This window comes from Paenibacillus sp. YYML68, assembly GCF_027923405.1.
In the GTDB taxonomy this organism is placed as follows: Bacteria; Bacillota; Bacilli; order Paenibacillales; family NBRC-103111; genus Paenibacillus_G.
Window position 1 is genome coordinate 1,400,172 of record NZ_BQYI01000001.1, and the last position, 115,343, is coordinate 1,515,514.

Annotated in this window: 93 protein-coding genes, 1 pseudogene and 3 riboswitches (2 of these 97 cut by a window edge); of the genes and pseudogenes, 75 read left to right on the forward strand and 19 right to left on the reverse strand. The window is 56.6% G+C overall.

Annotated elements, in window-relative coordinates:
- Positions 1–31, forward strand: the final stretch of a protein-coding gene (locus tag PAE68_RS06230; protein WP_281885145.1) for a DUF4962 domain-containing protein. 2,267 nt of this gene lie to the left of the window's left edge; only the last 31 of its 2,298 coding nucleotides appear in the window; its start codon lies off the left edge, out of view; it ends in the stop codon at positions 29–31.
- 65 nt (positions 32–96) lie between these two features.
- On the opposite strand, the gene PAE68_RS06235 is transcribed toward PAE68_RS06230, so the two are convergent.
- On the reverse strand, positions 97–903 hold the full coding sequence (locus PAE68_RS06235) for a helix-turn-helix domain-containing protein (protein ID WP_281885147.1): 807 nt from the start codon (positions 901–903) through the stop codon (positions 97–99).
- Between the two features lie 111 nt (positions 904–1,014).
- Between PAE68_RS06235 and PAE68_RS06240 the strand changes: the two genes are divergently transcribed.
- The 3 genes from PAE68_RS06240 (at position 1,015) to PAE68_RS06250 (ending at position 10,493) form a co-directional block, all read left to right on the forward strand.
- Positions 1,015–3,258, forward strand: coding sequence for an FAD-dependent oxidoreductase (locus tag PAE68_RS06240; protein WP_281885149.1), 2,244 nt, complete (start codon positions 1,015–1,017; stop codon positions 3,256–3,258).
- A gap of 28 nt (positions 3,259–3,286) precedes the next feature.
- Positions 3,287–4,348, forward strand: coding sequence for a glycoside hydrolase family 117 protein (locus PAE68_RS06245; protein ID WP_281885151.1), 1,062 nt, complete (start codon positions 3,287–3,289; stop codon positions 4,346–4,348).
- A gap of 640 nt (positions 4,349–4,988) precedes the next feature.
- A complete protein-coding gene (locus PAE68_RS06250; protein ID WP_281885153.1) occupies positions 4,989–10,493 on the forward strand; it encodes an S-layer homology domain-containing protein in 5,505 nt (1,834 codons plus the stop codon).
- Between the two features lie 55 nt (positions 10,494–10,548).
- On the opposite strand, the gene PAE68_RS06255 is transcribed toward PAE68_RS06250, so the two are convergent.
- The gene (locus PAE68_RS06255; RefSeq protein WP_281885155.1) at positions 10,549–11,649 is read right to left on the reverse strand and encodes a hypothetical protein; all 1,101 of its coding nucleotides are present in this window, start codon (positions 11,647–11,649) and stop codon (positions 10,549–10,551) included.
- A gap of 754 nt (positions 11,650–12,403) precedes the next feature.
- Between PAE68_RS06255 and PAE68_RS06260 the strand changes: the two genes are divergently transcribed.
- From PAE68_RS06260 to PAE68_RS06350, 19 genes are all read left to right on the forward strand, one after another.
- A complete protein-coding gene (locus tag PAE68_RS06260; protein ID WP_281885157.1) occupies positions 12,404–14,719 on the forward strand; it encodes an AraC family transcriptional regulator in 2,316 nt (771 codons plus the stop codon).
- 486 nt (positions 14,720–15,205) lie between these two features.
- The gene (locus PAE68_RS06265; protein WP_281885159.1) at positions 15,206–16,219 is read left to right on the forward strand and encodes a tripartite tricarboxylate transporter substrate binding protein; all 1,014 of its coding nucleotides are present in this window, start codon (positions 15,206–15,208) and stop codon (positions 16,217–16,219) included.
- 29 nt (positions 16,220–16,248) lie between these two features.
- Complete coding sequence (locus PAE68_RS06270; protein ID WP_281885161.1) at positions 16,249–16,713, forward strand: tripartite tricarboxylate transporter TctB family protein; 465 nt, start codon at positions 16,249–16,251, stop codon at positions 16,711–16,713.
- Between the two features lie 7 nt (positions 16,714–16,720).
- Positions 16,721–18,226: a tripartite tricarboxylate transporter permease gene (locus PAE68_RS06275; RefSeq protein ID WP_281885163.1), complete on the forward strand. Its 1,506-nt coding sequence runs from the start codon at positions 16,721–16,723 to the stop codon at positions 18,224–18,226.
- A 58-nt stretch (positions 18,227–18,284) separates the two neighbouring features.
- Positions 18,285–19,049, forward strand: coding sequence for an SDR family NAD(P)-dependent oxidoreductase (locus PAE68_RS06280; protein ID WP_281885165.1), 765 nt, complete (start codon positions 18,285–18,287; stop codon positions 19,047–19,049).
- Between the two features lie 381 nt (positions 19,050–19,430).
- Complete coding sequence (locus tag PAE68_RS06285; RefSeq protein WP_281885167.1) at positions 19,431–20,075, forward strand: chromate transporter; 645 nt, start codon at positions 19,431–19,433, stop codon at positions 20,073–20,075.
- Between the two features lie 58 nt (positions 20,076–20,133).
- Positions 20,134–20,676 (forward strand): chromate transporter, encoded by a 543-nt coding sequence (locus PAE68_RS06290; protein WP_281885169.1) that lies wholly within the window; start codon positions 20,134–20,136, stop codon positions 20,674–20,676.
- A 208-nt stretch (positions 20,677–20,884) separates the two neighbouring features.
- A riboswitch (cobalamin riboswitch) is annotated at positions 20,885–21,093 on the forward strand.
- Positions 21,094–21,377: 284 nt separating this feature from the next.
- Positions 21,378–23,381 carry a precorrin-3B C(17)-methyltransferase gene (cobJ, locus tag PAE68_RS06295; RefSeq protein WP_281885171.1) on the forward strand — a complete coding sequence of 668 codons (2,004 nt, stop codon included), beginning with the start codon at positions 21,378–21,380 and terminating at the stop codon, positions 23,379–23,381.
- A gap of 45 nt (positions 23,382–23,426) precedes the next feature.
- Positions 23,427–24,428, forward strand: a complete 1,002-nt coding sequence (locus PAE68_RS06300; RefSeq protein ID WP_281885173.1) for a sirohydrochlorin chelatase — start codon at positions 23,427–23,429, stop codon at positions 24,426–24,428.
- Positions 24,425–25,198, forward strand: a complete 774-nt coding sequence (gene cobK, locus PAE68_RS06305) for a precorrin-6A reductase (RefSeq protein ID WP_281885175.1) — start codon at positions 24,425–24,427, stop codon at positions 25,196–25,198. The genes PAE68_RS06300 and cobK overlap by 4 nt, the downstream gene beginning before the upstream one ends.
- Positions 25,199–25,267: 69 nt before the next feature.
- On the forward strand, positions 25,268–25,915 hold the full coding sequence (locus tag PAE68_RS06310) for a precorrin-8X methylmutase (protein WP_281885177.1): 648 nt from the start codon (positions 25,268–25,270) through the stop codon (positions 25,913–25,915).
- Positions 25,916–25,920: 5 nt separating this feature from the next.
- On the forward strand, positions 25,921–27,057 hold the full coding sequence (locus tag PAE68_RS06315) for a cobalt-precorrin-5B (C(1))-methyltransferase (RefSeq protein ID WP_281885180.1): 1,137 nt from the start codon (positions 25,921–25,923) through the stop codon (positions 27,055–27,057).
- A 216-nt stretch (positions 27,058–27,273) separates the two neighbouring features.
- On the forward strand, positions 27,274–28,785 hold the full coding sequence (gene cbiE, locus PAE68_RS06320; RefSeq protein ID WP_281885181.1) for a precorrin-6y C5,15-methyltransferase (decarboxylating) subunit CbiE: 1,512 nt from the start codon (positions 27,274–27,276) through the stop codon (positions 28,783–28,785).
- Positions 28,782–29,492 (forward strand): precorrin-2 C(20)-methyltransferase, encoded by a 711-nt coding sequence (gene cobI / locus PAE68_RS06325; protein WP_281885183.1) that lies wholly within the window; start codon positions 28,782–28,784, stop codon positions 29,490–29,492. Before cbiE ends, cobI begins: the two co-directional genes overlap by 4 nt.
- Positions 29,489–30,265, forward strand: a complete 777-nt coding sequence (gene cobM / locus PAE68_RS06330; RefSeq protein WP_281885185.1) for a precorrin-4 C(11)-methyltransferase — start codon at positions 29,489–29,491, stop codon at positions 30,263–30,265. The genes cobI and cobM overlap by 4 nt, the downstream gene beginning before the upstream one ends.
- Entirely contained in the window at positions 30,265–31,494 is a 1,230-nt protein-coding gene (locus tag PAE68_RS06335; protein WP_281885187.1) for a cobalt-precorrin 5A hydrolase, read from the forward strand. The genes cobM and PAE68_RS06335 overlap by 1 nt, the downstream gene beginning before the upstream one ends.
- Before the next feature lie 131 nt (positions 31,495–31,625).
- Positions 31,626–33,059 (forward strand): cobyrinic acid a,c-diamide synthase CobB, encoded by a 1,434-nt coding sequence (locus PAE68_RS06340; RefSeq protein WP_281885189.1) that lies wholly within the window; start codon positions 31,626–31,628, stop codon positions 33,057–33,059.
- 154 nt (positions 33,060–33,213) lie between these two features.
- Positions 33,214–33,306 (forward strand): YjcZ family sporulation protein, encoded by a 93-nt coding sequence (locus tag PAE68_RS06345; protein WP_281885191.1) that lies wholly within the window; start codon positions 33,214–33,216, stop codon positions 33,304–33,306.
- 992 nt (positions 33,307–34,298) lie between these two features.
- Positions 34,299–34,385, forward strand: a complete 87-nt coding sequence (locus PAE68_RS06350) for a YjcZ family sporulation protein (RefSeq protein ID WP_281890929.1) — start codon at positions 34,299–34,301, stop codon at positions 34,383–34,385.
- 84 nt (positions 34,386–34,469) lie between these two features.
- On the opposite strand, the gene PAE68_RS06355 is transcribed toward PAE68_RS06350, so the two are convergent.
- The gene (locus tag PAE68_RS06355; RefSeq protein WP_281885193.1) at positions 34,470–35,204 is read right to left on the reverse strand and encodes a tetratricopeptide repeat protein; all 735 of its coding nucleotides are present in this window, start codon (positions 35,202–35,204) and stop codon (positions 34,470–34,472) included.
- A 457-nt stretch (positions 35,205–35,661) separates the two neighbouring features.
- Between PAE68_RS06355 and PAE68_RS06360 the strand changes: the two genes are divergently transcribed.
- The 4 genes from PAE68_RS06360 (at position 35,662) to PAE68_RS06375 (ending at position 39,863) form a co-directional block, all read left to right on the forward strand.
- Complete coding sequence (locus PAE68_RS06360; RefSeq protein WP_281890931.1) at positions 35,662–37,512, forward strand: S-layer homology domain-containing protein; 1,851 nt, start codon at positions 35,662–35,664, stop codon at positions 37,510–37,512.
- 148 nt (positions 37,513–37,660) lie between these two features.
- Positions 37,661–37,969: a hypothetical protein gene (locus PAE68_RS06365; RefSeq protein WP_281885195.1), complete on the forward strand. Its 309-nt coding sequence runs from the start codon at positions 37,661–37,663 to the stop codon at positions 37,967–37,969.
- 712 nt (positions 37,970–38,681) lie between these two features.
- Entirely contained in the window at positions 38,682–39,383 is a 702-nt protein-coding gene (locus PAE68_RS06370) for a YjjG family noncanonical pyrimidine nucleotidase (RefSeq protein ID WP_281885197.1), read from the forward strand.
- 15 nt (positions 39,384–39,398) lie between these two features.
- On the forward strand, positions 39,399–39,863 hold the full coding sequence (locus tag PAE68_RS06375) for an SRPBCC family protein (protein WP_281885199.1): 465 nt from the start codon (positions 39,399–39,401) through the stop codon (positions 39,861–39,863).
- 85 nt (positions 39,864–39,948) lie between these two features.
- Here PAE68_RS06375 and PAE68_RS06380 read toward each other — a convergent pair whose 3' ends face one another.
- The 3 genes and pseudogenes from PAE68_RS06380 to PAE68_RS06390 form a co-directional block, all read right to left on the reverse strand.
- Positions 39,949–40,977, reverse strand: a complete 1,029-nt coding sequence (locus PAE68_RS06380; RefSeq protein ID WP_281885201.1) for a hypothetical protein — start codon at positions 40,975–40,977, stop codon at positions 39,949–39,951.
- Positions 40,978–41,081: 104 nt separating this feature from the next.
- A pseudogene (locus PAE68_RS06385) lies at positions 41,082–41,276 on the reverse strand (YwbE family protein); the annotation flags it as partial.
- 63 nt (positions 41,277–41,339) lie between these two features.
- Positions 41,340–41,816 (reverse strand): hypothetical protein, encoded by a 477-nt coding sequence (locus tag PAE68_RS06390; RefSeq protein WP_281885204.1) that lies wholly within the window; start codon positions 41,814–41,816, stop codon positions 41,340–41,342.
- 569 nt (positions 41,817–42,385) lie between these two features.
- Between PAE68_RS06390 and pheS the strand changes: the two genes are divergently transcribed.
- The 5 genes from pheS (at position 42,386) to PAE68_RS06415 (ending at position 51,860) form a co-directional block, all read left to right on the forward strand.
- Complete coding sequence (pheS, locus tag PAE68_RS06395) at positions 42,386–43,420, forward strand: phenylalanine--tRNA ligase subunit alpha (RefSeq protein ID WP_281885206.1); 1,035 nt, start codon at positions 42,386–42,388, stop codon at positions 43,418–43,420.
- A 19-nt stretch (positions 43,421–43,439) separates the two neighbouring features.
- Complete coding sequence (gene pheT, locus PAE68_RS06400; RefSeq protein ID WP_281885208.1) at positions 43,440–45,890, forward strand: phenylalanine--tRNA ligase subunit beta; 2,451 nt, start codon at positions 43,440–43,442, stop codon at positions 45,888–45,890.
- 114 nt (positions 45,891–46,004) lie between these two features.
- Positions 46,005–49,250 (forward strand): cell division protein ZapA, encoded by a 3,246-nt coding sequence (zapA, locus tag PAE68_RS06405; protein WP_281885210.1) that lies wholly within the window; start codon positions 46,005–46,007, stop codon positions 49,248–49,250.
- 5 nt (positions 49,251–49,255) lie between these two features.
- Positions 49,256–49,813 (forward strand): CvpA family protein, encoded by a 558-nt coding sequence (locus PAE68_RS06410; RefSeq protein WP_281885212.1) that lies wholly within the window; start codon positions 49,256–49,258, stop codon positions 49,811–49,813.
- A gap of 1,588 nt (positions 49,814–51,401) precedes the next feature.
- Complete coding sequence (locus PAE68_RS06415; protein ID WP_281885215.1) at positions 51,402–51,860, forward strand: hypothetical protein; 459 nt, start codon at positions 51,402–51,404, stop codon at positions 51,858–51,860.
- Positions 51,861–52,119: 259 nt separating this feature from the next.
- On the opposite strand, the gene PAE68_RS06420 is transcribed toward PAE68_RS06415, so the two are convergent.
- Positions 52,120–52,818 (reverse strand): SDR family NAD(P)-dependent oxidoreductase, encoded by a 699-nt coding sequence (locus PAE68_RS06420; protein WP_281885216.1) that lies wholly within the window; start codon positions 52,816–52,818, stop codon positions 52,120–52,122.
- A 181-nt stretch (positions 52,819–52,999) separates the two neighbouring features.
- Positions 53,000–53,368, reverse strand: coding sequence for a phage holin family protein (locus PAE68_RS06425; RefSeq protein ID WP_281885217.1), 369 nt, complete (start codon positions 53,366–53,368; stop codon positions 53,000–53,002).
- A 388-nt stretch (positions 53,369–53,756) separates the two neighbouring features.
- On the opposite strand from PAE68_RS06425, the gene PAE68_RS06430 reads away from it, so the two are divergent.
- From PAE68_RS06430 to PAE68_RS06530, 21 genes are all read left to right on the forward strand, one after another.
- Positions 53,757–56,150 (forward strand): endonuclease MutS2, encoded by a 2,394-nt coding sequence (locus PAE68_RS06430; RefSeq protein WP_281885219.1) that lies wholly within the window; start codon positions 53,757–53,759, stop codon positions 56,148–56,150.
- A gap of 137 nt (positions 56,151–56,287) precedes the next feature.
- Positions 56,288–56,965, forward strand: coding sequence for a PspA/IM30 family protein (locus tag PAE68_RS06435; RefSeq protein WP_281885221.1), 678 nt, complete (start codon positions 56,288–56,290; stop codon positions 56,963–56,965).
- A 97-nt stretch (positions 56,966–57,062) separates the two neighbouring features.
- Positions 57,063–57,491, forward strand: coding sequence for a DUF350 domain-containing protein (locus tag PAE68_RS06440; RefSeq protein ID WP_397378309.1), 429 nt, complete (start codon positions 57,063–57,065; stop codon positions 57,489–57,491).
- 167 nt (positions 57,492–57,658) lie between these two features.
- Positions 57,659–58,165, forward strand: a complete 507-nt coding sequence (locus PAE68_RS06445; RefSeq protein ID WP_281885224.1) for a hypothetical protein — start codon at positions 57,659–57,661, stop codon at positions 58,163–58,165.
- Positions 58,166–58,298: 133 nt separating this feature from the next.
- Positions 58,299–59,618: an MFS transporter gene (locus PAE68_RS06450; protein ID WP_281885227.1), complete on the forward strand. Its 1,320-nt coding sequence runs from the start codon at positions 58,299–58,301 to the stop codon at positions 59,616–59,618.
- A 163-nt stretch (positions 59,619–59,781) separates the two neighbouring features.
- A complete protein-coding gene (locus PAE68_RS06455; RefSeq protein ID WP_281885229.1) occupies positions 59,782–60,054 on the forward strand; it encodes a hypothetical protein in 273 nt (90 codons plus the stop codon).
- Between the two features lie 224 nt (positions 60,055–60,278).
- Complete coding sequence (locus PAE68_RS06460; protein ID WP_281885232.1) at positions 60,279–60,776, forward strand: Lrp/AsnC family transcriptional regulator; 498 nt, start codon at positions 60,279–60,281, stop codon at positions 60,774–60,776.
- A gap of 15 nt (positions 60,777–60,791) precedes the next feature.
- Positions 60,792–61,997 carry an aminotransferase class I/II-fold pyridoxal phosphate-dependent enzyme gene (locus PAE68_RS06465; RefSeq protein WP_281885233.1) on the forward strand — a complete coding sequence of 402 codons (1,206 nt, stop codon included), beginning with the start codon at positions 60,792–60,794 and terminating at the stop codon, positions 61,995–61,997.
- A 129-nt stretch (positions 61,998–62,126) separates the two neighbouring features.
- Positions 62,127–62,393: an aspartyl-phosphate phosphatase Spo0E family protein gene (locus PAE68_RS06470; RefSeq protein ID WP_281885234.1), complete on the forward strand. Its 267-nt coding sequence runs from the start codon at positions 62,127–62,129 to the stop codon at positions 62,391–62,393.
- Positions 62,394–62,794: 401 nt separating this feature from the next.
- Positions 62,795–63,349 carry a DUF2867 domain-containing protein gene (locus PAE68_RS06475; RefSeq protein ID WP_281885235.1) on the forward strand — a complete coding sequence of 185 codons (555 nt, stop codon included), beginning with the start codon at positions 62,795–62,797 and terminating at the stop codon, positions 63,347–63,349.
- Between the two features lie 121 nt (positions 63,350–63,470).
- A complete protein-coding gene (locus PAE68_RS06480) occupies positions 63,471–64,004 on the forward strand; it encodes a type 2 periplasmic-binding domain-containing protein (protein ID WP_281885236.1) in 534 nt (177 codons plus the stop codon).
- Positions 64,005–64,007: 3 nt separating this feature from the next.
- Positions 64,008–64,236: riboswitch (cobalamin riboswitch) on the forward strand.
- A gap of 213 nt (positions 64,237–64,449) precedes the next feature.
- A complete protein-coding gene (locus PAE68_RS06485) occupies positions 64,450–65,481 on the forward strand; it encodes an ABC transporter substrate-binding protein (protein ID WP_281890933.1) in 1,032 nt (343 codons plus the stop codon).
- Positions 65,482–65,483: 2 nt separating this feature from the next.
- Entirely contained in the window at positions 65,484–66,536 is a 1,053-nt protein-coding gene (locus PAE68_RS06490) for a FecCD family ABC transporter permease (protein ID WP_281885237.1), read from the forward strand.
- Position 66,537: 1 nt separating this feature from the next.
- Positions 66,538–67,371, forward strand: a complete 834-nt coding sequence (locus PAE68_RS06495; protein ID WP_309299354.1) for an ABC transporter ATP-binding protein — start codon at positions 66,538–66,540, stop codon at positions 67,369–67,371.
- Positions 67,368–68,432: a nicotinate-nucleotide--dimethylbenzimidazole phosphoribosyltransferase gene (gene cobT, locus PAE68_RS06500; RefSeq protein WP_281885239.1), complete on the forward strand. Its 1,065-nt coding sequence runs from the start codon at positions 67,368–67,370 to the stop codon at positions 68,430–68,432. Before PAE68_RS06495 ends, cobT begins: the two co-directional genes overlap by 4 nt.
- The gene (gene cobU / locus PAE68_RS06505) at positions 68,432–68,980 is read left to right on the forward strand and encodes a bifunctional adenosylcobinamide kinase/adenosylcobinamide-phosphate guanylyltransferase (RefSeq protein ID WP_281885240.1); all 549 of its coding nucleotides are present in this window, start codon (positions 68,432–68,434) and stop codon (positions 68,978–68,980) included. Before cobT ends, cobU begins: the two co-directional genes overlap by 1 nt.
- A gap of 33 nt (positions 68,981–69,013) precedes the next feature.
- A complete protein-coding gene (cbiB, locus tag PAE68_RS06510) occupies positions 69,014–70,018 on the forward strand; it encodes an adenosylcobinamide-phosphate synthase CbiB (RefSeq protein ID WP_281885241.1) in 1,005 nt (334 codons plus the stop codon).
- On the forward strand, positions 70,003–70,905 hold the full coding sequence (gene cobS, locus PAE68_RS06515; RefSeq protein ID WP_281885242.1) for an adenosylcobinamide-GDP ribazoletransferase: 903 nt from the start codon (positions 70,003–70,005) through the stop codon (positions 70,903–70,905). Before cbiB ends, cobS begins: the two co-directional genes overlap by 16 nt.
- Before the next feature lie 67 nt (positions 70,906–70,972).
- Positions 70,973–74,149: a cobyric acid synthase gene (locus PAE68_RS06520; protein WP_281885245.1), complete on the forward strand. Its 3,177-nt coding sequence runs from the start codon at positions 70,973–70,975 to the stop codon at positions 74,147–74,149.
- Positions 74,150–74,154: 5 nt separating this feature from the next.
- Complete coding sequence (locus PAE68_RS06525; protein ID WP_281885247.1) at positions 74,155–74,763, forward strand: cob(I)yrinic acid a,c-diamide adenosyltransferase; 609 nt, start codon at positions 74,155–74,157, stop codon at positions 74,761–74,763.
- 52 nt (positions 74,764–74,815) lie between these two features.
- Positions 74,816–75,730: an RluA family pseudouridine synthase gene (locus PAE68_RS06530; RefSeq protein WP_281885250.1), complete on the forward strand. Its 915-nt coding sequence runs from the start codon at positions 74,816–74,818 to the stop codon at positions 75,728–75,730.
- 104 nt (positions 75,731–75,834) lie between these two features.
- Here the strand turns inward: PAE68_RS06530 and PAE68_RS06535 are convergent, their stop codons facing one another.
- Entirely contained in the window at positions 75,835–76,587 is a 753-nt protein-coding gene (locus PAE68_RS06535; protein WP_281885252.1) for a YdcF family protein, read from the reverse strand.
- Positions 76,588–76,730: 143 nt separating this feature from the next.
- Here PAE68_RS06535 and PAE68_RS06540 point away from each other — a divergent pair, with 143 nt between their 5' ends.
- The 4 genes from PAE68_RS06540 to PAE68_RS06555 all read left to right on the forward strand — a co-directional run bounded on the left by PAE68_RS06540 (position 76,731) and on the right by PAE68_RS06555 (position 79,690).
- Entirely contained in the window at positions 76,731–76,916 is a 186-nt protein-coding gene (locus PAE68_RS06540; protein ID WP_281885254.1) for a hypothetical protein, read from the forward strand.
- 90 nt (positions 76,917–77,006) lie between these two features.
- On the forward strand, positions 77,007–77,384 hold the full coding sequence (locus PAE68_RS06545; protein WP_281885256.1) for an arsenate reductase family protein: 378 nt from the start codon (positions 77,007–77,009) through the stop codon (positions 77,382–77,384).
- Positions 77,385–77,464: 80 nt separating this feature from the next.
- Complete coding sequence (locus PAE68_RS06550; protein ID WP_397379409.1) at positions 77,465–78,481, forward strand: site-2 protease family protein; 1,017 nt, start codon at positions 77,465–77,467, stop codon at positions 78,479–78,481.
- 30 nt (positions 78,482–78,511) lie between these two features.
- Positions 78,512–79,690, forward strand: a complete 1,179-nt coding sequence (locus PAE68_RS06555; protein ID WP_281890935.1) for an aminotransferase class I/II-fold pyridoxal phosphate-dependent enzyme — start codon at positions 78,512–78,514, stop codon at positions 79,688–79,690.
- Positions 79,691–79,828: 138 nt separating this feature from the next.
- Here PAE68_RS06555 and PAE68_RS06560 read toward each other — a convergent pair whose 3' ends face one another.
- Together PAE68_RS06560 and PAE68_RS06565 are read right to left on the reverse strand one after the other, a co-directional pair.
- Positions 79,829–80,854: a LacI family DNA-binding transcriptional regulator gene (locus PAE68_RS06560; protein WP_281885260.1), complete on the reverse strand. Its 1,026-nt coding sequence runs from the start codon at positions 80,852–80,854 to the stop codon at positions 79,829–79,831.
- Positions 80,855–81,593: 739 nt separating this feature from the next.
- Positions 81,594–83,342, reverse strand: coding sequence for an alpha-glycosidase (locus tag PAE68_RS06565; RefSeq protein ID WP_281890937.1), 1,749 nt, complete (start codon positions 83,340–83,342; stop codon positions 81,594–81,596).
- Positions 83,343–83,574: 232 nt separating this feature from the next.
- Between PAE68_RS06565 and PAE68_RS06570 the strand changes: the two genes are divergently transcribed.
- Positions 83,575–84,465 (forward strand): 5'-3' exonuclease, encoded by an 891-nt coding sequence (locus PAE68_RS06570; RefSeq protein WP_281885262.1) that lies wholly within the window; start codon positions 83,575–83,577, stop codon positions 84,463–84,465.
- Positions 84,466–84,622: 157 nt separating this feature from the next.
- On the opposite strand, the gene PAE68_RS06575 is transcribed toward PAE68_RS06570, so the two are convergent.
- Positions 84,623–88,204: an Npt1/Npt2 family nucleotide transporter gene (locus PAE68_RS06575; protein WP_281885265.1), complete on the reverse strand. Its 3,582-nt coding sequence runs from the start codon at positions 88,202–88,204 to the stop codon at positions 84,623–84,625.
- Positions 88,205–88,327: 123 nt separating this feature from the next.
- Positions 88,328–89,134 (reverse strand): helix-turn-helix transcriptional regulator, encoded by an 807-nt coding sequence (locus PAE68_RS06580; RefSeq protein ID WP_281885267.1) that lies wholly within the window; start codon positions 89,132–89,134, stop codon positions 88,328–88,330.
- A 163-nt stretch (positions 89,135–89,297) separates the two neighbouring features.
- On the opposite strand from PAE68_RS06580, the gene PAE68_RS06585 reads away from it, so the two are divergent.
- The 5 genes from PAE68_RS06585 (at position 89,298) to PAE68_RS06605 (ending at position 96,310) form a co-directional block, all read left to right on the forward strand.
- On the forward strand, positions 89,298–91,550 hold the full coding sequence (locus PAE68_RS06585; protein WP_281885269.1) for an FAD-dependent oxidoreductase: 2,253 nt from the start codon (positions 89,298–89,300) through the stop codon (positions 91,548–91,550).
- A 23-nt stretch (positions 91,551–91,573) separates the two neighbouring features.
- On the forward strand, positions 91,574–93,127 hold the full coding sequence (locus PAE68_RS06590; RefSeq protein WP_281885270.1) for a sulfatase-like hydrolase/transferase: 1,554 nt from the start codon (positions 91,574–91,576) through the stop codon (positions 93,125–93,127).
- 158 nt (positions 93,128–93,285) lie between these two features.
- Positions 93,286–93,492 (forward strand): hypothetical protein, encoded by a 207-nt coding sequence (locus PAE68_RS06595; RefSeq protein WP_281885272.1) that lies wholly within the window; start codon positions 93,286–93,288, stop codon positions 93,490–93,492.
- 40 nt (positions 93,493–93,532) lie between these two features.
- Complete coding sequence (locus PAE68_RS06600; RefSeq protein ID WP_281885274.1) at positions 93,533–93,826, forward strand: DUF6509 family protein; 294 nt, start codon at positions 93,533–93,535, stop codon at positions 93,824–93,826.
- 162 nt (positions 93,827–93,988) lie between these two features.
- Positions 93,989–96,310 (forward strand): DUF4084 domain-containing protein, encoded by a 2,322-nt coding sequence (locus tag PAE68_RS06605; RefSeq protein ID WP_281885276.1) that lies wholly within the window; start codon positions 93,989–93,991, stop codon positions 96,308–96,310.
- Positions 96,311–96,388: 78 nt separating this feature from the next.
- Here the strand turns inward: PAE68_RS06605 and PAE68_RS06610 are convergent, their stop codons facing one another.
- The gene (locus PAE68_RS06610; protein ID WP_281885278.1) at positions 96,389–96,718 is read right to left on the reverse strand and encodes a hypothetical protein; all 330 of its coding nucleotides are present in this window, start codon (positions 96,716–96,718) and stop codon (positions 96,389–96,391) included.
- Between the two features lie 206 nt (positions 96,719–96,924).
- On the opposite strand from PAE68_RS06610, the gene PAE68_RS06615 reads away from it, so the two are divergent.
- Both PAE68_RS06615 and PAE68_RS06620 read left to right on the forward strand, forming a co-directional pair.
- Complete coding sequence (locus PAE68_RS06615) at positions 96,925–97,440, forward strand: acyl-CoA thioesterase (protein ID WP_281885281.1); 516 nt, start codon at positions 96,925–96,927, stop codon at positions 97,438–97,440.
- 122 nt (positions 97,441–97,562) lie between these two features.
- Positions 97,563–97,880: a cupin domain-containing protein gene (locus PAE68_RS06620; protein WP_281885283.1), complete on the forward strand. Its 318-nt coding sequence runs from the start codon at positions 97,563–97,565 to the stop codon at positions 97,878–97,880.
- Between the two features lie 62 nt (positions 97,881–97,942).
- Here PAE68_RS06620 and PAE68_RS06625 read toward each other — a convergent pair whose 3' ends face one another.
- Positions 97,943–98,233 carry a DUF3055 domain-containing protein gene (locus PAE68_RS06625; RefSeq protein WP_281885285.1) on the reverse strand — a complete coding sequence of 97 codons (291 nt, stop codon included), beginning with the start codon at positions 98,231–98,233 and terminating at the stop codon, positions 97,943–97,945.
- Between the two features lie 216 nt (positions 98,234–98,449).
- Between PAE68_RS06625 and ilvD the strand changes: the two genes are divergently transcribed.
- Entirely contained in the window at positions 98,450–100,138 is a 1,689-nt protein-coding gene (gene ilvD / locus PAE68_RS06630; RefSeq protein ID WP_281885287.1) for a dihydroxy-acid dehydratase, read from the forward strand.
- Between the two features lie 119 nt (positions 100,139–100,257).
- Here the strand turns inward: ilvD and PAE68_RS06635 are convergent, their stop codons facing one another.
- Positions 100,258–100,554 carry a hypothetical protein gene (locus tag PAE68_RS06635; RefSeq protein WP_281890939.1) on the reverse strand — a complete coding sequence of 99 codons (297 nt, stop codon included), beginning with the start codon at positions 100,552–100,554 and terminating at the stop codon, positions 100,258–100,260.
- Between the two features lie 356 nt (positions 100,555–100,910).
- On the opposite strand from PAE68_RS06635, the gene PAE68_RS06640 reads away from it, so the two are divergent.
- Positions 100,911–101,927, forward strand: coding sequence for an HRDC domain-containing protein (locus tag PAE68_RS06640; protein WP_281885289.1), 1,017 nt, complete (start codon positions 100,911–100,913; stop codon positions 101,925–101,927).
- Positions 101,928–101,980: 53 nt separating this feature from the next.
- Here PAE68_RS06640 and corA read toward each other — a convergent pair whose 3' ends face one another.
- A complete protein-coding gene (corA, locus tag PAE68_RS06645) occupies positions 101,981–102,916 on the reverse strand; it encodes a magnesium/cobalt transporter CorA (RefSeq protein ID WP_281885291.1) in 936 nt (311 codons plus the stop codon).
- A gap of 437 nt (positions 102,917–103,353) precedes the next feature.
- Positions 103,354–103,510, forward strand: a riboswitch (SAM riboswitch).
- 124 nt (positions 103,511–103,634) lie between these two features.
- Here corA and metA point away from each other — a divergent pair.
- The 4 genes from metA to mqnC all read left to right on the forward strand — a co-directional run bounded on the left by metA (position 103,635) and on the right by mqnC (position 108,601).
- A complete protein-coding gene (gene metA / locus PAE68_RS06650; protein WP_281885293.1) occupies positions 103,635–104,561 on the forward strand; it encodes a homoserine O-acetyltransferase MetA in 927 nt (308 codons plus the stop codon).
- A complete protein-coding gene (locus PAE68_RS06655; protein ID WP_281885295.1) occupies positions 104,558–105,763 on the forward strand; it encodes an aminotransferase class I/II-fold pyridoxal phosphate-dependent enzyme in 1,206 nt (401 codons plus the stop codon). Before metA ends, PAE68_RS06655 begins: the two co-directional genes overlap by 4 nt.
- Before the next feature lie 211 nt (positions 105,764–105,974).
- Positions 105,975–107,348, forward strand: a complete 1,374-nt coding sequence (locus PAE68_RS06660) for an EAL domain-containing protein (RefSeq protein WP_281885297.1) — start codon at positions 105,975–105,977, stop codon at positions 107,346–107,348.
- Positions 107,349–107,461: 113 nt separating this feature from the next.
- Positions 107,462–108,601: a cyclic dehypoxanthinyl futalosine synthase gene (mqnC, locus tag PAE68_RS06665; RefSeq protein ID WP_281885299.1), complete on the forward strand. Its 1,140-nt coding sequence runs from the start codon at positions 107,462–107,464 to the stop codon at positions 108,599–108,601.
- Positions 108,602–108,828: 227 nt separating this feature from the next.
- On the opposite strand, the gene PAE68_RS06670 is transcribed toward mqnC, so the two are convergent.
- The gene (locus tag PAE68_RS06670) at positions 108,829–110,427 is read right to left on the reverse strand and encodes a L,D-transpeptidase family protein (protein WP_281885302.1); all 1,599 of its coding nucleotides are present in this window, start codon (positions 110,425–110,427) and stop codon (positions 108,829–108,831) included.
- Between the two features lie 243 nt (positions 110,428–110,670).
- Here PAE68_RS06670 and PAE68_RS06675 point away from each other — a divergent pair, with 243 nt between their 5' ends.
- The 4 genes from PAE68_RS06675 to PAE68_RS06690 all read left to right on the forward strand — a co-directional run bounded on the left by PAE68_RS06675 (position 110,671) and on the right by PAE68_RS06690 (position 115,001).
- Positions 110,671–111,600 carry a putative sporulation protein YtxC gene (locus tag PAE68_RS06675; RefSeq protein ID WP_281885304.1) on the forward strand — a complete coding sequence of 310 codons (930 nt, stop codon included), beginning with the start codon at positions 110,671–110,673 and terminating at the stop codon, positions 111,598–111,600.
- Between the two features lie 297 nt (positions 111,601–111,897).
- On the forward strand, positions 111,898–113,835 hold the full coding sequence (thrS, locus tag PAE68_RS06680) for a threonine--tRNA ligase (protein ID WP_281885306.1): 1,938 nt from the start codon (positions 111,898–111,900) through the stop codon (positions 113,833–113,835).
- 279 nt (positions 113,836–114,114) lie between these two features.
- Positions 114,115–114,795, forward strand: coding sequence for a 3D domain-containing protein (locus tag PAE68_RS06685; protein ID WP_281885308.1), 681 nt, complete (start codon positions 114,115–114,117; stop codon positions 114,793–114,795).
- 59 nt (positions 114,796–114,854) lie between these two features.
- Entirely contained in the window at positions 114,855–115,001 is a 147-nt protein-coding gene (locus PAE68_RS06690) for a hypothetical protein (RefSeq protein WP_281885310.1), read from the forward strand.
- Positions 115,002–115,206: 205 nt separating this feature from the next.
- Here the strand turns inward: PAE68_RS06690 and PAE68_RS06695 are convergent, their stop codons facing one another.
- On the reverse strand, positions 115,207–115,343 hold the final stretch of the coding sequence (locus PAE68_RS06695; RefSeq protein WP_281885312.1) for a CPBP family glutamic-type intramembrane protease. It continues 637 nt past the right edge of the window; the window shows 137 of its 774 coding nt (coding positions 638–774); its start codon lies beyond the right edge, outside the window; the stop codon is at positions 115,207–115,209.

A 115,343-nucleotide genomic window follows, 5' to 3' on the forward strand; every position in this document is an offset into this window, starting at 1 on the left:
GAAGAAGGTAGAGATCAGTAAGGCGTATTAATTTTCGTACCATATAGGACCGTAAGCAGGCGCAGGTTGCGCATGGCTTGCGGTCTTTTATTATGACTACACCCGATGGGCCCTTCGGTATTCCGAAGGGCTCATTTGTATATGGCGGGAGAAGACGCGGCTGAAGTAGAAGCCATTGTCGTACCCTGAGCGATGTGCAACCTGCTCAATAGTCAGAGAGGTCTCTGTCAGCAGTCGCTTGCTCTCGGCCAGACGAAGCTCGCGCACATAATCGGAGGCGGTGCAGCCGAAGGCGGTCTTGAAGCGGCGTGTGAACTGAACGGGACTTAGGCTGCACTCCGCTGCAAGCTCGTTCATCGACAAGGCATGGAAGGCCCGCTCCTGCAGCTTGCGCCTTGCAGCGAGCATCAGCGAATCGTCGCAGACGGGGTCACTCGGCGCTGGCTCTGGCAGCATGTGCTGCAGCACATACCCGTCCCACAGCTCTTGCACGAATCGATTGCGCCATAGCAGCGCCTGCTCCTCGGGGAGTGCAGATAGCTGCTGCATGTATCGGTAAGCGGAGCTGAGTCGCTCGCGGTCCCTGAACGTTATCTTGCCCATCGGCAGCATGGATGGTGCTGTCGCCCACTCGAACCGCAGGAAGTGGAAGGTGAGCGGCTTCGGCTGGATGACCTCCCTGCGAAACGGTGTATTGGGCGGACATACGACCCAATCGCCGAACGTCGCTTCACCGTCCTCGTCATCGCCGATTCCGAAGCGGAAGCCGCCTTGCTCCACAGCGAAGATGCCCCAGTGGGGATATGTATCCTCGTCAAGCTGGAACGATGGCTTCTCATGCCAATAATAATGATGAAGCAGCTGTATGCGACCGGTCTGAGGCTGAAGGTGAAGCTCATTCATTCGAAGCGCCTCCTAGTGAAATAAAGTATATGTGCAGTGATCGTTTCCTGTATGTTAAAAGATATATCCGCAGTGTACCATGAATGAAAAGTATATTGCGAGGTGTATTCGATGCGACAGGAGACGGTGAAGACAGATCTTACAGTCATCGGCGGCGGTCTTGCCGGCGTGTGCGCTGCGGTAGCTGCCGCGAGGCTCGGTCATACGGTTGCTCTGGTCAACAACCGACCGGTGCTAGGCGGCAACTCCAGCAGTGAGGTTCGGGTATGGGTGTGCGGCGCAACCGGACACGGCACCCACCGCTATGCGAGAGAAACCGGCATTATGGGCGAGATGTTCGTCGAGAACCAGTATACGAATCCGGAAGGTAATCCGTATTATTGGGATCTTGTCGTACACGAGACAGTGAAGAGGGAGACGAACATTCAGCTATTCCTGAACACGGACGTTCATGAGGTGGAGGCGGATGGGGATGAGGACGAGCGGCGCATTCGTTCGGTCACCGGATGGATGATGGGCTCGGAGCGACGTATTCGTTTGGAGAGCGAGGTGTATCTGGACTGCACGGGGGATGGACTGGTTGGCTTCCTGGCAGGAGCGAAATATCGGCTAGGTCGGGAGGCGCGGAGCGAATTCAACGAGGATTGGGCTCCGGAGGCAGCGGACGACATTACGCTCGGCAGCACGCTGCTATTCTATACGAAGGATGCGGGTAAGCCGGTCAAGTACGTGAAGCCCAGCTTCGCCATCGATGTGACGCAGACGACGATACCTCTTCGTCGGGTCATTCGCAGCGGGGACAACGGCTGTGCGTATTGGTGGATCGAGTGGGGCGGCGAGCTCGACACCGTCCACGACAACGAGCGAATTCGCGATGAGCTGTGGGCCGTCATTTATGGCATATGGGATTATATCAAGAATTCGGGCCAATTCGATTCGGAGCAGATGACGCTCGAGTGGGTCGGCACCGTTCCTGGTAAAAGAGAGTACCGCCGCTTCGTCGGCGATTATATGCTGAATCAGAACGATATTATCGCTCAGCAGCTGTTCGAGGATCGGGTCGCATACGGAGGCTGGTCGATCGACCTCCATCCGCCGCAGGGCGTATACTCGGAGGAGAGCGGCTCGAAGCATCTGCATGCGGATGGCAATTATCACATTCCATTCCGCTCGTTGTACTCGGTGAATGTGAGTAACATGCTGATGGCAGGGCGCAATATGAGTGCGACGCATGTCGCCTTCGGGACGACGCGAGTGATGGCGACATGTGCGGTCATCGGTGAGGCAGCGGGAACAGGTGCAGCGCTGTGCGTCAAGTATGGCATATCGCCGCGTGACGTATACCACGACCATCTGGAGGAGCTGCAGCAGACGCTGCTTCGTCAAGATGCCTCGGTGCTCGGGCTGCGCAATGCGGACCCGCTGGATCAAGCGAGGCTGGCCAGCGTGAAGTCATCCAGTACGATGCAGCGCATCGCCATCGAGCATCCCGTTCAGCCCGAATCCCTCGACGCCGATATGGGGATCTTGTTCCCGGTCCATCCTTCCCTGGACGTAGTCGAGCTGCTGCTCGATGCCAAGGCGAACACATCTATTACGGTAGAGCTCTATGCAACCGGCAAGCCGCAAAATTACGTTCCGCACGAGCGGATCACCAGCTGTACCGTTGAAGTGGCGGCTGGACAGCTGCAATGGGTACGCTTCAACATCCAATGGAAGCCAGCCTCCGCGCAAAATGCGTTCCTCGTCGTGAAGGCAGCGGAGGGAGTAGCTCTATACCGCTCCAATGAACCATTCACGGGCGTGCTCTGCTTCCGCAAAGGGTGTCAGCCGATCGTCGATCGAAGGCTGGAGGACCAGCCGCAGCAGCCGGTGCTGCAGTGGAGCACGCAGAAGCTGGATCGTCAGCCGCTCTGCTTCCGTGTGACCTCGCCTACGCTTGCTTACTCCGAAGCGAACGTATTGAACGGGTACACGCGGCCGTACGGCGGACCGAATATGTGGAGAAGCGAGCGACTGAACGGCAAGGAGGCATTCATTGAGCTGAGCTGGCCGGAGCCAATGGCCATGTCAGAGATTCATCTGACGTGGAATGATGAAGTGAATGAAGATCTTATCAACCTGCATCATCATCGCACTCCGTTCGACATCATTCCTGAGCTGGCGAAGAATTACCGCCTGGAGGCGTGGGTCGATGACAGCTGGACGGTCGTACTGCAGGAGCGGGACAACCGCAAGCGCAAGCGTGTACATCGCTTGGAGCAGCGACTGCATACGGCACAGCTGCGAGTCATCATCGAAGAGACGAATGGCGCGCCTTGTGCGGAGCTGATCGAGGTACGAGTGTATGCGTGACACACGTTTTATATAAGGAGGAACAGCTATGCGACAAGAAAGTGCAGCGATGCGCAGAGCGCGGGAACGTAACTATCAGAAGGACAGCACCTGGTATTGTCAATTCAAGTATTCTGAGGTTCACGGTCTCGGCTATGAGGAAGGTGTTCACCGCCGCGATCCTAGCAGTATTATTAAGGTTGGAGAAACGTACTATGTGTGGTATACGAAATCGATCGGTCCGAGCGTCGGCTACGATACAGGCGATCTGGACGCGAAGGTATGGCCATGGGATTGGTCGGACATCTGGTATGCGACGTCAGCCGATGGTATCCATTGGCAAGAGCAAGGTGTTGCCGTGTGCCGCGGGGAGAGCGGCTCTTACGATGATCGCAGCGTCTTCACACCCGAGATTCTTGCGCATGACGGTCACTATTATCTCGTCTATCAGGTCGTTCAGCATCCTTATCTCAGACGCTCCAAGGAACATATCGGCATGGCGCAATCCGATAGTCCGAATGGACCGTGGATGAAGCTTAACGAGCCGATTCTGTCGCCTGCGAGCAACGGCGAATGGTTTGGAGATGTGGATAACCGTCATCTGGTGAAGGCGAGGGGCGACTTCGACAGCCATAAGACGAACGATCCGTGCTTATTTTATTACAACCATCAGTTCTACCTCTATTATAAAGGGTATCCGATGGGCGAGCAGCTGACGTGTGCCGGACGGGAAACGAAGTGGGGAGTCGCCATCGCCGACCGCCCGGAAGGTCCCTATATCAAGTCCGAATACAACCCGATCACGAACAGTGGTCACGAAACGCTCCTCTGGCCGTATCGAGACGGCATGGCAGCGCTCTTGACGACGGATGGACCGGAGCGCAATACGATTCAATATGCCCGTGATGGCCTGCAATTCGAGATCGAAGCGTATATCGAGCATCCGCCTGAGGCGGGCGGACCTTACCGCTCCGAGCAGCCAGACCTGCACCCCTTGGAGGGACTGCGCTGGGGCTTATCTCATGAGATCAACAGCAAGTGGCATTACATGATCCGGTTCGAGGTAGACGAGTCAACGAAGCACTTGTGCAACAATCGATTCAATCATTAATGAGGAATGCCGTGCGCATCCAGCCCCGCGACCGCCAGCGGCGGCTCATGAGGAAGGCGCGGGTGCATTCGTCCAGCGCGACCGCGAGCGGTTGAGAGTGGCTGGAGCTCATACTAGGGAAAGCCATTAATATTCCTCGGGCCAACTAGATCGAAGGAGACTAGTAGGAGCGTTGAAGTCGTATCGCCGTATGACAAGCGCATTCGTAGTACGTGCTTCTAGCACATCATCATAGGACAAGGACGTGCCCTGCGGCACGTCCTTTCGCTTTTTAACGGGTGGCTGTTCGCTGCATCGTGCTGAATTGCTTTTTTCACACACACAAGTATCCAAGGCTACTATTTGTCGATTACTGTTGTATTATGTCGAAAAAACATGTATAAAAGAAGTATGGGTCGAATATTGTAAAAACACAAGAGGCACGAAGGAAGTACAAGTACGGGTCTCAATTATTTAATATAGTTGAGCTACGTCTGTAAGCGCTATCTACATGTGGACAATCATGCCGTTAGCGCAGCACCTTCAGGCGATGAAATATCGAGGATGGTTCTCAATTTGGCTGTGCCAAATTCGAGGCTCGCCATAACATCTTCGGATATTTAGGGAAGCTGTTATTTCAGGATAGAGAGGGAGTCATCGTATGAAACCAGGCTTATTAAAAAGAAGCGTCAGTATGTTGTTAAGCTTCGCCCTCACCTTTTCGTTCATTCCGCCGCTCGACCGAGCAGTGGCATCGACAGCAACTGAGGCATATTACGGCGACAATGAACGCTTCGACGACTTCCAGAACCTAGGCTCGTCCATTTCGGGCGGGAATCATTCCGTCGAGCCACCTGTGCTAGGTTCATATGTGACGTCGAGCAATACGAATGCAAGAACGATGAACAACTGGAGATCCAATGCGAGCGCCGGTATATGGAGCATTGGTTCGGACGACGGATCGAATGTCGGGATGTACTTCAACGGTACAGGCACATCATCGGCATGGCTCATTGAATATTCCTCCAGTGATGTTCTGTTATCGGCCAAGGTCAAGCTTCACCCGAATACACCGACCAGTGTGCCGAGCAGCGCATCCTACTTTGGATTGGCGACTCGGGTAACCGATAATAACAGCTCGTATGTGCTTGCTATTCGCAAGATGGCTGCGACACAATACAATCTGGTATTGCTCAAGAGGACTGGGGGCAACCACGTAGAAATATCGCAACCAGTCGCGATCCCGAACTTTGTGGCTGGACAATATTACCGGATGTCCTTCCTAGTTACCGGAACACCGGGTAACACGGTGTTGACGGGCTCCATCGAAGGCGGACCGACGGTCACAGCGCTTGTCACAGATACGACAGGCGTTCCGACGGGCTCTAGCGTAGGCTTCTTCGGAAATTCCAACATGCGCATGTATGTGGACGATATTTATTCCATGAAGGTGTTCCCTGGTAATCCGACTGGACTGACGGTTGTGTCGGAAGTAGATGATCAGGTGAGCCTGAAGTGGTCTGGAGCGGCAGGAGCCGAGCGCTACTATGTGAAGAGGGGCACATCTCCTAATGGACCATTCACTACGCTGGCAACCGTGACCTCAGGCAGCTATCAGGATAAGACGGTTACTAATGGCAGCACGTACTATTACGCTGTAAGCTCAGCTGCTCAAACGGAGAATGGCGCCTATATTGACGGAGGCTTGTCGGCCGCCGCGGCTGCATCTCCGAGAGCTTCCACAGCATCGCCTGCTGCGCCTGGCGAGCTGACTGCAGCTATTCGTGATACGGAGATCGGGGTTACTTGGAACGAAGTTCCAGATGCTGTCGGTTACCATGTGAAGCGCAGCAGCACATCAGGTGGTCCATATACGGTAATCAACTCGGTGTATGGTGTTACAACTAGCTATTTGGATCAAGGATTAATCGTGCATAATGATTACTACTATACGGTAACGGCCTTCAACACATCAGGTGAAAGCGCGCCTTCTTCTGAGCTTCACGCCAGAACCGCGTATCCGCCGAATGCACCGCAAGAGTTGACAGCTATTCCTAGCAATTCGACGATTAAGCTGCAATGGCAGTCGGTTACAGATGCTGTGTATTACACAGTGAAGCGTGCTAGCTCCGCTGGTGGCTCTTATTCCGTAATCGGTTCGAAAATAACAGCTCCGACGTATGTGGACAGCGGTCTACAGAATGGTCAAACATATTTCTACATCGTACAGGCGCTTAATTCGAACAACAGCAGCAGCGTGAACTCGAACGAGGCTTCCGCTATGCCACAGAAGCGGTACACGTTCGCACAGACGCAAGTAACGGCAAGCGGCTTCGATACGATGTATAACGGTGACGGCAACTGGGGTAACAAGCCGACTTATACAATCGATGATAATCCGAATACAAGATGGGGCGCTAATGGCTCTGGAGCATGGATTCAATACGACCTCGGAACAGTGTCGACGGTCGGTTCCGTAGGCATTGCCTTCTACAAAGGGAACGAGAGATCGTATTCCTTCGATATTCAGAGCTCTACCGACGGTATGTTCTGGAATACGATCTACAGCGGCGCAAGCAGCGGCACAACGCTCCAGATGGAAAACTTCGACGTCGTCGATACTGACGCTAGATACATCCGTCTGGTAGGTGCAGGGAACAATGCGACCACCTATAACGGGTACACAGTCGTCCATATGTACGCACCGAGCGTAGGCGGCATGCTCAATGATCCGATCTTGCCGGTAGATACGCAGACGACGCCGAATACGGGAGCACGCCCGACGAAGGCGGGGCTGTACAATCCGGATGGAACGCCGCATGTGATGCCGACGCCGAATGCAACGACGGGCCAGCGCATTAATGTCAAGGATGCGAAGTATGGCGCTGTCGGCGATGGTATCGCGGATGATCGCTTGGCGATCCAGAATGCGATCAATGACGCTCAGCCGGGCGACGAAGTATTTTTACCGAATGGCACTTATAAGCTGTTGACCGCTTATTCGTCTGATACTCAGATTGTGCTGAAGAGCGGAGTGAATCTTACAGGCGAAAGTCGGGAAGGCGCGATCCTGCTGTCTGACTTCGACAATCGTCTCGGTACGGACAATATCAGCACCGGTCTGACGAATGCGAGCAGCCGCGTCTTGTCAGCAATGAACTCGTCCGATATTACGATCTCGAGCCTGACGATTACATCCACGTGGGACAATGTGTACCCTACGGACCCAGCCATTAACCATCCGCTTCGAGGCGGATACAAGCATGGTATCTATATTGATAAGTCCACAAGCGGCAGCTCGGCCAAGGCGCCTAACAATATTGTCGTGGACAACGTCATTATCGAGAAATTCGAAAAAACCGGAGTTCGGATGGCTAAAGGTCAGCATCTGGTCGTACGCAACTCGATATTCCGTAATGCTACCGATATTGGTGGGGGCGGCGCAGGCTACGGCATCTCTCTCCAGGGGGATTTTAAGAACGACCGCTATGGCTATGAGGAAGACTCCCAGTTCAATATCGTAGAGAACAATATGTTCGACGGCACGAATGCGATGCGTCACGGTATTATCGTGCAGGCGTATACGCATAACAATTTGGTTCACAAAAATACGTTGATCTACAACACTTATGATGCAATCGACCTGCACGGCGAAGATGAATATTTGAACGAAGTGAGCGAAAACCTCATTATCGGAACGCGGAGAGGCGCAGGTATTGCGCTTGGTAATACGGGCGGCGGCTTCCCGAGCAATCACAGTGAAGCTGGACCGTACAACTATATTCACAGCAACACGCTTCGCAACAATACAGAAGGTATCACCGTGGTGCTCGGATCTCCGGATACGATCATCGAGAACAATCTGATCGAGATCGATTCTTCGACCTTTGTCAGAAACCAGTATCAGACTACGGCACTCGGACTTCGTCTGTTGAATGCACCGAGAACGATCGCATTAAATAACACGATCCAGAACTTTGAGGCGTCGGATATCCCGATCTTGCTCGACTATGATACGGGTGACAGCAATGCGAGCTTCATCGGTAACGGCAATCCACGCGATGTTCAGTTGCTGGATAACAAAATCTTGAACAGCGTGAACGGCATCGAAATTCGTCAAGGACATGGTCATGTCGTATCGCCGGCTGGTGTACCTGTAACGAACACATCTGGCAATCCGGTATACGAAGCTGTGTATTATGCTGCAGCGGATACTCGCGCAGCTGCTGGACAGCGTTTCGCAGCGATGTTCAAATTCGACCTGATGGGTGTCGCTCCAACGAGTGAGGCGTCGCTTCAGCTTAGCGGCAAGCTGACGGATGTGAATCCGGGCAGCGAAACGATGACGCTTCAGGTGTATGGAATGAACAATACCGATATCGCGAATCCATCGGCTGCATCTGTATCCGATGGTGTCTATCTCGGAGCGTTCACAATGAAGGCGTTCAAGGATAATTCGTACAATCTGCCTTACAATGTGGACTCGTACAATATTTCTACCGATGCGTTAAAGCAATATGTGAACAGCAGGCTGAACGGCGAGGCCGTGTTCTTGGTTGTCGATCCAACAGGTCAAGGCGTACCGATCGAGCTGTATTCGGTGAACCATTCGTTCGTGAATGTTCGTCCGTTGCTGAAGACGACTACTGCGGTGCAGCAGCCGGAGCCGAATCCGGGTCCGGATCCAAGCCCGGAGCCGAACCCGAACCCGAACCCGAACCCGGATCCAAGCCCGAATCCGGATCCAAGCCCGGAGCCGGAGCCGACGCCGAACCCGACACCGGAGCCGACGCCGAACCCGACACCGAACCCGACGCCGAACCCGACACCGGAGCCGGAGCCGACGCCGAACCCGACACCGGAGCCGACGCCGAACCCGACACCGAACCCGACGCCGAACCCGACACCGGAGCCGGAGCCGAATCCATCTGGTTCTCCAGGTAACACCACGACCCCACCTGCGCCGAGCAACACGTCAGGTGCAAACAATGTAACACTCGTTGCGACGGTCGTCACGACGAACGGGAAAAAAGTCGCGGAGTCCAAGGCGGATGTGAAAGCTGTCGAGGATGCGGTGAAGCGCGCGGTCAATGGTCGCCTCACCTTGACTGTCGACAAGCTGGACAATGCATCAGGCTCGAAGGTATCCGTAGATGGAGCAGCTCTACGTAAGGCTGCAGCAGATGGAGCTGTCAAGACGATGGTCGTTGAGAGCGCGCTTGGAAGCTATCAGCTGCCGCTCACACCGTCCCTGCTTAAGCAGATTGGCGGATCGAGCGAGATTGCAGTCATCGTGTCCAATGATGCTGCGGCGGCTGAGCGAGCGAAGGCTGATGGCATGAACGTTAAGGCTTCGATTGATTTTACAGTTACGGCAGTGAATGCAGAAGGAGCATCCGTTGAAATCTCGTCCTTCGAGCAATATGTTCCACGCTCGATCAAGACGGAGGATGCGGTGGATGGCAGCAAGACTGCTGTCGTACGTGTAGAGAAGGATGCGGACGGAACGGTTCGTTATGCACCGGTTCCTTACACGATCTCCGGTAACACGATTACGATCTACAGCAGAACGAACAGCACGTATATGATTCTGGAGAACTCTGCGTCTTTCGCAGATGTTACGGGTCATTGGGCGAAGGCAGAAATCGAGGGCATGGCGGTTAGACGCATTGCGCTTGGTATGACCGATCAGGAGTTCCGTCCAGACCAATCGGTAACAAGAGCTGAGTTCGCTGCTCTAGTGACAAGAACTCTCGGATTGTCTGCTTCTGCGACAGAGAAGAAGACGGCATTCCACGATGTTGCTGAGAAGGATTGGTACTATGCTGCAGTGAAGGCAGCTGCCGATGCGGGCATCGTGACCGGCTACGAGGATGGTACGTTCCAACCGAACCGCACGATTACGCGTCAAGAGATGGCTGTGATGATCTACCGTGCGATGGTATTTGCTGGCTATACAGCTGGCGGCAATCAGAGTGGCAGCATGAGCTTCTCCGATGCGGAGCAATTCCAGAGCTGGGCGAAGGAAGCTATTGCTTCGATCGTGTCCATGCAGATCGTCAATGGAGTCGGAGAAGGGAAGTTCGCTCCGAACGAGACGGCATCGAGAGCACAGAGCTCCACGATCCTGTACCGCATGCTGAATCAACTCTCTTTCACGAATTAATCGGTAATTGAAAAAACCGTCCACTCCGCTTCGGCTGGAGTGGACGGTTATTTTTTTACAAAGCCAGATCGATGTGCTGGATCGTTCCAGCGCGACCTTGCTCGCTGACATAGATGCCAGACTTCTGCAGCATCCCGAGCGTCGCCTGCTGATCGTTCTTGTACTGGAAGCGCGTATCGACATGACCGAGATAGAGCGCCCCGATGCCCGCCTGTCCCGCGGCTAGCAGCTTATCGTTGCCGTGCTCGTCCTTCATCCACACCTTCAGCTGATGGAAGATCGGGTCGGACTCATCAATCCAATTGTTGCCGTCCGCATCATACGCCCGCAAGTCGGCAAACCCATTGCCGCTCGACGTTCCGAACAGCTCAGACCCGTCGTTAATGACGCCGTCTTCATTACGATCCAGTGCCAGAAACCCGCTGCCCGGTCCAACGAATGATATCGAATCCAGCTGACCATCCGCGTCGAGATCGAACTCGTACTTGCGATCTGTGAGCGAGGCGGTCCCACCCTCGAGGTTAATGACGAGCGGGTCCTTAAGCTGTGGTTCCGTACCGAACCGAAGCACCGTGCTCGATTGTTCATAATAGCTACGGTTCATGGCGAAGGACAGGTCCAGCTGGATCGTTCTTCCATCTGCTGTCTGTATGGCCGCACTCGCCTGGAAGGCGACGGACTGCTGCTCGCTATACGACTCAGACGTACGAATCTCTAATCCCCATCCACGCCCCGTCACAGGACGCAGCTGTCCTTCACCGTTCCCTACGAGAAATTCGGACACCCCGCCATTGTCGAGCTTCATTCTCTCCGGCACCTGGAACTTGAAGCTCTTGCCGGTCATCTTCTCGAACATGACCTCGAGCAGCCGTATCTTCAGCTTATCTTTGTCCGTAAGCTCGAGGTGAACCTCCTCGCTCTTTGTAGCCTCGACTTGAGCTTGCGCGATCGCGGAAGGGTCGGCAGCCACTTGCGCATTCTGTGCGAGTAGGGCACGCGCTTCATCCGATATGTGCACGCCTGCACCAGCATCCACAGACGCATTCGCATTGGCTGCACCTCGGTTGTCCCAAGCGGTTAGCGACTCCTGATTCTCATACGTTTCCTTGTAGCTTGACATGCTCTTTAAGGATACCTCTGCACTCACAATTTTCATGCTACTCACCGTCCTGTATTGGTATATATTACTTATATCGGTTGGTTGGGTGGTGGTTTATAGAGGGAGTTTATATACACTCAATTGCTGCGCATTCTATGCCATAACAGACCAGCACCGTAGCTCATTGCAATGAGCACTTGCAGTACCAAGATGGTATAAGATGCTGACAGAAGGTCTGTCCGAGGGTACCATATTGCCGTAAGACTGTACAGCGGTCCGCAATAAAGCAGCACTCCAGGAATGTTGAGCAGACTCGCCTCGGTCCAATATCCGAGAAGTACGATACTTAGTCCTAAGCACCAATACGCGGTCGCTGCTTTGATGAAGGAAGGCTTCATTATATAGCCTGCAATTAAGCTGGATCCAAGCCATAGGACCACGAATAATGTAGAGCATAGCACCTGTGTAAGACTGGGCGCCGAGCCCTTGAGATAGGCGTTGAATTGGAACAAGCTGAATGGGACAGATATTGTGAGTGCAGTGATGAAGAGTCTAGGCATCATTTCTAAGATCCTCCTCATTGTTACATGAACTAACCGTACCATATGCGTACACAATCAACAACCAATTTATACCATCTGCCGATGTGGCGGATTGAAACGCTCTAATACACCTATCTTTCCTCAATACGTACCGTATATAATTGAAGAAACACATTCGTCCCGCAGCTAACATCGATCATATGCAGCATCATGAGTGATTTGCGAACGTCTTGACGACAACCTGTGGATAAAAGGAGACCCTCAACTCTATGCAGTGGCGCTTCGGTCTTAAGATCATCAGCTCGAATAAACAAATACGGCTCATTGCCGTCATCACCGTGCTCCTCTCCACCTTGATCTCCTCGGTCAGCATGCTGCTGTACTACGATTACCGGGGCAAGCTGGACAAGGAGCTGCACCAGCCGAATGCGGAGCTGCTGCAAATTAATCTGCATGTTACCAATCGCGCGTTCCGCAGCTATGACAGTGAAGCGGTGCAGCTCAGCTTCCATCCGACGGCCGTGGAGTACGTATCCGCTGCAGCGGAGCGTAAGCAAGAGACGGCAGCCGGTCTTCTCGCTCATCTGAAGGAGCTGTCGCTCGAGGAAGAGATTCACTCGGTCTATGTGGTCGACACGAAGCAGCAGCGGATCGTCTCGTCGAAGGGGGAGCAGGAGCTGCCCTTCGCCCAGCTCGAGGACTTAACCTGGATTCACTGGATCCAGGAGATGGAGAAGAAGCCGCTGCTGATCCAGCGGCGCAGCTTCGGCAGCGGCTTCGAATCAGGTCAGCTGCGAAGCGAGCTCATCTCGTTATATCGTCCAATACGGGTGAACGACGAGCAGATCGGTCTTGTCATTATGAATATCGACTACGACAGGCTGTTCACGACGATACATAAGCAGTTGAAGGCGCCTCAATATATTTTTAACCTGGACGGTGAGCTGATCTATCCGAAGACGAACTTGCCGATCGAGGAGTCGGATATGCGTAAGGTGCTGGAGGCGATCGATATTCATCCGTTCCATGAGGTGAAGCTCGACAAACAGACGTACCTCGCGAATCAAGCGTTCTCCGATGTGACGGGCTGGCGGTGGGTGTCGCTCATCTCCCTCGATGACCTGCTGCGACATGTACGGCTTGTGCGGGATATTATTGTGCTGCTGAGCTTGCTCTCGATTGTCGTCGGGTGCATCGCGATCTACTTCTACAGCTACGCCTCCTTTCGTCCGGTCAAGCGTATACGACAGCTTATCGGTCATGATGAGCAGGCGCGGGCGAACGGGGACGGAGATCTGTACGATATTGAGCAGTACATTCAGCGGCTTCTGAAGGAATTCGACTCGAAGGCAGCGATCAGCAAGCAGAGCTTGCCTGAGATCCGGTCCAAGCTCGTACAGGATGTGCTGTATCGCCGAATTGGGGCCAAGGAGCTCCAGTATAAGTGGCAACGATACTTCCAAGAGTGGTCCTCCAGTGAGCCAGTGACGGCGGTGATCGTCTCCATCAATCGGTACAAGGTGTGGTCCGCCGAGTTCAACGAGGAGGATCAGCTGCTGCTGAAGTACGCGCTGACCAATCTGATCGAGGAGCTGGCAGCGCCGCAGTGGCACCTCATTGACGTGAAGCTCGATGTGGAAAATATGCTGCTCATTGTGCAGCCGAAGTCGTCTGCAGATGAATGTGCTGAGACCTTCGACGCCGAGGCTTCTATTCAGGAGCTGTTCAACAAAGCAATTACCGCATCCCGGGCTTATCTGCATACCTACCTGTCGGTCGGTATTGGGATGCCTGTCCGCTCTATACATGAGCTGGAGCAGTCGTACGCGGCCGCCCGCGCCGCCCTAGCTTACCGACTATATGAGGGCTACGGACGAGTGCTGAGCGTCCCGCTCGACACACCCGCATCTGCAGCCGACTCGCCCAAATCAGGGATCGATACCGAGAAGCTGCAGCGCGAATGGCTCGGCCTCGTGGAATCGGGTAGCTGGGAGCAGCTGGAAGGTCGTATTCGCAGCTGGTCTGAAATGGTCGCAGTGCGCAGGGCTGAGCCGGCTGCTGTCTACGGATATGCCGATCAATGGATCGGGACGCTGTCCCAGCTCTGTCACACTTATGAATTGCACCAGCCGCACGCGCTGGAGGATTATACGGCCCACCAGCTTCATATGATGGATTTGGCAGACGTTGCGAGCCTGTTGCTTCAGCTCTCGGAGGCTGTAACGGAAGGCTTCCGCAGCCGAATGACCCGGAAGGAGCATACGCTCGTGCAGCGGATGATTCAATTCATGCAGGAGCAGCTGAAGGAGAACATTGGTCTGCAGCAAATTGCCGATAGCGTGCAGATGAGCACGTCGTCGGTCAGCAGCATTTTCAAGCAGGAGACGGGGCATTCGGTGTATGAGTATTTAACGAGCCTGCGGATCAAGGAGGCGTGCCGCCTGCTGACCGATACGGACCGCAAGGTGGCGGATATCGCCGCGCTCGTCGGCTACCAGAACGAGACGAGCTTCATCCGCAGCTTCCGTAAGGTGAAGGGAATGACACCGGGCAAGTACCGGGAGATTAGCCGGGCGCATGAGTGAGAACGGAGCAGGGGTGGGCTGCTGGAATGGAGTGAACGTTGTGCCCGTGCTCAAGCGATAGCCTCTAACGGACCACAGTGACGCTATTCGGATAATCAGATCGATCACATCATTCTAAGGGACACCTTGGACCTTATTACCCCACATTGTGCGTTGAAGGTACAGTGAAGCGGTGAATAGCGTCATGGGTGTCCCTTAGATTGCAATAGGACACGATTTCGGCGGCATAAGAGCATCTGTGTCCGTAAGCCCTGGCATATGCACATCGAGCAGCAAGCTTGCAGATCGGCCAAAAACAGGCCAAATTGGCGGAAATGTCAACGAATCGCGCGTTCGGCAGATTGCTGCAAGGCGGCGATCTGTTCTACGATGTGTGTACAGCAGGAGCTCACAGCGATGCTTGCTGGAGGGCAACTGCAATAACGCACCAACACAACCGCAACACAACCGCAACATAACCAATAACATGTAGAGGGGTAATGGCAAATGATGAGACAGAAGTGGAAGGCAGCGCTAGCTGTAACAGCAATCATGGGAATGACCGTATTAACCGCATGCGGAGGAACAGCTCCGACGTCGTCAGGCCAGTCAGCGGCGAGCAAGGTAGAGTTCCCGACGAAGCCGATCAGTCTAATCGTACCGTTCGCAGCAGGCGGCGGCACCGATACAACAGCTAGAGCGCTGGCGAAGTCGGCGGAGAAATATTTGAAGCAGCCGGTGACAGTAATCAATAAAACAGGCGGCGGCGGCTCAGTCGGGATGACGGAAGGCTCTAATGCGAAGAGCGACGGCTACACGGTTACGGTTGTAACGGTAGAGTTGACAACGCTTTCACATCTTGGACTATCCCCGATTACGCACCAGAGCTTCAAGCCGGTCGGCATGATGAACTATGAGCCGGCAGCGATCACCGTGCGTGCGGACAGTCCTTGGAAGACGATGAAGGAATTCCTCGATTACGCCAAGGCGAATCCGGGGCAGGTGAAGCTCGGTAACTCCGGAACGGGTGCGATCTGGCATCTGGCTGCAGCGGGGCTGGAGAAGGGGACAGGTACGAAGTTCAACCACATTCCGTTCGAGGGCGCGGCTCCTGCTATTACAGCGCTGCTCGGCGGTCACGTCGACGCGGTACCAGTGAGCCCGCCTGAGGTGAAGGCGCAGGTCGAGTCAGGTAAGCTGCGTACATTGGCCATTCTCGATGATAAGCCGGCAGCGGTGCTTCCGGGTGTGAAGACGCTGAAGGAAGAGACGGGCATCGAGTTCAGCTACATCGGCACGTGGAGAGGTCTTGGCGTTCCGAAGGATACACCGGATGAGATCGTACAGCAGCTGTCCGATGGCTTCATGAAGGCGGTCGAGGACGAGGAGTTCAAGGATTTCATGAAGAAGAACGGGCTAACCATTATGGCGAAGGACGCCAAGAGCTTCGGTCAGCATTTGAAGGACAATCATGACAAATTCGGCAAGCTTATTCCAGAGCTCGGACTCGCTAAGAAATAAGCATTGCGCACGCTTGGAGGCTGCTTCTCATGAAATGGAAACATAATGTAGGCTTCTATATGTCGCTGATGTTCATAGCTCTATCGGGCTCGATGTTCTGGAAGTCGTGGGAGCTCGACTATTACAGCAGCCTCGGACCAGGCCCCGGCTTATTCCCGAGGTGGCTAGCCGGCGCGATGCTGCTCCTCTCGCTCCTGTATGCGTTCAGCTCGCTGCGCCAGCCGATTGTATGGTCGGAGGTGATGCCGAAGGGGAGGGACATGCGCAACGTGCTGACGGTGCTCGCTTCGGTCGTCGTGTTCGTGCTCGTCATGACCCCGATCGGCTTCGTCCTGGCCGGGTTTCTGATGATGACGTTCCTGCTGTCGCGAGCCTATCCGTGGCATCGCTCGGCTGGCATTGCGATAACAGTGAACGTCGCGATCTATTTGATGTTTGACAGCTGGCTGAATGTCCCGCTGCCAAGCGGACAAATCTGGGATTGGGTGGGGTGAGCAGCGGATGCCGGATATGGACCTTATCGCACAAGGCTTTGCGACCGCTCTCAGCGGCTGGAATTTACTATATTGTCTGATCGGCGTGTCAATCGGGATGCTCGTAGGTGTTCTGCCTGGTCTGGGTCCGACGACGGGAGTAGCAGTGCTGCTCCCGATCACCTTCGGGATGGACCCGGTCTCGGCTATCATCATGCTGTGCGGCATCTACTACGGCGCGATGTATGGCGGGACGATTACGTCCGTGCTCATCAATACGCCCGGCGAGGCGGCGTCGGTCATCACGTGTCTCGATGGCAGCCCGCTGGCGAAGCAAGGGCGTGCAGGAGCGGCGCTCGGCATCGCGGGAATCGGCTCCTTCATCGGAGGGACGGTGTCCATCTTCGGACTCGTCTTCATCGGTCCACAGCTGGCGCAGTGGGCGCTGAACTTCGGCCCGCCTGAGTTCTTCGCGCTGATGGTGCTCGGATTGTCGACGGTCATCGGCTTGATGGGCAAGTCGATCATTCGTGGCCTCATCTCCGCGTTCCTTGGGCTTAATCTGGCGATGGTCGGCATCGACCCGATGTCCGGGACGCTGCGCTTCACGTTCGACAGCCCGTACTTGATGAGCGGCATAGACTTCGTCATCGTGGCGATGGGATTGTTCGGCTTGTCCGAGATTCTGCTCGGTATCGAGAAGATGACGGCCGCCGAGAAGCCGCCTAAGCTGCAGGGCATGCTGCCGCGCAGGGAGGAGTGGGGACCGAACATGAAGGCGATCGGCCGGGGTACGGTGCTCGGCTTCATCATCGGGCTCATTCCAGGCACGAACTCCGTCATCCCAGCGCTGCTGTCCTATTCCTTGGAGAAAAAGATGGCCAAAGACCCGTCCCGCTTCGGCAAGGGTGCGCTGGAAGGCGTAGCCGGTCCCGAGACAGCGAACAACTCGTACTGCGGCGGAGCGCTCATTCCGCTGTTCACGCTCGGCATTCCGAGCTCGCCGACGATCGCGATCATCCTCGGCGCGTTCATGATGCACGGGCTGACGCCTGGCCCGACCTTATTCGAGAGCAACCCGGTGTTCGTCTGGGGCGTCATTGCAAGTATGTTTATCGGCAACTTCGTGCTGCTGATCATGAACCTACCGATGGCTGGCTGGTGGGCCCGCATCGCGATGATTCCGCCGAAGCTGCTCTATCCGCTTATTCTCGTCATCTCCGTCGTCGGCGCGTACACGGCCAATAACAGCCTGTTCGATGTCGGGCTGATGATCGTCTTTGGTATACTTGGATATTTTATGAAGAAGGCTGACATCCCGATGGCCCCTATCGTACTGACGTTCGTCTTAGGCAAAATGATGGAAAGCTCGCTGCTTCAATCGCTGAAGCTGCTGGACGGCTCGTTCCTCGGGCTGTTCGCCCGGCCGATCTCTGGAACGATTCTGACGGTGTCGCTGCTCATTCTCGTCCTCGGCATTATATCCGGATTGCGTAAGAAGAGTCCGGGCCTCGCGGCTGATGTGGAGATGTAGCTAGATGAGCGTGGGTGTAGGTGTCTCATATGAATAAAGAATTAGGAGTGGAACACGGATGAATATTGATCTAACGAACAAGGTAGCGTTAATTACAGGAGCGAGCTCGGGTATCGGCGCGAGTGTCGCGAGAACGCTAGCAGCTGCAGGAGCGAAGGTAGCGATCAACTATAACAGCAGTCGGGAGAAGGCTGAGGAGGTCGCGAGGTCGATCACGGAGAGCGGCGGCACGGCGATCATCGTTCAGGGTGATGTAACGTCCATCGAGCAGATCGAAGCGCTCGTGAGTCAGGTGGAGGCGGAGCTCGGAACGATCGACATTCTCGTCAATAATGCAGGTCACATGCTGGAGCGGCAGCTGAACGCCGAGATGACTGACTCCCTCTACACACGGGTCATGGATCTGAATCTGAAGAGCACGGTGTTCATGTCCAAGGCAGTCATGCCGGGCATGCTTTCGAAGGGACAAGGACATATCGTCAATATGTCCTCGGTAGCGGCGCATCATGGCGGCGGACCGGGCGCGAGCGTCTATGCTGCAAGCAAGGCAGCGGTCATCGCCTATTCGAAGGGGCTCGCGAAGGAAGCGGCGCCTTATGACATTCGCGTCAATTGCGTATCGCCGGGCTTCATCGGCAACACCGAGTTCCATGCTATGGTAACGTCTGAGGAGGCGAAGAAGGCGACGATAGCCGGAACGCCGCTCAATCGGCAGGGAGAGCCTGCGGATGTCGCGAACACGGTGTTGTTCCTCGTATCCGGGATGTCCAGCTTTATAACGGGTGAGACGATCGAAATTAACGGCGGAGCCTTCATGCGCTAGTGAGCGAGCTGTAGTCGATTCGGCCTACTAGGTTGGACAGCTGCTCGATGGTGATGCACCGTTCTTCAAGGTATATAGTATGAATGTATATAGAGGCTAGCTCGTACGAAGCGTATGAGGTGCCGAGAGGAAGCCTACTGCCTAGTGTTCAACGGGGAGTGGGCTTTTTATCGTTTTGTGCAGGTGGATGAGGTTGGGATTATATCATTTTGAATAAAATATGAATAACACGCTAATATAGTTCATCCTATGTCTTCCGAATTCGCTACGTGAAGAATGAACTGTTCGATTTATTAGGAAAATCAGCTATAGTTTATTCCAATGTGGAATAAACTTAGGTATACTAGACATATAACGATGAATGAGTGGGAGGTGTTCGAGATGAAGCGTGACCGATGGTTAAGGCTGTGGCTACTGTTCTGGACGTTCGTCAAGATTGGTCCTTCGACCTTCGGGGGCGGCTATGCGATGATCCCTGTCATTCAGCGAGAGGTGACGGAGAAGCGAGGCTGGATGGATGAGGCTGGAATGAACGATGTGCTCGCGATTGCCGGCTCGGCGCCCGGGGGGATTGGTGTGAATGCGTCAGCCTTTATCGGCTATCGACTGTCGGGGATCGCGGGAGCGGTCGTTGCAGTCATCGGCATGACGCTGCCGACCTTCCTCATCGCGTTCTTGCTTAGCTTCGGCTATGCTCACCTGCAGCATAATCCGAAGGTAGCCGGTGCGCTGGAAGGGCTACATGCGGCAATTGTCGGCTTAATCGTGGTGGCCGGGTATCGGATGGGGCGCAGCGGGGTGTTCGATAAGACGACGCTCGCAACAGTTGTAGGTACGGTGATAGTGCTCCTCTGTGTGCCGATTCATCCTATAGCTGTCATGGGCGTTGGTCTTGTTATCGGTATGCTGCTGGTGAAGATCAAGGAGCTTGCGGGGCTTCCGATTCAGTTGGAGAAGCAGGTGCAGGAGACCGATGGCAGCGGTCGGTTCAAGTATGACGACTATTACATGGCTGACGGCATCTAGACGCACAACAGCTGGAGGACTGGAGCTGATCCAGACCTAGAGGGAAGGGGGAGTGGAGATGGAGCTTCTGGATTTATTTATTACGTTTGTCAAAATCGGCTTACTATCGTTCGGCGGCGGCTATGCGATGATCCCTGTTATGAACCATGAGGTTCGGGCGCATCATTGGATGTCGGATGAGGCGTTCACCGATACGGTCGCAGTTGCAGGGATGGCACCGGGCCCCATTGCAACCAATAGCGCCACCTTGATCGGCTATAAGACGGCGGGAATCGCTGGGGCTATCGTTTCTACAGTCGGTATTGTGCTGCCTTCCGTAATGCTCATCGTGGTGATTGCTGCTTTTTTCCTCCGTGTACATCATAGCAGGTGGCTTCGGTCTCTGTTGTACGGGATGCGGCCTGTCGTGACCGGCTTCATTATATATGCTGCGTTCTCGTATGGCATGCGGGGCGGGGACTGGTCGTTCTCGTGGCAAAGTGCCGTAAGCATCGGCATTATCGCATTCGTCGTGATCGGTATTCTGAAGTATCGGCTTCATCCGCTTGCTGCGCTCTCGGTGTCGGGACTGGTCGGCGCTGCGATGCTATATACCGGATAGACTTGTGCATGCGAACGTAGTTGAGCTTGGGTCTAGACCTGCAGCTTGTCTCATATATTCCGAAGAGGTGGAAGTTCGTAGCAGCTCTAGAACAGCCTGACTAGCGGATAGTATGGGAGCGGAAGCAGGACGGCCCGAATATCGGTAGACATTGCGGAAATAAACGTGCTATCATTACTCTGTCCCGGCTGAGACCGGGCGTAATTCCATAATTTGATTCGAAACAGGTGCCTCTGGTCGGAGCTCTAGCTCCGTGTCATAGGCTTAATAGGGAAGCCGGTGTAATTCCGGCACGGTCCCGCCACTGTAAGCGAGGAGTAACCTCTGCACAATGTCACTGTCCGATCGTAGGATGGGAAGGCGCAGAGGAAGCGACGATCCGCAAGTCAGGAGACCTGCCTGTTGGACGAGTGCTGTGCATCTATTAATGGTGCTGGCAGCCCGTAAGTCACCATGAAACCTACGCGGATAGGGAGGTGTACGAGAAAGGCTCACGCACGCGCGGAGTAGGTCTGCCCAGCTTGGCTGCTGTTTACAGCGCTATAGTCCGGTATGGATCAGCTCGAGCGTCGCGTCATAACCTGATCGTTACGCATCCTTCTTCGGAGGGATGCTTTTTTGCTATGTGGCAGAAAGCTTCCGAACGAATTGTTGACATGGACATACATGAGTATTCAGCTGCGGCGAGAGGAGGAGAGGCTGTGAAAGGGAAGCTGTCGGTGATCGGCTTCGGGCCGGGCGCGTTCGAGCATATGACGGAGAGAGCGCGGACGGCTCTTCAAGAGAGTGAGGTTATTATCGGGTACAACACGTACGTGGATCTGATTCGCGATCTGTTGGACGGTCAGCATATTGTGCGCACAGGCATGACCGAGGAGGTAAGCCGGGCGCAGGAGGCGGTTCGTCAGGCGGAAGCGGGGCGGAAGGTGGCGGTCATCTCGAGTGGAGACTCCGGGGTGTACGGCATGGCAGGACTTGTATACGAGGTATTGATGGAAAAAGGCTGGCGACGCGACACCGGCGTCGAGGTCGAGGTGATCCCCGGCATATCGGCGATTAACTCGACAGGCTCGCTGCTCGGCGCACCGATCATGCACGATGCGTGTACGATCAGCTTGAGCGATCATCTGACGCCGTGGGAGCTCATTATTCGGCGGGTGGAGGCTGCAGGGGCGGCTGACTTCGTCATCGCGCTGTACAACCCACGCAGCGGCCGCCGGACACGCCAGATCGTCGAGACGCAGCAGGTGCTGCTGAAGTATCGCTCGAAGGACACGCCAGTCGGTATCGTCAAGAGTGCGTACCGTGACAGACAAGATATCGTCATTACGACGCTGGAGCACATGCTTGAGCATGACATAGGCATGCTGACCACGGTCATTATTGGCAACTCCGCAACCGTCGTGTACGACGGATTGATGATTACTCCGCGTGGCTACCAGCGTAAGTACACGCTGGGCGACGAGATTCAGCCTCTGAAGCCGCATGAGCGGCTGCGTGTGGAGGCTGAGCCTTGGTCGCTGGAAGCGCAGATGGAGGGTGCCGAGCCTATGTCGCTGGAGGCAGAGGCGGCGGATTCGGAGTCGAGTTCGGCGGATGCTGCGCGGTGGTCGGTGGAGGCACAGGCGGTGGATGCGGAGCCGTGGTCGCTGGAGGCAGAGGCGGCGGATGCGGAAGGTGCGAGGTTGCAGAGTGGGCTTCAGGGCGCGGGTATCGATCCTGCAAGCCCGCTCGCCCTTGCGCTTGAGGCGCTGTGGCTTGTCGATGCGCGGGAAGAGGCGTCCCGGTCGGCGCAGTCGGCCGAGGAGCTGATTGCCGCAGCTGCGGCGGCAGCGCCTGAAGTGCAGTCTGGCGGGGCAGCTGCGTCCGGACTGGTGGGGACCGAGCAGACCGTGGGAGCCGGGTCTGGGTTAGCGATGGAGCATGCTGCAGGCGCTCCTGCGACTGCGGCGCAGTCGGCAGCGCCTGTGCAGGCGGCTCCAGCTCGGGGCGCACGCGGTGTGGAGCAGTCAGCTGCGGCTGCGCCTTGGCTGCAAGGCGCTGGCGCGTTCAAGCGCCAGGAAATACTCGAGTTCGCGGTCAGTCCGGGACTCGCGGAGAAGAAGCTGTCAGCTGCGCAGCTGACGCTGCTAGCTGAGGTCGTAGGCGATGACGGCGCGATTGAATATACGCCGCATCACCAGCTGCTCGTCCGGCTCGTGACGAGCGAGCCGCAGCACGCGGTCGCCCGCCTCAAGGCGGCAGGGCTGCTGCTTGCTCCGGTCGGCGACGTGGCGCAGCTGAAGGCGTGCGATTTTTGCAACATGGATAAGGCGGATTCGGTGCCACATCTGGAGGAGCTGAATCGCCGCATCGGCGGGATGAAGCTGCCGAAGGAGCTGAAGATCGGCTTCAACGGCTGCGGGATGGCGTGCTACGGAGCGGTCAAGGAGGATATCGGTATTGTGTATCGCCGGGAGCGGTTCGATCTGTTCCTGGGAGGCAAGACGGTCGGGCGTAATGCCCATGCGGGTATTCCGGTAGCCGAGGGGATCGAGCCGGAGCAGCTTGTCGAGTCGGTGGAGCGTATCGTGAAGCGTTATGCGAGCGAGGCGAATCCGAACGAGCGGTTTCATAAATTTTTCAGCCGGGTGAAGGAGCTGGAGGGGTACAGACATCAGGAGCTGCCGGTGTTCCAGATCGAGAATGCGCTGTGCGGGGATTAAGCGATAGATCAGGTTGATTCGATGTGAGAGAAGGGGGCGATCCGAATGGATGCCATATTATTTGTAGGACATGGAAGCCGGGACCCGGAGGGTAATGTTGAGGTGCGGCAATTCGTCCGCTCGGTGCAGGAGGGGCTTGACGTGCCGATCGTGGAGACGTGCTTCCTCGAGTTCGAGCGCCCGACGATGCGGGAAGGGTTCTCCGCTTGTGTGAAGCGGGGGGCGACACGTGTCGGCGTCGTGCCGATTACGTTATTCGCTGCGGGACATGCGAAGCTGCACATTCCGGCGGCGATTGACGAGGCGAAGCGGGCCTATCCCGAGGTTGAATTTACATACGGACGACCGATCGGCGTGCATGAGCTGGCGCTGGATATTTTGCGGACGCGGCTCGCTGAGGCGGGCATTGATGGGCTGACGGAGTCGCCGGATACGGCGCTGCTGCTCATTGGACGCGGAAGCAGCGATGCGGATGCGAATAGCGATCTGTTCAAGATTTCCCGTCTGCTCTGGGAGCGTCTGAAGGTGAAATGGGTCGAAACGGCGTACATCGGCGTGACGGCTCCGCTGGCCGATGAGGGTGTCGAGCGGTGTGTGAGACTAGGTGCGAAGCGGATCGTGCTGCTGCCGTATTTCTTATTCACAGGCGTGCTGATCAAGCGTCTGGAGCAGCTGACAGAGACGTTCGCCGAGCAATATCCCGAGCACCAGTTCGTGCTGGCGAATTACTTCGGCTTCCATCCGATGCTGCAAGAAATATTGAAGGAGCGCGCGCTAGAGGCGCTGCAGGGGCAGGTGCGAATGAATTGCGACATGTGCTCGTTCCGTCTCGAGGCGATGCAGCATCATCACCATCATCATGATCATGATCACGGGCATGGGCATGAGCACGGGCACGAGCATGAGCACGGGCACGAGCATGGGAACGGGCATGGGCATGAACATGCGCATGAGCACGTGGCTGGCGCGGGTGCATCGTGCGACAACGGCGCCGCCAAGCGCACCGCCAGCAGCGAAGCGGCTGCGGCGAAGGAGGTGCGCTCATGATTCTCGTCATGGCGGGCACGAGCGATGCGCGGGAGCTGGCTGTGCGCATCCAGAGCGCAGGCTATCCGCTGCTCGCAACGGTCGTGACCGACAGCGCAGCGAAGAGTCTGTCCGAGGTCGGTGTCCCGGTCATCACCGGACGCCTGCCGGAGCAGGCGCTCGCAGGGCTCATCGCCGAGCGGGGCGTCACGGTGCTCGTCGATGCGACGCATCCGTTCGCCGAGGAGGCGTCGCGCAACGCGATGGCGGCAGCGCGTGCGACGGGCGTGCCGTACGTTCGGTACGAGCGTGAGCAGGGCCGCTATGAGGGGCATCCGCGTCTGACGTTCGTCGACGACTACGAGCAGGCGGCGGAGCTTGCGGCTGCGAAGCGGGGTGTCGTGTTCCTCGCGACGGGGAGCAAGACGCTGTCGATTTTTACCGAGAGGCTGATCGGTCTGCCCGGTACGACGCTCGTTGCACGCATGCTTCCGCGCAAGGACAACATGGAGAAGTGCGAGCAGCTCGGCGTGGAGCAGAAGAACATTGTCGCCATGCAGGGGCCGTTCTCCAAGGAGATGAACCAGGCGTTCTACCGTCACTATGGCGTGAACGTGCTCATTACGAAGGAGAGCGGGCAGGTCGGCGCTGTCGAGGAGAAGCTGTCGGCGGCGCTGGAGCTGGAGATCGACACGATCGTCATCGGTCGGCCGCAGCTCGACTACGGGGTCGTCTACTCCGATTTCGACGGCGTGCTTGAGGAGCTTCGCAAGCTTCAAGAACTTCATTAGCATCATCCGCTTCACCAGACAGGAGAGCAGGACCCATTCCAACCAACCGTTCAGGAGGTGCAGTGATCGATGGATTTTCATACAGAATTCAAGCCATTAACCGTACAGCCTCAGGAAATTGAGGAGAAGAGCTTCGAGATCATCACCGAGGAGCTCGGCGCGCACGACTATACACCAGAGCAGTACAAGGTCGTTCAGCGCGTCATTCACGCCTCGGCTGACTTCGAGCTCGGACGCAGTCTCGTGTTTCATCCGGACGCGGTGCGCGCCGGCATCGAGGCGATTCGCAGCGGCAAGCCGGTCATCGCCGACGTGCAGATGGTGCAGGTCGGCATCAGCAAGCCGCGCCTCGACAAGTTCGGCTCCGAGGTGCGGGTACACATCTCCGATCCCGACGTCATGCAGGAGGCGAAGCGGCTCAATACGACGCGTGCGATTATCGCGACAAGGAAGGCGTCGCAGGAGGACGGGGCGATTTTTGCCATCGGAAATGCCCCTACGGCGCTGCTGGAGCTCATTCGTCTCGTGAAGGAAGGGCAGGCGCGTCCCGGCCTCATCGTCGGTGTCCCGGTCGGCTTCGTGTCGGCGGCGGAGTCGAAGGACGAGCTGCTGAAGCTGGACATTCCGTTCATCACGAACATCGGGCGCAAGGGCGGCAGTCCGGTGGCGGTCGCGACCGTCAACGCGATCTCCCTCATGGCGGAGCAGCAGGAGTAGCGGCGATGGCGCAGGAGCGGACAAGTAGCAGGAAGTCGGAAGCGAGCGAGGAGCAGGCGAAGCCGCTGCGTCACGGCTACACGACGGGCTCCTGCGCCACGGCGGCTGCTCAGGCGGCGCTGGAGGCGTTAATACGGCAGGAGTGTGTGCGCGAGTCGCGCATTCGGCTGCCGATCGGCGAGGAAGTGACGTTCGAGATCGTCAGGTGCGAGTACGAGGCGCACCGTGCGAGCGCCGAGGTGATCAAGGACGGCGGCGACGACCCAGATGCGACGCACGGCGCACGTATTATTAGCGAGGTGCAGTGGACAGACGGAGAGGGCGTGGAGATCGATGGCGGCATCGGCGTCGGGCGGGTGACGAAGCCGGGGCTGCCCGTGGACGTCGGTCAAGCGGCAATCAATCCCGTTCCTCGTAAAATGCTCCGCGAAGCGATCGAGAACGTCCTCAATCGCTACGAGCTGGTGCGCGGTGTGAAGGTGATCGTCTCGGTGCCGGACGGCGAGGAGATTGCGAAGAAGACGCTGAACGCGAGGCTCGGCATCCTCGGCGGCATCTCGATTCTCGGGACGCGGGGTATCGTCGTCCCGTTCTCCACCGCCGCCTACAAGGCAAGCGTGGCGCAGGCGATACGCGTCGCCGTCAAGGGCGGCGTCGAGCACATCGTGCTCTCGACAGGCGGCCGCACGGAGAAGTACGGCATGGAGCTGTACCCGGAGCTGCCGGAGGAGGCGTTCGTCGAGATGGGCGACTTCGTCGGCTTCGCCGTTCAGCAGTGTGCGCGACAGGGCATTAGGCGCATTACGCTCGTCGGCATGATGGGCAAGTTCAGCAAGGTCGCCCAGGGCGTCATGATGGTGCACTCGAAGAGTGCGCCGGTCGACTTTGGCTTCCTCGCGCAGCTGGCGGAGGCGGCGGGATCGCCGCCTGAGGTGATCGAGCAGGTGCTCGGCGCGAATACGGCGGCTCAGGTTGGAGATATGATGCAGGGGCTGGGGAACGGGTTATTTTTCGAGACGATGGGCGCTTCGTGCTGCCGAGAGCTGCTGAAGGAGGCCGGGCAGACGCCGGGATTGACGATTGAGACGGTTATTATATCGATGAAGGCGGAGCTGCTCGGGCGGTCGCAGGTGGAGGCGTAGGAGTAGGCGTAGGAGTTCGAGTAGGGGCTGGAGACGAGGAGCTTGGGTTGGGGCTTCAACGTGTGAGGCGAATCGTTGCCTCGAAGCTTACAGCTGTAAGCTCACCAACCTCAGCACGTAGCCCTCAGCACGCAGCTCACACCCCTCAGCACCCAGCTTGCAGCTCGGCGCTTATGCCGCTCGCCCTTATATAGTAGGAAGGTGTGAACAATACGAATGAGTAACAGCATTATAGTGATGGGAATCGGCGACGACGGCCGGCAAGGGCTGCCGTCTGCTTACATCGAACGCATCGAGGCGAGCGAGCTGCTCGTGGGCGGGGAGCGTCAGCTGCAGTTTTTTGACTCGTATGCAGGGGAGAAGCTGACGATCGGCGCAGGACTGGCGTTGTCTGCACTCGCAGAGCGACTTGCTGCGGAGGAGCGCACCGTTGTCGTGCTTGCCTCGGGCGATCCGCTCTTCTACGGCATCGGCGGCTATCTCGCAGGGAAGCTGCCGGGGCGCGTCGAGGTGTACCCGGCGCTCAGCTCGCTGCAGCTGGCGTTCGCGCGGATCGGCGACAGCTGGCATGACGCCGCGATCGTCAGCCTGCACGGACGCCCGATCCAGGGGCTGGCGCAGCGGATCGACGGCAGGCGTAAGGTAGCGCTGCTGACGGATGAGCGCAATCATCCGGGCGAGATTGCCCGGTACTTGCTCGAATTCGGTATGACCGAATACGAGCTGTTCGTCGGCGAGCATCTGGGCGGCGATCAGGAGCGCACAGGCTGGTACAGCTTGAACGACGCTGCGGCGCTGGCGGACGATTATTTTGCTCCGCTTAACGTCGTCGTGCTGCGTGTCCGTGCCGGCCGTGGTGCGGCAGGAGCGGCTGGTGGTGCGGTGCAGACGGACTCGACGACCGCAGGGGCAGCCATCGCGAGCGGCATCGCTACCGATTCGGTGGGGACTGCCACAAGCGCATCCACAGCTGCTGCTAAGGCAGGGCGCACAACGGCATGGCCGCTCGGCATCGACGACGCCGAGTTCGCTCAGCGCAAGCCGGATAAGGGGCTCATTACGAAGCGCGAGGTGCGCGTGCTCAGTCTGGCGGCGCTCGGCCTGAAGCCGGACAGCATCGTCTGGGACATCGGCACGTGCACAGGCTCGGTGGCGATTGAGGCGGCGCGCTTATGCCGTGATGGAGCTGTCTATGCGATCGAGAAGAATGAAGCGGACCTTGCGAATGCAATCGCCAATTCGCGCAAGTTTCGTACCGATATTACATTCGTTCACGGCAAGGCACCAGAGGGGCTCGAGGCGTTCCCGGACCCGGACGCTGTGTTCATCGGCGGCAGCGGTGGCGAGCTGCGGGAGCTGCTTGCACTCTGCTGCAGCCGTCTGCGTCCCGGCGGAACGATTGTGCTCAATGCGGCGACAATTGAGAATTTGGCGGCGTCGACGAAGGCTTTTGCCGAAGAAGGCTTCGTGACCGATATTACGCTAGCCCAGCTGAGCCGCAGCAAGCCGATTCTCGATATGACTCGGTTCGAGGGACTGAACCCGGTGTACATCATTGCAGCCAGACGGCGCGAGAGCGATGCGGGAGAGCGTGAGAAGGAGCTGGACGCAGGAAGCGGACGTAAGAGCGGCGGGATAGGCAACGATAGTAGCGCGAGCAGCGGTGCCAGCAGCACAGGCAGTGCCAGCAACGACGACAGCCGCAGTAGAAAGGAAGCGAACGAATGAGCAACCTCGGCACGTTATATGGACTCGGCGTCGGTCCCGGTGATCCGGAGCTGATCACGGTCAAGGCATTTCGCCTATTGAAGCAATGTCCGGTCATTGCCTACCCGCGTAAAAAATCTGGGGCCAAGAGCTACGCGCTTGCCATCACTGAGCTGTACGTCGATACGCGGGAGAAGACGATGCTCGCGCTTACTTTTCCAATGACGAAGGATCGTGAAGCGCTGGAGCTGCAGTGGAACAAGACGGTCGATACGGTGTGGGAGCAGCTGAGCGAGGGTCGCGACGTCGCCTTCGTGACGGAGGGCGATCCGATGCTGTACAGCACATATATTCATCTCATGCGGCTCATGAACGAGCGTCATCCCGAGGTGCGGACCGTATCTGTGCCGGGCATCTCGTCGATCAACGCGTCGGCGTCTCAGCTGAACTTGCCGCTGGCGGACGGGGATGAGCAGATCGGCATCGTGCCCGCGACTGACGACTATGAGGCGATGCGTGCGGTGCTGGAGAGACATGACTGTGTCGTCTTCATCAAGGTGGCGAAGGTGATCGACCTCATGCTGCGCGTGCTCGGCGACCTCGGCTTGACGGAGAAGGCGTCCGTGCTGACGAAGGTGACGTCGGGCGAGGAGCAGATCTGGCGCAACGTGACGGAGCTGGCTGGACGGGAGCTTGAATATTTAACATTAATGGTGGTGAGAAAATGAAAATCTATATTATCGGAGCAGGACCCGGCGATCCCGATCTCATTACAGTCAAGGGCTTGAAGCTGCTGCAGCAGGCTGACGTCGTGCTGTACACCGACTCGCTCGTCAACGAGGAGCTGATCGCGAAGGCGAAGCTGGGAGCTGAGGTGCTGCTGAGCGCAGGTATGGCGCTGGAGGAGATGGTCGACATCATGATCGAGCGCGTGAAGGCGGGGAAAATGGTCGTCCGCGTCCACACCGGCGATCCAGCCGTGTACGGCGCGATTATGGAGCAGGCGGCGCTGTTGAAGCGGGCGGGCGTCGAGTACGAGGTCGTGCCGGGCGTCAGCTCGGTGTTCGCGTCGGCCGCCGCCATCGGCGCAGAGCTGACGATCCCCGAGCTGACGCAGACGGTCATTCTGACGCGCGTCGAAGGACGCACGCCGATGCCGGACCGCGAGCAGCTGCGCGACCTGGCGGCGCACCATTGTACGCTGGCGCTGTTCCTCAGCGCGACGCTGACGAAGAAGGTCGTGAAGGAGCTGACCGAGGCGGGCTGGCGTCTGGATACGCCAGTCGCAGTCGTCCAGCGGGCGACGTGGCCGGATCAAGTCGTCGTACGCACGACGCTGGAGGGGCTGGACGAGGCGATGCGCGTGAACGGCATCCGTTCGCATGCGATGATTCTCGCGGGCTGGGCGCTCGACCCGGATATCCATGACAAGGACGAGTACCGCTCCAAGCTGTACGACAAGACGTTCACCCACGGCTACCGCAAAGGAGTGAAGCCGTGATGGAGCGGCCACACACAGGGCAGCAGGGCCAGTCGGTGCACACGCAGGCAACGAATGCTACGTTCGTGCAACAACCGCAGCCTGCTCCTATTGTGCTGCAGGAGGGCGTCATCCCGTCCATCGTGAGGCGAAGTGACTACGCGGTCGTCGCCATTACGAAGCACGGCGTCGAGCTGGCGCGGAGGCTGAACGAGTCGTTCGGCGGCAGCACGGACGTGTACTACATGTCTAAGTTTACGCGTGGTGATGAAGCGGAGCGGGGCATTCAGCTGTTCGAGGGCAGCGTGCGGCTGCTTTTTCCAGCGTTATTCCCAGCGTACTCGGGCATCATCTGCATCATCTCGCTCGGGGCGGTCGTACGCATGATCGCTCCGCTGCTTCAGGATAAGAAGACGGACCCCGGCATCGTCGTCATCGACGACAAGGGCGAGCACGTCATCAGCGTGCTGTCCGGTCATCTCGGCGGCGCGAACGAGCTGACGCGCGAGGTGGCAGCGGCGCTCGGTGCCAGGCCGGTGCTGACGACCGCCTCTGATGTGCAGAAGACGATCGCCGTCGACCTGTTCGGACGCCGCTTCGGCTGGACGTGGGAGAGCGCCGACAAGCTGACGCCTGTCAGCGCCTCGGTGGTGAACGAGGAGCGCGTCGCCGTCGTGCAGGAGTCGGGCGAGCCGAACTGGTGGGTGTACGACACGCCGCTTCCGCCGAGTATTCGTACGTATGGGGACGTCCGGTCGGCGCTCGAGGATGAGCCGCAAGGAGCGCTCGTCGTCACGCATCGGTTGCTGGAGCCCCAGGAGGAGCCGATTCTCGCGAACGGTGTCCTGTACCGACCGAAGGTGATCGTGCTCGGCATCGGCTGCAATCGCGGTACGTCTGCTGAGGAGATCAGCACGGTCATTCGGGAGACGCTGGAGGAGCTGCGATTTGCCTGGAGGAGCGTGAAGGCGGTCTGTACGATTGACTTGAAAAAAGACGAACCAGGTCTCCTCGACGTATGCCGCACGAACGGCTGGCCGTTCATCTGCTACACACCCGAAGAGCTGAACGAGCTGCCGATCGATGACCCGTCCGATACGGTATTCAAGTTCACCGGCGCTTATGGCGTCAGCGAGCCGGCGGCGAAGCGGTACGCGGGCTGCGCGCAGCTCGCGCTGACGAAGAAGAAGAGCGGCAACGTGACGATTTCCGTCGGGGTTATCGAGCACGCCGAGGAAGCGAAGGGGTAGAACGCAGCAGCTAGAGCACGGAGGACTGGTAGTGCTGGTGTATGCGGTGTCGAGGTTAAGCTCGGCCCATATGCCCCTTGGACCACTCAAGCATCTGCTATGCTTCCTTATCTATTCAGGAGGAAATCAACTTGAACTATACATCTCATAACGAGTTACATGCTGCACCGTGCCGCTCGCTCGTCATTGCGGGCACGGGCAGCGGTGCAGGCAAGACGACGGTCACGATCGGACTCATGGCCGCACTGCGACGTAGAGGCTTGACCGTTCAAGGGTTCAAATGCGGTCCCGATTACATCGATCCGACGTACCATAAGGCGGTGACCGGACGGCCCTCGCGCAATCTCGACAGCTGGATGCTCGGCGAAGAGGCGGTGCGCGAACTATACAGTCGGGCGACGCAGGACGCCGATATAGCGGTCATTGAAGGTGTAATGGGCTTCTACGATGGCAAGGACCCGAAGTCCAACATAGGCAGTACGGCGGAGATCAGTCAGCTGCTCGGAGCGCCTGTGCTACTCGTCGTCAATTGCCAAAGTATGGCGCGCAGTGCGGCTGCAATTGTGAAGGGCTTCCAGCTGCTCGACCCGAGCGTGCGCATCGCCGCTGTCTTCGCTAATAAGGTGGGCAGCGTCAACCATTACCGCATTGTGAAGGAAGCGATCGAGCAGGAGTGCGGCATTCCGGTCATCGGCTACATGGTGCGCGACGAAGCGTTAGCGATGCCGGAGCGGCAGCTCGGGCTTGTCCCTTCGATTGAGCGAGGTGATCTCGGTACATTCTTCGAGGAGCTTGCGAGTCGTCTGGAGCAGACGACGCATATCGAGGCGCTGCTTGAGCTATCCGCAGCCTGTGACGCGGTTGTGCCTAGCGGTGGTGGACTGTTCCGCGAGCCGGAGCGTCGTTATCCGGTTACGATTGCGGTGGCGCGTGATGCTTCTTTTTCCTTCTATTATGAGGAAAATCTAGAGCTGCTCCAGCTGCACGGCGCGAACCTCGTCTCCTTCTCGCCGCTTGCCGGGGAGTCAGTGCCGTCTGAAGCTGATGGCATATACATCGGCGGCGGCTTCCCCGAGGAGTTCGCCGAGCGGCTTAGTGAACAGCTCCAGACGGCGGAGTCGATCCGTATCGCTGTGCGAAGCGGTATGCCGACCCTTGCCGAGTGCGGGGGTTTCATGTACTTGACCGAGTCGATCCGCGACACGGCAGGACGCAGCTACCCGATGGTCGGGCTGATCGCCGGACACGTGACGATGCAACGCAAGCTGGCCGCACTTGGGCTGCGCGAGGTGAGCGGCCTGCCGGGCAACTATTTGCTGCCGGAGGGGGAACAGCTACGCGGACACGAGTTCCACTACTCGACGTATGAGCTGGGAGAGGGTGTTGAGCCGCTGCCACACGCCTATGAAACGAAGGGGATGCGAGGAGTGAAGCAGGAGGGTGTGCTGCTTGGCAAGCTGATCGCAGGCTACACGCATCTGCATTTTGCCTCGAATAGGAGAGCGGTTGTCCGCTGGCTGGAGCAGTGTGAGGCGTATCGAAGTGCACGCCGAGCTGACGCTTGAGCTTGAAATGGAGTTGGAGCGGTGTGATGCGTTGACCGCCATAGACGAATGCCCGATTACAGGCGGAGTAGACGACGGCCCACTCCGTCATACGCCGCTGGGCATAGGATATAGCGTAAGACGATAACACACAACACCGAAGGAGGACGTCAACATGACATACGCAGGCGGTGCTTTTACAACTACAGGTGCAATTTTGGTGCTCTTCATCTTGCTCGTGATCATCAGCCGGACGATGCTGGTTTAATTATAGCGTAGTGTAAAAAGGCAGCCTAGCGGCTGCCTTTTTACATTGCTGGCCGGAGTGATCGGCCCGCCGTAACGCAGAATAAGGTACGTTTCGTACCTTATTGGCTTGCGTGTCGGATCGCCCGGCCTGCGGCGACGCAGAATAAGGCATGTTTCGTGCCTTATAGGCGCCCGCGCCTGAGCGCACGGCCTGCGGCGACGCAGCATAAGGCACGTTTCGTGCCTTATTGGCGCCCGCGCCTGAGCGCTCGGCCTGCGGCGACGCAGAATAAGGTACGTTTCGTGCCTTATAGGCGCCCGCGCCTGAGTGCCCGGCCTGCGGCGACGCAGAATAAGGCACGCTTCGTGCCTTATAGGCGCCCGCGCCTGAGCGCACGGCCTGCGGCGACGCAGAATAAGGTACGTTTCGTGCCTTATAGGCGCCCGCGCCTGAGTGCCCGGCCTGCGTCGACGCAGAATAAGGCACGTTTCGTGCCTTATTGGCGCCCGCGCCTGAGAGCACGGCCTGCGGCGACGCAGAATAAGGCATGTTTCGTGCCTTATAGGCGCCCGCGTCGGATCGCCCGGCCCGCCGTAACGCAGCATAAGGCACGTTTCGTGCCTTATAGGCGCCCGCGCCTGAGCGCACGGCCTGCGTCGACGCAGCATAAGGCACGTTTCGTGCCTTATTGGCGCCCGCGCCTGAGTGCCCGGCCTGCGTCGACGCAGCATAAGGCACGTTTCGTGCCTTATTGGCGCCCGCGCCTGAGCGCACGGCCTGCGTCGACGCAGAATAAGGCACGTTTCGTGCCTTATAGGCGCCCGCGCCTGAGCGCTCGGCCTGCGTCAACGCAGAATAAGGCACGTTTCGTGCCTTATAGGCGCCCGCGCCTGAGTGCCCGGCCCACAGTGCCTGCCCTCGAAACAAGAAATTTGCCCCAATAGGCAAATGCACTTACACATTTATCCTACGGACATATAATGCTAAGGAAAAGGAAAGGAGGGAGAGCAATGGGTGCTTGCGCAGGTCTGTATACTTCCACAACGGTTATTTTGGTGCTCTACATCTTGCTTGTAATCGTTTTGAGAACATTCTAATTAACCCCCGACCATGTATGTAGAGCAAGCCGCTATGACAGATGCCGTAAGGCAAGTCGTAGCGGCTTCTTTGCGCCTGTGCGATCATCCTCCTGAGCGCCGAAGCTCCTCTTGAATGTCCACGCGAAAAGGATATCGCAAGCTCAGCTCTCTGAGCCGCTCAAGCGCTGCTGCTCGATTGCCGCTGGCATATTCAATCTGGCATGCGAGGAGCAGTAGGCGAGGATGGTGCGGCCTCCAGATGAGAGCGGTGGACGCTTCCTCAGCGGCCCGCTTCAGCTGCGTGCGGTCTGAAGCCGGACCGCTGCTCACTGCTTGCTGCAGCAGCAACCCAGCGATCCGCTCATGCTGCATGGCTGGAGCGGGTGAGAGCGCAGCGCTACGTTCCAGCAGCTGAATCGCCTCGGTGCGTCCTGCAGCCGAATCAGGCATCTGTTCAGCTTGCATGTAGAATGCTTCGGACAGACCTATGCGAATCGACATGACGCCAATGACGATCAAGAGTAGCATTCCGCTAATCCGAAGCGATTTTGCCCATGACGGTATTGTAGCGAATGCACGGACGTTCGACTCGGTCTGAGGCTCTGTCCTGCACATGGACACGCCCAGCAAGCCCCACAGGCCGAGCAGTAACGGGTAGCTGAACGTAATGTCGACCAGACTGTGCAGCAGCAAGCTGACGAAGGCGGTCAAGCAGCCAACGCGCCAAGCCCGATTCGCCCGAGCCCCATCAGCACGGAGGCAAGCCTTCAGTCCATTGCGCAGCATCAGCACGACAGCGGCCATGTACAAGGCAACACCGAGCACGCCGACCTCCATCCATACCTCTAGCACATGGTTATGTACATATCGTACCGTATAGGCAGCCGTTGATGCCTTCGGGAATGAATCAGAGCGAAGTGATGAATTAGTGCTGAGTCCAATAGGTCAAGCCGATGGATTTCAATACCAAGGGATAATCTATCTAAACGGTCTTCCTGCCGAAGGAACGAAGATTGAAGTGAAGGATCTTTCAGGTCAGGTCATTCACAGCTTTACATATCATGGACCGATGTTATCGGGGCAAACCACAGTTGGACGCTACTCGTTGAAAGAGTGGAATTCTGGCTATGAACGCGGTTACATTGAATACTTCATCGATTTACCTTCCGCAGACTATACCATTTCGGTGACGAATACTGCTGGTGAAACGTTTGTGCCAGAGAAGTTTGTCTCTGATTTTGCAGCTCGTGTGGATTATGGAAAATATAGGAGCGTATACGTATCTGTGCTTCTAATGCTAGGTGATTTCAAGGAGCCTCCGACGTTCCTGATGCATAATAAGGAGCCCGGACGATGGCTCGAGCCAAACGAAGGAATCGTACGCTTTACACCGTCTCGCGGTAATTCGAAGTACCTGAATGTAACATTGCCCTATGATCCTTGGGGCGAATACAAGGGGCCGCATAACACGACTTCGATACATAGAGATAAGCTGAGCGCATCGGACTTCCAGCTCGTCCGAACTTCTGATCAAGCGATCATTGGGGTTGAGTCGATCAAGGAGAATAATATTTTATATTATTCCGATGTCATAACCCTACAAATCTCTGAGTCGCTAGAAGCAAACAAGCAGTACGAGTTACGCATGTCTCCGACTAGTAGTAAGAATGAGCTTCGACTGCCAGAATGGGCAGGAGACTATTATTCCGTTGAGATCTCTACGTTATCGTTGCATAACAATTGGTATATGTCTATGGAAGACATGGCAGATCGATACCATGCCCATCGTTCCATCGCATTGAAAAATCCGACCCCACCCCCTCCGGCTCCAGACGTGCCTAGAATTGGAGGTGGAGGCGGAGGCTTCCTATCTAATCCGGTATCCGATACGGCAGATGGTGTCAAGCTCGACAAGTCAACCTTGTCCAGCAAGCTTGAGAATGGTGCTGACGGCAAGAGCTATTCCCGCGTGAGCATCACTGCCGATCAGATGAGCAAGGCGGTTGAAGCGCTGCAGAAGAAGGATGCGAAGGGCCGTACGCTCACCTTGGAAGCAGCAGGCGCAGAGGCGGGAGCGAAGATCGATATTCCAGCCTCGGCGATCAAGGATGCAATAGCTACAAGCGCAGAGACTGTACTTGCCATTCAATCGGATGCGGGTACATATCGCTTACCGGTTCGAGTGCTGAAGAATGTGACGGAGAAGCTAGGTACGGAGCTGAAGGATGCGAAGGTGACGATCTCGGTGACGAAGGCTGCCGAGAGCACGAACGATGCACTCAAGAGCGCGAACCCTGGCGTGAAGCCGCTACTGGCGAATCCGATCGAATTCAGCATTGTTGCGGAGACTTCATCGGGTAAGAAGACCGAGATTCACGATTTCGATGGCACCTACGTGGAGCGAACGATTACTGTACCGTCCAGCTTGGATGCCGCTGCCGTCTCCGTTGTTACATTCGATCCGGCAACAGGTCAGATGAGCTTCATCCCTGCTATCATCCGCAATGCTGAAGGTATGGCAGAGGTGACGATCAAGTCAGCTCGCAACAGTCTGTATACCGTAGTCGAAGCGGCGAAGGCGTTCGACGATCTGAAGACACATTGGGCGAAGTCTGATGTGGAGCAGCTTGCCTCGAAGCATATCGTCAACGGAATGAGCGAGTCGACGTTCGCACCGGACCAACAGGTGACCCGGGCGCAGTTCGCTGCGATGCTCGTGACCGCGCTTGGCTTGAAGGCTGATGCGGCCGCCGCGTCGTTCGCCGATGTGCAAGCGACGGATTGGTATGCTGGGTCAGTCGGAACGGCTGCCAAGCTTGGCTTGGTGCAAGGCTTGAGCGCGGAGCAATTTGCCCCGAACGCATCGATTACAAGAGAACAGATGGCTGTCATGATCGCACGCGCGATGAAGCTGGCCGGCAAGCAGCCGCAGCTGACCGCAGCGGCAGAGGTGCAGCAGCTATCGAGCTTTGCAGATCAAGAAACTATCAATAGCTGGGCGAAGACGGCGGTAGCTCAGGCGGTTGAAGCTAAGATCGTGAACGGTCTATCGGAGCAAGGCTTCGCACCGAATGAGTCCGCGACCAGAGCTCAAGCCGTTGTGATGCTGAAGCGTTTCCTGCAATATGTGCAGTTTATGAACTAGTTTGATCATACAGTATCAGTCACATAACCAAGCCGCGGCGGAGTTGAATCCGTTCGCGGCTTTCTTCGCGTCGTGTGGAACTATATCTTCGTATCGGGCGTCTAAGGTAAAAGATGGATATGGTTGAATATAAAAGGAGGACCCCGTTATGACAGGTTGGCTTAATCTAATGAGTCTCATATTCGGCCTTATAGCATGGCTCGTTCCGATAGTGTATCTCTTACGCACAGAAAAACAAGCTGATCGGAACAGGATGACCTCTTGGGCGATCAGCATGAGCTCATGCGCGATTTCGCTTCTTCTGCAACTTTTTCATTTTTATTTTATGGTGAAAAATGAAGATTTTGGTGCTATGATCGATACGAACGGTGTTGTACAGTTCGCTGCAACGGTGCTAGTAGTTGGCACCATCCTGCTCAATGCTGTGAACAGAACTCAGCATAGATCGGAGAGCTAGTTGTAAGGTGAGATGCGCTCAGAAATACGTATCAAGTGGAGGTATAAGTGAAAAGGATATTACTGGGGCTACTGGTGTCAGTCGTACTATATCTCTCGATAACCTACTATGTCTCCATCCGAGATTCGAAGGCTAGTATAGTTGAGGCTGTTGAGAGTATACGTTCGAATCATTCGGTACAGGTTGTCGTGCATGAGCAATACTTTAATAATGGAGCATTCATCTATTACTTGAAGAATATGAATGAAGGCTCTCCTGTGATCTCTGTCGAATACGTCAAAAGTACATTAAATGGAAAGTGGAAGTGGGTCTATGGGGGATCACATTCGAGTTCAAAATTGTCTCTGATGCCTGATCCCAACGACCATAATAGGTTCATCTCGGCTCAATATTTGCCAGTTGTAGAACAAAAGGAGCACAGAATACCTCATCCTGTTCTATATGGCGGAATATCAGATCCCAGGGTGACTCGATTAGTCGTCAGAGACTACATAACCGAGCTGGAAAGACAAGTGAGTATCATTACGGTTACTGAGTGATTTAGAGTTTATTATGTAAACCTATCAGCGTCACAAGGAACGAAATTCGAACTCATAGGCTACAATGATCGGAATGAAAAAATATACGGCGAAACCATAGATGGGTCTACAGAGTGGCCTGGCCATTCAAGTGATTCGATGACCGAGACGCACGGGAGGTGACATCACATCGTATGCCCTACGAGCTCATTTTGTTGGATGTAGACGATACGTTGTTAGATTTTCAGCTGGCTGAGGAGCAAGCCCTAGTGCGTGTATTTCTAGAGCAGAATATCCACATTGATCAGCTCATGATGGATAGATTTAGGGCGATCAATCAACGGCTGTGGACACAATTTGAGCTTGGTTATATTGAGCTGAATACGTTAAGAACTGAAAGATTTATGCGATTGTTAACAGAGTTTCATATCGATGGTGATGCTAACAGATGTAGTGAGGCGTTTTTGCAACACTTGAGTGAAGAGGCATTCATGATGGAGGGGGCCCTGGAACTCTGTAATTATCTCTCCGATCAGAAGTACAGGCTGGGTATCATCACGAACGGAATTAGGGAAGTGCAGATTCGGAGATTACAGAAGGCTGGAATATTCGACAGGTTTGAAGAGGTTATCGTTTCAGAGGACGCGGGCTTCCAGAAGCCGCATCAAGGGATTTTTGACTACACGTTAAATAAACTGAAAGTCTCGAGTAAAGAGCATGTGTTGATCATAGGGGATTCCATCACTTCAGACATTCAAGGCGGAATTCAATATGGGATTCATACGTGCTGGTTCAATCCGCTAGGGAAGAAGAATGCAAGCTCCTTCAGCCCGAATTATGAGATCAGAAGGTTAATGGATGTCGTACGAATACTTGAAGAATATAGAATATCGTAGAGGAGTGGAGATCTAATGTCAACATTAAGCCAGATACCACAGGTTCGAACTGAAATGCTCATTAGAAAGCCAGTTCATGAAGTTTTTCAAGCGTTTGTCGATCCGGAAATCACTACTAAGTTCTGGTTCACCAAAAGCAGCGGTCATCTGGAAATCGGAACACGTATTCGTTGGGATTGGGAAATGTATGGGGTGTGGGATGAGATATTCGTTAAAGAATTGGAGGAGAATCAACGGATTGTCATTGAATCCTCAGACGGCACTGAGATTGAGTGGTGCTTTACCGTTCGAGCAGATCATGAAACGCTTGTTGCCATCACGAATTCTGGTTTCTCGGGAGAACCCGATGAGATCGTGAACCAATGCTTGGACGCTATGGGTGGATATACGATGGTTCTGTGCGGCTTAAAGGCTCTCTTAGAGCATAACATCAGATTAAATCTAGTATCAGATCGGGCACCTGATGCGCATGTGATCTAAGTAAGCGTTGAGAAGGAATGTGCAGAGCCACAAAATCCAATCAAACAAGCCGCGCCGGAGCTCACTCCGTACGCGGCTTGTTTCCTTACCTGTGACCTCGACCTGCCAGCCGCATCATCACCCAAGAGAGCGAGTAGCACGGCAAGGATAGGCCGATCCATGTGAACATGCTGGGCGACACTGCGAGTAGGAAGCATAGCGGGGCGGCCGATAGTGCTGCGACCAGCAGCAGCCAGGACGATTGGCGCCATGCGGCTACGAGCGCAAGCAACGCGGGCAGTACGCCGAGGCCAAGGACGACCAGCCATTCGCCTCCTTCAGGCGGGCCGTAACGATCGAGGCTGAGAGCAATCGCCCACATGACGAGCGCGTACGAAGCGCCGAGCACGCCGATGCGGACGCTCAGCTTGCGCAGCGGCAGACGATGACGCAGCAGCCAGATGACAGCAATCGCGGCTAGTAGCCCAGTGGTCAGCAGACCGAGCATTGCGAGTGGCAACGCCTTGGACACTCTATGCCACACATACCCAGCATAGTATTGCACCGTATCCATCCAGGTCGTCTGCAGCTGATCCGCTAGCTCGATCTGACGGGTCGGCGTTCGTCCCTCGCCGAGCTCTTGAAGGTCTTCCTCAGCCCCGGCTAGCTCCTTCGTCCGTGAACACAGGTGAGTCGTCCATTCTCCGGGCTGCCGCTCGTATGCGTATACTAGATACGACGAACCTTCCGTAAAGCCGATGCCACAGCTCGTGAAGCTGTCATACACGATCGCCTGTGACGGTACATCGCCCTTCCAGTAGGCTTGCACCTCGAAGCGAACAGCGTAACGCCGGCCGATCACTCCGCTGTCCTCATGCGGGTCGAATACCTCGGCCTGATCGAGCACCTTGCCGACGAATACGGCACTGGACTGCTCGAACGCCTGCTGTACCGTCACATTGGCACAGGAGCAAGCGTGACACACCTCGGGCCGCCCCAGCAAGGAGGCACAAGCGGTGAGCAGCACAAGCGCGAGCGCAACGAGGCGGAGGCAAGAGCGCTGCAATGACGGCAATGACACTCTGATTCGTTGCAGAGCATCGCGTCTCCATTGCAGCCGCGTACCACGCATCACTCTGCAGCTCCCTTCCGGGATTCCGCGCCTTGTCCCGCGCCCCCTTGCTCGGTAGCCGCCGCCGCTCGTACAGATGTAGCTGCAGCTCCACTCGCCGTATCATGAATAATAGTCTTGACTCGTCCGACCTGACCGCTCTGTAATCGAACCTTGATGCCGTGCGGATGCGTCGGCGAGTTCGTCAGCAGCTCCTTCACGACGCCGCGCGTCGTCTTGCCTGTGCGCTGATCCTGCTTCAGCACGATGTCGACGGTTAGACCCGGCTTGATGCTGCTGCGTTGCTGTCCGGATAAGCTCATCGATATGCCTCCTTTCCATTCCTCACACTCTAGCAGCTCGTGTAACCTATCCGCAGCGCGTAACTACGGCAGGCGGAAGCCTTCTTCCTTCAAGTATTCCTCTGCTTCTTCATACGTCTCGAACGCCGATTCGAGGTTCAGCCCGGCATAGACGTACCACAGCTCATCCTCATGCACGAGCAGCAGCGTCTGGTTATCAGGCCCGTACCAGCGCTGTTCCTCGCTCGCTGTATCGCTCGTTACGACCTGCTCAGCTGTCGTCTTCGGCGCTAGGGATAGAATCGACGCCTGGATGATCGCCCGCAGCTCCGCTTCACCGTACTCCCGGATGTTGACAAGTCCGCGATCGTCCGTCTCGTATTCCTTCGAATGCCCCGCATAGACGAACCCGTTGCCGTTCGGATGCAGATGGTAGACGACGATTTTTTTATCATAGCCGCTAGCTTCGTAATGGTAGTTCACTCGTCCCATCGACACGTCCTTGCGTGTCAGCTCCGGGAACGATTCGATAATCGCTTTCTTCTCGTCGAACGTTAGCATACTAATTCCCACACTTCTTCCTATGTAAAATCGCGTAAGCGAACGCCTGCGCCAGTTCATTCGAGTATACCACAGCACAGGTTTATCTCAAAAGGGAGCGTACCGCATCGCGCACCCTTCACCTTGCATCCCTTCGGCCGATTGCATATAATACTTGGTAAATGCATACTGTCGAAATGCGACGACGGAGGCAAGTACACAGCGCTTCCTCATTCATCCCAGGGAGGGTCCGCCGAAGACTGAGAGCGGAGCCGGTGAGTTTTAGGCTGTGGAACATTCGCTCCCGAGCAGTCCTTTGAACCCTCAAGCCGCTGTTAGACAGACGGCCGCTAGAGGCAGTAGAGGGGAGCCGGTTCGTCAGAACCGTTATCTCTTAATGAAGTGAGACGATGCGCTCGCTAGGTGCGTAGCTGGAATCGAATTCCATCCTACGCAGCAGCAGGCAAGCACCGTCTAACAAGGGTGGTACCGCGGCTTTTTCGTCCCTTATTTGGGATGGAGAAGTCTTTTTTTGCGTGCAGCTGGATATGAAAAAAAACAATCTACTATGCAGGAGGGTAACCGTAACGATGAAGGAACGATTGTTGCAACTGAAGGACGAGGCGCTCGCCGAGCTCGCTGGCGTAGAGAGCCAGCAGCAGCTCAATGATCTGCGCGTGAAGTACATGGGCAAGAAGGGCCCGCTGACCGAGGTATTGCGGGGGATGGGTGCGCTGAGCGCCGAGGAGCGTCCGGTCATCGGTCAAGTGGCTAATGAAGTGCGTGCGGCGATCGAGGAAGTAATCGAGGCGAAGCAGGCGGCGTACAACCGTGCGGAGACCGAGGCGAGACTTGCGGCAGAGACGATCGACATCTCGCTGCCAGGCCGTCCGGTGGCGCATGGCGCCGTGCATCCGATCAGCAAGGTGATTCAGGAGATCGAGGATATTTTTATCGGGATGGGCTATACGGTGGCGGAAGGTCCTGAGGTGGAGCAAGATTATTACAACTTCGAGGCGCTGAACTTGCCGAAGAACCACCCGGCCCGCGATATGCAGGATTCGTTCTACGTGACCGAGGACATTCTGATGCGTACGCATACGTCTCCGGTACAGGTGCGCACGCTCGAGAAGATGAAGGGGCAGGTGCCGATCAAAATCATATGCCCAGGCCGCGTCTACCGCCGCGACGATGACGATGCGACGCATTCGCACATGTTCACACAGATCGAGGGACTTGTGATCGACCGCAACATTCGGATGAGCGACCTGAAGGGCACGCTGCTCCAGTTCATGCAGGAGCTGTTCGGCAAGAACACGCAGATCCGCATGCGTCCGAGCTTCTTCCCGTTCACGGAGCCGAGTGCAGAGGTCGATGTAACGTGCGCGATGTGCGGCGGCAGCGGCTGCCGCGTGTGCAAGCATACCGGCTGGCTCGAGATCCTCGGCTCCGGTATGGTGCATCCGCGCGTGCTCGAGATGGCGGGCTACGATCCGGAGGAGTACAGCGGCTTCGCGTTCGGTCTTGGTGTGGAGCGGATCGCGATGCTGAAGCATGACATTGAAGACATTCGACATTTCTATACGAACGATCTGCGGTTCTTGAAGCAGTTCGTGCATGTGTAAGAGGGGGGCGTAACGAGCAATGAAGGTATCGTATCAGTGGCTGTCGCAATATGTGGATGTGAGCGGATATACGGCTGGGGAGCTGGCTGAGAAGCTGACGCGCAGCGGGGTAGAGGTCGATGTCGTCGAGAACCGGAACCAGGGCGTGTCCGGGGTCGTCGTGGGCTACGTGAAGTCGCGGGAGAAGCATCCCGATGCGGACAAGCTGAGCGTCTGTAAGGTCGATGTTGGGCAAGCGGAGGAGCTCCAGATTGTGTGCGGGGCCAAAAATGTAGACGCCGGTCAAAAGGTGCCCGTCGCCGTCATCGGCGCGAAGCTGCCGGGCGACTTCGCGATCAAGCGCGCGAAGCTGCGCGGCGTCGAGTCGCAAGGGATGATCTGCTCGGCGAAGGAGCTTGGCTTGAACGACAAGCTGCTGCCGAAGGAAATTCAGGAGGGCATTCTCGTGCTGCCTCCAGATACAGAGATCGGCGCTAGCATTCTTGACGTGCTCGGCATTAACGATGAGGTCATGGAGCTCGATCTGACGCCGAACCGCTCGGACTGCCTGAGCATGCTCGGCGCGGCTTACGAGATCGGCGCGATTCTAGGGCGCGAGGTGAAGCTGCCGGAGGAAGCGCAGCAGGTGCGCGATCAGGAGTCCGGCGTGACGGCTGCGGACCGCATCTCCGTCGACGTATCCGCGACTGAAGCGTGCTCGCACTATGCGGCCCGTCTCATCGAAGGCGTGAAGCTCGGACCGTCCCCGCTCTGGCTGCAAAATCGTCTGATGGCCGCAGGCATCCGCCCGATCAGCAATATCGTCGATATTACGAACTATGTGATGCTCGAGTTCGGTCAGCCGCTGCACGCGTTCGATGCCGATCAGCTGGCGAACGGGCATATTGATGTCCGCTTCGCGCAAGCTGGCGAGAAGCTGGAGACGCTGGACGGCGTCGAGCGTACGCTCGAGCCGCACATGCTGCTGATCACCGACGGCACGAAGCCGGTTGCGATCGCAGGTGTGATGGGCGGCGCGAACTCCGAGGTGACGGAGTCGACGACTCGCATTCTGCTGGAGTCGGCGCGCTTCGACGGCGGTACGGTACGCAAGACGTCGCGTCAGCTCGGTCTGCGCTCGGAGGCATCGCTGCGCTTCGAGAAGGAAGTGAACCCGGAGGCGGTCATTCCGGCGCTCAACCGCGCAGCTGCGCTCATCGCCGAGCTGGCAGGCGGTCAAGTCGTCTCTGGCATCGTCGAGAAGGTCGTGCAGGAGAAGCGTTCGGTGCAGCTGGAGCTGACGGTTGACCGCGTCAATGGGTACCTCGGCACGTCGCTGACGGTGGAGGAGGTCGCAGGCGTGCTGAAGCGTCTCAGCTTCACGGTCGAGCCGCTCGGGGAGAGAAGCGTGCTCGTGCACGTGCCGAGCCGCCGCGGTGACATTACGCGGGTCGTCGATCTGATCGAGGAGGTCGCCCGTCTGTACGGCTACGACAACATTCCGACGACGCTGATGCATACGGAGACGACGCCGGGCAAGCTGACGAAGGAGCAGCTCGTGCGCCGTACGGTGCGCAGTCTGATGACGGCTAGCGGTCTGCACGAGGCGATTACGTACTCGTTCACGCATCCGGACCATATGGCGGCCTATCCGGGCGCATACAGCGGCGCGAAGCCGGTAGCGCTGGCGATGCCGATGAGCGAGGAGCGCAGCGTGCTTCGCACGTCGCTCGTGCCGCATCTGCTCGATGTAGCGACGTACAACCGCAACCGCAATATGGACGACGTTGCTGTGTTCGAGATCGGTCGCGTGTTCGTGACGGACGAGGCGCCGATTACGAAGCTGCCGCAGGAGAAGCTGCTGCTGTCTGCATTGCTGACAGGCAAGCGGAGCGAGCTGCACTGGACGGGCAAGCCGGGTGCTGTTGATTTCTACGACTTGAAGGGTGTATTCGAGAATGTCGTTTCGTACCTCGGCATCGAGGGCGTCACATATACGGCTGCACAGCCGGAGGGCTACCATCCGGGACGTACGGCTCGTATTGAGGTAGAGGTCGGCGGTGAGCGCAAGGTGATCGGTACGATCGGTCAGCTGCATCCAGCGCTGCAGCAGGCGAAGGATCTCGCCGATACGTACGTGCTCGAGGTCGAGCTCGATCTGCTCGATGAGCTTACGGGCGAGCGGTTCGCTTACCGTCAGCTGCCTCGCTTCCCGGCGATGACGCGCGATATGGCGCTTGTTGTCGATCGTTCGGCTGCGGTAGGTGAGCTGCTGGAGAAGGCGCGTGAGACGGCTGGTGAGCTGCTGGAGTCGATTCAGGTGTTCGACATCTACACGGGTGATCGTGTAGGGGCCGACAAGAAGAGCGTGGCGATCTCGCTCGTCTATCGTACACTGGAGCGGACGCTTACGGATGAAGAGGTGAGCGAGCTTCACGGGCGTGTCGTGGCGGTGCTCGAGGAGACGTTCGGCGCAGAGCTGCGGAAGTAATTAATCGATGGTCGAATTCGACAAAACGTTCGTATATTAGCAGGAAAAGCGATTCTCCGTATCGAAGTAATTGAGATACGGAGAATTTTTTTATGTGGAAAGGGGACAACCCTCGTGAACGGTGAAGAGAAAGTTCGGATGACCGTCGACATCTATGGCACCCAATACAAGCTGGTATCCAGGTCGAGTCCTTCCTATATCAAGCGGGTTGTCGCCATCGTCAACGATCAGATGCATCGCATAGCCTCGACGAGTCCGCGTCTGGATCTGCCGAAGATTGCCGTGCTGGCTGCGGTGAATATGGCCGATGAATGGACGCGCATGCAGGAAGAGGTCGAGGCTTCACATAGACAGCAGCAACAGTTAGAACGGACGCGTCAGGAGCTGGAGGAAGTATCTGGTCGGCTGGAGGAGGCCGAGAAGGCGCTGAAGGAGGAGCGGGAGCAGCTGTTCTCCGTCGGCGCAGGTCATGAGCAGCTGCAGGAGGCGCTGCACCAGCTGAAGGTGCGCGAGGCGCAGCTGCAGCAGCAGCTGACCGATGTAATCGCACACAAGGAAGCGATTGAGGTTGAGTTCGCGGATACGTCGGAGCGTCTAGCGGAGAAGCTGGAGCAGCTCGCAGAGCTGGAGCGGCGTCTTGCTGAGGCGCTGGAGCGCGCGCGCGAGTTCGAGGGTCTGAGCGCGGTTCAGGCGCGTGAGCTGGAGCGTCTTGCGGCGGAGCTGAGAGCGGGCGACGAGGCGAGAGCGGAGCTTGCCGAGCGGCACGCGGCGGAGCAGGCCGAGCTCGCGGAGCGGCTGCGGAGCGAGCATGGGGAGCTTGCGGAGCTGCTGCGTGCGGAGCATGCGGAGCGTGAGCAGCAGCTGGCGAGCGAGCGTGCGGAGCTGGAGGAGCGGCTGCGGCGCGAGCATGGCGAGCTTGCTGAGCAGCTGCGTGCGGAGCACGCGGAGCGCGAGCGGCAGCTGGCGAGCGAGCGGGCGGGGCTGGAGGAGCGGCTGCGGCGCGAGCATGGCGAGCTTGCGGAGCAGCTGCGTGCGGAGCACGCGGAGCGCGAGCGGCAGCTGGCGAGCGAGCGAGCGGAGCTAGAGGAGCGGCTGCGGCGCGAGCAGGGCGAGCTAGCGGAGCAGCTGCGTGCGGAGCACGCGGAGCGTGAGCAACAGCTGGCGAGCGAGCGTGCGGAGCTGGAGGAGCGTCTGCGGCGCGAGCATGGCGAGCTGGCGGAGCTGCTGCGTGCGGAGCATGCGGAGCGTGAGCGGCAGCTGGTGAGCGAGCGTGCGGAGCTGGAGGAGCGTCTGCGGCGCGAGCATGGCGAGCTAGCGGAGCAGCTGCGTGCGGAGCATGCGGAGCGCGAGCAGCAGCTGGCGAGCGAGCGTGCGGAGCTGGAGGAGCGTCTGCGGCGCGAGCATGGCGAGCAAGAGGAGCTGCTGCGTGCGGAGCACGCGGAGCGCGAGAGTCAGCTGGTGAGCGAGCGGATGGAGCTCGCGGAGCAGCTTAGAGCTGTGCAGCAGGAGCGGACCAAGCTCGGCGAAGAGAAGGTCGAGTTGGAGAGCTTATATACGGCAAGCGAAGAAGCGTGCGTCGAGCAGGCGCGTGAGTTGGAACGGCTCACGGATAAGCTCAAGCAGCTGGAGCATCAGCTGGAGGAGCTGGAAGCGCTGCAGGAGCTGGAGCAGGAGGAGCAAGCACGCCTCGCCGTCCTTCTGGCCGAGCGTGAGAGCGCATGCACAGCAAGTGAAGCGACGCGCGAGCAGCAGCAAGGCGAGCTGGAGCGTCTCGCGAGCGAGCTTACTGCTCGCGAGGCGAAGCTGTCTGAGCTCGCCGCGTTGCAGGAGCAGGCTCGAGAGGAGCAGTCCCGTCTTGCTGCTCAGCTTGCTGAGCGAGAGCGTGCATTAGCAGCAAGTGAGGAGCTATGCGGAGAGCAGCAGCTAGAGCTCGAGCGCTTGGAAGGCGAGCTTCAACGAAGCGAAGCAGCAAGAGCCGAGCTCGCCGCACAGCTAGAGCTGCTGCAGGAGCAGCTCGGAAGTGTACAGCAAGAGGCGGCGTTCCAGGTCGAGCTGTATAACGAGCTGCAGCAAGCTAGCAGCGAGAAGGAAGCGGAGCTGGAGCAGCGGTACGAGCGAGCGCAAGTCCAGGCCAGCGAAGCGTTAGAAGCTGCGAACCGTCACAGCGCGGAGCTCGAGTCTGAATTGACTCGGCTTCGCGAAGAGGCCGCTGAAGCCTTGGAGGGCTGGCAGAAGCGGGAGGCTGTGCTGCTGCGCACTCTCGAGGAGTCGGAGGCACGCCGCGAGCGGGAGCATGCCGAACAGCTGGAGCAGCACCGCCGCCTGCAGATACAGCTAGGCGAGCAGTTGGAGATTAACCGCGAGCAGAAGCAGCTGGTCGATGCCCGTCAAGTCGAGCTGGAGCAGCTTCAGCGTCAGCTGTCTGACCAGAGCGAGGAATACGAGCTGCATCAGGAGCTGTACAGCGAGCTGGAGGCGGAGCTTGCCGCTCATCGCGAGCAGAGCGCCCGCACCGAGGCAGAGCTGAAACAAGAGCTGCAGCTTGAAGCAGATCGACTGCGGCAGCAGGCACAATCGGAGGCGCAGCTGAAGTCGGAGCTGGAGCGCGAGCTGGCCGAGCGCGAGGAGCGCTTGCAGCAGCTGGAGCGTCAGCTGGCGCAGCAGCAGGCGTATAACCTGCAGCTGCAGGAGAGCAGCAGTCAGTGGCAGCATCGCAGTGAAAGTCAGGCGCAGCAGGCAGATGAGCTGCGGCTGTCGCTTCAGACGAAGCAGGAGGAGCTTGCGAAGCAGCAGGAGCAGCTTGAGGAGCAGCAGAAGCACCTCACCCAGCTCACAAGCCGTCTCGAGGAGCTGGAGCTAAGCGCGCTTGTCGAGCAAGAGGAGCACAGTGCGAGATATGCCGAGCTAGAGCAGAAGCTGCTTGAGCGTGAGCAGACGATGAAGCAGCTTCAGCAAGACAATCAGGCGGCTCAAGAGTTCAGCCGTGCGCTGCAGGAGCAGTGCGCCACGTGGGAGGCGAAGCAGAAGCAATCGCTCTCCGAGCACAATGTGCTTACAACACGCTTGGCTGCGAATGCAGCGCGTCTAGCCGAGCTGGAGGCTGCGGCTGCCGAGGCAGGTCAGCTGCGGAAGACGCTCGATGCGAACAAGCAGGAAATTACGCAGCAGTTGAGCTTGTATCAAGAGCTGGAGCGGCAGCTGCATGAGCAGCTGGAACACAATCAACAGCTTCAGCAGCAGCTAGAGCTTCAGCAGGGAAAGGCAGAGGGTGTGAACCGGGAGCTGGAGCTGCTCAAGGTGGAGTACGAGAAGCTTCAAGTGGAATACAACGAGTGGATTGAGCTCGTTGAGAAGGATTAATGCAGATGAACGGCTTGGATTATGCTGCTCTTGCTATACTTGGAGCGGGGCTGGCGCTGGGCTACGCCAGAGGATTGGTCAACCAGCTTGTCTCGATTGTGGGGCTGATTGCTGCATATGCGGCCGCATTTTATTACTATGATGATGTCGCTCCGCTCCTGCGTCAGCTCGTTCAGACTGAGACGCCGGACAGCTACCGCAAGTATGCTTTTTTGGCCGAAGAGCTGCATGTTGATGTGTATATTTATAACGCGATGGCGTTTGCCCTTATTTTGTTCGGGCTGAAGCTCGTATTTGGCATCGTCGGTCGTATGTTCAACTGGTTGGCCGCCGTACCGGGTCTGAAGTCTGTCAACAAGTGGACCGGCGCCGCTCTCGGAGCATTGGAAGCAGCGGTGCTGGTGTGGATTGCGATTCATGTGATGACGGTCGTGCCGAGCGACACAGCACAGCGTTGGCTTAGCACCTCGACCGCGGCGCCTTATGTGCTTGAGCACACGCCAGTATGGACCGAGAAGCTGCAGCAGCTGTGGTTGAATCAGACAGAACGGACGAAGGCATGATCAGGTGTATGATAAAAAGGTATCCCGACTTCATCTTAGTCGAGATACCTTTTTTTTGCCGTAAGTATATCCTGTATCAGCATGGGCGTCGTCTCTAGGGTGAAAATCCCGAACGGGGGCTGGCGAACGCATGCCGTTAGCCAAGAGCAAGGGGATCCGCCGTGAGGCGGAATCTGAAGGAAGCACAGTTGCTGATCGGGGGCTACGCGGGATTGGAGCTGATCGTCGGCTTGACAAGTTCAGAAAATCGCTATGTCATGCAAGTGAGAATAATCGTAAGTACGATTACATATAGAGAAATTGATGTTAGTAAATAGTAAATCCAGTTGCCACTAGTAACTCCATTTATAATACGCTTCATAGTTGAGAAGAAAAAGAAAGTAAAGGTAACACAAGTAATTGGCAAACAAAAGAACAAAAATGCTGCCATTGTTCTATCTCCTTTATACTTAAGAATAAACCCCAGACTTGGATTATCTGGGGTTTATCTCATTTTATACTATTCGATTCTAAATTGACATCCTACATCAGTAGCATCGTCAAAAGCAAAACTCGGAGAAACTGACATCACATTTTTAGATATTTCGACACTAATGCTATATGTAACTATCTTATGTGCATAATGTCCGTATGCATTTGCGTACCCTACAAAGTTATCAGGGGTTCCCCTCCCCATCATAACTACATAACCCCCTGACGTTTCGTCCGTGTTTATTTTCGTCACTTAGGAAAGGTCCTGTGGGGCGATGGTGTTTATCTACATAATGATGCAGCACCGGCCAGAGCCGTGTATCGTGCTCAACGACAAATCGACTAACAGGGTCCATCGGTATATCCTTGGCAAGTGCGATGATGAGCGCATCAAAATGCTGAGTGAAGTAATGCTTCGGTTATCGAGCGCCCAGGGAACGTTCACTCGCATCATGCGGTTGTACGTTCCGCAATGGGTATGAGGCAACTCAGCGTGTACATAACAAGGATACACGATGAAATTCAGATGCCGCCAAGTACGATTTTTTGCGACTACATCCTTCACGGGCTAGTCAGGTGCTCCAAAATCCAAGCCAGAGAATAGCGCACGCTTACGAAACTTGACGTAGACATCAACTGCTTCGCTTCCACATTGAACTCAACCTGATAGATGTACCAGGGCTCAGGCATATGAAATAGTTCCTCGAATCTATCAATTTTTACTGCAAACATATGAAAGCATCGTCCCTAACTGGGTTCTGTTAATTCCTCGTTTTGACGGTCTGTCTGCTATTAAACATCAGTAAGAGCGAAGAAGCAAAAAAGGTATCCCGACTTCGTCGTAGTCGAGATACCTTTTTTTGCCGTAAGTATATCCAGTATCAGCATGGGCGTCATCTCTAGGGTGAAGGTCCCGAACGGGCGCTGGCGAACGACTAACGTTAGCTAAGAGCAATGGTTTTCGTAGTGAGACCTTTTAAATAACTTTCAACAAAAAAACCATTAACAATTAGTAAATGGTTATTTATTACTATATTGTTTTTTTTTAATTGTGTTACGGTAGAAGTGTAGAAATAATCTACTAATTTTATTTTCAAAAAAGGAGACATAATTCCGGATGATGAAGATCAAAAAAGTCGCAGCAAGCCTTGCAGTATCTGCTATTGTCGCCTCCGTTGCAGTATTTGGCGTAAGTGCCACCAACGCTCCTGCTAAGAACGACAGCCTTGGAGCCGAAGCTACCACTCCTATGGAGGTCGATAGTATAATTGTCAATGATTCGATTTCTGGAAGAAAGTACGAACATAGCTTTAGCATCCCAGAGCACTACGGATGGGTAAAGGTGTGGGTACATAATACATCATCTGAGGAGATAACGGTTAATGTTACTCAGGGGACATTAACTGGAAATTCTAAGCTGCTCTTCAAAGTGGCTGCAGGTCAAACAGGGACTGGGTATGCATCGTCCCCTTGGTCCACGGGGACTCACTGGGTAAGCATCACTGGGAAGAACAGTGGGGACCTCAGCGGATCCTTGTCTGTTAAGCTGGCAACAACTCAGGCTGAGCTCAACTAGTTAACTAACTAAGCGCTCTCCCGAGAAAGCTCGCCTTTGTATCGCTGCACATGATGAAATAAGCACTTGTCGAATGCTCGACAAGTGCTTATTTACGTGTAAGCCCACCAGTGTTGGAGCAATGATACCTTTTTGGAGGCGCTGTTTGCGGCTGCAAGAATGGTTAAGTGTGAGGACCACGGTTAGTCGCTCCCTCCTACTCGATTATGGTGAGGAATCGCCGAGTGTCCATCAGCAAAGGGCACCAGAGAAAGCCGCTCTACTCCAGCACCGTTCCCGCTTCGACGAGTCGTCCGGTGAAGCCGGGATTCGACAGTGCGGCGAGGGCCACGATGTCAGGCGCGACCAGCGCAGGGTCTTTGCCGGTGGCATGCATGTCGGACTTCACGGTGCCCGGATTGAACAGGTTCGCCATAATGTGGTAGCTGCTCTCATCATCCGCAGTCGTGCGCGTTAGCGATTCAAGCCCAGCCTTGCTGGCGCTGTATGCGGCGAAGCCGCCTGCGCCATTCGTCGCCATCGAGGACGTGATGTTGATGATGTGTCCCCGCTTTTGTGAACGCATGTGCGGAATGACTTCTCGCGTCATCAGGAAAGCACCGGTCAAGTTGACCGCGATTTGCTCATTCCATGCGCTCAGTGTCGTTTCCGCCACTTGACCAGCCTCGAAGACAGCCGCGTTGTTAATGAGAATATCGATCGTGCCGAATGCCTCGACGGCCTTTTTTACAATTGCCTCAGCATCGTTCTCAAGGCTTACATCTGCTGCTACAACGAGCGTGGAGCCGCCCGCTGTCTGGATCTCCGCAGCTGTCTCCTCAAGCTTATTAGCTCTTCTACCGACAAGCACCACATGAGCGCCAGCCGCCGCCAAGGCGATTGCTGCTGCGCGTCCGAGACCTGTTCCGCTTCCTGTGACGATCGCTGTTTTACCGGCTAAGCTGTTCGATTGTGTCATGTCCAATTCCCCTTTTACCGATTTTCACTCATTATATCAACCAATCTCCACCAGTGGAAATTACGATTGCTGATGAAAGCTATAAGGAAAGCTTTAACTTGATACGAAAATCAGCCGCCTCCGACAAGCGGATCAGCGGCTGATTCATGGCTCCGTGAGCCTGATTAATGGACGGGACGCTTTACCTAGCATCCTCGCGTCCGGTTAATCCATGCTCGAACGGAGTTTTGACCGGTATGAACAGGTCGATAATCCCGATGACAAGCGCGGCTAGAATGGCGCCGATGAAGCTCGTCGAGACACCGCCGACAATGAACTGGGAAGCCCATATGACGAGTGCGCTGACGATGAAGCCGACGATGCCGCGGCCGAACGGCGTAATACGTTTACCGAAGGCCCCTTCGATCACCCATGCGCCTATTGCAATGACCAGGGCTAAGAAGAACGCGCTCCAGAAGCCTCCAACCGAGAAGCCAGGAACAATCCAGCTTACGACGAGCAGCATAATAGCGGAAACGATAAATCGGACGAGATGACCTAACAGATGCATCAGTCGATTCCTCCCTTGTGCTAGCTAGTAGTGAAGCTTAGTTCATCCGGTGCATCACTTATCATGACCGAATCGAGCGCAGCTTATGATGGAAGGTTCAGGTACTCAGAGAGACTGTTATTTCAGAAGAAAAGGCCCTCAATTTGTCTTCGCCAAATTCGAGGCTTGCCATAACAGCTCTGACTATCGTAGAGAGACTGTTATTCTAGAAGAAAAGGCCCTCAATTTGGCTTCACCAAATTCGAGGCTTGCCATAACAGCTCTGACTATCGTAGAGAGACTGTTATTTCAGGAGGGGGTATTCGCTTATCCTTGTCAAGTTGGATATAATAGCAGTTGAATGTTCTACGCATGTAAGGAAGCGAAAGGCAGGGAATCATACAATTCAATGAGTGCGAACACACCATCATACAATGAGAAAATATTAAATACGCTGGAGTTCCACAAGGTGCTGGACCGCTGTGCGAATCATGCGTCTACGCAGCTCGGTGAGGAGCTGCTGCGCGAGCTGATGCCGAGCGGCGACTTCGAAGAGGTGAAGAAGCGGCTGCAAGCAACGGACGAGGCTGTCAATGTGGATAGGCTCAAGGGCGGCGCGCCGTTCGGCGGCATCCGCAACATCCGCAGCGCGCTGCACCGTGCTAGAATCGGCGGAGTGCTGAATGCGGCGGAGCTGCTCGATATTCAGCTGACGAGCCAGGGCGGACGGAGGCTGGCGAAGTATCTTGCCGACGTGCATGACGATTACCCGCTGCCGCTCTTAATGAGCATCACGGAGCAGCTGACCGATCATAAGGCGATGGAGGATCGCATTCGCCTCTGTATCGATGAGAACGCAGCGGTGGTCGATTCAGCAAGTCCAGAGCTTGCCCGCATCCGGCAGGAGCTCCGCAACAGTGAGTCGAAGGCACGCGAGCGTCTGGAGCAGATGGTACGTACGCCGTCGATCCAGAAGATGCTGCAGGATAACCTCGTCACGCTCCGTAACGACCGCTATGTCATCCCAGTCAAGCAGGAGTACCGCGGCCACTTCGGTGGCATGATTCATGACCAGTCCGCGTCCGGCGCTACGCTGTTCATCGAGCCGGAGGCTGTCGTACAGATGAATAATAAGGTGCGCGAGCTCCGATTTAAGGAAGAGGCCGAGGTTGAGAAAATATTGCGCATGCTCACCTCCCTCGTCGCGGACCATGTCGATACGCTGCTCGTGAATCTGGAGGTGCTGGCTGAGCTCGACTTTATTTTCGCCAAGGCGGGGCTCGCCAGAGAGATGAAGGCTACACTGCCTGTACTCAATGACCGCGGCTTCATGAAGCTGAAGAAAGCACGCCACCCGCTCATCGTGCTGGATCAGGTTGTCCCTATCGATATCGAGCTGGGCAATAAGTATTCGTCCATTATCGTGACCGGACCGAATACGGGCGGTAAGACGGTATCGATCAAGACGATCGGCCTCTTATCGCTGATGGCGATGTGCGGCTTGTTCGTGCCTGCGGAGGAAGGCAGTCAGCTGTGCGTCTTCGATGCAATCTACGCCGACATTGGCGACGAGCAGAGCATTGAGCAGAGCTTGAGTACGTTCTCGAGCCATATGACTAATATTATTCGCATTCTAAAAGAAATGACGCCCAAGAGCCTCGTGCTAATCGACGAGCTCGGTGCAGGCACAGACCCTGCAGAGGGCTCAGCGCTTGCCATCTCCATCCTCGACTACATCCATCGGATGGGCTGCCGCATCGTCGCTACGACGCACTATAGCGAGCTGAAGGCGTATGCGTTCGACCGGCCAGGCGTCATCAACGCGAGCATGGAGTTCGACGTCCAGACGCTTCGTCCGACGTACCGGCTGCTCGTAGGCGTACCCGGGCGAAGCAACGCATTCGCCATCGCCGAGCGGCTCGGGCTGCCGAAGCCGATCATCGACAACGCCCGCGGCCAAGTGGGCGAGGAGGATCAGCGCGTCGAATCGATGATTGCGACGCTCGAGGAGAACACGCTGCTCGCCGAGGCGGAACGTACGACCGCTACTCAGCTGCGCAGCGAGGTCGAGAGCTTACGCGAGGAGCTTCGCCGCGAGCGGGCGAGTCTCGAGGAGCAGCGGCACAAGCTGCTCGAGCGGGCTGAGCGCGACGCGCGTGAGGCGGTCGCGAAGGCAAGGCGCGAGGCCGAGGAGGTGCTGCAGGAGCTGAAGCGTCTGCAGCGCGAGGAGGCCGGCGGCGTCAAGGATCATAAGCTGAGCGAGCTGAAGCGGAAGCTGAATGACGCAGTGCCTGATCTCAAGAGTAAGCATGCGGCAAACTTGCCGAAGAAGAAGCCGGACCGCCTCGAGCCGGGCGATGAGGTCGTCGTCACGACCGTCGGGCAACGCGGCTTCGTCGTGGATGTGATCAACGAGCATGAAATATCGGTGCAGCTCGGCATTATGAAGATGAAGGTTCGCAAGCAGGATGTAGAGCTATTCAAGTCTGTGGCGAACCAAGGCGCCCCCAAGCCTCAGCCGAAGGCGACGTCCAGCCTGAAGCGGACGCGCGACGAGAACGCCAAGATGGAGCTCGATCTGCGCGGGGCGAACGTGGAGGAAGCGATTATCGAGATCGACCGATTCCTCGACGAGTCGTACCTCGCTAACTTCGGCTCGGTCTATATCATCCATGGTAAAGGAACGGGTGTGCTGCGAACGGGTGTGCAAGATTATTTGCGCAAGCATAAGCACGTGAAAAGCTTCCGAATCGGCAATTATAATGAAGGCGGCGCTGGCGTCACGGTTGCGGAGCTGAAATAAACGGTCAAACCAGCGGCATGAAGCTACAATATGAGCTGGGCTTGAAACGAAGCAGACATTCGCAACGTATGTACCTTGAATGGATCTCGAGCAATCGAAGAACCGCCAACCCTACAAACCGAGGAGGTTTTTGGAAGATGGGAATTTTCAAGCGTCTGCGTGATTTGACGATGGCTTCGATGAACGATTTGCTGGATAAGGCAGAGGACCCTGTCAAGATGCTTAACCAGTTTTTGCGGGATATGGAAAGCGATATATTGGAGGCAGAATCGGCGGTCGCGAAGCAGATCGCGATCGAGAAGAAGTTCAAGCAGCAATACGAGGAGACGCACGAGGTCGTCCAGAAGCGTGAGGAGCAGGCGCTGAAGGCGCTGGAGGCAGGCAATGATGACCTCGCTCGTCGGGCGCTGCAGGATAAGAAGGAGCAGCAGAAGCGCTACGAGGAGCTGAAGTCGCAGTACGATACGGCGAAGGCGAATGCTGATCGTCTGCGCGCCCAGCTGTCGGAGATGAAAGAGGAGTACGGCAAGCTGAAGAATAAGAAGGAGCTGCTCGTCGCCCGTGCGGAGGCCGCGAAGGCGCAGAAGCAGATCAATCAGGCGATGTCGGGCTTCGGTACGGATAACGCAGCGCGCGGCTTCGACCGGATGAGCGAGAAGGTGCTGCAGCTTGAAGCGGAGGCCGAGGCGACGAGCGAGCTCCGCTCGAAGGGCAAGAGCCTTGACGACGAGCTGAACGCGCTTGGCAAGGACGACGGGATCGAGGATGAGCTGGCGGCGCTAAGAGCAAGACTGGCAGGCAAGCAGCAGCCGTAACGAACGGTTAGTCTGGATCGAAGAAGACTGAAGGGAGCTGCTCCCCTCAGTCTTTTCCGCTGTCGCGGGGCGAAGTTGCAAGGGGAAGGGGCGATAGATGATGATTGAGGACGAGGTGATTCGTGTAATGATGGACAATCCTTATGTAGAGACGCTGGCGTTTTTCTCGGTGGCGGTGCTTGCGCTTGTCGTCTTTCTGGCCATCTTCGAGCTGGTGACCAAGTACAAGGACTGGGAAGAGATTAAGAAGGGCAACCTCGCTGTCGCGATGGCGACCGGGGGCAAAATTTTTGGTATATGCAACCTGTTCCGCTTTGCTATATTGAATAACGACACGGTGCTTCATTCTCTCATCTGGGCCGGGTACGGCTATGTGCTGCTGCTGGCTGCTTACTTCATATTTGAATTTCTTACGCCATACTTCAAAATCGACGACGAAATCCAGAAGGACAATCGGGCGGTCGGCTTTATTGCGATGATTATTTCCATATCTTTGTCTTACGTAATTGGCGCGAGCGTGACGTAATCGGCAGGAAAGGTGCGTAGACACGTTGAATTATTTATGGGGAACGCTGCTTGCGCTGGCTATCGTATTTTTTGGCGCGGGCATATATTACTTCATGAATCACGCATGAGGTGCAGCAGGTTGTAGTATGCATACATATCGGCAAGGAAGTCAAGGAGGAATGCGTTGTGTCTCAACCGCAGGATCACATTTGCCCCTGGTGTCAAACGGAGATCGTATGGGATCCCGAGATCGGGCCGGAGGAGAGCTGCCCGCATTGCTTGAATGATCTCGGTCCGTATCGCAGCGTGCAGCTGACGGTGAAGCAGAACGGTCATGCGATTCAATTCGATGATGACGAGGAATATGACGAGCTGGATGAGCTTGATCTTGAGGACGTCATGGAGCTGGAGGCGATGGATGAATACGAGGAGGGCGTGCAGCGCATACTCGACCATCAGGACACGGCGCCGGAATGCTCCTCCTGTCAAAGCTTCATGCTGTTCGCAGGCGTGCAGAGCATGCCGGCCGGGTTTCTGCCTTACGTGCAGCCAGCCTTGAAGAAGACGCTGGTGCAGCCGTCCTTCGCGACTCAGGTGTACATCTGTCCATCGTGCTTCAAGGTAGAGCAGGTGCTCGAGGAGAAGGATCGGATCGCCATGACGGAGCAGATTAAGAAGCTCGGGAAGGCGTAACGATTAACGGTTTATGATGATCGAAAATGGGGAGCTCGGCGATGCGCCGCGGCTTCCTTTTTTTGCATACAGACATGCATCACGCTCTATTGGGGTACGTTAACTAGTACATTCTACTTAATAAGGTGATCGCATGTATACCGGATCGAGGCACTTTCCGCAGCAAGGCACACGCAGTCGGCATCAGGACAAGCATGTGTGGCAAGAGGTACGCAAGGGACCGGCTGAAGGTCAGTCTCAAGGCTCGCAGCCTGAGCCGAAGAAGGAGCCGCTGGACGCTCAATCGAAGCTGCTGTTGGCGGTTAACGGTCTGTTCGGTGTTGGCAACGCACTATCGGGCACCTTCGTGAATGTGTACCTGTGGAAGTCGCGGGGAGACTTCACGTTGATCGGCTGGTTCACACTGGTTCATTACTTCACGATGGCGCTGACATTCTGGCTGGCGGGCAAGTGGGTGAAGGAGCATAACAAGATGAACTGCCTGCGCGCAGGCGTGACGATCTCTGCTGTGTTCTACTTGCTCGTGCTCTTGTTCGGTGAGCGGGCCGCCGATAACTTCGTGCTGCTGGGAGCCGTTCAAGGGATGTCGGCCGGCTTCTTCTGGCTCGCCTTCAACGTCGTCTACTTCGAGGTGACCGAGCCTGGCAACCGGGACCGATTCAACGGCTGGGCTGGACTGCTCGGTTCAGGCGCGGGCATGCTCGCACCGTGGATATCCGGCTTCCTCATTACGCGCATGGAGTCGGCGACGGGCTATCGGCTCATCTTCACGATCTCGCTCGTCGTCTTCCTTATTGGCGCGGCGGTCAGCTTCTTCCTGAAGAAGCGGGAGACGACCGGCACGTACGAGTGGGGACTTAGCTGGCGCTGTCTGCGCAATAAGGAGACGGCTTGGCGCAAGGTCGTGCTGGCGCTTATGGCACAGGGCGTGCGGGAAGGCGTATTCGGCTTCATGATCGCACTGCTCGTCTATGTGCATACGGGCAATGAGATGAAGCTAGGTAATTATTCGCTCATCTCGTCTGCAGTCGCGCTCGTCTTCTTCATGCTCGCTGGCCGGTACTTGAAGCCTCATCGCCGCGGGCGGGCGATGCTGATCGGCGCGAGCGCCATGGTGCTGCTCATCCTGCCGTTCTTCTGGCAGGTGAGCTTCACGACATTGCTCCTGTTCGGCATCGGGGTGGCCATGTTCTTCCCGTTGTACAGTATTCCGATGACGACACTCGTATTTGATCTGATCGGCAAGGATGAGGAGAGCGCGAAGCGGCGCGAGGAGTATATTGTGCTGCGCGAGCTGTCGCTTAATGCGGGACGACTGCTCGGCACAGGCGCCTTCATCCTCGTCGTCTCGACGACCTCATCTCCGCTTGCGATGAATTGGCTGCTGCTGGCGATTGGCAGCTCGCCGCTGTTCGCTTATTATTTCATGCGCAAGGCGGTCGTGACCGCGTAACGAGCGCGCATCAAGCTAGAAGGACCCGGTACACTATGCACGTCACATTGTAGATTGGCGCATAGGGGATGCCGGGTCTTTCTGTGCACAACATTGAATATTTATTCATATATGTGTATAATAATAAGTATATCTTGCTGAAGCGGGAGCGTGGAATCGTATCATGAAAATCGCATTGCACAATGAGCTTCCGGGGGAAGCGCAATACAAGCAATGGCTCGAAGCGATGAAGGTTGAAGCAGCCGCAGAGCTGGCCTTCGACTATGAGACGCTGAGCCGCTGCGAGCGCGTCGTCGCGGCTTATGATGACGAGCGTCTCGTCGGGATCGGACGCAGCTCGGAGCATACAGGCGCTGAGCGGAGCGCAGCGTGCAAGGTGCTGCCTGCGTACGAGCGCCGCGAGATCGAGCGGTACATGCAGAAGCTGTTGAAGTAAGTAGAGACTGGTGATATAGAACGGTATCGATGCAGCGTTCCAGAGGACTGGAGGGCTGCTTTATTTTTTTCCAGAACATTAACGTACGGTTCCCAGAAAATGTTACAGAAGCACACTCTGTCATCGTTCAATTGTCCTTTGCCATCTGACGTGTATCGGTGTAATATGAAGGAATAGGCTTATGACCGCCCTATGCCGCTTATTGAAGAAGGAGGCTATTGTCCATGGAATTGGAACCGTTCAAGTTGAAAATTATTGAGCTGCTGAAGGAGGACGCCCGTCGTTCGCCCGAGCTGCTCGCCACGCTGCTCGGAACGAGCGAAGCCGAGGTATCTACCGCCATTCGGGAGCTTGAGGAAGCGAACGTGATCGTGAAGTACGCGACGGTTGTGAATTGGGCCAAAGTGGACAGCGAGAAAGTAACCGCCTTGATCGAGGTGCAAATTACGCCGGAGCGCGGCAGAGGCTTTGACGCGATCGCCGAGCGTATTTATTTATATCCCGAAGTGAAATCCGTCTATCTGATGTCCGGTGCGTATGACCTGCTGGTCGAGATCGAGGGGAAGACGCTCAAGGAGGTCGCCTCGTTCGTGTCGAATAAGCTGTCGCCGATCGACCGGGTGCTGTCGACGAAGACGCATTTCATATTGAAGAAGTACAAACAGGACGGCATCACATTCGAGGATCGCGAGGATGACCGCCGTCTCCTAATCTCTCCGTAAAGGACGCTGGGAACGATGAACAATCCGACAGAGCAACACGTTGAACAGGCTTCATCGGCATCGATGAGCCGCTATATCGCTCCGCTCGTGCGGGATATTCCGCCGTCCGGAATTCGTAAGTTTTTTGACCTTGCGGTGGGCAGCAAGGACATTATATCGCTGGGCGTTGGCGAGCCGGACTTCAGCACACCGTGGCACGTCCGCGAGGCCTGTGTGTACGCGCTCGAGCGCGGCAACACGAAGTATACGCCGAACTCCGGCTTGCCAGAGCTGCGCGAGGCGATTGCTGAATATTTGCACCGCTCGTTCCATACGAAGTATGAGCCGTCGAATGAAGTGCTCGTCACCGTCGGCGGCAGCGAGGCGATTGATCTCGCGCTGCGCGCGCTCGTCACACCTGGCGATGAGATCTTGATCCCTGAGCCGTGCTACATCTCGTATAATCCGATCACACGCATCGGCGGAGGTGTTCCGGTCGGCATCGAGACGTTCGCCAAGGACCAGTTCAAGCTGAAGCCGGAATCGCTGAAGGCGGCCATTACGCCGCGCTCCAAGGTGCTCATCCTGTGCTATCCGAGCAATCCGACTGGCGGCATCATGACGTATGAGGACTGGCTGCCGATCGCCCGTATCGTCGAGGAGCACGATCTGCTCGTCATCTCCGACGAGATCTACGCGGAGCTCACATACGGCTCGAAGCACGTCAGCTTCGCTTCGATTCCCGGCATGAAGGACCGGACGATTCTCGTCAGCGGCTTCTCCAAGGCGTTCGCGATGACCGGCTGGCGGATGGGCTATGCGTGCGGTCATCGTGACTTGATCGGCGCGATGCTGAAGATTCACCAGTACACCGTCATGTGCGCGCCATCGATGGGTCAGGTCGCTGCGAACGAGGCGCTGCGGAACGGGCTCGAGGAGAAGGACCGGATGGTGGAGTCGTACAACCAGCGCCGCCGTCTTGTGGTGAAGGGCTTCAGTGAGATCGGACTGCCATGCCATGAGCCGCAAGGAGCGTTCTATGCGTTCCCTTCGATTCAGTCAACAGGCTATACGTCCCAGGAGTTTGCCGAGCGTCTGCTCTTCGAGGGTAAGGTCGCTGCGGTGCCTGGATCGGCCTTCGGACTCGGTGGAGAAGGCTTTCTGCGCTGTTCGTATGCCTATTCCGTGAGCCAATTGATCGAAGCGATCGATCGGATAGGAAAATTTATGAAAAAACTGTAAAATCGACAAAACTAGTCATGTTCAACGGCTTCCAAAACTGGTATGTTAGATATGTGATAGTTTCATATATTAATATTTGATGAAGCTTGTTATATACTCAACAAAACAGTTTATAGGAGGGATGGGAACATGGCATTTCCGGAATATCGGCTTTCGCAGTACATTCAGGTCGGGTGGATCAACGAAAACGATAATGGCTCCAAGTGGGTTTTTGGAAAGCGCAAATGCATCCCGTCCGTCTCCTTGCTTGAGGATGAAATCTACCGGCTGCGCAAGGAGATGGAACGGCTGGTCATGAAGGGCAACAGCTTGACCTCCGCCCGAGTGGTGGAGATCAGTATGGAGCTAGACATCAAGATTAACGAATATATGCACGCCGAACGAAGCCGCCGCTAGCACCATGTCATTCAGATAAGGCTTCGGGCCATCATTACGAAAAAGAGCAGGTTATCGCGAGATAGCTAGCTCTTTTTTTTCGTGCGGAAAAGTGAAAAGGACTTGAGCGAGCAGTTGGAAATGCGTGGAGAAGCCCCTTGCCAAACGAGGAGGTTATGCCAATGAATGAGTATGCGAATTCGATAAATTCGCACACCGCTCTTAGGCGATATCAAAGCTGTGATCACGCACGTATAGAATCAGCGGATTGTACGATTTGAATCTACGATTAAGCAATTACCGTGACACCTAGAGAATTATTGCTCGATAAACGGTATATGTCGGCTTTTTACAATACTCCAACTGAAGGATAGGTTAGAATGGCTTTATCATAGAGGTTGCTGAGGAGAGGTTAGGAAGCGATGCTGATTGATCAGTATTTAAGGCCAAGACACTTTGAGGAGATCCATACCATAACGATTGACAGCACGCCTGCCGAAGTGTATCAGGCAATTAAAAAATTAGATTTCAGCCACTCTAAAATCATTCGATTCCTATTCTGGCTAAGAGGAATGCCTAAGGAAGCATTGAAGCTGGAAGGCTTTTTAGATATTGGCTTCATCAAGCTTTCGGAGAAAGTCGGAGAAGAAATTGTATTGGGTGAGGTAGGTAGGCCTTGGAAGGCGAACGGTGACTTGCGAGAGCTCGATGCGAATCAGTTTTGCTCATTTAATGAAAGTGGTTTTGTCAAAATCGTCTGGAATTTTCATGTTGCTCAGTTAAATGAAGGTACGCGTGTAACGACCATTACACGGGTCTATTGTACGGATCGGGTATCGAAAAGGATTTTTTCGTTTTATTGGTTCTTTATCGCCCCTTTTAGTAAATGGATTCGACGTATTTTACTACGACTAATCAAAAAGGATGTAGAAACTACTACCGGTTCTACTCAGGGGAAAGGTGTGGAGAAGCCTTAGGCGATTAGCTTCATGACATTGGCCGCTAGCGGCTTCTTTTTTGCGTCTCGCGCTTGCGATATGCTATCATATGAAGATTGATAATCTATAGGTTTGCATTCAGTTCGGGAGGGATTCGGACTTGAGGACAGGTAAGTTACTGATTGCAGTTATGCTGCTGGTGCTTCTGGCGGCCTGCGGCGGAGGCCAGCAGGCTGAGGTGCCGATCTTCATGATGACGAAGTCGGGTACGGCCAGTGAGACGGTGAAGAAGCTGGAGACGGCGCTCGTTGAGAAGCTGGGTGAATCACCGACCGTTTCGCTCGGTTCTACACCGGTGTTCTCGCTCGAGAAGCTCATGGTGGAGGTAGCCGCAGGGGGGAACGGTATTCTGATCGTACCGGGCGAGCAGTTCCATTCGTTCGCGAAGCAGGGCGGCTTCGTGTCGCTCGATGATATAGCGAATCCGGAGGACTTCCCGGACGGCTATATCGAGCAGCCGGTGGATGGCCAGCCGGGTAAGATGGAGAAGCATCTGTACGGCATCCATCTGGAGAAGACGAAGTGGTTCCTGGATCTGGGCTACAATGGCAAAGATCTGTACGCCTTCATCCCGCAAAACTCGAATGATATCGAGAAAGCGAAGCAAGTGATGAAGGTCATTGCACAGAAGTAGATTCACTACATATGCGGTTCGGGTCCTGCCCATGAAGGAAGCAGCGTTACAGCGCTGCTCCTCGCGGGCGGGTTAAAAGGGAAGCCGGTGCGATACCGGCGCGGTCCCGCCACTGTAACCGGGCGACAAGCTCCCCATGCAGGCCACTGGCCGGACAAGCTCCGGCTGGGAAGGCGGGGAGCGCCGTAAGGAGCCCGGAAGCCAGGAGACCTGCCCGAACGGCGACAGCACGTATCTTCCGAGGAGAAGAGACGGCACGCGTCGATCATCGACGTTATCGCGTAAGGCTCTACAGCGTTGCAGGCTTGGCTTAACGATACGTTTAAGCGGAGCAGGCTCGCTTTGGGCTGACCGTACGTGCCCTCTGTTCGGAATGAACCTCCGTGCAGAGGGCTTTTTGTACTTATTTTTACATAATCGATTGGGGGAGCAAGGAATGAAGAACATGAATCACTATTGGAACAAAGGGCTCCGCACAGCTCTGGTGCTTACATTGGCCGGTACGCTGGCGGCTTGCGGTAACGCGTCGAATCCGCCGCAGGCAGGCAAGATGGTCGATCCGCCGACTGCTCAAGGCGGTAGCGCTGAAGGGAACAGTCAGGCTGGTCAAGGGAAGCAGACAGCAGGCGAGCGACGCACGGTGTATCCGTATAAGGTGACCGACGCGACGGGCAAGCAGTTCGTCTTCGAGAAGGCGCCGGAGCGCATCGCTTCGACATCGCCGAGCGAGACAGAGCTGCTGTTCGCGCTAGGTCTTGGCAACAAGGTCGTCGGTGTCTCCGACTTCTGCGACTACCCGGCTGAAGCGAAGTCGAAGCCGAAGCTCGGCAGCATTACGAAGCCGAACGAGGAGGCGCTGCTCGGCTCCGGGGCAGAGCTCGTGCTGACGGGAGTGTCGATGAAGGCGCCGACGGTCGAGAAGCTGCGCGAGCTGAAGGTGAACCTGTTCCAGGTGCAGCCGAAGAAGATTGACGATGTGCTGCGTAACATTATTGTGATGGGCGAAATCTTCGACAAGCAGAACGAGGCGCATCAGCTTGTGGAGTCGATGAAGGCGGAGCGGGATAAGGTGGTTCAGGCCGTAGCGAATGTGAAGCCGGAGGAGCGCAAGCGTGTGTTCCTCGAGTTCAGCCCGGGCTGGACGGTCGGCTCCGGTGAGTTCCTGAGCGAGCTCATCGCGACAGCGGGCGGCGAGAACATCTATGCGTCGGAGAATGGCTACGTGAAGCTGAGCGAGGAGAAGGTGATCGCGGCGAACCCACAGGTCATTCTGTATCCGCGCAACCTGATCGATGACAAGTCCGGCAAGTCGATGGACCAGATCATTCGCGAGCGCAGTGGCTGGGAGCAGGTGGATGCGGTGAAGAACGGCAAGCTGGCAGGCATTGATAAAGATACGACGAGCCGTCCGGGGCCGCGTATTACGCAGGGTTTAACGGAAATGGCGAAGGGCATGTACCCTGAGCTGGTGAAATAAGGATGAAGCGTAAGCTTGCGCTATGGGGCGGGGGAGCGCTGCTCACGCTGCTGCTCACCGTCACGGCCGCGCTGTCGATCGGCTCCGTGCCGGTGCCGTTCGTGCAAGTGTGGAGCATTCTGCTCTCCCACCTGCACATACCGGGAATCGGTGTAGCAGGCGGCTTGCTGCCTGCAGGCTGGGAGCCTGCCTATGAGGCGATTGTGTGGAAGGTGCGGCTGCCGAGGGTCGTGCTCGCCGTCCTCGTCGGCGCTGCGCTGGGGCTTGCCGGGGCAGCGTTCCAGGGCGTGCTGCGCAACCCGTTGGCCGATCCGTACACGCTTGGCGTCGCCTCTGGCGCCTCCGTCGGAGCGGCCTTTCTTATCTTATTCGGGCTGCAGTATGTAGTGGGGCAATGGAGTGTGCCGCTTGCGGCGTTCGGGACAGGGGCGATCACGCTGATCACCGTGCTGCTCTTAGCGAGGTCCGAGGGGAAGCTGCGCATCGAGACGGTTATATTAGCCGGAACGGTCGTACAGGCGTTCTTGTCGGCGTTCGTGTCGCTCATGGTGTCGATGTCCGGTCAAGTCATTAATGAGATTATATTCTGGATGATGGGCAGTCTGGCGCTGCGTGGGTGGTCGTATTCGGTTGTGCTGCTGCCTTATCTGGCGGTGGGGGCAGTAGTGCTGCTTGGATACGGTCGGGCGATGAATGTGCTGATGCTAGGCGAAAAGCAAGCGGCTCATGTCGGCGTTCATGTGGAGCGGACGAAGCTGGTCGTGCTCGTCGCTTCCACGCTCATTACGGCGGCAGCTGTATCGGTAGCAGGCGTCATCTCGTTCGTCGGACTGCTCGTGCCGCACCTGCTGCGGCTGCTCGTCGGACCGGATTACCGCCTGCTGCTACCGCTGTCGGTCATCGGCGGGGCGATCTATGTGGTGCTCGCCGATACGCTGGCGCGAACGCTGCTCAGCCCGACGGAAATTCCGCTCGGCATCGTGACGGCGTTCCTCGGCGCTCCGTTCTTCGGATATTTGCTCTATCGTCGCAAGGGAGGTGCAACGGTTGGATAATGTGCAGGTGCAGGACGCTGTGCAACGGGACCTACCCTCCGATGTGCTCGTGCAGGTGCAAGATGTGGTGAAGCGGTATCGATCGCGCGATGTGCTGAGAGATGTTACGGTGCAGACAAGCGCGGGGGAGTGGCTTGGCATACTGGGGCCGAACGGGAGCGGCAAGTCGACGCTGCTGCATGCGATCGCCGGTACGGAGCCGATTCAGGGCGGCTCGGTGCTCGTTGCAGGCAAGCCTGTGCGTACGTATTCGCGCAAGCAGCTTGCCCGGCTCATCGCGGTGCTCGAGCAGGAGGCGCTGCCTGTCGTCGGCTTCACGGTCCGTGAGGTCGTCGAGATGGGACGGTATGCGTACCAGAATTGGCTCGGGGATGAGGAGTCCGGGGCTGCATCAGAGCGTGTCATCGAGCAGGCGCTCGCCTGGGCGAGGCTGGAGCCGCTGGCGGATCGTCAGATGGCCGAACTGAGCGGTGGTGAGCGTCAGCGGGCAGCGCTCGCTAAGGCGCTCGCGCAGCAGCCACGGCTGCTGCTGCTCGACGAGCCAACGACGTATCTGGATATTGGCTACCAGCTGGAGATGCTTAACGCGGTCAGTGACTGGCAGCGAGAAAGTGGCGCAGCGGTCATCTCTGTGCTGCATGATCTGAACCTCGCGGCGCAATATTGCGACCGACTGCTGCTGCTTCACGAGGGCCGCGTTGTGGCGCTCGGAGCACCTGATGAGGTGCTGGAGGCGAGTCTGCTCGAACGTGTGTACGGAACGAGGCCGTCTGTGCTACTGCATCCGGAGCGGTCGGTGCCGCAAATTTTACTCACAAGGAGTCGGAGTGAATGAGTAAGGAGTCATGGATCCATACGGTGTCGGCGATAGAGCCGTTGTGTACGGACGCGGTGAAGCAGGCTTCGGAGCGACTCGACCGGCTGACGAAGCCTCCTGGCAGTCTTGGACGGCTGGAGGAGCTGGCGATGCAGGTGGCTGGTGTAACAGGCGAGCTCGCGCCTGACCTGTCGCGCAAGGCGGTTATCGTGATGGCGGCGGATCACGGTGTATGCGAGGAGGGCGTCAGTGCGTACCCTGCCGAAGTAACGCCGCAGATGGTGATGAACTTCGTTCATGGCGGGGCGGCTGTCAATGTGCTGGCTAGATTAGTCGGAGCCGAAGTCGTGTGCGTCGATGTCGGGGTCAATGCGGAGCTGTCGCATCCGGCTCTCGTGCACGCCAAGGTGCGCATGGGGACGGCGAATATGGCGCTTGGCCCAGCGATGTCACGCGTGGAGGCAGAGACGGCTATCCAGGCGGGCATCGGGCTGGTCAGTCAGCTGGCGGCGCAAGGGTGCCGATTGCTCGCCACAGGCGAGATGGGCATCGGCAATACGACGGCGAGCGCTGCGATCTTATCCGTGCTGGGAGGCGTCGACGTTACTCTCGCAACGGGGCGCGGCACAGGCATCGACGATGCTCGCTTGCTGCATAAGCAAGCGGTCATACAGCGGGCGATTGCATGCAATGCGCCTGACGCTTCGGACCCGATCGACGTGCTGGCGAAGGTGGGCGGTCTGGAGATCGCCGGACTTGTCGGCGTCATCCTCGGTGCGGCACGGCACCGCTGTCCGGTCGTTATCGACGGCTTCATCTCCTCGGCGGCGGCGCTCGTTGCCTCAAGGCTTGCGCCACTTAGCAAGGACTACATGATCGCGTCGCATCTGTCGCAGGAGTATGGGCACGCCCGGCTGCTGGAGCTGATCGGTCTGAAGCCGATGCTGCAGCTCGATATGCGGCTTGGCGAAGGAACAGGCGCCGTGCTGGCGTTCCCGCTCGTCGAGGCGGCTATGCGGCTGCTGAACGAGATGGCGACGTTCGAATCGGCGGGCGTGTCGCAGGGGGATGGAGCATAATGGTGAAAGCATTGGTAACCGGAGGCGCCCGCAGCGGCAAAAGCGGCTTCGCCGAGCGCTACGCAGCTACACTGGGCGCGGAAGGGTTATATATCGCGACGGCGCACGCCTATGACGCAGAGATGGAGGAGCGCATCGTGCAGCATCGGCTCGACCGGGAGCGTCAGCCGTTCCGCTGGACGACGGCGGAGGCGCCTTATGAGCTCGCCAAGACGCTGCGCCAAGCGGATGCGCCTGTCGTGCTGGTCGACTGCCTGACGCTGTGGCTGTCCAATTGGCTGCTTCGGCTCGAGCACGAGCCTAACATGCGCGAGCTTCTCGACCAACAGGTCGAGGAGCTGGCGGATGCGTTCCGCTCGGCCCGGCAGCCGATCGTGCTCGTGACGAACGAGGTCGGCAACGGACTTGTGCCGGAGTATAAGCTGGGCCGCTTGTTCCGCGACGTGTCTGGACGGATGAATCAGCGGCTCGCTGCGGAGGCGGATCAGCTTTTTCTCGTGACGTGCGGGGTGGCGGTGGAACTGAAGAGTCAGGCTTATCGGTTGTAGCTACTATAGAGCTCGGAATGTGGGGGAACGATCTTGCTCGTATTCGATCTGGAACAAACGCTATGGATGATGCTAGCCGCCATCGTGCTCGACTGGCTCATCGGCGACCCGAGCTGGCGCTGGCTGACGCATCCGGTCGTCTGGATCGGGCGGTGGATCGGCTGGCTCGAGAACGTGCTTCGGGGCGGTGAGCCTTCTGGCGGAGGTCACTCGCCTCGCTCCTTGCGATGGCGCGGGGTCGTGCTGATGACAGCGACGATCTCTCTGGCGTTCGGGGTAACGGGAGCGCTCGTCTGGGCGGCCTATACGGTGCATCCGTGGCTCGGGTATGCCGTGAACATCTGGTTCATCTCGACGACGATTGCCGTCAAGGGACTGAAGGATGCGGCGCTCGCCGTATACGTTCCGCTGAAGGAAGGACGTCTTGACGAGGCGCGGACGTATACCGGCTACATCGTCGGCCGAGATACGACGAAGCTTGAGGAGCCGGAGCTGACGAGAGCGACTGTGGAGACTGTAGCGGAGAATATCGTCGACGCCTTCGTCTCGCCGATCTGCTACGCGCTCGTCGGCGGCGCTCCGCTGGCGATGCTGTACCGTGCGACCAATACGCTCGATTCGATGGTCGGCTACCGCAATGAGAAGTATATAGATTTCGGCTGGGCGTCGGCCCGCTGGGACGATTGCCTGAATTTTATCCCAGCTAGGCTAACTGGGCTGCTGCTTATTGGGTGGTCAGCCGTAACGCCGGGTCTGTCGGCCGCACGCGCAGCCTCGGCGGTGCGGCGCTTCGCGCGGCTGCATCCGAGTCCGAACAGCGGCATTCCGGAGTCTGCGGTCGCTGGAGCGCTCGGCATCGAGCTCGGGGGTGTTAACGTGTATCACGGTCGCGTGAGCGAGCGGGCGCGGATGGGCTGGCCGCTGCGCGAGCGGATGCGCGACGATATGCTGCGGGCGGTGCAGCTGCTGTATGGGGTTAGCTACATGATCGCAGGAAGCTTGCTGATCGGAGGATTGCTGCTATGGCGCTTCGGATGATACGGATGGTACGCAGGCAGGCGGCCGCTTGTGCGGCGGCCTTTCAATTTCTCACTCGGTTGCCGGTGCCGGTTCAGCTTCAGTATGACGATGCGATGTTCCGTCGAAGCGTCATCTGGTACCCGCTCGTCGGAGCGGTGCTTGGGGTGATCGTGGCAGCGCTCGGCGCGTTGCTTACGGGCTGGGCCGGACTGTCTGCCGAAGTATCGGCAGCGCTTGTGCTCGGCTGCTGGGTGGCGCTGACCGGTGCGCTCCATCTCGACGGGCTGATGGATACGGCTGACGGCCTGCTCAGCCACCGCTCGCGCGAGCGTATGCTTGAGATTATGAAGGACAGTCGGGTCGGTGCGATGGGTGTCGTCGCGTGCGTGCTGCTGCTGCTGGTGAAATGGACGCTGCTCTCGGAGCTGCTGCATTCGGTGCAGTCTATGAATGATGTGGAGTCGGCTCGACGTCATCCTTGGACAGCTGGTTCGGGCTCGACATGGCTCGCACTGCTCCCGCTCGCTGCGATATGGAGCCGCTGGTGGATGGTGGCGGCCGTTGCAGGCTTCCCCTATGCACGGTCAACGGACGAAGCTGGCGCGGGGCTCGGCGGCTTGTTCCGCACCGTCCGACTGCGGCACGCTGTGGCTTCTTTCCTCGTCGGGGTGTCAGTGTCGGGCATGATGCTGTATGCGGGTATGAGGCTGGGTTGGGTACAGCTTCCAGCTATGCAGGCTGTACTCGTCTTATTGGTGTGTATCGCTGTAACGTGCGGAATCGGCTTCTGGCTCAGTCGCGTGATGACCCGCAAGCTGGGCGGTCTGACGGGTGATACGTATGGAGCGATGAACGAGCTGCTGGAGGCGTCGCTGCTGCTTGTGCTCGTGCTGATGGCGGGTTAATGATGAATGCCGTGCTCATGAGGAGCTCGGCACGTAGTAGGTGTGATAGACAAAGGGGGCTTGGACGATGAAGCTGGAGCGTTATGGACATGGCGGCGATCTGCGGACCGCTGCGGAGCTGTACGGCGCGCCTGAGGGCGGCTTTCTCGACTTTAGCTCGAATATGAATCCGTTCGGGCCTCCGGCTGCGGTGCGGTTGGTTATGGCCGAGAGCTGGTCAGAGCTCGTGCATTACCCGGACCCGGCGGTGCGGGAGCTGACGCAGCGGCTAGCACAGAAGCACGGCGTCGATGCCGCATGCATTCTTGTCGGCAACGGCGCTGCTGAGCTAATCGAGCTGGCGGTACGCGTCCTTCGCCCACAGAATGCGGCTGTAGCGAGGCCGTCGTTCGTCGAGTACGAGGACGCGCTGCGCAAAGCCGGAAGCTGCATTCACGATATTGCGCTGGAGGCGAGCGACGGCTTCCAGCTTAAGCTAGAGCGATTGGAGCGGACGGCGGCTGTGTGCGACCTCGTATTTCTCGGGCATCCGAACAATCCGACTGGACAGCTGCTGCCACGGGCGGTGCTGGACTGGTGCAGGGCGCTTCCGGAGGAGAGGACGGCGAAGGCGGTCATCGACGAGGCGTTCCTAGATTTCGTACCGGAGGAGGAGCAGCTGTCGCTGGCGAGAGCAGCCTCGAGTAAGCGCAATCTGATCGTCATCCGCTCGATGACGAAGTTCTACGCGATCCCGGGTATTCGGCTCGGCTACGCGGTCGCTCACCCTGACGTTATTCGCGGGTTGAAGCAGCTTCAGGTGCCGTGGAGCGTGAACGCAGTCGCTCAGCGAATCGGCTGTGCCGTCCTCGACGATGCCGACTATGCCTCACAGGCACTCGCTTGGCTGCCGGAAGCGCGCAGGTCGCTTGTGGAGGGGCTGCGCCAGCTCGGGCTGTGCGTATACGACAGCGACGTGAACTTTGTGCTGTTCTCGACTCGGCCGCTCGGGCTGCCCGTTCGGGCGCTGCAGGAGGAGATGGGACGACGCGGTGTGCTGATCCGCGACGCCTCTACGTTCGCCGGTCTCGATGAGACGTACGGACGTCTCGCCGTCAAGCGCGAGCAGGAGCATGCGGTGCTGCTGCGGACGATGGCGGAGGCGATTGCTGCGCTGCAGAGAGCAGCGTCGAGTGTATCGCCGACAGTAGACGAAGGAGCAGCGTCGGATATATCGCCGAGAGCTTACGATGGAGCGGCACAGGCGTCTGTAGTGCGCTTGAGAGCCGGAGGCACAATGACAGAGGCGCATAGGGCTGGCGAAGCGAACGATGCTGTATGGGCAGCATCGGCTCCTCCAACAGCTCCACCGACCGCTTCGCAACTGCACGACGCCACAGAGGGGCCGCACCTTGAGAGTAGCGCCACGAGCAAGCCTCCTTCGGTTCTGACGAAGCGGGCGGCAGTCCTCATGCTGCAGGGCACAGCCTCAGACGTTGGCAAAAGCTTGCTGACCGCCGCGCTGTGTCGCATTTTACTCCAGGATGGGAAGCGTGTTGCGCCCTTCAAGTCGCAGAACATGTCACTCAACTCCTATGTGACGCCAGACGGCAAAGAAATTGGGCGCGCGCAAGGGATGCAGGCCGACGCGTGCCGCATCGCCGCCACGACGGACATGAATCCGATTCTGCTCAAGCCGAAGAAGGATATGGTGTCACAGGTGGTTGTACACGGCAAGCCGTACAAGGATCTCGATGCCCGAACGTATCGGGAGCAATATTTGCCCGAAGCGGAGGCGGTCGTCAAGGAGGCGCTCGAGCGTCTGCGACTGTCCTGTGACGTCGTCGTGCTCGAGGGGGCGGGCAGCCCCGCTGAGGTGAACCTGAAGAGCCGCGACATCGTCAACATGCGGCTGGCGGGCTGGGCAGATGCTCCGGTGCTGCTCATTGCCGACATCGATCGCGGAGGCGTATTCGCCTCGCTCGTCGGTACGCTTGAGATTTTGACCCTAGAGGAGCGGGACAGGGTGAAGGGCTTCATCATCAACAAGTTCCGGGGTGATGTGACGCTGCTGAAGCCGGGTCTCGATTGGCTTGAGGCGAAGACTGGCAAGCCCGTGCTCGGCGTCATTCCGTATTTGCCAGAGCTCGGCCTTGAGGATGAGGACTCCGCCTCGCTCGAGCGCAAGCTGTCGGCCGGTACAGTCCAGACAGAGGAGCTGGCGGGTTCGAAGGAAGCATCTGGAGAGGCGACGCCCGCTTCATCCCCGAAGCTCGACATCGTCGTCATTCGCCATCCGCGTCTGTCCAACTTCACCGACATCGATCCGCTGCTGCAGGAGCCGGATGTGCGCGTGCGCTTCGTCAGCTCGGCTGCCGAATTCGGCCAGCCGGATGCTGTCATCGTGCCGGGTAGCAAAAACACAGTCGACGACCTGCTCTACTTGCGAAGCGTAGGACTCGACCGTGCGATTGCGAAGATGGCTGCAGCAGACGGCTGGGTCGTCGGCATATGCGCAGGCTACCAGATGCTCGGGAGACGGCTACTCGATCCGCTGCTCGTCGAGTCTGATCAGCCGGAGCTGGCAGGGCTAGGCTTGTTCCCGACCGAGACGGTATTCGCCGCCGAGAAGCGCACGATCCGCGTGGAAGGCCGCGCCGAGGTGAGCTGGGAGTCGGGTAGAGGCAGTGGTGAGGAAGCGAGCATACATGCCGTTCATGGAGTGCGGCGTACAGCATGGAGGAAGACAAGTGAAGAGTTAGTCGAAGGAATTCGTAAACGGGCCGGTGAAGGGGATACCGAAACGGATAACAAAGGAGTCAGTGAAGGAACCAGTGAAGCCGTCAACGATCAAGCAGCTCGACTGACGCTCTACCCGATTACTGGCTACGAGATTCATATGGGCCGCACGTCGTTCCTCGAGCCTGTCCGCCATCCATTCCGCTTGAAGCCTGCTGATACATTGGTAGAGGGAGCGCATCACGCGCATAACGAGGTCGAGCTTCCAGACGGCTGCATATCGCCAAGCGGCCGCCAATGGGGCACATATGTACACGGAGTGCTGCATAACGACGACTTCCGTCGCGCCTTCCTGAACGAGCTTCGCAAGGAGAAGGGATGGAGCCCGCTTCCAGCCTCCCTTCGCTTTCAGGAGCGCCGAGAGGCTGCGTTTGATCGACTGGCCGAGCATGTGCGGGCGCACTTGGATATGTCGCGAATCTATGAGATGATAGAGGAACCTGTTACACCTGAAGGGGGGAATTAAATAGTATGCGTATTTATACACGTACGGGAGATGCGGGTCAGACGGGCGTCATCGGAGGACGAGTCGATAAGGACGATGTTCGCGTGGAGGCGTATGGCACAGTCGATGAGCTGAACTGCTTCGTCGGGCAGGCGATGGGGTTCCTCGAAGCGGAGCGGGATGTTGATCTGCTGGCTGATCTGCTCGACATTCAGCACGAGTTGTTCGACTGCGGGTCGGACCTTGCGCTGCTCAAGCAAGAGCTGCGTCCTTACAAGGTGACGTCGGAGATGGTCGATCGTCTGGAGACGATGATCGACAAGTACGACGCCGAGACGCCGGACATTCAGCGGTTCATCTTGCCGGGCGGCAGTCCAGCTTCGTCTGCGCTGCACGTATGCCGGACGGTGTGCAGACGCGCCGAGCGCAGAGTCGTGACGCTCGCACGCACGCAGCCGATCAATGACGAGGTGCGCCGATACTTGAACCGGTTGTCGGACTTGTTCTTCACCGTTGCGAGAACGGCTAACCATCGGTGCGGCCAGCCGGACGTCGAGTATGCTCGCAGCGCGGAGGTGTTCCGCAGAAGGTCGAAGGAGTCGAAGGAGACGTCCGATTCCTCGCAGGACAGCTAACACTTTGACAAGCTTGACCCTTGATCAACAATGAGGAGTACATACACCAGCTATGACGAACTATTACAAGCCGCTTGAATATATCGTTCCGCCTGAGGATGAAGGCTTGCTGCTGCGCACCGTGCTGACGAACCGGATGGGATTGTCTCGCAAGCTGATCTCCCGGCTGAAGCTAACCGAGCAGGGCATTACAGTGAACGGCGAGCGCCGATATATCGATGTGAAGCTAGCAAGCGGAGACCGGGTTGCCATCCGGATGCTGGAGGAGCAATCCGACGACATTCTCCCTGAGCCGATGGAGCTGAACGTGCTGTACGAGGATGACGAGCTGCTCGTGCTGAACAAGCAGGCCGGTCTCATCGTGCATCCAACGCATGGTCACTATACGGGTACAATTGCGAACGGCGTCGTCCACTATTGGCAGGAGCGCGGCGTGCGCTTCCGCTTCCGCCCTATACATCGGCTCGACCAAGAGACGTCGGGGACGCTCGCCATTGCGAAGAACCCGTACGTGCATCAGCAAATTTCCGAGGAGCTTCAGGCGCACGGGGTGATGAAGGAATATGTCGCTCTCGTGCACGGGGAGCTGCAGCAGGAGGTGGGGACAGTGGACGCTCCGATCGACCGCAGTCCCGAGCAGCCGCACGTGCGGATCGTGACGCCATCGGGCTACTCCGCGGTCACGCATTACCGGGTCGAGCAGAGGCTGCGGGGGGCTACTCTTGTGCGGCTTCGGCTCGAGACCGGCCGCACGCACCAGATTCGCGTCCATATGAAGCATCTCGGTCATCCGCTCGTCGGTGACAAGCTGTATGGGGCAGGTGGTCACAGCGACGACGATCTGATCGGCCGTCAGGCGCTGCACGCTTGCCTGCTCGCCTTCACACATCCGACGCGCAAGGCGTGGATCACCTTCGAGGCGCCGCTGCCCGACGATATGAGAAGCTGCATCGAACGACTGACCTGATCCTTGGAGTAAGTACAAATCCGCGGTGCTTCCTCTCGCTCGAAGAGGTGCCGCGGATTTTCCTGTTTGTTCGTTTCATGTGTCGGAGGCTAGGAGGTTCGCTCTTATTGCAGCAGCCCCAAGTACTCCTTAAGCACGAGAGACAGATCGTCCATCGCCGCTGATCGGGGCGTCCACGTCTGCTGGAACGTCCGCGGCAGTGAGGCGGGACTGGCCTTGTAGTCGACCGGATAAGGGAGCACGGCGATCCCATTCGCTTCAAAATGCTTCATCGCTCGCGCCATATGAAACGCTGAAGTAATAAGGATCGGGCGCGTATATCCGTGCTGATCCAGCAGCACCTTCGTGAACTCGGCGTTCTCCTCCGTCGTGCGGCTTCGGTCCTCGAGCTTGATGCTCGCTTCCGGGACGCCGAGGCTGAGCAGCGTGCGCTTCGCCAGCTGCCCTTCGTTGCCGGAGTTGGCGTACACCTGCCCGCCGGAGACGATGATCGGCAGCGGCTTCTCTGCATAGAGTCGTGCGGCTGCAACGACTCGCTGCAGCGTATGTCCGGTTAGCTGCCCGACTCCGTCCGGATGCGGCACGCCGTCGATTGCACCGCCGCCGAGCACGACGTACACATCGCCGGTCAGCTTGCCTGGTGCAGGCGGGCTGTAGCGATTCTCAAGACTGCGGACAAGCGGATCGGTGACGAGCGAGATGGAGGAGCCGTACAGTAGTACAGCTGCGACGAGTACGGCGATGCCGGCCTTGCGGTTCAGTCTCGCCCAGCACCACATACCTAGTGCCAGCAGCAGCAGGACGAACAAGCCGGGGGGAAGCAGGAAGCTGTATAACATTTTCAACATATAGATCATGGCAAGTAAGCTCCTTCAGGGACGTGAGTGAGTCGAGTGATTCGGTCGCGCGGTCCAACTTCTTCTAGGATAGGATACGATATGTTGCAGTCAGGAAGCAATTCGCTTCATAAATAATTAACATGATGAAGGGAGCTGGGAGCATGCGTTATAAGGTGGCGCTTCGTGTCGATGGACAGACGGTGAAGGAGGAGGAGCTCGAGATCGAGGAGACGAAGCTGGGCGAGCTGACGGATGAGGAGATCGAGCAGGCGATTGAGGTGAACATTCGCAGCTGGGTCGATCGGATGATCAGCATCGAGTGGGAGGTCGTCGAGGAGCAGGACTAGCCTGTACATTTGCAGGCGGCTTACGCCTCTCGGTATAATGGTAGGGTGGCTTACCGCGTAACGCGATTATTGGATGTAAGGATGGGGAATATGTCGAACGACAACAAGACGCTGACGATCTATGAATACCCGACCTGCGGCACGTGCCGCAATGCGGTCAAGTGGCTGCAGAATGAGGGCTGGGCGCTGACTAAGATTCACATCAAGGAGCAGCCGCCGTCACCGGAGGTGCTGAAGGAGCTCATCGCGATCAGCGGTCTCGATATGAAGAAGTTTTTCAACACCTCGGGCGAGGTATATAAGGAGCTGAAGCTGAAGGATAAGCTGCCGGGCATGTCCGACGAGGAGAAGGTTGCGTTGCTATCCTCGAACGGGATGCTGCTGAAGCGTCCGATCGTTACGAATGGCGTGAAGGCGACGGTCGGGTTCAAGCCGGAGCAATATGCAGAGGAATGGAGTCAATCATAAGCAGGCGAAAGGAAGTGAACGGCTTGCAGCAAAAGAAGGAAAACAAGAGAAAACCGCTATGGTTCATCGGGGCGGCGGCGATGTTCCTGTTCTCACAGCTGAAGGTGATACTGCCTGTATTGAAGGCGGGGAAGGCGGGCGGTGCGTTCCTGACGATGCTGCTGTCAGTCGGGGCGTACGCGCTCTTGTTCCCATGGCAGTTCGCGATCGGGTTCGTGCTGCTCATCTTCGTGCATGAGCTGGGGCATGTGTGGGCTTCAAAACGAAAAGGGATGCCGGTAACAGCAGTAGTGTTCATCCCATTTTTTGGTGCGATGACAAACATGAAGCGATATCCGAAGGATGCGGTTACAGAAGCCTATATTGCAATGGGAGGACCGGTGATTGGATCAATCGGAGCTCTCGCTGTACTTGGGGCTGCTTATTATTTTGACAGTGGTTTGTTGTACAGCTTGGCCTATACGGGCTTTTTCATTAATCTACTTAATTTACTTCCGATAAACCCTCTTGATGGAGGTCGCATCTCGACAGCGGTGACTCGCTGGCTGTGGCCTGTCGGCTTGGTGCTTGGACTTATCGTCATCATCCAGCTGAGCAGCTGGATCTTGCTGATCTTCTGGGCGATGTTCGCTTACGACCTGTATATCAAGTATGTGAAAAACCGCAATCGCGGCGAGCAGTCTGCCGCTGTCTATTCGTTCGAGCTGGACGCCGAGCCGCTGCTGGCGCAAGGGTACATCATTCCAGGCTCGGAGCATCGCCGCGAGCTGGCGTTCCACACCTATACGGATCGCGAGCAGGAGCAGCAGCTCGTTGAGGTGTATTACGAGGGTCTCGCCTTCCGTGGCACGGTGCCGATGCAGAGGCAGTCGATCATTCATCGCGTGCAGCTGGAAGGTGTGAAGCGGAAGCAGACGGAGCAGGGGCTAAGGCTGGAGCTTCCCGTTCGCATCGACTATTCGCCTCACACGAACGATAAGTATTACGAGGTGCCGCCAGCAACTCGTTGGAAATTCGGGCTCGGCTATGCCGCGCTCGCCGGGTCGTTGCTGTACTTGATGCACGTGGTGCACGTGCTGTCGGGCATTGATTTCTAGACGTAGGGTAGAGGAGATAAGCCTGTTATGGTGATCAAGCTGCAATCCAATCGATTAGCCGAACTTGGTTCGGCTATTTTTTCTGAAGTGGCAAGCTGGAAGCAGGAGGTCCTGTCACGCGGTGTCGATGTGATCGACCTCGGCATCGGCAGTCCGGACCATGGTCCGAGCGAACGGGTGCGGGAGGCGCTGCGCGAAGCGGTGTCGGACCCGACGATGTATGGTTATCCGGGTACCGATGGAACGCCGGAGTTCCGACGTACGGTTGCCGACTGGTATCGGCATCGGTTCGGCGTGACGCTTGATCCGGAGCGTGAGATCGTCGCGCTGATGGGCTCGCAGGACGGTCTGGCGCATCTGGCACTGGCGATCACGAATCCCGGCGACATCGCCATCGTGCCTGATCCTGGCTATCCGATCTACTCGGCCAGTCTGGTGCTCGCTGGCGTGACGCCCTACTTGCTCCCGCTGCGTGAGGAGCATCAGTATTTGCCGCAGCTTGAGCTGATCCCGGCGGATGTCCTGAAGCAGGCGAAATTCATTCTGCTCAACTATCCGAGCAACCCACTGTCGGCGGTCGCGACGCTTCCGTTCTTCGAGCGACTTGTTGAGTTCGCGCGTCGTCATGAGCTGTTGATCGTACACGACGCCGCCTATTCGGAGATGGCGTTCGACGGCTTTCGCCCGCCGAGCGTACTCGAGGTTGAAGGGGCGAACGATGTCGCGGTCGAGTTCCATTCGATGTCGAAGAGCTTCAACATGGCGGGCTGCCGCATCGCCTTCATGGTCGGTCACGCTGGGGCAGTGGAGGCGCTGCGCACGCTGAAGTCGAACATCGACTATGGCGTCTTCCTCGCCGTGCAGAAGGCCGCCGCTCAGGCGCTGCGCGATGACATGCTGCCGGGCAGCTCGTCCGTAGCCGCTCTGTACGAGCGACGCCGTGACGTCGTGGTGGAAGGACTGCGTGCTGTAGGGTGGGACATTCCGACACCGAAGGCTTCGATGTTCATCTGGGCGCGCATACCGGACGGCTGGACATCTCGACAAATTTCCCGGGAAATTTTGTATAACGCAGGTGTTGTCGTTATTCCGGGTGACGCATTCGGCAAGGAAGGCGAAGGCTACGTGCGTATTGCGCTCGTACAGGAGGAGGACCGACTGCTGGAGGCGGTGCGGCGTATTGGTGAGTTTCTCAATGGAACGAAGTAGGGAGCTTGCTTGCGTGGTCAAGCGGACTAATCCCGCTCATGCAAGAGGTTCCGCAGCTGTAATAAAAGCCGAGTCCCTGTCGATAGGGAGCTCGGCTTTCGTCTATAGAATGAGGCTCTACAATATGCAATTGTGCAGCTATTCGGTCGCAAGATGATACAACGACGACTCACGGACGATGAGCCGATGCGGAATAATCGTCCGTGTGTGCGGAATGTCCTCCCCCTTGACCGCACGGATCAACACCTGCGAGGCGGTATAGCCGAGCTGGTAGATGCCGATGTCGACCGAGCTGATCGGCGGCGTGGCGAGCTCAGACATGGGCAAGTTGTTGAAGCCGACGATGCTTAAGTGCTGCGGCACGCTGTAGCCGAGCTCGTTCAAGCCGCGCGTGACGCCGAAGGCGACCATGTCGTCCATTACGACCAGTCCAGTCGGACGCTCTGGCAGCGACATCAGGAACGACATCGCCCGGTAGCCGCTCTCCTGCAGAAATTCCCCCTCGACAATCCAATCTTTCCGGAACGGGATATCTGCATCCTTCAGCGCCTTCTTGTAGCCGTTCAATCGGTCCCGCGATACGATTAGATTCGGTGGCCCGCTGACGAAGCCGATGCGGCGGTGACCCTGCTGGATAAGATGCTTCGTTACATCGTAGGCCGCCTGCTCGTTATCGTTATCGACTGTTAAGATCGCCTCATCCTCACTGCGTCCGATCAGCACGAACGGGAAGGAGTGCTCCTTCAGGAAGGCGATGACCGGATCGGCATTGCGCGAGTACAGCAGGATGATGCCGTCGACGCGGCGTCCGCGAACAAGACGAGTGACGGCCTCGACCTCCTCGCGCTCCGTTGTGCCTGTTGTCATCATCAGATCGTAGCTCGAGCGGGTAGCTTGCGAGATGACCCCTCGAATGACCTCAGAGAAGAACAGGTTCTGGAACAGCTCCTCCGCGGAACGAGGCAACAGCAGGCCAAGCGTTTGCGTCGTTTTGGAGACGAGGCTCTTGGCCATGACGTTCGGATGATAGCCGAGCTCCTCCATAATTTCCTTCACTTTACGAATCGTGGCCGGACTGATCCGCGGATGTCCCGAGATGACACGGGATACAGTGGATGGCGAGACACCGGCTTTTTTGGCGACATCCACAATAGTAACATGCATAATTGAAGTACCTCCAGCGAGCGAATGTTGAATGTATTTAAACGTTTAATGAAAACCAAGGGAAGGGGATAAGCGTTATTCATCTAATATTAGCGAAGGTCGGAAGTGTTGTAAACAGCAGTTAGACGTTCATGGGGCCGAGTGAAGGGTATGGTTAGGAGAATATTTACATTAACACCATTATGAAGTTACTATTATACAATGATTGAAGATTTCTTCGGCATTACGAGTACTACATTTTGAATCAGGGACAGATTCAGAAGTCGCTTTCCTATACAAGAATGTGAGCCGATGGAGTCATTATTTATATTCTTTTCAATTGTGATTCTGATCTCCACGTTAGTTAGAGGTACTTTTCAGTGGGACCTATTCACTCTGTCGATCATCGTTATTCCTGCCTTGGTCATGAGTCTAATTGTTGAGAGACTGCTGAAAAAATGAATAAATTGTAGCCCTACTGTTACGTCACATGCGAATATATAGGAAGCAGCCTTAGTCTAGATATTAGATTAGGGCTGTTCCTGTTAATCGTACAGTTATTGCACATAGATTCCGACGAACAAGGAGGCGCAGAACGATCCGTAGGTGAAGGACAATCCGACGATTCGCGATACAAGACAAGTCCGCCGTACGCATCTGATCTATGGCGTAGAGCGTTCGACGCTGAGGTGATCAAGGCTGCGCACGTTGGACCTGTACGATTCATGGGGATAACCGTCGACTATTAGCTACAGTAATCTCACTCCCCATTCAGCACCGCGAACCCAAAGGCCGGCAGCGACAGCTGCAGCTGCCCGCTCAGCGGCGTCACATGGACAGCACCTGTGAAGAAGTCCGTCCAGCTGCCCTCGCCGCAGTTGACCTGCACCGACGCCTCGCGATCCGATGCGTTCACGGCGACCAGCACACGCCCGTCCTCGGTGGCGCGCTCCAGCACGAGCTGCCGCGAGTCAGCTCGTGCGAGCAGGAAGCGTACGCTGCCTTCGCGAAGCGGGGCGAGCTGCTTGCGCATTGCGATGACGCGCTGGAAGTAGGCGAACAGCTCGCGGTCCTGCTGCTCCTCATCCCACACCATACATTTGCGGCAGTCCGGGTCGCCTGCACCGTCCATGCCGATCTCATCGCCGTAATAGATGCAAGGCGTGCCGGGGAACACGAACTGCAGCACCGTCGCCAGCTTCATCAGCGGCTTGCTGCCGCCGCACAGCGTCAGCAGTCGCGGCGTGTCGTGGCTGCCGAGCAGGTTGAAGGCCACTTCGTTCACCTGCTGCGGATAGCTCGCCAGCTGAGCGCCGACTGCGTGCGCGAACCCGGCAGCGTCGAGCCTGCCTCTTGCAGTGAAGCTGAGCACCGCCTCGGTGAACGGGTAGTTCATGACCGCATCGAACTGGTCGCCCTGCAGCCACATCATCGAGTCGTGCCAGATTTCGCCGAGAATGTAGGCGTCCGGCTTCAGCGCCTTCACCCGGTCGCGGAACAGCCGCCAGAATCGGTGATCGACCTCGTTCGCAACATCGAGACGCCAGCCGTCGATGCCAATGTCACGAATCCAATATTCTGCTACTTCTAATAGATAAGCTTGTACCTCGGAATTCTCGGTATTGAGCTTCGGCATGATCGGCTCGAACGCGAACGTGTCGTACGTAGGCACGCCGTCCTTCACCTCCAGCGGGAATTCGCGCACATGGAACCAGTCGGCGTAGCGCGATGCTGCTCCATGCTTCAGCACATCGAGGAACGGCTCGAACGTGTGACCCGAATGGTTGAACACTGCATCGAGCAGCACCCGGATGCCTCTCGCGTGACAGAGGTCCACGAGCTCCTTCAACGTCTCGTTCGTACCGAACTGCGGATCAACCTTCATATAATCCTTCGTATCGTACTTATGATTCGTCGTCGCCTCGAACAGCGGATTGAAGTAGATCGCGTTCACGCCGAGCTGCTGTAGATAATCCAGATGGTCGATAATTCCTTGCAGGTCGCCTCCGAAATAATTCGTCGGCGTCGGCTCCGCGGACCCCCACGGCAGCGCGTTAACCGGATCGTTGTCCGGATCGCCATTAGCGAACCGCTCCGGGAAGATCTGGTAGAACACAGCCTCCTTCACCCAGGCGGGCGGTGCGAACACATCGGCCGGGTTCAAGAACGGATACTCGAACATGTAGGCCGAGTCCTTCGGCTCCTCGGTGAAGAAGCCTTGCTCGGTCATCCACACCTGCTCATCCCCGTGCTCGAGGCAGAAGCCATAGCGCAGCCTGCGGTACGGCGGACGCACCTCCGCCTGCCAATAGTCGAACAGCGCATCGCCCGGCAGCTTGCGCATATCGACATAACCGACGCTTGCTTCCCACATGTACTTATCGCCTGCCAGCACGCGGACGCGCTGGACGTTGTCTTTTTTCGTACGGATGCGGATGTGAATGGTGTCGTTATCATAGGCGTAGGACCAGTTCAGCTTCGGACGGTGGTAGATCGCTTCGAGTACGATGGACATGAGCTAGAGTCCTCCTAATAGGGCAGAATAATGATAGTATGCAAAAAAGGCACAACCCGCTGAACATTGTCATGTCCGAGGTTGTACCTGTTCGGTAGCATTGCCTTTAAATTAAGGCTATTATACCAGCTATCCCTCTGTCTGTAAACGGAACATATCGTTACCAATACGTTCGCTTGCTGCTGTATGCTATAATGGTCTAAAAAAGGTAGGCGGTACTAGACATATGGACGATCGTAAAGTGATGCTGGTAGACGGAATGGCGCTGCTGTTCCGGGGCTACTTCGCCAATTCGTATGGCGGCTATATTCGTAAGACAAGCGCCGGGCTACCGACCAATGCGGTGTACGGGTTCTTGAAATATTGGCTCGACGCCGTTCGGACGTTCAAGCCGACGCACGTCGTCTGCTGCTGGGACTTGTCTGGCACGTCGTTCCGCACGGAGAAGTATGACGGCTATAAGGCGAACCGTCCGGAGGCGCCGCTGGAGCTGATCCCGCAATTCGACCTCGTGAAGGACGTCGTCGCTAGCTTCGGCGTTCCGAACGTCGGCTTGCCTGGCTTCGAGGCGGACGATTGCATCGGGACACTGTCGCGCCGCTTCAGCGAGGAGATGCACGTGCAGGTGCTGACGGGCGACCACGACATGCTGCAGCTCGTCACGGAGCGGGTCAAGGTTATTATTATGAAAAAAGGCGCAGGCAACTACGCCGTCTATGATCCGGCCGTACTGCTCGAGGAGAAGCAGCTGACGCCCGCTCAGTTCATCGATCTGAAGGGATTGGTCGGCGATACGAGCGACAATTATCCGGGCGTGAAGGGGATCGGCGAGAAGACCGCCGTGAAGCTGCTGCTCGAGCACGGCTCGATCGACGGCATCTTGGACAACCTCGGCACGCTGACGAAGTCGGTCAAGTCGAAGATCGAGGCTGATCTGGATATGCTGCATCTGTGCAGGGAGCTGGCGACGATCAAGTGCGATGCGCCGGTCGAGTGGGACATGGAGGCGAGTCTGTGGAATCCGCAGCTGCATCTGGTACAGAGCAAGTTCGAGGAGCTTGAGTTCAATAGTTTGATTAAGGAAGTTGGTAAGCTGTCGACAGTGGCTGCTTCGTAGAATTACGTTCAGTATATTGAGAAAAATAAGCGAAAAACCCTCCTTGCGCACAGTGAAGCTGTGCTCGGCAAGAAGGGTTTTTCTCGTGTCTAGCAATCAGATGATGACTGCACGGGAAGCATCTGCAGCTAGCATCTGCAGCATGTAACGCTGAGATTTAGACACGCTGCAGCCGTGTCGCCAGCACCTGCAGAATGCTGCGTAGCACGTTGCGGTTCTGGGCGCAGCTCGCTACGATCAGATCGCGAGGCAGCTCGAGCAGCACGGTGTCTGTCTCCGCTGTACAATGTGCCGAGCGGGGAGCGCTGTCGATGACAGCCAGCTCGCCGAAGTATTCGTCCTGCTGCAGCATCGCAATCGTATCGGTGCCGCGATGCACGCGGACGCTGCCCTCGAGGATCGCGTACATGACGTCGCCGTGCTCGCCTTCCTTGCAGATCGCCGTGCCTGCGGCCCACGTCGATTCATGAAGCGAGCGCGCAAGCCACAGCATGTCGTCCGGCGGAAGCTGCGCGAACAGCTCGATTCGCTCGAGTGCCGCGATGCGGCGCAGCAGCGCGCGAATCGCTCCGTCGTGCTCCATGCTTGCAAGCGGCGCATGTTCTCTCCGCATAGCATCCACCGCTGCACCCGCCGCCCCTACAGGCTGCGTCGCACTGTCAGCAGTCGAGTCCTCTTGCTTCGGTCTGCGGCTTAGCGCATCGCGCAATCGTCGGGACAGCAGCTTCATCATATCCATGGCGACGAAGCTGTGCTGATCGAAGATGGAGAGCAGCTCCTCCGCATCGAGTCGCAATGCTTGCATCCGAGTCGTCGCGACGGCGGTTGCCGTCCGCTTACCTTGAATGAACAGCGCCATCTCCCCAAGACAATCTCCGGCTCGTAAGCTGCTCACCTGACGACCGTCTCGTACGATCGCCGTCTCGCCATCCGTAATCAGGTACAAGCATTCCCCTACCTCGCCCTGCTCCACGAGAGTGGCCCCCGGTTCGTACTGGACGGGCACGAGACGCTCTGCGATGCGGGCACGGTCCTTCACCGTTAGCTCACGGAACAGAGGCGTCTGCTTCAGCAGTCGAATAGACTCCCACCGTGCGCGATGCGTGGCATCAGCATCCAGTGCCTCGCTTGCCGATACAGCCTGAAGCGAGGCAAGCTCCGCCTCTATCGCTGCGCGCAGCATCGGATCAGGCAGCTTGCGCAGCTTCATCAGCGCATCAGATGCGCTCACGGAAGCATGAGTGGCTTCCTGTGCAGCAGACCAACCATTCATCCAGCGTGTGACGTGCTGCCGCAGCTGGCCCTTGAGCGATTGGTCGACGAGCTCGACTGCGTTCGCTTGCTGCCTGACATCGCCTGTCGTCCAGCTCTGATGGGCATGGACGAGCGTCCTCGACTTCACATGCAATGCCAGCAGCTGGAAGACGCGCCGTCTGATCGACTCCCGCGTATCGGACAGCAGCTCATGCACGATCGAATGCTCGGACAGCTGCATGCTGAGCACCATCTGCTGCTTAGCAAGCTCTGTGTCTAGCGCAAGCTCCGCCAGCGCGTACTGCTCAAGCTGCGCCTCGACGTGTCCCGGCGCGGCCTCCATACCGCGAAGCATCGCCTCGAGCAGCCGATCTCTTAGCTCCAGCTCGGCCCCTTCGTAAGCGTTCAGCAGAAGCATCCAGGAGGAGGGGGTGCCGACCTTCGCACAGACGAGCGGGATATGCAGCGCATTAGTCGTATCCGTTAACGCCTGCTCCAGCATAGGCAGCAGCTCGTCCTCTGGATAAACGGCGAGCGCCTCGATCGCATAGCGCCTCGTCTCGTAATCCTGCAGCCGCGCGAGAAGCGGCTGCAGCAGCGCAGGCGCTCTCAGCGCTCCAGCCGCTTCAATGGCGCGGATGCGCACCTGCGGACTGGCATCGGTCAAGAGCTCCGCCAGCGGCTTGTAGAAGCTGCGAACGCCGATCTGACCGATGATGGCAGCGGCACAGAGCCGCTCTGCCTCGATGCGGCTATCGATGAGCTCCTTCAGCCTCGACACCGCACGGAACATGCCCTCGATGCCGAACTGCTTCACGAGCGCGACGATCGCCGCCGTCTGTAGCGTCAAGTCTGACGAGCTGACGTATTCGCTCACCCGCTCGAGATCTTCCTCGCGTTCATAGACGGCGAGCGCATGGATAGCTGCGGCCCGGACGGCAGTAGGCTGCTCGCTGTCCAGACAGCGAATAATGGCGGGCAGCAGGGACGGGTCTGCCGCTTGCGCCGCCAGCTTAAGCGCCTCAAGCCGTATTCCCTCCACCGGATGAATAAGCAGTTCCGGTATATGCGGTGTGAAGGAAAAGCTTACATGCCGCAGCATCCGGTAGGCCGCCATCGCCTGCTGCGGCTCTTCCGAGTAGAGTGCTGCGAGCAGCAGCTTCCTCGCGCTCGCGTCGAGCATGAGAGGACTGCTCTCCGAATCGTCCTCTGGAGTCCCCCGTGCAAGCGAGGCGGTCAGTGTCTTCATATAGGCCGGCTTGACGCGCAGGCCGGCTGCGATGGCGATCACGAGCAGCAGGAGCACGATGTAGCTGAGCTGCGCGGGCGCAAGGAGAGAGCCCGTGGCGAGCAGGACGAGCGCAGCCAACCCTTTGGCCCCGTTACGGACGACACCGTCCATCCAGCCTTTGGCCGGGCCGCGCCACTCCGGTGCAATCGGGAACATGATGAGCTGGTTGACGGACGAGTGGATCGTATCGCCGACGACCTTGTCGCTGCCCTTGACGAGTACGGCGACGGTCAACACAGGGAGTAGCAGAAGTCCTGAGCTGCCCACGAGGAGCAGAACAGGGAAGACGAGCAGAGCGGTCATCATGCCGAATCGGCTCAGCACCCAGCCTGACACGAGCAGCTGCACGAGCAGCGCGACGATGCCGGATAGACCATAGAAGCTTCCCATGAACGAGGCGAGTGCGTCGTTCTGTAGCTCCTCTCGAATGATCGCCTTGAATTGGTAGTCAATGAGCGTCAAGGCGATAATGAGGGCTGCGCTTAATACGGCGAAGGCCCGAAGATGGGGAGCCTGCGACAGCATCTCCTGCTTGCTGCGACTCTTCGGCTTCACTGACTGTACTGACGAAGCCGATGCTCGTCCAGCATCAGCCTCGTAGCTTCTCGCTCGTGCTCCTCGAGCGCGCAAGACGAGCATGAGCAGCAGCGCGAGCAGCTGGAAGGCAGCGTAGACGAGCAGTAGATTGGCCGTGCCGATGAGCGGCAATATTGCCTTCATTCCGAAGCCGCTCGTGATCGCCCCTGCTATGCCGCCCGCACCGACGAAGCCGATCATGCGCTTCGCCTTGCGCTGGTCCATAATGCCGGTCGCCAGCTGCCAGAAGCAGACGATCATCAGGAAGTTGAACACGTCGACGGCAATATACAGCACCGGGAAGCTCCAGCGCAGCTCGAAGCCAGCGGCGAGTCTGCCCGCCAGCACGAGCGCTGCGATACAAGGGATGAGCCAAGGGAGGAGCGCCTCGACGCGCACCTTCGCCGTAACTCGCTGGAATACGAATCCAGCTGCTATCATCATTAGCGCCTGTGGCAAGTACATCGCCGATAGCGAGGCGTGATCGAATCGGCTTAGGAACAATGTGTCCGCCGCTGTACGTCCGACGGTGGAAGCCGCTGTGACAGAGAACAAGTAGCAGCAGAGCAGCATCGCTTTCGTGAGCTCGTCCCGGTCTGCTTGAACGGTCTTGAGCATGTGTTGAAGTCGGTCAGGTCGCGTAAATATAGCGTGCACATCCTGTCTGTATAGTGTGGGGCGTTGTAACCGTTTTAATCTATTATAGGGGATGTTGGAATGATGCGGAAGTGGGCGCTCACCTCATCGATAGCCCTGCTCCCGGTATTCTCTCGGGGAGAAGCCAGTCACCTGCTTGAACACTCGGCTGAAGTAGTACGGATTCGGGAACTGAAGCCGCTCGCTGATCTGGGCAATGTTCAGCGTAGCATCCTGCATGAGCTCGATGGCTCGCTGCACCTTCAGCCTGCGGTAATACTGGTTGATCGTGAGGCCGGTAGCCGACTTGAATAGACGTCCGAGGTACGTATAGTTCATGCTCAGCGCCTCTGCAATAGCCTCGCTGTCGAACGGCTGCTCTACTTGCTGCGTGAGACATCGAATAATTTGGGACGAGACGGACGTCGGATGGTGCTCGGAGCCCGCCTGCAGGTGCTGATGCAGCAGCTCGTACAGCAGCTGGTACAGGTAGCCGTTCAGTCGCTCGCTTCGCAGCGGCTCGGACGTATGGAATAGGCGCAGCATCGAGCTGAGCAGGTAGGTGACGTGCTCCGGTGACGACACGGTGAGCTGCTTCGGAAGGACGAGCGGCTCGTTCTCCTCGCTGAGCTCAGATGGGACGAAGGAGACCCAGTACCACCTTGTGCCGGGTGCGATCGATTTTTTTCCCCAGTGATGACACCGGTTTTTCAGGAAAAAAACTTGGTTGCTCGTCACCGTATAGTCCACGTTCTCCTCACACACATGCACAGCACCGCTCACAACATACAGCAGCGTATCGATATTCAGCGTGCGGTCGACATGAAGCCACGGCTTCGTGGGCTCGAATACGCCTACGGTTACGAGGCTCGGAATTTCGTTCCGATTGATCATCACCGGATGCTCCATCATATCGTCTATCCTTTCGTTCATCCCTGTCTGTAGAAGGGGCTCATCTCTATATTACGAAAGTCGAAATAAGATATCAATCCTGCATGATATAGCATGTTACCTTGGATGAAAGTGTAATAAAATATGGATATAAGGCAGGTAACGAACACATGGGAAGGTGATTATGATGGAATTCCAAACGATACGCGTAGACCATGACCTGACGGTCATTGGCGGCGGCATGCCGGGCATATGCGCAGCGATACAGGCTTCAAGACTCGGACTGAAGGTGGCCTTGATCAACAACCGCGGATACTTGGGCGGCAATGCAAGTCCGGAGCATCGAATCAACGTTGCGGGTGCGGACGGCGCGTCTGAATTTAACTTTTATGCAAGAGAGTCGGGCATTATGGAGGAGCTGCGTCTGGAGAACCTGTACCGCAATCCGCAAGGCAACGCTTATCTGTGGGAGACGGTGCTGCTCGATTATGTGCTGCGCGAGCCGAACATCCAGCTGTATCTGAACACGAATGTGGACAAGGTCGTGACCGATGGGAAAGGGCAGATCGTATCGGTATCCGGCTCGCAGAGCGGCACGGAGAAGCGGTTCGACTACTACAGCCCGCTGTTCCTTGATGACACGGGAGATGGGACGATCGGCTACTTGGCAGGTGCGGAATACCGCAAGGGCCGGGAGGCGAGGTCGGAGTTCGGGGAACGGATCGCGCCTGAGGAGGCGGATGACCATGTGCTGCTCAGCACGCTGTCGTGGTATTCCAAGGATACGGGCCGTCCTGCCCGGTTCGTCCTGCCACAGTTCGCGAAGAGCTTGTCCGTGGAGGAGGCGCTGAAGCACCGGGACATTCCGGAGAGGATCCCTCACAACTCCAGATATGAAGGCTACCGGATGCAGTGGTTCTACGAGATCGGACACGGCAAGGATCAGATTCATGACAATGAAGAGATTATGCACAATCATCGGGAGCTCGTGCTTGGCGTCTGGAACCATATCAAGAACAGTGGGAAGTATGATTCCGAGAGCTATGATCTTGAATATGTGGGCGGCGCGCCAGGGAAGCGGGAGTCCCGCCGCTTGATCGGTGATTACATCCTTACGGAGAAGGATGTCGTCGAGCAGACCGACTTCGAGGACACGATCGGCTATGGCGGCTGGTCGATCGACCTGCATGCGAAGGAGGGCTTCTTCTCCAAGGATATGACGACCCGCCACTTCGTGCTGAAGGGCGTCTACCCGATTCCATTCCGCAGCTGCTACTCGAAGAATGTGACGAACCTGCTCGTGGCGAGCCGCTGTATGTCCACCTCTCATGTCGCCTTTGGCTCGACCCGCGTGATGGCGACGCTGGCCGTGCTCGGACAATCTTGCGCCGCTGCCGCTTATCTGTGCCGCAAATACGATGTTACTCCTCGTCAGATCTATGAGAGTCATATGCCCCAGCTGCAGCAGCTGCTTCTTGGCGAGGACCAATATATTATTGGGCGCAAGAACGAGGACCCGAACGACCTGTGCAGACAAGCCGTATTCACCGCGAGCTCTGTGCAGGAGTGCACCCTAGAGCAGCAGCACTTCAGTATGCCGCTGAACGAGAGGAGTGCGTTCATCGTCCCGGTTCGACAATCGCTGAAGCAGCTGGCGCTGCGACTGAAGAGCGAAGTCGATACGGAGCTCCGCTATACCGTATACACGTCCGTGAAGCAGCAGAACTACTCGCCGCAGCAGAAGCTCTATGAAGGCGCGGTAACGCTTATGGCTCAATCGGATTTCGACTGGGTATCCTTGCCAGTGCCTTGCGAGACGTCAACAGGCAAGCTATTCATCGAGCTGGAACCGAACGAGGCGATCCAGCTCGGCATGGTGAGGGATGAGCTCAACGGCCTGTTCTTCCTAAGCAAGCAGCCGCTGAATCGACGCACGACGTTCTGCGACATCGATACGCTGGAGGTCAAGAAGGAGATGTGGCGGTCCGCGGAGGGCTTGCCCTGCTATCGCACCGTTCCAGAGCAAGCGGTCTACGGCGCGGATAACCTGAATAATGGCTACTCCCGCAATCACGGCTTGCCGAACCTGTGGCTGTCAGCGATCACTGCTGGGGATGAGACGGTGACGATCTGTTGGAATGAGGAGCAATCGATCAGCAGGCTGCAGCTGACCTTCGATTCCAATCTGAACTGCAACTACGACAATCTGGAGATGTACAAGGACTTCACCGTGTTCCCGACGGTGGTGAAGGATTATACGGTATACGCCAAGGGCGAGGACGACACCTATCGAGAGGTCGTGTCGGTGACGGACAATTATCACAGGGTTAATTCCCTATCCTTCGATGCGATCGCTACCCGTGAGATCAAGGTCGTCTTCCACAAGACGAACGGCGCGAAGCGGGTCGGTGTGTACGAAATCCGGGCGTATGCCTGAGGCTGAGAGAAGGAGCGATACGGATGCGTACTAAGCCACATATTTTCTTCATCATGACGGATGAGCTGCGCGCGGACACGCTGGGCTACCGGGGACACCCGATCGTGAAGACTCCGCATCTGGATGCGCTCGCGGCCGATAGTGCCGTATTCACGAATGCGTACACGAATAGTCCGATGTGCGCCCCGGCCCGAGTCAGTCTGGCGACGGGGCGGCACGGCCTGAGTCATGGTGTGCTGGATAATGCGTTCGCCCCGGTCGACGATGAGCAGTCTCTATATGAGACGATGCGCTGTGGCGGCTACCGGACGATCAACTATGGCAAGATTCACTTCAATACGCCGGGTAATTTCGGCTTCGAGGAGCACTACCCGCACGGCCTATATTCGAGCGGTGGTGTCAGCGTATTCGGCGTGACGGACCGCGAGCTGCAGAAGCGGAGCGTGTATAAGAAGAACGAGGGCGAGATCTCGCTCGTTATTCACGGCGTCAATCCGCAGCGACCGGAGGAGACTGCTGATTCCCTTGTAACACAAGCTTACGTGGATCGGCTAGAGGAGCTGAAGGATAGCGAGCGGCCGCTGCTTCATCGACTGTCGCTGATTGATCCGCATACGCCGTATTTTCCAGCTGAGCCGTATGCGTCCATGTATGCTCCCGAGTCGATCCCGCTGCCGTCCACCTGGGATGAGGATCTGAGCACGAAGCCGCTGCTGCACCGTTACTATTACCGCGCCCGCGGCTTCGATCGTCTGACCGAGGACGATTACCGCCGAAGCTTGGCCAGCTACTATGGGCTGATTACCCATGTGGACGATCGCGTCGGACAGGTGGTGGCAAGGCTCAAGGAGCTCGATCTATACGACGACTCGATCCTCGTCTTCACGTCGGATCACGGGTCGATGATGGGCGAGCATGGCTTTATTGAGAAATGGGGAATCATGTACGAGGAGGTCTCCCGTATTCCGCTCCTGATCAAATTCCCGAAGTCGATGCACAAGGGAACGTATGAGGCGTTCGCGGAAATCGTCGACATCATGCCGACGCTGCTCGATGCAGCGGGGCTCGAGGTGCCTGAACGCGTGCAAGGGCGCTCCTTGCTGCCGATGCTGCGCGGAGAGCCGGGAGCGGCCAAGACGGAAGTATTCGGCCATATCTTCACAGGAGGCCTGCAGACGGAGCCGGCGCTCATGATGCGTAAGGAGCAATGGAAGCTGACCGTATATCCGGGGCAAGAGCGGATTCATGACCGGCTGCAGCTGGACCATTATTTGAAATATACACCGATGTTCCTCGAAGCTGTCGTGGAGGGGGAGCTGTATAACCTCGACGACGATCCGATAGAAGCGCGCAATCTGTTCGACGATCCGCAGCATCAGGAGATGAAGGAAGCCTTAATGTATCGGTTAGCCGAGTGGCGCTCTGGTCTAGGGGAGCTTGCCGATTATGAGGCGCTCGATGACGTTCGTCCTGTCGTGAACAGCTATCATCTGATGCAAGGGGACAACATGGCCAAGATGCAGCGACTGCTGCGAGCCGAGGGGACGGTGACCCAGCTGAGCCGCCAACGATCTTAAGGAATACGGCGATCACCACGCTCTATCTGCTCTAGCACGCCAGTCAGATTGTTAACGGATCTGCCTCCGCCTCGAAAAACGGTCACGAATCTGATAAACTATACACAGTGAAGAAATACCATTCACATCTATAACGAGGCGGTTGGAGGAATCAGCGCATGGATAAAGAGCAAAAGGAAACGATTATATTGAAGGAAGACTTCGAATTCGAGTATGCGAAGACGAAGGGAGCGATGGTTGAGCCTAGACAGAATGACTTGCGCATCTATCCGGCTGGACCGATTACAGGCTATTCGTCCCACCATGTGTCCATTAACGGTAAGAAGCTGCACCGTTCCGCGAATACATTCATCGTCGTCGAATAGAAGACTGCAGTAACGTGAGTAGCGGAAGGGATGGCTGGACTTGAACATTACGTCGTACAGCGTAGAGCTGATTAAGGATCCATTCGGCATCATCGCCGGCAGACGCTTCGAGTTCCTTCTCGATCTGGACGTGCCTGAGGACGATGAGCTGTATTCGGAGAATGGACTTTACGTCAGAGTGATCTATGGAGTAGAGGAAGACAAGCAGGAGCTTGTGAAGTATGATCTGCATGAGCGGTCGACCGGTCAATATTTAGATTTTGACCTGGAAGACAGCGAGGTCGAGCAGCTGGCATCGTTCTGCAGAGAGCACTGGTCCGAAGGGCTCGAGTAAGAGGCTGAAGGGCATTCGAGGATTACTGTACGTGCTGCGCGCTTAGGCGTTTAGCACGGACGGTAGTCCTTTTTTTTATTGCGGCTTTTTGTGACTTAATCCGACAAAATGTGATATGATCATAGTCGTTACGGCTTAACTTTCATGGCGGGATGTGAACGTATGTCTTCCATTATCAAGCCCTGGCGTCTTTATTCGGTGATGATTGTTTATACGATGCTGTATGGCAGCTGGCTCCTGCTCTGGAGAGGAGATACGGACCTTCTAACGCTCGGGGGTAACCTATTTTCTACGCTAGGCTCAATCGCAGCCTCGCTACTCCTTCTACGAGCCTGGAGGCTTGCACCGCGTGACAATGGAGAGCAGCGGCTCTGGTTGTTTCTTTTTGTCGGCTCTTTATTTTATGTCATAGCGGAAGTTGTATGGTTGCTGTATGAGAATGTGCTTCATTGGACATTGCCGTATCCCGGACCGCCAGATTTATTCTATATTTTACATGTTGTCTGCTTCCTGATCGGCTTCGGCTGGAGGCTGCTGGCGAACGCAAGACGATCCCAACGAATTCAGCATCTGCTCGATATTGCGATTATTATGGTGGCGGCGATCTCGTTCAGTCTGCATTTCCTGATCGAGCCGAATCTCGATGGCGATTGGCTCCGCGATCCGTATCATTGGGTATATATCGGCTATCCGATAGGAGATCTTGGCTTGCTGCTCAGCGCGCTAACGCTATATTTCGGCGCACCGCAGCTGCGGGCTCACGGGAGCTGGCTGCCGATGCTCATCGGCTTGCTCGTGCTTGTGACATCTGACTCCGTGTACATGTACATGCAGACAGCGAACGTGTACCAATCCGGTAGCCTTGTTGACCCGTTCTTTATGATGGGACTTCTGTCCATAGCCGTATCAGGGTCGATGCCACGCGCTCAAGGAGTCGGCATGCATCAGGTGAGTGCGCTCAGCGCGGCTGAGGAGTGGCAGGCGGTGAGCAGCCGCGGCTTCACGCGTATTATTGCGCCGCATCTGAGCATCATTATGCTCATAGCGGCTGTCGTGCTTCAAGGGCTGGAGATTAATTGGCTAACGATTGGCGCAGTCTTGTCCATTGTGCTCGTCAGTACGAGACAGATGCTCACGATGATGGATAATAACAGACTCATGCTCAGTCTGCTTCTTCGTTCGCAGCAGCTGACGTTAAGTACAGAGCGGTATCATTCGATATTCAACAATTATCCCGAGCCCGTCTTCTCGCTCGATCTGGATGGACGTATTCAGGCGGTCAATCCGGCGTGCTCCTCGCTCACCGAATATACGATGAAGGAGCTGTCAGGACGCACGTTTCGAGCGCTGATCGACCCTAAGGATCATAAGCAGGCGATGCAGCTGTTGCACAAGGCTGGACATAGCGGCCCCCAGCATGGTCAGCTATCGATGCGAAGCCGTTCGGGACGGACATACCCGCTTAGCCTGACATTGATCCCGATTATCATTGACGAGCGAACAGTTGGTCTATATGCAGTGGGTAAGGACATTACGGAGGCGCTGCGCAGCGAGGAGAAGATCAGCGACTTAGCGAATCACCTCCCGTTGACCGGACTTGTTAATCGCAGCTACTTAGACAATGGGCTCAAGCAGTCGATCCGCGAGGGTGAGAGTCAATCGGCACGGCGCCTGCTGCTGGAGAAGGAACTGCGAACGGCGCTGCGCAATCAGGAGCTGCATATCCATTATCAGCTGCAGGTGCTGTTGAGCCGCGATCGACAGACTCGTGAGCTCATCGGCGCGGAGGCGCTGCTGAGGTGGGAGCATCCCGTATACGGCGCTGTAGGTCCATCGGAAATAATCCCGATCGCGGAGCAGACGGGACTGATTGTACCGATCAGCGAATGGCTGATCAGACAAGTATGCGAGCAAGCAAGGATATTACAGCTTCGCGGCTGTCCGCTTAAGCTAGGGGTCAACCTGTCGCCGCAGCACTTTTACCGAACGAACGTGGCAGACGTAATCCGGGGCATCGTGGAGGAGACGGGTATTGAGCCTTCGCTGCTTGAGCTTGAGATTACGGAGGATATTGTGCTGCGCGATATGGATAAGGTCATCTACGAGCTGACGGAGCTGAAGGAGATCGGCGTTCACGTTTCACTGGACGACTTTGGCACCGGCTACTCCTCATTATCGTACTTGACGAACTTACCGATCAGCACGCTGAAGATCGACCGCCATTTTGTTCGAGGGCTCGGCAAGGGGGCTGCGAATGACGGTGTCATCTCGATGATCGTTACGATGGCTGCCAGCATGGGTTTGCAGGTGATCGCGGAAGGTGTGGAGACTGAGCAGCAGTCGGCAATTCTGCTAGAGATGCAATGCACCCGCATGCAAGGGTACTTGTTCGGTGAGCCGGTTCCGGCTTCTACGCTGCAGGCGATGCTGGAGCGAGATTGTCAGTGTGACGAGATGGGGAAGGGCCTTCTTCTGGCTGAATAGAAATGGGCCTCGACTCTGCACTACGACGAATACACCAAGAGACCTTGTCTTCTTGGTGTATTTTGATGATGAGCCGCATTATTTGCTTCCGCCCTCGCCGCCGCCTTCCTTCGAACCGCCGCTCTTCTCGCCTTCGCCACCTTCACCTTGCCTGCCTTCGCCACCTTCACCTTGCCTGCCTTCGCTATCTGCGGACCCTTCACCCTCGCCGCCTTCACCCTCGCTGTCATCACCAGAGCCGAGCTGCTTGCCTTGCCCTTGTCCGCCTTCCTTGCCGCCGACCGATTGTTTATCTGAAGTCGATTGCTGCTTCTGGGTGGCTTGGTCCTGCTTCTCATTGCCTCCGCATGCGGCGGAGCTGATAAGTAGTGCTGTCATCAACATTGCAGCTAGCCATCTTCTGATCATCGTATGTGCTCCTGTTCTCCTTGTAGTAGCCTTCCTCCATAATGTATCCATTCCGAGTGCTCATATCCCGCTTAGCTTCATGAAAAATAATAAAGATATGACCGAGCCCATTGGCTTCATGTACCGGTCAAGCTATAATGAGCGCTAAGGCAGCTCACAGGGAAGCAGCTTCCTGATACGGGCTTGCATAATGGGGGGGATCCACAATGGACGATCAGCGATATGTGAATGAAACCCGATGCTACAAAACGAACCGGGTGTTCCCGACCGATGTGAACAACCATAATACGTTATTCGGCGGCAAGCTCATGGCTTATATCGACGACATTGCCTCGATCGCGGCCTACAAGCATTGCCGTCGAAGCGTCGTGACGGCCTCGACTGATTCTGTCGATTTCTTGACGCCGATCCGTCCCGCGGATTCGGTCTGCTTCGAATCGTTCGTGACGTGGACGGGCCGCAGCTCGATGGAGGTGTTCGTGAAGGTCATTAGGGAGGATCTGCGAACCGGAGAGCGGGAGATCGCCGCTACGTCGTTCCTCACCTTCGTCGCACTGGATGACAACAACAGGCCGGTGTCGGTGCCGAGGGTGGTGCCGCAGACGGAGGAGGAGATCAGACTGCACGAGACGGCCGTTCAGCGCGCCCAGATGCGCAAGCAGCGGCGGGAGGCGAGTATGAAGTTCGCCGATGTGCTGACGACGGCGTACGGCTGGGAGTAGGCATTGAGATGTGATACGGTTCTGAAAAAAACATAGGCTTATCTCGATTCGTTCGGTATAATTTGCAACGTAGGCTTCGGTCGCGAAGAAGTACATACTAAGGTCTGGAGGTAGGTATTCGCATGAGCAACATTAACGTGTGGGAAAATGCGGAGCCCGGCGTCAAGCGCAAAATTTTCGAGCCGGGTCAAAGTATGATGATGATGGAGGTTCACTTCGAGGAAGGTGCCGAAGGGTATCAGCACAGCCATCCCCATGAGCAGCTCTCCTATTGCCTTGCAGGCAAGCTGGAGTTCACGGTTGACGGTGAGCAGAAGGTTATCACGGCTGGTGAGACGATCTATATTCCGAGCGGAGCTAAGCACGGCTGCCGTGCGCTCGAGGCGAGCAAGCTGCTCGATACGTTCACGCCGGTTCGCGAGGATCTGGTTAAGCGCTAATTAAGGCTGACGGCCAAAAGTAAAGCCGACCGACTAAGGCTAGTCGTTCGGCTTTGGCTTCCTTATATGTCGGAGTAGCTGATCGGCCCGATGAGCGAGGATAAAAACTCGCGCAGCTCTGCGGCCTCCTCTTCGTTAATTTTGTACACATGCTCGAGGTAGCCTTCCTCTTCCAGATCATCCGGGCCAATAACAGCCGAGCGTCCCGTTTGCAGGTCAATAACCATTTTTTTGCCGTAGAAGCGGTTCGTCGTCGTAATTGCCAGGTCGAATCGACGCATCGACTCCCCGACGATACAGCAGAAGCGCGTCTTCGTCTCTTCGGTTCCGTCGTACAAAAAATCAAATTCCATGTATGTCAGCCTCGCTTCCTCAACCATAAGTTAATCGCATTATAACAGAAGTCGATCCATAGCGGCAAAAAAACAAGTCTTCTGCGTCTTTCGACATTAGCGTAGGTAATCAAGCGACGCGCGTTTTCAAAACCGTCGAAACATGATACAATCATTGGAGCGAAATTAGTAGCAGCAATTATGAGTAGGTTCATATAGAAACGGAGGCTCTACCCGATGTCCAAAGGTAAAATGAGAAGCGACATGATCAAGAAAGGCTTCGACCGCGCCCCTCACCGCAGTCTTCTTCGCGCAGCCGGAGTGAAAGAGGAAGATTTCGACAAGCCTTTCATCGCTGTATGTAACTCGTACATCGATATCGTGCCAGGCCATGTGCATCTGCAGGAGTTCGGCAAGATCGTCAAGGAAGCGATTCGCGAGGCGGGCGGCGTACCGTTCGAGTTCAACACAATCGGAGTAGATGACGGTATCGCAATGGGTCACATCGGCATGCGCTATTCGTTGCCAAGCCGTGAGATTATTGCGGACTCGCTCGAGACGGTCGTCTCGGCACACTGGTTCGACGGTATGGTCTGCATCCCGAACTGTGACAAAATTACACCGGGCATGATGATGGGCGCGCTGCGCGTCAACATCCCGACTGTGTTCGTCAGCGGCGGACCGATGAAGGCTGGTAAGACGAGCGACGGACGTTCGATCTCGCTGTCCTCTGTATTCGAGGGCGTAGGCGCTTATCAAGCGGGCAAGATCGACGAGAAGAGCTTGCAGGAGCTGGAGCAATTCGGCTGCCCGACATGCGGATCGTGCTCCGGTATGTTCACCGCGAACTCGATGAACTGTCTGGCTGAGGCGCTCGGTCTTGCGCTGCCGGGCAACGGTACGATTCTTGCAGTTGCGCCTGAGCGCAAAGAGTTCGTAAGGAAGTCCGCGAAGCAGCTGATGGAAATTATCAAGCTCGACATTAAGCCGCGCGACATCGTGAACATCGAGACGATCGACAACGCGTTCGCGCTCGACATGGCGCTGGGCGGCTCCACGAACACGGTGCTTCATACGCTTGCGCTTGCGCATGAGGCAGGCTTCGAGTATCCGATCGAGCGTATTAACGAGGTGGCGAAGCGGGTGCCTCACTTGGCGAAGATTGCTCCAGCCTCGGATTACCATATCGAAGACGTGCACAATGCAGGCGGCGTGAGCGCCGTATTGAACGAGCTGCTGAAGAAGCCGGGCGCGATTCACGGTGATCGCATTACGGTAACAGGCAAGACATTGGCGGAGAACGTGGCTGGCTGCGAGATTCTCGACAAGGACGTTATTCATACGCTGGATAACCCGCATTCCGAAGAGGGCGGACTTGCTGTATTGTTCGGTAACCTTGCTCCGAACGGCTCGATCATCAAGGTCGGTGCGGTGGACAAATCGGTCGGCGGCTACCATAAGGGTCCTGCCATCTGCTTCAACTCGCAGGAGGAGGCGCTCGAGGGCATCGCGAACGGCAAGGTGAAGGAAGGCCATGTCGTCGTCATCCGCTACGAAGGTCCGAAGGGCGGACCGGGTATGCCGGAGATGCTCGCTCCGACGTCGCAGATCGTCGGTATGGGTCTTGGCGCGAAGGTCGGTCTGATTACAGACGGACGCTTCTCAGGCGCATCCCGCGGCATTAGCATTGGACACATCTCGCCGGAAGCGGCTGAGGGTGGACCGATCGCCTTCGTTCATGACGGCGATGAGATCGAGCTTGACCTGAAGAACCGCACGATTCAGCTCATGGTCAGTGATGAGGAGCTGGAGCGTCGTCGCGCTGAGGAGTGGAAGGAATTCGAGCCGAAGGTGAAGACAGGCTACCTCGCTCGCTACTCCAAGCTCGTAACATCCGCAAGCACGGGCGGCGTCATGAAGATCTAATCGTTGCTCTGTATAAATAAAAGGACATTCGTCCCCGCCGCGATGTGGATGGGGAGGCGAATGTCTTTTTTTGGCTCATCATACCGGTATATCGATCGAGCTAGATCGGTAGCTCAGGACTACTCCTCGTACTCATCACCCGATGAGCTGTGAGTCGGATGCTCGCCCGGGTAGTTACGCGGTAGGCCGGCGTGCAGCTCGCGATTCTCGTAGCTGAATCGGTTGTTCGACCGCTGGTCGTCGCGCCACGGTGTGCTCTTGCCCAGCGATTCGAGCGGCAGACTGGTGCCGTACGGCCCCTCAGGGAATTCCTCAGCCGTCAAGTCATTACGCTGTGACTCCACCGTTGCGAAGTCCGTATATTTCTGGTGCGGCGATTGCTGGATGAAGCCGTCCTGGTTCTGGTCCTTCGGGATGTCAAGCTGCTCGGCAGACGGCTCAGTGGATGTAGTATTCGACTCTGGTGTTCGATCAGCTTCGGTTGAACTCATCGTATAGCGCTCCTTTCGTCGACCCGTGTGATGCGATATTGGGTGGTGGTTGTAGCTATGCTGTATGTAGTGTTGCCGCTTGACTAACGGGATTATCCAATACTTTACTTGCCATTTTCGTTCGGTATATGGTAATATGTCATTAATTTCAAACGGTCGTTCAGAGGAAGCACCTCTCTTTCCACAATGGGAAGAGTGGTGCTTATTTGCGTTGTATAACTAGCTCCGGCGGCGATTCGTTGAATGAAGTCATATTATGAATCCAAGAAAGGATGAAGATCATGAACTTGATGTTCCTGAACAGTCTGGAGAAGGCGGCAGCTTCTGGAGAAGTACGCACAGCGCAAGTATCGATCGGCGAGGAGCAGGGCGTATGGCACGTCATGTGGAGCGAGCAGGAGGAGAATGGGCGGCTTCGCCAAGAGAGCTGGTACGAGGGGCTGCACTGGGAGGAGATGCTGGCAATCTTCCGCGAGCGCGTCTTCTCGAAGCAATGCGAGGGCTTCCATCCGCTGCTCGAGATGAAGGTCAGTGAGCTGTCGGAGCTTGACGAGCGTTCCGCGCAGCAGCAATTTCTATTCTATTACAGCGAGCAGCACGCGAACGAGTCGCTCTATGAGGAGCTGCGCCAGTGGCGCATTCGTCAAGCGGCACAGGAGAGCAAGCGGCTGTATCTTGTCGCGAGCAACAGGCTGCTGAAGCTGATCGCCGCTTTCGTCCCGCATACCGAGGAGGAGCTGCTGCAGCTGCCAGGTATGGGTCGTATGCGAATGGAGCGTTATGGGAAGGAGCTGCTTGCGATGACGATGCAGGTGGAGCGTACGACGCGTTTTCCACTGGACTGGGTGAACGTACAGGTGAGTGAGGCGGAGGTGAACGGCTGGCTGCTGCAGGAGAAGGAGAAGCGGCGTCAAACCGAGCTGGAGAAGGAGACGAACAAGCGGCTGCTGCTGGAGACGATCGAGAGCGGCGGCCGACTGGAGGAGCTGCAGGAGAAGACGAAGGTTGCGCGCAAGGAGCTGCTCGAATGGGTGGAGGAGCTGGATCGAGACGGGTATGACGTCATGCCGCTCATCGACCGCGTGCTGGAGTCGGTACCGGCCGAGCACGTCCAGCAAGCGTGGCAGGCGTTCGAGGAGCAGGGTGACCGCTACTTGAAGCCGGTGCTGCAGACGATCCACAGCTTGGACGGAATGAGCGGGAAGGAGCTGGAGCGGCATTACGAATGGCTGCGCCTGCTGAGGCTGAAGTATCGCGGACTGGTGCGCAGTCAGACATCTGCTTCCGAGGCGAGCTGAGGCTGCGATGCTCATGCGTGCTAAGTTCGGCCCCCCAAAAAAGAAAGACTGGCTCACAGCCAGTCTTTCTTACGAAACAGGAAGAACATCGCCACACCGATGCAGATCATGACGACGATGGCGACAAGACCACCATGCGCCGACTCAAGGCCGGGCATCTGCTCGAAATTCATTCCATAGATGCCGGTGATGAACGTCAGCGGCATGAAGATCGTCGTCAGCGCGGTGAACACGCGCATGATCTCGTTCGCGCGGCTGGCCAGACTCGATTGGTACGCCTCGCGAAGGTTGCCCATCAGATCGCGGAACGTATCGAACGTCTCCGATATTTTGACCGCGTTCTCGTAGATGTCACCGAAATATTTGCGCAGCGGCTCGCTGATCAATCGAAGCTCCTTCTTGTTCAGCGTATGGAGCACTTCCTTCTGCGGAATGAGCACCTTCTTCAGCCACAGAATCTCGCTTCGCAGTCCGATAATCTCGTTCAAGTGCGACTTCTTCGTGTGCATGAGGATGTCCTCCTCCAGCTTCTCGAGCTTCGCCTCGATCCGATCGCCGACATTCGTATAATTATCTACAATTAAGTCCATGAGATGGTATAGGAACTGGTCTGGGGATGTAACCTCTTCCTCCCACAGAACAGGCTTCAAGGCGCGAATCTCATTAATCTTCTGCCGCGTAATGGTGATGATATAATGCTTGCCCAGGAAGATGTTCAAGGCTCGCAAGAAAATCTCCTCATCGTCGAAGCGTATGCTATTGACAACGATAAAGTAATGGGTATCATACAGCTCGATCTTCGGCCGCTGCTCCTCCTCAACCAGCACATCCTCCACCGCAAGCTCGTGAAGATGGAATAACGGTTGAAGAATCTCAAGATCCTCGGGCTCCGCGTCAATCCAGTAGAACCCATGCTGCGGCGGCTCTAAGGTCTGGGTGTAATCATCCACAAGTGTAAAAATGCCGTCTTGTACCAAGCGTGCCTTCATCGGCTTCACCTCTCATGTGTCCGTCGAGCGAGTACCGACAGGTCAGGTCGGAGGGAGAGCCGGCATCAGCCGCTTCGATAGCTAGAGCTTCTGCCTAGATGCCACGCAGGACGCAGTAGCCTCGTCATGTAGATGGACCGTGCATCCGAACCAACCCGACCGGGTATTCGTTCGACTATGTAGTTGTGTACGTGCTTTCGAACGACTCCTCGGGTCTGAGTCCATTGCGGATGGCGCACCCCTTTTTGTGTAGGTTTGTCGAATACTTGTCTAGTATACGCCTAGCTTTTTTAGAATACAATCCTTATGGGTAAGGAAATGAAGCCTTCTGGATACACTATGTGTCTGCTGAGGCAAATGTTCGGAGTATCTTGACGATGACGTCAATTTCGATTAAATTAAATATATCTACAACTAATTTCATATTCGGTTTCACACTCTTATCAAGAGCAGGTGGAGGGACTAGCCCGATGATACCCGGCAACCGACATAACTTTGCAGCTGTCAGCCAGATTTACAGTATAGAATGCAAAGCTTATGCACGGTGCTAAATCTTGCGGAAGCTGTACGCGTACAGCCTCTGAGAGATGAGAGAGGACGATGTTCTATACATAGGCCTTTCTCGTGTACGCGATGAAGGCCTATTTCTTATGGAGCGACCGCCTTCAAGCATACAGAGTGCCAGAAACGACGAATGAATGGTGAAGGAGTGATTTCGATGCCAATTAAAGTTCCAGACCATCTGCCGGCGAAGGAAGTATTGCTGCAAGAAAATATTTTCGTTATGGATGAAAGTGTAGCGTTCCGTCAAGACATAAGGCCGCTGCGTATCGCCATTGTCAACCTGATGCCGACGAAGGAGACGACCGAGACGCAGCTGCTCCGGCTCATCGGCAACACGCCGCTGCAGGTGGAATTCGTGCTGCTGCATCCGAAGTCGCACGTCTCCAAGAACACGTCACCGGAGCATCTGGCTCAATTCTACAAGACGTTCGACGACATTAAGCACGAGCGGATGGACGGGATGATTATTACAGGAGCCCCAGTTGAGACGCTGGACTTCGAGGAAGTGACCTACTGGGAGGAGCTCAAGGAAATTATGGAGTGGAGCAAGACGCACGTCACCTCCACCTTCCATATATGCTGGGCGGCGCAGGCCGGCTTGTACTACCACTTCGGCGTGCCGAAGTACGGTCTGAGCGAGAAGGTGTTCGGCGTATTCCCGCATACGATCAACGTGCCGAACGTCAACCTGCTGCGCGGCTTCGACGAGCAGTACTGGGCGCCGCAATCGCGGCATACCGAGGTGCGGCGTGAAGATATTGAGGCGGTGCCGGAGCTTGAGATTCTCTCCGAATCGCCAGAAGCAGGCGTATATATTGCAGCGACGAAGGACGGCAAGCACATCTTCGTGACCGGACATTCGGAGTACGATGCGTGTACGCTGAAGGGCGAATACGATCGAGACATCAGCCGTGGTCTTGAGATCGCTGTACCGAGAAATTATTACCCGAACGACGACCCGAGCAAGCCGCCGCTCAATACGTGGCGCGCTCATGCCAACCTCCTGTTCTCCAACTGGTTAAACTACTATGTCTATCAGGAAACGCCGTTCGATCTATATAAGGGGGATTATGTCATATGAGTCAGAACGACAACAATCAACGACTTCGTATTGAAAGCCGTCTTGCCCAGATCGGATCTCAGGAGGAGCCGGTAACCGGCGCCGTTAGCTTCCCGATCTACCAGTCTACGGCGTTCCGCCATCCGAAGCTTGGGCAGAGCACAGGCTTCGACTATGCCCGTACGAAGAGCCCGACGCGCAAGGTGCTCGAGGAGGCAATTGCCGAGCTCGAGTCCGGCGACGCAGGCTTCGCCTGCAGCTCGGGTATGGCTGCGCTGCAGACGATCTTCGCGCTATTCAAGCAAGGCGATCACCTGATCGTCTCGCTCGATCTGTACGGCGGGACGTACCGACTGCTGGAGAAGATTATGACGCGCTTCGGCGTCACAGCGACCTATGTCGATACGAATGACCTGGATGCACTGGAGGCAAGTGTACAGCCGGGAACGAAGGGGCTGCTCATTGAGACGCCGAGTAATCCGCTCATGATGATTACCGATCTTGCGAAGGTGTGCGACTGGGCGAAGTCGAAGGGTATCTTGTCGATCGTCGACAATACGCTGCTGACCCCGTACTTCCAGCGTCCGATCGAGCTTGGGGCAGATATTGTCATTCATAGCGCGACCAAATATTTAGGCGGACATAACGACGTGCTGGCCGGGTTGATCGTCACGAAGGGCAAGGAGCTGTCCGAGGAGATGGCGTTCCTGCATAACTCGATCGGTGCGGTGCTCGGTCCGCAGGACAGCTGGCTGCTGATGCGCGGCATGAAGACGCTGGCGCTGCGGATGGAGCGTCATCAGGAGAACGCGACGAAGATCGCGACGTTCCTCGAGTCGCATCCGGAGGTTGAAGCCGTCTATTACCCGGCGTTGCCGACACATCCGGGCCATGACATCCAATCGCGTCAATCGTCCGGCAATACAGGCATCTTCTCCTTCAAGATGAAGGATGCCCGCTACATCGAGCCGATTCTGCGTCACATTAAGCTGATCGCCTTCGCGGAGAGCCTTGGCGGCGTCGAGTCGCTGATGACGTATCCGGCCGTGCAGACGCACGCGGACATTCCGGCTGACATTCGTCAGAAGGTTGGCGTCGATGATAAGCTGCTCCGCTACTCCGTCGGTATCGAGCACGCGGATGATCTCATTGCGGATCTGTCGCATGCGATCGAGCAGGCGAAGCAGGAGCTGGAGTCAGGCATGGCGTCAGTCAACGTGTAGCAATTGTGTGTCACGACAAGCTGTAACTTGTTAAAGATTTGTTAAAGTGTTGTTAAAATATTGTTTACTTTTCACATAATTGAAGCGGTGGGGCGCAGCTGGAGGCTGTTGCCTCTTTTTTCTACAAAAATACGAACTTGTGCTGTTCACGTTTACGAACTCATGATATGATAAAAAATGTTACTGCATATGACATAATTTGGGGTGCGATATGAGGCATACATGGTTACCGGATGACTGGAAGAGTCGGCTGATGATGCTGCTTAGGCTGCCGTGCTCGGATCATTCTCTGCGATTTTTCCCCCCTGATTTTACGCTTCGCGATCCCGTTACGACAACGGTCAAGAAGTATCGGAAGAAGAACCACACCTTCTCGTTGATTCTTCTCCATTTGGAAAACTATCATCATTTATTTGCCGTATCCTCTTATACATCAACAGCCACGCTTCTGGAGCAAATACGGAAGGGTATTATACAGCTGCTGCCTGCCCATTTTCATCCATCGGATATATTGGGCGTTCAGCAGTACGGTGAAGAAGATTTCTGTATATTAATGAAGGACAAGTCCGGACTTGAGTTCGATGGGCTGCTCCGCAAGGCGAATCAGCTGAAGCGTGAGCTGGAGAGTCTGTTGTCGCAGCAAGTGCATGTAAGTCATGGTCTACCTGCCGCATTCGCGGCTGGCTGCTATGTGATCGATCAAGAGATCGAGGATACGGCTGTAGCGATCCGTACCGGCTATCATTATGCGCGGTCGATTGCGACTCGTAAGTTGCCAGCGAACTTCAGCAAGGCGCGGGAGCAGCTGCTGGACATCGTGAAGAATGAGAACATATCGGTGCTGGCACAGCCGATCATGAATTTGTCCGACGGCGAGATATTCGGCTGGGAGATTCTGACCCGCGGCCCGTCCAATACCCCATTCCATACGCCGGCGGAGCTGTTCGACCTTGCGCATCAGGCTGATCTTCTATCGCGCATGGAGTTTCTCGTGCTGAAGAAGGCATTCGGGCAAATTGCGGAGCGGGGCATCAAGGAGCAAGTATTCATCAATGTGACACCGATCTCGCTCGGCCATCCATTGTTCCTGAACCAGCTGCTGGACATTATGAAGCTGTACCCGGAGGTGTTCCCCTCCCAGATTGTCTTCGAGATTACAGAGCGGCATGCGATTCGCGACTTCGAGCATCTGGGCAAGGTGATGCGCGCGTTCCGCACGCACGGCTTCCGCTTCGCCGTCGACGACGCAGGGGCTGGCTATTCGAGTCTGCAGTCGATCTCGGAGCTTATTCCCGACATGATCAAGATTGACAAATCGGTCATCTCGAACATCGATCAGCTGTCTGTGAAGCAGTCGCTGCTCAAGTCGCTTAAGCAGTTCGCCGAGCATATTAATTGCGAGGTTATTGCCGAAGGTGTTGAGCGTAAGGAAGAAGCGAGCATGCTGTACGATATGAAGGTGAACATGGTGCAGGGCTATTACTTTGCCCGGCCGCAGCCGCTCGTGACCGACCAAGAGCGTAAGCAGCAGCTGAAGCTCGTCAAGGATATGATTACCCAGAATCATCAGGCGAACAGTGCGTAGGTTACAGCCGTTGACGTTTGTCGGCGGCTTTTTTGCCATTTCGGTGGACGATGTGCTGTAGCCGTGTGGGCGCTTTTATGATACGATGAACGGTGTAAAGGAGATGAAGTGCGATGAATGCTGTCGACCGGATATTAGAGCATGCACTGGCGGGCAACCGGATTAGTGTGGAGGATTGCGCGACCTTGTATGCATCCGACGAGATTGAGAAGATGGGACATGCTGCGAACCAGCTGATGCTAAGACATCATCCGGAGCCGATTACGACGTTCGTCATCGGGCGCAACGTGAACTATACGAATATATGTGATGTGTATTGCCGGTTCTGCGCGTTCTACCGCGCGCCGGGCTCGAAGGAAGGCTATGTGCTGCCCGATGAGACGATCTATAGCAAGATTCAGGAGACGATCGACGTCGGCGGTACCGAAATCTTAATGCAGGGCGGGACGAATCCGGACCTGCCGTTCAGCTATTACACGAACATTCTGCGTGGGATTAAGGAAAGATTCCCACACATTACAATGCATTCCTTCTCGCCTGCGGAAATTATGAAGATGAAGGAAGTATCTGAAGGATTGTCGCTCGAGGAAGTGGTGCGCGCTCTGCATGAAGCAGGTCTTGACTCGCTGCCAGGTGGCGGAGCGGAAATACTCGATGATCGGACACGAATGAAGATCAGCCGCAAGAAGGGCTCGTGGCAGGAGTGGATGGACGTCATGAAGACGGCTCATCGCATCGGCATGAACACGACAGCGACGATGGTCATCGGCTTCGGTGAGACGAACGAGGAGCGTGCGCTGCACCTGCTGCGCATTCGTGAGGCGCAGGACGCTTGTCTCGCGGCTGGCTACAAGTCCGAAGGCTTCCTCGCGTTCATCTCGTGGACGTTCCAGCCGGACAACACGAACCTGAAGGCGGAGAAGCTCGGGGCGGATGCGTACCTGAAGAACGTCGCGATCAGCCGCATTATGCTCGACAACATTAAGAACTTCCAGTCGTCGTGGGTGACGATGGGGCCTGATGTTGGCAAGCTGTCGCTGCATTATGGCTGCAACGACTTCGGCTCGACGATGATCGAGGAGAACGTCGTCTCGGCCGCGGGCACGACGCATAAGGTGAACATCGCCTCGACGCTGCAGCTGATCCGTGAAGCGGGCAAAATCCCGGCGCAGCGCAACACGCGCTACGAGATTTTGCGCGTGTTCGACGATGAGTCGAAGCAGGTGGAGAACGACTTCGTGATGCAGAATTAGCAATCAGGCAGCTATGCCGCGAGCGCGGCACCTTCGGGTGATGAAATATCGAGGAGCACTTAACCGATGAAGGCCGCGATGGGCGGCGCTTAGTCGGTTGAGTGCTCTTTGGCTTTTTGGCTATGGAGCGGAGACGTTCACTGTGTGCGGCTGGAGTGTGGAGCGCAGAGCTAAGTGCGAAGAGCGAAGCTACGAGGCAAGAGCTCAGAGCGGTGCAGCTTGCTTCATCATCCGAGCCAGCTGAACAGCTTGCCGGGCGCGCGCTCGCCTGCCGCGCGCGCGAGGGATGTGCGCTGCCAGTCGGCCAGCAGCGCATCGGCCAGCGCCTCGTCGATCGCGACCGAGGCGCTCGTTGTGTCGCCCGCCTGCGCGGCGGCGGGCGGCAGCTTCGGGCCGGGGGCGGCGTCCGCCCCGGCGACAATCACCTGCGTCCCGCGCGGCACGAGCGGGTACAGGCGGGCCATGTCCGCATTGGCGACGCGAATGCAGCCAAGCGACTTGCCTGCGCCGATGGAGCTCGCATCGGCGGTGCCGTGAACCGCGATCGCGCCGAGTCCGAGCGCGGCTTCGCCATAGACGCCCGGCGAGCGTCCCGCCGGCTGCAGCACTCGCTCTGACACGGCGTACGTGCCCGCCGGTGTCTCATGTCCGGCTGCGCCGACGCCGATCGCGAGCTGTGCGATCGCCCGACTGCCGCTGACGAGCAGCAGTCTATGCTCGTCCGTGTCGACGAGCAGCTGCATCGGCTCGTAAGGAGCCGATGCTGGCGGCGCATCGCTGTCGCCGACGTTCGGCACGAACATGTCTGCGAGGCTCCTCGCCGCTGGCCGATACACCCATCCACCCGTTCCATCGAAAAAAGCTCGGACCTGGTCCGAGCCTGTGTGCGCCTCTGAAGGCAGAAAGCTCAAGTAATTATGCGGGTAATCAGCTAGCAGCTGCTCAAGCTTGTCCGGCGCTGATCCATGCTCCTCGATATAGGCGGCGAGCGCGGTGCGCACGAGATTGGCCGACCAAGCGTTCTGCTTCTCGTACGCCTTCGGCTGAACGAACCGAATGCGAACCGCAGAATCCACGAGCGGATTATATTCAGCGATTACGAACGCCTGCTCCTTCCATTCCGGACTGACGAGCGGCACCGCCTTGAGCGGTCCCGTTGCAGCTCCGGTCGATCCGCCAGCCGCTGCGATTCCATAGACGACAATGGAGGAGCTAGGATGCGCTTCGGAGAGCTGAACCGTCTTGCGGTGCAGCAGGTCGGAGATCGTCTCCTTGGACGCATCTGCAGGCAGATGGACGAGGAACGGCGTTTCTAACACTTCATAGGTCACGGCCTTACCGACGAACCACGGCTTCAGCTCCGATACGACCTTGGGCACAATTGTCGGCATGAAGAAAACCAGCAGCAGAGCAACGTTCATGAGCAGGAGAACGATGAGCACTGCCTTCATAAACGACGGAAGGCTTCCCGAAGCTTCCTCCTTCGTAACCGACGTACCGGCTTGTGTTGCAGTGGCCAGCGCTGCGGCTTGAGCTGCACGCTCCTCAGCCTGATGCAGCCTTCGAATAGCGCTGGAAGCCTTATAGTAATAATCGGATGGGTAGACGGCCATCGCTTCCTGATAATGCTGCAGCGCCTTGAGTCGATTCCCCTTGCGCTCATAATGATTGCCTAGGTAATAATGGGCCTCTGGCGAATGCGGATCCAGGTAACGAATGACCTTGTCATGATAGAGCGGATCGTGACGGTTCACATATATATTTTTGTGCAGATGAACGAGCTGTCCCGCATGTGGGGAAGGGAAACGTCCGTTAGATGACGGCATTGATCAATCCTCCAGGCCAGGCCCAGTGAAATAATGGAGCTTCTGCTTCTTATGATACAAAATGTATCATAAAACAGTAATTATCGCAAGAAAATATATACTGTACGTATCAGTGTCATTCCATTATTGTATGAAAAAAGATGGATTACTATAACATGGCCATTCGGAATTTGTATATATGTGTGCCCAAGGCCATATACTTTATAGGAATGCAACAGGCCGACAAAGGAGGAGTGAATGGGGATGAAGCTGTTAACGGTGCTTGCATGGAACCGATCGGACGCTCAAGCAGAGCAGCTGTATCGATGGATTTCCGGCTCCGGCAATAGGCTACATAATAAAGATTTGATCCATATTACCCTCGACAGGCAGGCGCAGGCGCATGCGATTGGCATATACGGGAAGCTACCCGCCTTTCAACTGGCAACCGACGGGCCGCAGCTGTATGAGGAGCTGTCCCAGTCGCTGGCGGCATATATGATTCAAGTCGAGGAGCCTCGACTTCTGCGCAGGCTGATTCGCGATGAGTTCAAATACAGTGAAGAGATTGACATCTGTCGCATTCTCGACTATTGCAAGCAGCTGCTCGATGCGCCGTGTACGACAGAGCTGAACGAAGCAGGTCCTGAGGCTTATACGAGGCGAAGGGACAAGATTGCAGTAGAGATTGCCGAATTCCTTGAATCGCAGACAGAGCTGAATCTGGATGGATTCTTACGATTCCGGCTACATGATTACAAGCAGGAGCTACGCGATGTCGTTGAATACGCAGTCGATGAATTCGTCATGGACCGGCAGTATCAAGAGTTTATATCGCTGCTCCAATATTTCGTATACATTCAAGAGGCGAAGGTGCCTTTCGTTCATTTGATCCATAAAGGTGGAAACGATTTCCTACTGCTTGACGATCAGATGGAGCCGATCGATACGAACGATCCGGATTCGGTCGTGACGCTGGAGCTGCTTGAATCGGACATGAACTTCGAGGATATGATCGTCAGCACGCTCATTACGGTATCGCCGAAGAAGGTGTACATTCATACGCGAGAGCCGAATACGCAGGTGATCAAGACGATTACGCAAATTTTCGAAAATCGGGTGGAGCTGTGCAGCTACTGCCGTCTCTGCCAAAATCTTGACCGCTCGACGGCTGCTGAATATAATAAAGGGTAAGAAGGCAACGATCAAAGACATGGATGAAGGAAGAACCGCCCAGAGAGAGAGGCCCTCGGCTGTAAGCCTCTTCGGATTATCGACCTTGATTTACCCCTTTGTAGCCGCGGTGTGGAACGACACGAAGCTTCCCGTCCAGTAAACGCCGCCGCGTCATTCCCGTTAACGAATGCTGGAGGATCCGTAAGCGCAAGCGCGGATTGAACTAGGGTGGAACCACGAGCCAAGCGCACTCGTCCCTTTCGGGAGAGCTGCGCTTTTTTTGTGCATATACAACAGATGGAGGATGAGTGAATCATGGCAGTGAAGGTAACGTTCCCGGACGGAGCTGTGCGGGAGTATGAGCAAGGTATGACCATTGAGGCGGTTGCAGGGTCAATCAGCAGCGGCTTGAGGAAGAATGCAGTCGTCGGCAAGGTGAACGGCAAGGTCGTGGACCTGTCGACACCGCTGGGTGAGGACTGCTCCTTATCGATCGTGACGCTCGACAACGAGGAAGGGCTCGAGGTGTACCGTCACAGCACGGCGCATCTGATGGCGCAGGCGATCAAGCGTATATACGGCGATAAGGCGGTGAAGCTCGGCATCGGACCGGTCATCGAGGACGGCTTCTATTACGATATCGACCTAGAGACTTCCATTACACCCGAGGATCTGGTCAAGATTGAGAAAGAAATGGAGCGCATCGTACAGGAGAATCTCCCGATCTCCCGTCGTGTCGTGAGCCGCGAGGAGGCTCTTGCGATCTTCACCGAGCTGGAGGATCCGCTTAAGCTGGAGCTTATTCGCGATCTGCCTGAGGATTCGGTCATTACGCTGTACGATCAAGGTGAATTCTTCGACCTGTGCCGCGGACCGCACCTGCCGTCGACAGGACGCATCAAGGCGTTCAAGCTGCTCAGCGTAGCTGGCGCTTACTGGCGCGGCGACTCGAAGAACAAGATGCTGCAGCGCATCTACGGCACGGCGTTCCCGAAGAAGGCGGAGCTCGACGAGCATCTGCACCTGCTCGAGGAAGCGAAGAAGCGCGACCACCGCAAGCTCGGCAAGGAGCTGAAAGTATTCACGTTCAGCAATGAGGTGGGACAAGGTCTGCCGCTCTGGCTGCCGAACGGGGCTAAGATTCGTCGTACGATGGAGCGCTACATCGTCGATCTCGAGGAGCGTCTAGGCTACCAGCACGTATATACGCCAGTGCTTGCGAACGTGGAGCTGTACAAGATCAGCGGCCACTGGGAGCATTACAGCGAGGATATGTTCCCGAAGATGGCGCTCGATAATGAGGAGCTCGTGCTCCGTCCGATGAACTGTCCGCACCATATGATGGTGTACAAGTCGGACATGCGCAGCTACCGCGATCTGCCGGTTCGGATAGCCGAGCTCGGCACGATGCACCGCTACGAGATGTCTGGTGCACTGACGGGTCTGCATCGCGTACGCGCGATGACGCTGAATGATGCGCACATCTTCTGTCGTCCGGATCAGATCAAGGAAGAATTCGCGCGCGTTGTAAACCTGATTCGTCACGTGTACGAGGACTTCGGCATCAAGGATTACCGCTTCCGCTTGTCGTACCGCGATCCGAAGGATACGGAGAAATATTTCCAGAACGACGAGATGTGGGAAATGTCGCAGCGCATGCTGCGCGAGGTCGTCGAGGAGCTCGGCCTGCCGTACTTCGAGGCAGAGGGCGAAGCCGCGTTCTACGGTCCGAAGCTCGACGTGCAGATCAAGACGGCACTGAAGAAGGAAGAGACGCTGTCGACCGCACAGCTCGACTTCCTGCTGCCAGAGCGATTCCAGCTTGAGTACGTTGGCGCAGATGGACAGAAGCACCGTCCGGTCGTTATTCACCGCGGCATCATCTCGACGATGGAGCGCATGACCGCGTTCCTGCTTGAGAACTTCGCAGGCGCGCTGCCGACTTGGCTGAGCCCTGTACAGGCGAAGGTGCTGCCCGTATCCGGCGCGTTCGAGGAGTACGCGAAGCACGTCACGGAGAAGCTGCAGCTGGCAGGCGTTCGCGTCGAGGCGGATCTGCGTAACGAGAAGCTCGGCTACAAGATTCGTGAAGCGCAGCTGGAGAAAATTCCGTACATGCTCGTAGTCGGCGAGAATGAGCAGCAAGCTGGGGCAGCGTCGGTGCGTAAGCGCGGCGAAGGCGACCTCGGGGCGCAGAGTCTGGAGCAGGTTATCGGCATGATTGAAGAGGACATTCGCTTGAAGCGAGTGTAAATTGGGTTAAACCGTGTCAGACCGCGTCAGACCGTGGCAGACCGCGTTAAACTCGCGTTAGCGAGTCAGTTCGTGTCAGTCTGAGCAGGTCAGTGTGCTACCATCAAGCGCATGCTATGTATCGTTAGGAGCTATGCTCGCAGATCGTCTGCGGGATAGCTCTTTTTTTATTTTCAACATAGCTCCCATTCACTTGCCATTTCCAGTAATCCACCATTCGAATAATTCCTCCCCACGCTGGAGATTCTTTAATAGTAAGGGGAGGTTTAAACGAATATCATGCTAACAAAAACCGCAAGCCATGCCAGATGGATTGGCTCAATCCTATTTGTGCTGTCCGTGTTGATATGGTTTGGAGATGATCAGAAGCCACACCTCGCTTCCGGCAGTGAGCTGCCGAAGTCGTCCGCCTCATCAGCTGTTGTACATGCGAGCGGACCAGGCGGCGCTATGACGGACAGGGGCGTGACGGGCGCGACGAAGACGGAAGGCAAGTCCATCGTCACAGCCGTGACGCAGGGTAGCTCGGCGCGGCGCGGCTATAAGCTTTTTCCACATCAGAACCAAGATCTGACGAAGCTCAAGGCTGTAGAGGTAACCGCGACGGGCTACTATGCAGGTCGGGAGTCCACAGGGAAGAACCCGGGACATCCTCAGTATGGTCTGACGTATTCCGGTGTGCGCGTTATGAGAGACTTCTATGCGCTGTCCACGATCGCGGCCGATCCGCATGTATTCCCGCTTGGGACGGTACTGTATATTCCGGGCTATGGCTACGGCGTAGTGGCGGATACCGGCGGGGCGATTAAGGGCAATCGCATCGACTTGTACTTTGAGACGAAGGATCAGGTGTACACGGAATGGGGCAAAAAAACGCTTAACGTCTTCGTCGTAAAGGAAGGAGACGGTAAGCTGAACGAGACGATCTGGCGGAAGCTGAAGGAAGAGCTTCTTTTATAAATTCGGACATAAAATCAGACCTGCCTGCTCATACTATAAGGGTCGGGAGGTGAGAACAAATGGCGAAAAACAAGAACAAAAACCAAAACCAGCAAGTGAACACAGAGTTTTCTGAAGAGGTTGCTGCGATGAACAACGCGAAAAACGCGCAGAACAACCAGAACCAAAACAATCAAAACAATCAAAACAACCAAAACCAACAGTAATTGAAGTCATAAGCAGGTGAAAAAGAGCTTAGCCTCCTTGGAGAGTGCTAAGCTCTTTTGTTATAAGACAACAATGCCGCTTATGAGGCACCTTCAGGGGATGAAGTACCAATGTAGGCCCTCAATTTGGCTTCGCCAAATTCGAGGCTTGCCTTAACACTTTCCGACAATCTTGGAACCTGTTATTTCAGGTTAGAGGAGCAGGTTAAGTTGGGGTGGCAGCGGCTCTGCTCTGAACTCTTCGTTCGAACGGGTACCAGATGACATGGAACAAGGCGTGTATGGTGATCGCTGTGAGGAGCCCGAATTTCAGTAGGCCGTATCCGCAAAATAAGGTTACCC

Excerpts from the sequence above, each read along its gene's own strand:
- PAE68_RS06235 (WP_281885147.1), bottom strand. The coding sequence starts at position 903 with ATGAATGAGCTTCACCTTCAGCCTCAGACCGGTCGCATACAGCTGCTT.
- PAE68_RS06240 (WP_281885149.1), top strand. The coding sequence starts at position 1,015 with ATGCGACAGGAGACGGTGAAGACAGATCTTACAGTCATCGGCGGCGGT.
- PAE68_RS06245 (WP_281885151.1), top strand. The coding sequence starts at position 3,287 with ATGCGACAAGAAAGTGCAGCGATGCGCAGAGCGCGGGAACGTAACTAT.
- PAE68_RS06250 (WP_281885153.1), top strand. The coding sequence starts at position 4,989 with ATGAAACCAGGCTTATTAAAAAGAAGCGTCAGTATGTTGTTAAGCTTC.
- PAE68_RS06255 (WP_281885155.1), bottom strand. The coding sequence starts at position 11,649 with ATGAAAATTGTGAGTGCAGAGGTATCCTTAAAGAGCATGTCAAGCTAC.
- PAE68_RS06260 (WP_281885157.1), top strand. The coding sequence starts at position 12,404 with ATGCAGTGGCGCTTCGGTCTTAAGATCATCAGCTCGAATAAACAAATA.
- PAE68_RS06265 (WP_281885159.1), top strand. The coding sequence starts at position 15,206 with ATGATGAGACAGAAGTGGAAGGCAGCGCTAGCTGTAACAGCAATCATG.
- PAE68_RS06270 (WP_281885161.1), top strand. The coding sequence starts at position 16,249 with ATGAAATGGAAACATAATGTAGGCTTCTATATGTCGCTGATGTTCATA.
- PAE68_RS06275 (WP_281885163.1), top strand. The coding sequence starts at position 16,721 with ATGCCGGATATGGACCTTATCGCACAAGGCTTTGCGACCGCTCTCAGC.
- PAE68_RS06280 (WP_281885165.1), top strand. The coding sequence starts at position 18,285 with ATGAATATTGATCTAACGAACAAGGTAGCGTTAATTACAGGAGCGAGC.
- PAE68_RS06285 (WP_281885167.1), top strand. The coding sequence starts at position 19,431 with ATGAAGCGTGACCGATGGTTAAGGCTGTGGCTACTGTTCTGGACGTTC.
- PAE68_RS06290 (WP_281885169.1), top strand. The coding sequence starts at position 20,134 with ATGGAGCTTCTGGATTTATTTATTACGTTTGTCAAAATCGGCTTACTA.
- PAE68_RS06300 (WP_281885173.1), top strand. The coding sequence starts at position 23,427 with ATGGATGCCATATTATTTGTAGGACATGGAAGCCGGGACCCGGAGGGT.
- cobK (WP_281885175.1), top strand. The coding sequence starts at position 24,425 with ATGATTCTCGTCATGGCGGGCACGAGCGATGCGCGGGAGCTGGCTGTG.
- PAE68_RS06310 (WP_281885177.1), top strand. The coding sequence starts at position 25,268 with ATGGATTTTCATACAGAATTCAAGCCATTAACCGTACAGCCTCAGGAA.
- PAE68_RS06315 (WP_281885180.1), top strand. The coding sequence starts at position 25,921 with ATGGCGCAGGAGCGGACAAGTAGCAGGAAGTCGGAAGCGAGCGAGGAG.
- cbiE (WP_281885181.1), top strand. The coding sequence starts at position 27,274 with ATGAGTAACAGCATTATAGTGATGGGAATCGGCGACGACGGCCGGCAA.
- cobI (WP_281885183.1), top strand. The coding sequence starts at position 28,782 with ATGAGCAACCTCGGCACGTTATATGGACTCGGCGTCGGTCCCGGTGAT.
- cobM (WP_281885185.1), top strand. The coding sequence starts at position 29,489 with ATGAAAATCTATATTATCGGAGCAGGACCCGGCGATCCCGATCTCATT.
- PAE68_RS06335 (WP_281885187.1), top strand. The coding sequence starts at position 30,265 with ATGGAGCGGCCACACACAGGGCAGCAGGGCCAGTCGGTGCACACGCAG.
- PAE68_RS06345 (WP_281885191.1), top strand. The coding sequence starts at position 33,214 with ATGACATACGCAGGCGGTGCTTTTACAACTACAGGTGCAATTTTGGTG.
- PAE68_RS06350 (WP_281890929.1), top strand. The coding sequence starts at position 34,299 with ATGGGTGCTTGCGCAGGTCTGTATACTTCCACAACGGTTATTTTGGTG.
- PAE68_RS06355 (WP_281885193.1), bottom strand. The coding sequence starts at position 35,204 with ATGGAGGTCGGCGTGCTCGGTGTTGCCTTGTACATGGCCGCTGTCGTG.
- PAE68_RS06360 (WP_281890931.1), top strand. The coding sequence starts at position 35,662 with ATGCTAGGTGATTTCAAGGAGCCTCCGACGTTCCTGATGCATAATAAG.
- PAE68_RS06365 (WP_281885195.1), top strand. The coding sequence starts at position 37,661 with ATGACAGGTTGGCTTAATCTAATGAGTCTCATATTCGGCCTTATAGCA.
- PAE68_RS06370 (WP_281885197.1), top strand. The coding sequence starts at position 38,682 with ATGCCCTACGAGCTCATTTTGTTGGATGTAGACGATACGTTGTTAGAT.
- PAE68_RS06375 (WP_281885199.1), top strand. The coding sequence starts at position 39,399 with ATGTCAACATTAAGCCAGATACCACAGGTTCGAACTGAAATGCTCATT.
- PAE68_RS06390 (WP_281885204.1), bottom strand. The coding sequence starts at position 41,816 with ATGCTAACGTTCGACGAGAAGAAAGCGATTATCGAATCGTTCCCGGAG.
- pheS (WP_281885206.1), top strand. The coding sequence starts at position 42,386 with ATGAAGGAACGATTGTTGCAACTGAAGGACGAGGCGCTCGCCGAGCTC.
- pheT (WP_281885208.1), top strand. The coding sequence starts at position 43,440 with ATGAAGGTATCGTATCAGTGGCTGTCGCAATATGTGGATGTGAGCGGA.
- PAE68_RS06410 (WP_281885212.1), top strand. The coding sequence starts at position 49,256 with ATGAACGGCTTGGATTATGCTGCTCTTGCTATACTTGGAGCGGGGCTG.
- PAE68_RS06415 (WP_281885215.1), top strand. The coding sequence starts at position 51,402 with ATGATGAAGATCAAAAAAGTCGCAGCAAGCCTTGCAGTATCTGCTATT.
- PAE68_RS06420 (WP_281885216.1), bottom strand. The coding sequence starts at position 52,818 with ATGACACAATCGAACAGCTTAGCCGGTAAAACAGCGATCGTCACAGGA.
- PAE68_RS06425 (WP_281885217.1), bottom strand. The coding sequence starts at position 53,368 with ATGCATCTGTTAGGTCATCTCGTCCGATTTATCGTTTCCGCTATTATG.
- PAE68_RS06430 (WP_281885219.1), top strand. The coding sequence starts at position 53,757 with ATGAGTGCGAACACACCATCATACAATGAGAAAATATTAAATACGCTG.
- PAE68_RS06435 (WP_281885221.1), top strand. The coding sequence starts at position 56,288 with ATGGGAATTTTCAAGCGTCTGCGTGATTTGACGATGGCTTCGATGAAC.
- PAE68_RS06440 (WP_397378309.1), top strand. The coding sequence starts at position 57,063 with ATGATGATTGAGGACGAGGTGATTCGTGTAATGATGGACAATCCTTAT.
- PAE68_RS06450 (WP_281885227.1), top strand. The coding sequence starts at position 58,299 with ATGTATACCGGATCGAGGCACTTTCCGCAGCAAGGCACACGCAGTCGG.
- PAE68_RS06455 (WP_281885229.1), top strand. The coding sequence starts at position 59,782 with ATGAAAATCGCATTGCACAATGAGCTTCCGGGGGAAGCGCAATACAAG.
- PAE68_RS06460 (WP_281885232.1), top strand. The coding sequence starts at position 60,279 with ATGGAATTGGAACCGTTCAAGTTGAAAATTATTGAGCTGCTGAAGGAG.
- PAE68_RS06465 (WP_281885233.1), top strand. The coding sequence starts at position 60,792 with ATGAACAATCCGACAGAGCAACACGTTGAACAGGCTTCATCGGCATCG.
- PAE68_RS06470 (WP_281885234.1), top strand. The coding sequence starts at position 62,127 with ATGGCATTTCCGGAATATCGGCTTTCGCAGTACATTCAGGTCGGGTGG.
- PAE68_RS06475 (WP_281885235.1), top strand. The coding sequence starts at position 62,795 with ATGCTGATTGATCAGTATTTAAGGCCAAGACACTTTGAGGAGATCCAT.
- PAE68_RS06485 (WP_281890933.1), top strand. The coding sequence starts at position 64,450 with ATGAATCACTATTGGAACAAAGGGCTCCGCACAGCTCTGGTGCTTACA.
- PAE68_RS06490 (WP_281885237.1), top strand. The coding sequence starts at position 65,484 with ATGAAGCGTAAGCTTGCGCTATGGGGCGGGGGAGCGCTGCTCACGCTG.
- cobT (WP_281885239.1), top strand. The coding sequence starts at position 67,368 with ATGAGTAAGGAGTCATGGATCCATACGGTGTCGGCGATAGAGCCGTTG.
- cobU (WP_281885240.1), top strand. The coding sequence starts at position 68,432 with ATGGTGAAAGCATTGGTAACCGGAGGCGCCCGCAGCGGCAAAAGCGGC.
- cobS (WP_281885242.1), top strand. The coding sequence starts at position 70,003 with ATGGCGCTTCGGATGATACGGATGGTACGCAGGCAGGCGGCCGCTTGT.
- PAE68_RS06520 (WP_281885245.1), top strand. The coding sequence starts at position 70,973 with ATGAAGCTGGAGCGTTATGGACATGGCGGCGATCTGCGGACCGCTGCG.
- PAE68_RS06525 (WP_281885247.1), top strand. The coding sequence starts at position 74,155 with ATGCGTATTTATACACGTACGGGAGATGCGGGTCAGACGGGCGTCATC.
- PAE68_RS06530 (WP_281885250.1), top strand. The coding sequence starts at position 74,816 with ATGACGAACTATTACAAGCCGCTTGAATATATCGTTCCGCCTGAGGAT.
- PAE68_RS06535 (WP_281885252.1), bottom strand. The coding sequence starts at position 76,587 with ATGATCTATATGTTGAAAATGTTATACAGCTTCCTGCTTCCCCCCGGC.
- PAE68_RS06540 (WP_281885254.1), top strand. The coding sequence starts at position 76,731 with ATGCGTTATAAGGTGGCGCTTCGTGTCGATGGACAGACGGTGAAGGAG.
- PAE68_RS06545 (WP_281885256.1), top strand. The coding sequence starts at position 77,007 with ATGTCGAACGACAACAAGACGCTGACGATCTATGAATACCCGACCTGC.
- PAE68_RS06550 (WP_397379409.1), top strand. The coding sequence starts at position 77,465 with ATGTTCCTGTTCTCACAGCTGAAGGTGATACTGCCTGTATTGAAGGCG.
- PAE68_RS06560 (WP_281885260.1), bottom strand. The coding sequence starts at position 80,854 with ATGCATGTTACTATTGTGGATGTCGCCAAAAAAGCCGGTGTCTCGCCA.
- PAE68_RS06570 (WP_281885262.1), top strand. The coding sequence starts at position 83,575 with ATGGACGATCGTAAAGTGATGCTGGTAGACGGAATGGCGCTGCTGTTC.
- PAE68_RS06575 (WP_281885265.1), bottom strand. The coding sequence starts at position 88,204 with ATGCTCAAGACCGTTCAAGCAGACCGGGACGAGCTCACGAAAGCGATG.
- PAE68_RS06580 (WP_281885267.1), bottom strand. The coding sequence starts at position 89,134 with ATGATGGAGCATCCGGTGATGATCAATCGGAACGAAATTCCGAGCCTC.
- PAE68_RS06585 (WP_281885269.1), top strand. The coding sequence starts at position 89,298 with ATGATGGAATTCCAAACGATACGCGTAGACCATGACCTGACGGTCATT.
- PAE68_RS06590 (WP_281885270.1), top strand. The coding sequence starts at position 91,574 with ATGCGTACTAAGCCACATATTTTCTTCATCATGACGGATGAGCTGCGC.
- PAE68_RS06595 (WP_281885272.1), top strand. The coding sequence starts at position 93,286 with ATGGATAAAGAGCAAAAGGAAACGATTATATTGAAGGAAGACTTCGAA.
- PAE68_RS06605 (WP_281885276.1), top strand. The coding sequence starts at position 93,989 with ATGTCTTCCATTATCAAGCCCTGGCGTCTTTATTCGGTGATGATTGTT.
- PAE68_RS06610 (WP_281885278.1), bottom strand. The coding sequence starts at position 96,718 with ATGATCAGAAGATGGCTAGCTGCAATGTTGATGACAGCACTACTTATC.
- PAE68_RS06615 (WP_281885281.1), top strand. The coding sequence starts at position 96,925 with ATGGACGATCAGCGATATGTGAATGAAACCCGATGCTACAAAACGAAC.
- PAE68_RS06620 (WP_281885283.1), top strand. The coding sequence starts at position 97,563 with ATGAGCAACATTAACGTGTGGGAAAATGCGGAGCCCGGCGTCAAGCGC.
- PAE68_RS06625 (WP_281885285.1), bottom strand. The coding sequence starts at position 98,233 with ATGGAATTTGATTTTTTGTACGACGGAACCGAAGAGACGAAGACGCGC.
- ilvD (WP_281885287.1), top strand. The coding sequence starts at position 98,450 with ATGTCCAAAGGTAAAATGAGAAGCGACATGATCAAGAAAGGCTTCGAC.
- PAE68_RS06640 (WP_281885289.1), top strand. The coding sequence starts at position 100,911 with ATGAACTTGATGTTCCTGAACAGTCTGGAGAAGGCGGCAGCTTCTGGA.
- corA (WP_281885291.1), bottom strand. The coding sequence starts at position 102,916 with ATGAAGGCACGCTTGGTACAAGACGGCATTTTTACACTTGTGGATGAT.
- metA (WP_281885293.1), top strand. The coding sequence starts at position 103,635 with ATGCCAATTAAAGTTCCAGACCATCTGCCGGCGAAGGAAGTATTGCTG.
- PAE68_RS06655 (WP_281885295.1), top strand. The coding sequence starts at position 104,558 with ATGAGTCAGAACGACAACAATCAACGACTTCGTATTGAAAGCCGTCTT.
- PAE68_RS06660 (WP_281885297.1), top strand. The coding sequence starts at position 105,975 with ATGAGGCATACATGGTTACCGGATGACTGGAAGAGTCGGCTGATGATG.
- mqnC (WP_281885299.1), top strand. The coding sequence starts at position 107,462 with ATGAATGCTGTCGACCGGATATTAGAGCATGCACTGGCGGGCAACCGG.
- PAE68_RS06670 (WP_281885302.1), bottom strand. The coding sequence starts at position 110,427 with ATGCCGTCATCTAACGGACGTTTCCCTTCCCCACATGCGGGACAGCTC.
- PAE68_RS06675 (WP_281885304.1), top strand. The coding sequence starts at position 110,671 with ATGAAGCTGTTAACGGTGCTTGCATGGAACCGATCGGACGCTCAAGCA.
- thrS (WP_281885306.1), top strand. The coding sequence starts at position 111,898 with ATGGCAGTGAAGGTAACGTTCCCGGACGGAGCTGTGCGGGAGTATGAG.
- PAE68_RS06685 (WP_281885308.1), top strand. The coding sequence starts at position 114,115 with ATGCTAACAAAAACCGCAAGCCATGCCAGATGGATTGGCTCAATCCTA.
- PAE68_RS06690 (WP_281885310.1), top strand. The coding sequence starts at position 114,855 with ATGGCGAAAAACAAGAACAAAAACCAAAACCAGCAAGTGAACACAGAG.